At 53.6% G+C, this 115343-nt stretch carries 93 protein-coding genes, 4 tRNA genes and 1 CRISPR repeat array (2 of these 98 cut by a window edge); of the genes, 30 read left to right on the top strand and 67 right to left on the bottom strand.

Annotated elements, in window-relative coordinates; genetic code table 11:
- The 4 genes from Q4551_RS02330 to Q4551_RS02315 form a co-directional block, all read left to right on the top strand.
- Positions 1–65, top strand: partial view of a glycerophosphodiester phosphodiesterase family protein gene (locus tag Q4551_RS02330; RefSeq protein ID WP_303431566.1) — the 3' end only. Its footprint begins 685 nt before the window's first position; 65 of the gene's 750 nt are visible here — the last part of the coding sequence; its start codon lies off the left edge, out of view; its stop codon occupies positions 63–65.
- Between the two features lie 156 nt (positions 66–221).
- Positions 222–1889, top strand: a complete 1668-nt coding sequence (locus Q4551_RS02325; protein ID WP_303431565.1) for a nitrite/sulfite reductase — start codon at positions 222–224, stop codon at positions 1887–1889.
- Complete coding sequence (locus Q4551_RS02320) at positions 1873–2367, top strand: DUF934 domain-containing protein (protein ID WP_303431564.1); 495 nt, start codon at positions 1873–1875, stop codon at positions 2365–2367. The genes Q4551_RS02325 and Q4551_RS02320 overlap by 17 nt, the downstream gene beginning before the upstream one ends.
- A 238-nt stretch (positions 2368–2605) precedes the next feature.
- Positions 2606–3766 carry a cation:proton antiporter gene (locus tag Q4551_RS02315; protein WP_303431563.1) on the top strand — a complete coding sequence of 387 codons (1161 nt, stop codon included), beginning with the start codon at positions 2606–2608 and terminating at the stop codon, positions 3764–3766.
- A 146-nt stretch (positions 3767–3912) separates the two neighbouring features.
- Here Q4551_RS02315 and sohB read toward each other — a convergent pair whose 3' ends face one another.
- Positions 3913–4974 (bottom strand): protease SohB, encoded by a 1062-nt coding sequence (gene sohB / locus Q4551_RS02310; protein ID WP_303431562.1) that lies wholly within the window; start codon positions 4972–4974, stop codon positions 3913–3915.
- 232 nt (positions 4975–5206) lie between these two features.
- Between sohB and Q4551_RS02305 the strand changes: the two genes are divergently transcribed.
- Complete coding sequence (locus Q4551_RS02305) at positions 5207–5521, top strand: SCP2 sterol-binding domain-containing protein (RefSeq protein ID WP_303431561.1); 315 nt, start codon at positions 5207–5209, stop codon at positions 5519–5521.
- 72 nt (positions 5522–5593) lie between these two features.
- Here Q4551_RS02305 and Q4551_RS02300 read toward each other — a convergent pair whose 3' ends face one another.
- A complete protein-coding gene (locus tag Q4551_RS02300; protein WP_303431560.1) occupies positions 5594–6238 on the bottom strand; it encodes a hypothetical protein in 645 nt (214 codons plus the stop codon).
- A gap of 2 nt (positions 6239–6240) precedes the next feature.
- Complete coding sequence (locus Q4551_RS02295; RefSeq protein WP_303431559.1) at positions 6241–7884, bottom strand: hypothetical protein; 1644 nt, start codon at positions 7882–7884, stop codon at positions 6241–6243.
- 261 nt (positions 7885–8145) lie between these two features.
- Between Q4551_RS02295 and nhaB the strand changes: the two genes are divergently transcribed.
- On the top strand, positions 8146–9654 hold the full coding sequence (nhaB, locus tag Q4551_RS02290) for a sodium/proton antiporter NhaB (protein ID WP_303431558.1): 1509 nt from the start codon (positions 8146–8148) through the stop codon (positions 9652–9654).
- A 111-nt stretch (positions 9655–9765) separates the two neighbouring features.
- Here nhaB and dnaQ read toward each other — a convergent pair whose 3' ends face one another.
- The 3 genes from dnaQ to Q4551_RS02275 are packed head-to-tail and all read right to left on the bottom strand — an operon-like array spanning position 9766 to position 11693.
- The gene (gene dnaQ / locus Q4551_RS02285; RefSeq protein WP_303431557.1) at positions 9766–10473 is read right to left on the bottom strand and encodes a DNA polymerase III subunit epsilon; all 708 of its coding nucleotides are present in this window, start codon (positions 10471–10473) and stop codon (positions 9766–9768) included.
- Positions 10470–10904, bottom strand: a complete 435-nt coding sequence (rnhA, locus tag Q4551_RS02280; protein WP_303431556.1) for a ribonuclease HI — start codon at positions 10902–10904, stop codon at positions 10470–10472. The genes dnaQ and rnhA overlap by 4 nt, the downstream gene beginning before the upstream one ends.
- Positions 10905–10919: 15 nt before the next feature.
- The gene (locus Q4551_RS02275; RefSeq protein ID WP_303431554.1) at positions 10920–11693 is read right to left on the bottom strand and encodes a class I SAM-dependent methyltransferase; all 774 of its coding nucleotides are present in this window, start codon (positions 11691–11693) and stop codon (positions 10920–10922) included.
- Positions 11694–11823: 130 nt separating this feature from the next.
- Here Q4551_RS02275 and Q4551_RS02270 point away from each other — a divergent pair, with 130 nt between their 5' ends.
- Together Q4551_RS02270 and Q4551_RS02265 are read left to right on the top strand one after the other, a co-directional pair.
- On the top strand, positions 11824–13392 hold the full coding sequence (locus Q4551_RS02270; protein ID WP_303431553.1) for a LysM peptidoglycan-binding domain-containing protein: 1569 nt from the start codon (positions 11824–11826) through the stop codon (positions 13390–13392).
- A 21-nt stretch (positions 13393–13413) separates the two neighbouring features.
- Complete coding sequence (locus Q4551_RS02265; RefSeq protein WP_303431552.1) at positions 13414–15054, top strand: ABC transporter substrate-binding protein; 1641 nt, start codon at positions 13414–13416, stop codon at positions 15052–15054.
- On the opposite strand, the gene Q4551_RS02260 is transcribed toward Q4551_RS02265, so the two are convergent.
- The 8 genes from Q4551_RS02260 to Q4551_RS02225 form a co-directional block, all read right to left on the bottom strand.
- Positions 15030–15548 (bottom strand): DUF1285 domain-containing protein, encoded by a 519-nt coding sequence (locus Q4551_RS02260; RefSeq protein WP_303431551.1) that lies wholly within the window; start codon positions 15546–15548, stop codon positions 15030–15032. The genes Q4551_RS02265 and Q4551_RS02260 overlap by 25 nt on opposite strands.
- 345 nt (positions 15549–15893) lie before the next feature.
- Positions 15894–15980, bottom strand: a tRNA-Leu gene (locus Q4551_RS02255).
- A 45-nt stretch (positions 15981–16025) separates the two neighbouring features.
- Positions 16026–16099: transfer RNA gene (locus Q4551_RS02250), tRNA-Cys, on the bottom strand.
- A gap of 112 nt (positions 16100–16211) precedes the next feature.
- Positions 16212–16287, bottom strand: a tRNA-Gly gene (locus Q4551_RS02245).
- Positions 16288–16406: 119 nt separating this feature from the next.
- Positions 16407–16952, bottom strand: coding sequence for a CDP-diacylglycerol--glycerol-3-phosphate 3-phosphatidyltransferase (gene pgsA, locus Q4551_RS02240; RefSeq protein ID WP_303431550.1), 546 nt, complete (start codon positions 16950–16952; stop codon positions 16407–16409).
- 69 nt (positions 16953–17021) lie between these two features.
- The gene (gene uvrC / locus Q4551_RS02235) at positions 17022–18854 is read right to left on the bottom strand and encodes an excinuclease ABC subunit UvrC (protein ID WP_303431549.1); all 1833 of its coding nucleotides are present in this window, start codon (positions 18852–18854) and stop codon (positions 17022–17024) included.
- Positions 18854–19501, bottom strand: coding sequence for a UvrY/SirA/GacA family response regulator transcription factor (uvrY, locus tag Q4551_RS02230; RefSeq protein WP_303431548.1), 648 nt, complete (start codon positions 19499–19501; stop codon positions 18854–18856). The genes uvrC and uvrY overlap by 1 nt, the downstream gene beginning before the upstream one ends.
- Positions 19502–19581: 80 nt before the next feature.
- On the bottom strand, positions 19582–22296 hold the full coding sequence (locus Q4551_RS02225) for a bifunctional acetate--CoA ligase family protein/GNAT family N-acetyltransferase (RefSeq protein WP_303431547.1): 2715 nt from the start codon (positions 22294–22296) through the stop codon (positions 19582–19584).
- 76 nt (positions 22297–22372) lie between these two features.
- On the opposite strand from Q4551_RS02225, the gene Q4551_RS02220 reads away from it, so the two are divergent.
- Both Q4551_RS02220 and Q4551_RS02215 read left to right on the top strand, forming a co-directional pair.
- Entirely contained in the window at positions 22373–23320 is a 948-nt protein-coding gene (locus tag Q4551_RS02220; protein WP_303431545.1) for a histone deacetylase family protein, read from the top strand.
- Between the two features lie 84 nt (positions 23321–23404).
- Positions 23405–23495: transfer RNA gene (locus Q4551_RS02215), tRNA-Ser, on the top strand.
- 175 nt (positions 23496–23670) lie between these two features.
- On the opposite strand, the gene Q4551_RS02210 is transcribed toward Q4551_RS02215, so the two are convergent.
- The 4 genes from Q4551_RS02210 to proV form a co-directional block, all read right to left on the bottom strand.
- Complete coding sequence (locus Q4551_RS02210; protein ID WP_303431544.1) at positions 23671–24285, bottom strand: peroxiredoxin; 615 nt, start codon at positions 24283–24285, stop codon at positions 23671–23673.
- A gap of 379 nt (positions 24286–24664) precedes the next feature.
- The gene (gene proX, locus Q4551_RS02205) at positions 24665–25663 is read right to left on the bottom strand and encodes a glycine betaine/L-proline ABC transporter substrate-binding protein ProX (protein WP_303431543.1); all 999 of its coding nucleotides are present in this window, start codon (positions 25661–25663) and stop codon (positions 24665–24667) included.
- 26 nt (positions 25664–25689) lie between these two features.
- Complete coding sequence (proW, locus tag Q4551_RS02200) at positions 25690–26844, bottom strand: glycine betaine/L-proline ABC transporter permease ProW (protein ID WP_303431542.1); 1155 nt, start codon at positions 26842–26844, stop codon at positions 25690–25692.
- A complete protein-coding gene (gene proV / locus Q4551_RS02195; RefSeq protein WP_303431541.1) occupies positions 26841–28082 on the bottom strand; it encodes a glycine betaine/L-proline ABC transporter ATP-binding protein ProV in 1242 nt (413 codons plus the stop codon). Before proV ends, proW begins: the two co-directional genes overlap by 4 nt.
- A gap of 420 nt (positions 28083–28502) precedes the next feature.
- On the opposite strand from proV, the gene tusD reads away from it, so the two are divergent.
- The 5 genes from tusD to Q4551_RS02170 are packed head-to-tail and all read left to right on the top strand — an operon-like array spanning position 28503 to position 30880.
- Complete coding sequence (tusD, locus tag Q4551_RS02190; protein ID WP_303431540.1) at positions 28503–28892, top strand: sulfurtransferase complex subunit TusD; 390 nt, start codon at positions 28503–28505, stop codon at positions 28890–28892.
- Positions 28892–29248 (top strand): DsrE family protein, encoded by a 357-nt coding sequence (locus Q4551_RS02185; RefSeq protein ID WP_303431539.1) that lies wholly within the window; start codon positions 28892–28894, stop codon positions 29246–29248. Before tusD ends, Q4551_RS02185 begins: the two co-directional genes overlap by 1 nt.
- 1 nt (position 29249) lies before the next feature.
- A complete protein-coding gene (locus tag Q4551_RS02180) occupies positions 29250–29543 on the top strand; it encodes a DsrH/TusB family sulfur relay protein (RefSeq protein WP_303431538.1) in 294 nt (97 codons plus the stop codon).
- A 9-nt stretch (positions 29544–29552) separates the two neighbouring features.
- Positions 29553–29870: a TusE/DsrC/DsvC family sulfur relay protein gene (locus Q4551_RS02175; RefSeq protein ID WP_303431537.1), complete on the top strand. Its 318-nt coding sequence runs from the start codon at positions 29553–29555 to the stop codon at positions 29868–29870.
- Positions 29867–30880 carry a glycosyl transferase family protein gene (locus tag Q4551_RS02170; protein WP_303431536.1) on the top strand — a complete coding sequence of 338 codons (1014 nt, stop codon included), beginning with the start codon at positions 29867–29869 and terminating at the stop codon, positions 30878–30880. The genes Q4551_RS02175 and Q4551_RS02170 overlap by 4 nt, the downstream gene beginning before the upstream one ends.
- Positions 30881–30982: 102 nt before the next feature.
- Here the strand turns inward: Q4551_RS02170 and cysG are convergent, their stop codons facing one another.
- From cysG to Q4551_RS02140, 6 genes are all read right to left on the bottom strand, one after another.
- On the bottom strand, positions 30983–32359 hold the full coding sequence (cysG, locus tag Q4551_RS02165; RefSeq protein ID WP_303431535.1) for a siroheme synthase CysG: 1377 nt from the start codon (positions 32357–32359) through the stop codon (positions 30983–30985).
- A complete protein-coding gene (serS, locus tag Q4551_RS02160) occupies positions 32356–33639 on the bottom strand; it encodes a serine--tRNA ligase (RefSeq protein WP_303431534.1) in 1284 nt (427 codons plus the stop codon). The genes cysG and serS overlap by 4 nt, the downstream gene beginning before the upstream one ends.
- Positions 33640–33903: 264 nt before the next feature.
- Positions 33904–34290: a fluoride efflux transporter CrcB gene (gene crcB, locus Q4551_RS02155; RefSeq protein WP_303431533.1), complete on the bottom strand. Its 387-nt coding sequence runs from the start codon at positions 34288–34290 to the stop codon at positions 33904–33906.
- A gap of 21 nt (positions 34291–34311) precedes the next feature.
- Positions 34312–35604, bottom strand: coding sequence for a replication-associated recombination protein A (locus tag Q4551_RS02150; protein WP_368501353.1), 1293 nt, complete (start codon positions 35602–35604; stop codon positions 34312–34314).
- A 62-nt stretch (positions 35605–35666) separates the two neighbouring features.
- Entirely contained in the window at positions 35667–36326 is a 660-nt protein-coding gene (gene lolA, locus Q4551_RS02145; protein ID WP_303431530.1) for an outer membrane lipoprotein chaperone LolA, read from the bottom strand.
- 61 nt (positions 36327–36387) lie between these two features.
- On the bottom strand, positions 36388–39324 hold the full coding sequence (locus Q4551_RS02140) for a DNA translocase FtsK (RefSeq protein ID WP_303431528.1): 2937 nt from the start codon (positions 39322–39324) through the stop codon (positions 36388–36390).
- Between the two features lie 50 nt (positions 39325–39374).
- Between Q4551_RS02140 and aat the strand changes: the two genes are divergently transcribed.
- The 3 genes from aat (at position 39375) to infA (ending at position 41101) form a co-directional block, all read left to right on the top strand.
- A complete protein-coding gene (aat, locus tag Q4551_RS02135; RefSeq protein ID WP_303431527.1) occupies positions 39375–40118 on the top strand; it encodes a leucyl/phenylalanyl-tRNA--protein transferase in 744 nt (247 codons plus the stop codon).
- A complete protein-coding gene (locus tag Q4551_RS02130) occupies positions 40115–40816 on the top strand; it encodes an arginyltransferase (protein WP_303431526.1) in 702 nt (233 codons plus the stop codon). Before aat ends, Q4551_RS02130 begins: the two co-directional genes overlap by 4 nt.
- Positions 40817–40882: 66 nt before the next feature.
- The gene (gene infA / locus Q4551_RS02125) at positions 40883–41101 is read left to right on the top strand and encodes a translation initiation factor IF-1 (protein WP_028292799.1); all 219 of its coding nucleotides are present in this window, start codon (positions 40883–40885) and stop codon (positions 41099–41101) included.
- A 76-nt stretch (positions 41102–41177) separates the two neighbouring features.
- Here infA and clpA read toward each other — a convergent pair whose 3' ends face one another.
- Both clpA and clpS read right to left on the bottom strand, forming a co-directional pair.
- Positions 41178–43442 carry an ATP-dependent Clp protease ATP-binding subunit ClpA gene (gene clpA / locus Q4551_RS02120; protein WP_303431520.1) on the bottom strand — a complete coding sequence of 755 codons (2265 nt, stop codon included), beginning with the start codon at positions 43440–43442 and terminating at the stop codon, positions 41178–41180.
- A 12-nt stretch (positions 43443–43454) separates the two neighbouring features.
- On the bottom strand, positions 43455–43817 hold the full coding sequence (gene clpS, locus Q4551_RS02115) for an ATP-dependent Clp protease adapter ClpS (protein ID WP_303431718.1): 363 nt from the start codon (positions 43815–43817) through the stop codon (positions 43455–43457).
- Positions 43818–43971: 154 nt separating this feature from the next.
- Here clpS and Q4551_RS02110 point away from each other — a divergent pair, with 154 nt between their 5' ends.
- Positions 43972–44283, top strand: a complete 312-nt coding sequence (locus tag Q4551_RS02110; protein WP_303431518.1) for a cold shock domain-containing protein — start codon at positions 43972–43974, stop codon at positions 44281–44283.
- A 162-nt stretch (positions 44284–44445) separates the two neighbouring features.
- Here the strand turns inward: Q4551_RS02110 and Q4551_RS02105 are convergent, their stop codons facing one another.
- Positions 44446–46680 carry an NADP-dependent isocitrate dehydrogenase gene (locus Q4551_RS02105; protein WP_303431517.1) on the bottom strand — a complete coding sequence of 745 codons (2235 nt, stop codon included), beginning with the start codon at positions 46678–46680 and terminating at the stop codon, positions 44446–44448.
- A 254-nt stretch (positions 46681–46934) separates the two neighbouring features.
- Here Q4551_RS02105 and Q4551_RS02100 point away from each other — a divergent pair, with 254 nt between their 5' ends.
- The 5 genes from Q4551_RS02100 (at position 46935) to dusA (ending at position 50927) form a co-directional block, all read left to right on the top strand.
- Positions 46935–47570, top strand: a complete 636-nt coding sequence (locus tag Q4551_RS02100; protein WP_303431516.1) for a pseudouridine synthase — start codon at positions 46935–46937, stop codon at positions 47568–47570.
- 143 nt (positions 47571–47713) lie between these two features.
- Positions 47714–48163: an NUDIX hydrolase gene (locus Q4551_RS02095; protein ID WP_303431515.1), complete on the top strand. Its 450-nt coding sequence runs from the start codon at positions 47714–47716 to the stop codon at positions 48161–48163.
- A gap of 1 nt (position 48164) precedes the next feature.
- The gene (gene mnmA / locus Q4551_RS02090) at positions 48165–49322 is read left to right on the top strand and encodes a tRNA 2-thiouridine(34) synthase MnmA (RefSeq protein ID WP_303431514.1); all 1158 of its coding nucleotides are present in this window, start codon (positions 48165–48167) and stop codon (positions 49320–49322) included.
- Entirely contained in the window at positions 49315–49947 is a 633-nt protein-coding gene (gene hflD, locus Q4551_RS02085; RefSeq protein WP_303431513.1) for a high frequency lysogenization protein HflD, read from the top strand. The genes mnmA and hflD overlap by 8 nt, the downstream gene beginning before the upstream one ends.
- The gene (gene dusA / locus Q4551_RS02080) at positions 49944–50927 is read left to right on the top strand and encodes a tRNA dihydrouridine(20/20a) synthase DusA (protein ID WP_303431512.1); all 984 of its coding nucleotides are present in this window, start codon (positions 49944–49946) and stop codon (positions 50925–50927) included. The genes hflD and dusA overlap by 4 nt, the downstream gene beginning before the upstream one ends.
- A gap of 109 nt (positions 50928–51036) precedes the next feature.
- On the opposite strand, the gene Q4551_RS02075 is transcribed toward dusA, so the two are convergent.
- Positions 51037–51363 (bottom strand): rhodanese-like domain-containing protein, encoded by a 327-nt coding sequence (locus Q4551_RS02075; RefSeq protein ID WP_303431511.1) that lies wholly within the window; start codon positions 51361–51363, stop codon positions 51037–51039.
- 787 nt (positions 51364–52150) lie between these two features.
- The gene (locus Q4551_RS02070; protein WP_303431510.1) at positions 52151–53074 is read right to left on the bottom strand and encodes a methylenetetrahydrofolate reductase; all 924 of its coding nucleotides are present in this window, start codon (positions 53072–53074) and stop codon (positions 52151–52153) included.
- Between the two features lie 257 nt (positions 53075–53331).
- On the opposite strand from Q4551_RS02070, the gene nhaA reads away from it, so the two are divergent.
- Positions 53332–54558, top strand: a complete 1227-nt coding sequence (gene nhaA, locus Q4551_RS02065; protein ID WP_303431508.1) for a Na+/H+ antiporter NhaA — start codon at positions 53332–53334, stop codon at positions 54556–54558.
- Positions 54559–54680: 122 nt separating this feature from the next.
- Here nhaA and Q4551_RS02060 read toward each other — a convergent pair whose 3' ends face one another.
- The gene (locus tag Q4551_RS02060) at positions 54681–55154 is read right to left on the bottom strand and encodes an FKBP-type peptidyl-prolyl cis-trans isomerase (RefSeq protein ID WP_303431507.1); all 474 of its coding nucleotides are present in this window, start codon (positions 55152–55154) and stop codon (positions 54681–54683) included.
- 67 nt (positions 55155–55221) lie between these two features.
- Positions 55222–55977 (bottom strand): DUF599 domain-containing protein, encoded by a 756-nt coding sequence (locus tag Q4551_RS02055; RefSeq protein WP_303431506.1) that lies wholly within the window; start codon positions 55975–55977, stop codon positions 55222–55224.
- Positions 55978–56559: 582 nt separating this feature from the next.
- Here Q4551_RS02055 and Q4551_RS02050 point away from each other — a divergent pair.
- Positions 56560–57765 (top strand): MFS transporter, encoded by a 1206-nt coding sequence (locus Q4551_RS02050; RefSeq protein ID WP_303431504.1) that lies wholly within the window; start codon positions 56560–56562, stop codon positions 57763–57765.
- A 115-nt stretch (positions 57766–57880) separates the two neighbouring features.
- Positions 57881–66999: direct repeats of the CRISPR family, unit length 29 nt; unit sequence CGGTTGATCCCCGGCTACGCGGGGAACGC.
- 93 nt (positions 67000–67092) lie between these two features.
- Here Q4551_RS02050 and cas2e read toward each other — a convergent pair.
- From cas2e to Q4551_RS01915, 27 genes are all read right to left on the bottom strand, one after another.
- Positions 67093–67398: a type I-E CRISPR-associated endoribonuclease Cas2e gene (gene cas2e / locus Q4551_RS02045; RefSeq protein WP_303431502.1), complete on the bottom strand. Its 306-nt coding sequence runs from the start codon at positions 67396–67398 to the stop codon at positions 67093–67095.
- 2 nt (positions 67399–67400) lie between these two features.
- Entirely contained in the window at positions 67401–68321 is a 921-nt protein-coding gene (gene cas1e, locus Q4551_RS02040; RefSeq protein WP_303431501.1) for a type I-E CRISPR-associated endonuclease Cas1e, read from the bottom strand.
- Positions 68322–68483: 162 nt separating this feature from the next.
- Positions 68484–69218: a type I-E CRISPR-associated protein Cas6/Cse3/CasE gene (gene cas6e / locus Q4551_RS02035; protein WP_303431500.1), complete on the bottom strand. Its 735-nt coding sequence runs from the start codon at positions 69216–69218 to the stop codon at positions 68484–68486.
- The gene (gene cas5e, locus Q4551_RS02030; RefSeq protein ID WP_303431499.1) at positions 69218–69997 is read right to left on the bottom strand and encodes a type I-E CRISPR-associated protein Cas5/CasD; all 780 of its coding nucleotides are present in this window, start codon (positions 69995–69997) and stop codon (positions 69218–69220) included. The genes cas6e and cas5e overlap by 1 nt, the downstream gene beginning before the upstream one ends.
- Before the next feature lie 5 nt (positions 69998–70002).
- Positions 70003–71067 carry a type I-E CRISPR-associated protein Cas7/Cse4/CasC gene (cas7e, locus tag Q4551_RS02025; RefSeq protein ID WP_303431497.1) on the bottom strand — a complete coding sequence of 355 codons (1065 nt, stop codon included), beginning with the start codon at positions 71065–71067 and terminating at the stop codon, positions 70003–70005.
- Between the two features lie 23 nt (positions 71068–71090).
- A complete protein-coding gene (casB, locus tag Q4551_RS02020) occupies positions 71091–71852 on the bottom strand; it encodes a type I-E CRISPR-associated protein Cse2/CasB (RefSeq protein WP_303431496.1) in 762 nt (253 codons plus the stop codon).
- The gene (gene casA / locus Q4551_RS02015; RefSeq protein WP_303431495.1) at positions 71849–73492 is read right to left on the bottom strand and encodes a type I-E CRISPR-associated protein Cse1/CasA; all 1644 of its coding nucleotides are present in this window, start codon (positions 73490–73492) and stop codon (positions 71849–71851) included. Before casA ends, casB begins: the two co-directional genes overlap by 4 nt.
- A gap of 70 nt (positions 73493–73562) precedes the next feature.
- Positions 73563–74063 carry a GNAT family N-acetyltransferase gene (locus Q4551_RS02010; RefSeq protein WP_303431717.1) on the bottom strand — a complete coding sequence of 167 codons (501 nt, stop codon included), beginning with the start codon at positions 74061–74063 and terminating at the stop codon, positions 73563–73565.
- A gap of 205 nt (positions 74064–74268) precedes the next feature.
- The gene (locus Q4551_RS02005) at positions 74269–74532 is read right to left on the bottom strand and encodes a DUF1778 domain-containing protein (RefSeq protein WP_303431494.1); all 264 of its coding nucleotides are present in this window, start codon (positions 74530–74532) and stop codon (positions 74269–74271) included.
- Between the two features lie 66 nt (positions 74533–74598).
- Entirely contained in the window at positions 74599–77346 is a 2748-nt protein-coding gene (cas3, locus tag Q4551_RS02000) for a CRISPR-associated helicase Cas3' (RefSeq protein ID WP_303431493.1), read from the bottom strand.
- A gap of 72 nt (positions 77347–77418) precedes the next feature.
- Positions 77419–77802 (bottom strand): VanZ family protein, encoded by a 384-nt coding sequence (locus Q4551_RS01995; RefSeq protein WP_303431492.1) that lies wholly within the window; start codon positions 77800–77802, stop codon positions 77419–77421.
- A 109-nt stretch (positions 77803–77911) separates the two neighbouring features.
- Positions 77912–80809 carry an insulinase family protein gene (locus tag Q4551_RS01990; protein ID WP_303431490.1) on the bottom strand — a complete coding sequence of 966 codons (2898 nt, stop codon included), beginning with the start codon at positions 80807–80809 and terminating at the stop codon, positions 77912–77914.
- Positions 80810–80958: 149 nt separating this feature from the next.
- Complete coding sequence (locus tag Q4551_RS01985; RefSeq protein WP_303431488.1) at positions 80959–81303, bottom strand: PilZ domain-containing protein; 345 nt, start codon at positions 81301–81303, stop codon at positions 80959–80961.
- Complete coding sequence (holB, locus tag Q4551_RS01980) at positions 81303–82322, bottom strand: DNA polymerase III subunit delta' (RefSeq protein WP_303431486.1); 1020 nt, start codon at positions 82320–82322, stop codon at positions 81303–81305. Before holB ends, Q4551_RS01985 begins: the two co-directional genes overlap by 1 nt.
- On the bottom strand, positions 82319–82981 hold the full coding sequence (gene tmk, locus Q4551_RS01975) for a dTMP kinase (RefSeq protein ID WP_303431485.1): 663 nt from the start codon (positions 82979–82981) through the stop codon (positions 82319–82321). Before tmk ends, holB begins: the two co-directional genes overlap by 4 nt.
- Positions 82978–84033, bottom strand: a complete 1056-nt coding sequence (gene mltG / locus Q4551_RS01970; RefSeq protein WP_303431483.1) for an endolytic transglycosylase MltG — start codon at positions 84031–84033, stop codon at positions 82978–82980. The genes tmk and mltG overlap by 4 nt, the downstream gene beginning before the upstream one ends.
- Positions 84030–84863 (bottom strand): aminodeoxychorismate lyase, encoded by an 834-nt coding sequence (gene pabC / locus Q4551_RS01965; protein ID WP_303431482.1) that lies wholly within the window; start codon positions 84861–84863, stop codon positions 84030–84032. The genes mltG and pabC overlap by 4 nt, the downstream gene beginning before the upstream one ends.
- A gap of 5 nt (positions 84864–84868) precedes the next feature.
- Positions 84869–86110 carry a beta-ketoacyl-ACP synthase II gene (fabF, locus tag Q4551_RS01960; protein WP_303431480.1) on the bottom strand — a complete coding sequence of 414 codons (1242 nt, stop codon included), beginning with the start codon at positions 86108–86110 and terminating at the stop codon, positions 84869–84871.
- 74 nt (positions 86111–86184) lie between these two features.
- Positions 86185–86418: an acyl carrier protein gene (acpP, locus tag Q4551_RS01955; RefSeq protein WP_303431478.1), complete on the bottom strand. Its 234-nt coding sequence runs from the start codon at positions 86416–86418 to the stop codon at positions 86185–86187.
- A gap of 42 nt (positions 86419–86460) precedes the next feature.
- On the bottom strand, positions 86461–87201 hold the full coding sequence (fabG, locus tag Q4551_RS01950; protein WP_303431476.1) for a 3-oxoacyl-ACP reductase FabG: 741 nt from the start codon (positions 87199–87201) through the stop codon (positions 86461–86463).
- A 2-nt stretch (positions 87202–87203) separates the two neighbouring features.
- A complete protein-coding gene (fabD, locus tag Q4551_RS01945) occupies positions 87204–88142 on the bottom strand; it encodes an ACP S-malonyltransferase (protein ID WP_303431474.1) in 939 nt (312 codons plus the stop codon).
- A gap of 195 nt (positions 88143–88337) precedes the next feature.
- Positions 88338–89348, bottom strand: coding sequence for a phosphate acyltransferase PlsX (gene plsX / locus Q4551_RS01940; RefSeq protein ID WP_303431473.1), 1011 nt, complete (start codon positions 89346–89348; stop codon positions 88338–88340).
- Position 89349: 1 nt separating this feature from the next.
- Positions 89350–89535 (bottom strand): 50S ribosomal protein L32, encoded by a 186-nt coding sequence (rpmF, locus tag Q4551_RS01935; protein ID WP_303431471.1) that lies wholly within the window; start codon positions 89533–89535, stop codon positions 89350–89352.
- 14 nt (positions 89536–89549) lie between these two features.
- Positions 89550–90122 carry a YceD family protein gene (locus tag Q4551_RS01930; protein WP_303431469.1) on the bottom strand — a complete coding sequence of 191 codons (573 nt, stop codon included), beginning with the start codon at positions 90120–90122 and terminating at the stop codon, positions 89550–89552.
- An 8-nt stretch (positions 90123–90130) separates the two neighbouring features.
- Positions 90131–91090 (bottom strand): S49 family peptidase, encoded by a 960-nt coding sequence (locus Q4551_RS01925; protein WP_303431467.1) that lies wholly within the window; start codon positions 91088–91090, stop codon positions 90131–90133.
- A gap of 41 nt (positions 91091–91131) precedes the next feature.
- A complete protein-coding gene (locus tag Q4551_RS01920; RefSeq protein ID WP_303431466.1) occupies positions 91132–91800 on the bottom strand; it encodes an HAD family hydrolase in 669 nt (222 codons plus the stop codon).
- On the bottom strand, positions 91790–92758 hold the full coding sequence (locus Q4551_RS01915; RefSeq protein ID WP_303431465.1) for an RluA family pseudouridine synthase: 969 nt from the start codon (positions 92756–92758) through the stop codon (positions 91790–91792). The genes Q4551_RS01920 and Q4551_RS01915 overlap by 11 nt, the downstream gene beginning before the upstream one ends.
- A 759-nt stretch (positions 92759–93517) precedes the next feature.
- On the opposite strand from Q4551_RS01915, the gene rne reads away from it, so the two are divergent.
- The 3 genes from rne to Q4551_RS01900 all read left to right on the top strand — a co-directional run bounded on the left by rne (position 93518) and on the right by Q4551_RS01900 (position 101974).
- Entirely contained in the window at positions 93518–97171 is a 3654-nt protein-coding gene (gene rne, locus Q4551_RS01910) for a ribonuclease E (protein WP_303431464.1), read from the top strand.
- Between the two features lie 272 nt (positions 97172–97443).
- Positions 97444–98490, top strand: coding sequence for an HD domain-containing phosphohydrolase (locus Q4551_RS01905; protein ID WP_303431463.1), 1047 nt, complete (start codon positions 97444–97446; stop codon positions 98488–98490).
- Positions 98471–101974, top strand: coding sequence for a transporter substrate-binding domain-containing protein (locus Q4551_RS01900; protein WP_303431462.1), 3504 nt, complete (start codon positions 98471–98473; stop codon positions 101972–101974). The genes Q4551_RS01905 and Q4551_RS01900 overlap by 20 nt, the downstream gene beginning before the upstream one ends.
- A gap of 131 nt (positions 101975–102105) precedes the next feature.
- Here the strand turns inward: Q4551_RS01900 and prpF are convergent, their stop codons facing one another.
- The 8 genes from prpF to ppsA all read right to left on the bottom strand — a co-directional run bounded on the left by prpF (position 102106) and on the right by ppsA (position 114058).
- Positions 102106–103284, bottom strand: coding sequence for a 2-methylaconitate cis-trans isomerase PrpF (gene prpF, locus Q4551_RS01895; protein WP_303431461.1), 1179 nt, complete (start codon positions 103282–103284; stop codon positions 102106–102108).
- A gap of 127 nt (positions 103285–103411) precedes the next feature.
- The gene (acnD, locus tag Q4551_RS01890) at positions 103412–106030 is read right to left on the bottom strand and encodes a Fe/S-dependent 2-methylisocitrate dehydratase AcnD (protein WP_303431460.1); all 2619 of its coding nucleotides are present in this window, start codon (positions 106028–106030) and stop codon (positions 103412–103414) included.
- Between the two features lie 179 nt (positions 106031–106209).
- Positions 106210–107343, bottom strand: coding sequence for a 2-methylcitrate synthase (prpC, locus tag Q4551_RS01885; protein WP_303431458.1), 1134 nt, complete (start codon positions 107341–107343; stop codon positions 106210–106212).
- Positions 107344–107492: 149 nt separating this feature from the next.
- On the bottom strand, positions 107493–108374 hold the full coding sequence (gene prpB / locus Q4551_RS01880; RefSeq protein WP_303431716.1) for a methylisocitrate lyase: 882 nt from the start codon (positions 108372–108374) through the stop codon (positions 107493–107495).
- Entirely contained in the window at positions 108374–109072 is a 699-nt protein-coding gene (locus Q4551_RS01875) for a GntR family transcriptional regulator (RefSeq protein ID WP_368501352.1), read from the bottom strand. The genes prpB and Q4551_RS01875 overlap by 1 nt, the downstream gene beginning before the upstream one ends.
- A gap of 914 nt (positions 109073–109986) precedes the next feature.
- Positions 109987–110490, bottom strand: coding sequence for a ribonuclease E activity regulator RraA (rraA, locus tag Q4551_RS01870; protein ID WP_303431456.1), 504 nt, complete (start codon positions 110488–110490; stop codon positions 109987–109989).
- An 89-nt stretch (positions 110491–110579) separates the two neighbouring features.
- Entirely contained in the window at positions 110580–111608 is a 1029-nt protein-coding gene (locus tag Q4551_RS01865; RefSeq protein WP_303431455.1) for an alpha/beta fold hydrolase, read from the bottom strand.
- Positions 111609–111688: 80 nt separating this feature from the next.
- A complete protein-coding gene (gene ppsA, locus Q4551_RS01860; protein WP_303431453.1) occupies positions 111689–114058 on the bottom strand; it encodes a phosphoenolpyruvate synthase in 2370 nt (789 codons plus the stop codon).
- Positions 114059–114341: 283 nt separating this feature from the next.
- Here ppsA and Q4551_RS01855 point away from each other — a divergent pair, with 283 nt between their 5' ends.
- A complete protein-coding gene (locus tag Q4551_RS01855) occupies positions 114342–115160 on the top strand; it encodes a pyruvate, water dikinase regulatory protein (protein ID WP_303431452.1) in 819 nt (272 codons plus the stop codon).
- A 59-nt stretch (positions 115161–115219) separates the two neighbouring features.
- On the opposite strand, the gene Q4551_RS01850 is transcribed toward Q4551_RS01855, so the two are convergent.
- On the bottom strand, positions 115220–115343 hold the 3' portion of the coding sequence (locus Q4551_RS01850) for an alpha/beta fold hydrolase (RefSeq protein WP_303431451.1). Its footprint extends 728 nt past the window's final position; the window shows 124 of its 852 coding nt (coding positions 729–852); its start codon lies off the right edge, out of view; it ends in the stop codon at positions 115220–115222.

Below are 115343 nucleotides of genomic sequence, written 5' to 3'. Positions count from 1 at the left end.
ATGCGGTATTCAGTGACATAGCCGATTTACCTGTCACAAAGGACAATCCCGCCACAACGCCTTGAAAAACAACCTGTTCGGTTTTATCGAACGATCTAAGGCACAAAAGTAATTACGATATAGATAAATAGTCGTTTTAAGAATAAAGCGGCTTTGGTAATGTTCGCCCAACTAAAAAACCACCATTGGCCATGAGCCGATGAAGAAGCAACCGAGAGATTATGTACCAATACGACGAGTACGATCAGCAGATCCTGAACGAGCGCGTTGCCCAATTCAAAAGCCAGACGGAACGCTATCTGGCCGGGGAAATCGCTGAAGATGAGTTCTTGCCACTGCGCCTGCAGAATGGCATCTACGTGCAACGCTACGCCCCCATGTTACGGGTCGCGATTCCTTATGGTGCCTTTACTGCTGAGCAAATGCGCGCTCTGGCCAAGGTCGCCCGCGACTACGATAAAGGCTATGCCCACTTCAGTACTCGCCAGAACCTGCAGTTCAACTGGCCCAAGCTGGAAGACTGCCCTCAGATTCTGGCTGATTTGGCAAAAGTGCAAATGCACGCAGTACAAACCAGTGGTAACTGTATCCGTAACACCACCACGGACGAATACGCTGGTGTGGTTGCAGAAGAACTGGTAGATCCTCGTCCGTATTGTGAAATCATCCGTCAGTGGTCAACTTTCCACCCGGAATTTGCTTTCCTGCCCCGTAAATTCAAGATTGCGGTCAACTCGGTTCCCGGTGAAGACCGGGCAGCCACCAAGGTTCACGATATTGGCGTTCATATTATCCGTAACGACGCCGGCGAACTGGGCTACCGTATTCTGGTCGGTGGTGGCCTCGGCCGCACACCGATCATTGGTGAAACCATTCGGGAATTTTTACCTGAGCAAGACCTGCTCACTTATCTCGAAGCCGTGATCCGGGTCTATAACCAGTTTGGCCGTCGTGACAACAAGTACAAGGCCCGCATCAAGATTCTGACCAAGGCATTGGGCGTTCAGCGTCTGGGTGAACTGGTCGAGGCGGAATGGAACCGTATCAAGGATTCTGCCGCCAGGCTGACCAGCGCAGAGCTGGAGCGAGTCAAAAAACACTTTGTTGACCCCGCTTACGCCACACTGGATAACAACCCGGCCGAACTGGAAACTGCCAAAGCGGAAAACCCGGCCTTTGTTCGCTGGCTTGGCCGTAACGTCCGGGCACACAAACAGTCTGGTTACGCAGTAGTCACCCTGACCCTGAAGCAGAAAGGCACGCCACCCGGCGATGTTACCGCCGAGCAGATGGAGCAGATTGCCACCCTGGCCGATGAATTCAGCTTTGGTGAATTACGGTCGACCCACCAGCAGAACCTGGTATTGGCCAACGTTGAACAGCGCCAGCTGTTTACCCTGTGGCAACAGGCCAAAGCATTGGGTTTGGCAACACCCACCTTGGGCTTGCTGACCGACATGATTTGCTGCCCGGGAGGCGACTTCTGCGCCCTGGCGAACGCCAAGTCGATCCCGATTGCCGACGATTTGCAAGTCCGCTTCGACGATCTGGATTACCTGCATGATCTGGGTGAAATCGACCTGAATATCTCCGGTTGCATGAACGCCTGCGGTCACCACCATGTCGGTAACATTGGCATCCTGGGGGTTGATAAAAAAGGTCAGGAATTTTATCAGGTGTCACTCGGCGGCAACTCCGGCGAACGTGGTACGGCCTCTCTGGGCAAGATTCTGGGGCCATCGTTCTCCCGCGAACAGCTGACCGGTGTGGTCGCCAAGGTACTCGATCTGTACGTGGCCTCTCGCCATGTGGGCGAATCCTTTCTCGAAACCTACCAACGTATTGGTCATAACACATTCAAGGAGGCGGTATATGGCAAAGCTGATTAAAGACGGGGCCTTTGTTGCCGACGATGCCTGGACCCGTATCGACGACGATGCCATCGCCACGGAATACAGCCTGATTTCGCTGGACCGCTGGACACATCAACAAGCAGAATTACAACCCCTGGCATCACGGGGCAAGCTGGGGCTGTATCTGAACAGCGACCAGCTGGCTGAGATGGTGGCCGAACAGTGTCGCAATTTTGCTGTAATTGCCGTGGACTTCCCCAAGTTCAGCGATGGTCGTGGTTATTCCACCGCACGTCTGCTGCGTGACCAGTACCACTACGCCGGTGATTTACGCGCTGTGGGTGATGTCTTGATTGACCAGCTGTTTTTTATGAAACGGGTTGGCTTCAGCTCCTACGCCCTGCGTGACGACCAGAATGAAGCGCATGCACTGGCAGCCTTTTCATCTTTCAGCCAGCCATACCAGGCGGCGATGGATGACCAGCGGCCATTGTTCGCCCGGGTTTCACGCTAGCATTGCGTAACCATCGTTCTGCGTGCTGACCCTTGTGGCCAGTACCGACGCACCAGCAACAGGCTCCTTCGGGAGCCTGTTGCGTTTCTCCCGGCCAGAATCTCCCGGCCAGAAAATACCGCTCCGCCCTTATGGACCTCAACGCAATAAATCGCTATAGGCAACAATCTGCGCCATAACAGACTGGCAGGCTCGGCGGCGCTATCGTAATCTGAAACCGGCAACAAAGGAGCAAGGCATGCAGCAAGACATTGTTTTTTCGACTTTTTTGATTTTTGCGGGTGCTTCGATACTGGCTACCTTTGCCCTTTATACCCGCCAGCCCGTCTTGATTGCCTATATTGCCCTCGGCACTCTGATCGGCCCTTTTGGGGTTGGCTGGATTGATCACCCGGAGCAACTGGAAAACATGTCGCACATCGGCATTATTTTCCTGCTATTCCTGCTCGGCCTCGATATGCAGCCCAGTTCACTGATCGCCGTAATAAAACAGGCATCGACCATTGGCCTGGCCAGCTCGCTGGTGTTTTTCCTTGCCGGTTTCTCCATTACCTGGCTCTTTGGTTTCAGCCAGATGGACAGCATTATTATTGGCCTGGCGCTGATGTTCTCCAGTACCATTATTGGCCTGAAACTCTTGCCTACCACGGTGTTGCACCATAAACATATGGGCAACCTGATGATCGGTCTGTTACTGCTGCAAGACATGCTGGCCATTTTTACACTGATTTTTCTGGGTGTAATGAAAGGCGACAGCGAGATGCCCGTCTGGCAGCCGTTTATTGCCCTGCCCCTGCTGATTGGTGTTGCCTACCTGGCAGTCAGGTTTGTCTTGCTGCCTCTGATCACCCGCTTTGACCGCTACCGTGAGTACCTGTTTATTCTTGCCATCGGCTGGTGTCTGTCACTGGCTGAAGCAGCACAGCTGGCAGGCCTGACCTATGAAATCGGTGCCTTTATTGCGGGTATTACTCTGGCCACCAGCCCCATTGCCCAGTTTATCGCCATTAGTCTCAAACCCTTGCGAGACTTTTTTCTGGTTATGTTTTTCTTTGCCCTGGGTGCGGGGCTTGACCTGACGATGCTACCGTCGGTCGCGGTCAGTGCGATCACCTTGGCGGTCGTCGTCCTGGCACTCAAACCCATTACCTTCCGGGTATTGCTGCGGGGCTTTAGCGAGCGCACCAGTCTGGCCTGGGATGTCGGCTTTCGGTTGGGGCAAATCAGTGAATTTTCGTTACTGGTCGCTTTTGTTGCCGTTGAAAGCTCCCTGCTGTCGGAGCGTGGTTCATTGCTGATACAGGCAACCGCCATTATCACTTTCGTGATATCCAGTTACATCGTGGTATTTAACTACCCCAACCCAATTGCGGTCAGTGACAAGTTAAGACGAGATTAGGCAAGAAGCTGAAAAAGGAGGCCCGGCAACAAAACCCGGCCGAGAGACAATAACCGAGAGAGGACAGTAACAGGCCGGGCCAGAAAAACTGGCCCGGCCGGTGATATCGGGCTACCGCAAAAACAACCAGGGCAGCCTGATCATTTTCAGCTTTTACTGACAGACTGCTGCTGCACCCGATTCAGCACGGTTGTTACTGCTTTACTGATGCCACCCTGAACGGCAAAACCGATTTTTTCCTGCAAGGTCTTTTTGTACTCATAACGAACACTGAATACGTCAGCATCAGCACAGGCCTTGGTTATATAGTCATCACTGGTGCCCAGCTCATCGATCAGGTCCAGCTCAACCGCTTGCTGCCCATACCAGACATCGCCATTCGCCACGGCAGCGACATCCAGCCTGGGGCGATAACGCTGGATATGCTGCTTGAACAGCACATGCGTCTCCTCAAGATCCGATTGGAACTTATCCCGGGCCTTGTCGGTGTTTTGCCCAAACATGGTGACAGTGCGCTTGTACTCTCCTGCCGTAAACAACTCATAGTCAACATCGTGTTTTGTCAGCAGTTTGTTGAAGTTGGGCAGTTGCGCCATGACCCCAATAGAACCCACCAGCGCAAAAGGGGCGGCAATAATGCGATCAGCCAGGCAGGCCATCATATAACCACCACTCGCGGCTACTTCATCCACGCAGATTGTCAGCTTGACCCCTTGATTACGAATACGCTCCAACTGCGATGCTGCCAGACCATAGGTGTGCACCATGCCCCCCGGACTTTCGAGCCGCAGTACAATTTCGTCTTCGGCCCGTGCAGAGGTCAGGATGGCGGTGATTTCATGACGTAACAAGTCCACCTCACTGGCCCGTACATCACCATTAAAATCAATAACGTACACTCTTTTTTGGGCAGGTTCTTCTTCCACTCCGCTTTTGAGCCGTTTGCGCTCTGCTTTCTCCTCGGCCTTTTCTTCCTTGTCGCGCTGTTTGTGCAGGGCTTTCAGCTCATGCTTGCCCAACACCGCCTCTTCGATCACTTCTTTATATTCATCGATATCATCATTCAGGCGTTTGATCACCAACTCACCTTCAGAACGTGGTTTGTGGCGCATCCCCATGCTGGCTACAGCCCCAAGCAACAAGATAATAGCGCCAGCGATGGTGACTGTTTTCAGTAAAAACAATCCATACTCAGCAACAAATTCCACTCACACTTCCTTAAATGTAAAACCGCTAGTCTACCTGAACCCGGTGGCGCAACAAGTTGCCAGTCAGGAATAATCCACCATATTCATACAGTCGTTTGAATCCAGGTTGACACCTGTTCATGTGCCACATAGAGTGTGGCTATGGTTAAATACCTCCTGCCATTCGTTTTAGATACGCCAATCCAGATCATCTAAAGTCAGTGCATGACACTAACAATAAAGGAACAAGCCCATGACTTCCGTCGCAGAGATTATCAATACACTGAACAAGCGCTTTGATTCAGATGCAGCCAACGACCTGAACGCCACGTTCCAATTCAGTATCGAAGATGGTGATGACTACTATATCGCTATCGCAGATGGCACCTGCACCGTTGGCGAAGGCGAAAATGATGATGCAGACGTCACTCTGGTTATGAACACTGAAACACTGGCCGGTATTGCCAGCGGTGAAACAGACGGCATGCAAGCCTTTATGTCGGGCCAATTACGAGTAGAAGGCGATATGATGTTGGCCACCAAGATTGGCGAACTGTTTCCAGCCTGAACGACAAGCATAAAAAAACGGGCAAGGTGCCCGTTTTTTATGCTTTATCTTCTGCCCGGCTAACGGGCGTAATCACCAGTCGCCACCCAATGCTTTTTCGGCTACATCATTAACCGGTCGAGCGACCACCCCGGCGGGGGTAATATAAACGGCATACACCGCACCATTAACCAATGGCATAAATACCGCACTTCCCATCTCCGCCTGCAGCCAGAAGCCGATATCCTTGACCAGATTCCACGAATCAATCATGCCTGAACTCGATAACTCAAACAGTGTACGTTCTGCTGTACGCTCCTGTTCCAGCGATAAAAAACGCCCCGACAACCGATCCAGGCGATAAACCGGTGCGGCACTCAATGCCTGAAACGGGCCGTCCCAGGTCAGCAGCCGAACATCCAGCTGCCACTGGTCACCATTCAGGATATAGCGTTTTTCAATATCGGTTTCATCCACCAGGCTGATATCAAATACCTGGTCGCCGGTTTCATAGACACTGACCGTCAACTCCGGTACATCCGGCTGCGCTTGTTTGTAGCTCCACAAGTCCAGGGCGATATACACCAGCAGAAACCCGCCAAACAGCATCAGCATCCCGGCCGTGCCCTTTAGCCATTGGATAAACCAGGATTGCCCAAGCCACATCACGGCAACCACAACCAGAATCAGGACAATAATCGAGCCGAGCAATCCCAGCAGCGCATCATGCAGCATCATGGTCAGCTCTGCAGATGCACAAGACTCTCTTGTGCCAGTCGAATCGCTTCATCAGCACCGGCAGTCTGGCCATTAAGGGTATCGAGAAAATACTCAATAGCCGTAATAGCGTCAGCAAATGCTTCCATTTTATGTTCTTCTATCGGTTCACGGGCAGCCAACACCTGATACGTAATAAAGTTATTCAGCGCCAGCAGCACATCATGAGCCGGGCGTTTATCGAGAAACAACAGCGCACCGGCCACGTCGAGCAAGCTTTTACCGACATTTTTGATATGCAGGTGGTCGCCGTCTGATTCCAAATAACTGCCAATTGCCCGTTTGATCATCGCCAGGGCTGTCATGGATTCTGAGACCACAGCAATACGGGCTTCTCTCAGGCTGATTGGATCGACCAGGGTTTTGGTGTCCAGGCCACTGTGCGATATCGCGCGCAAGTCCTGCTCCAAACGTATGATACTGTCCGCCACACTGGCGACATTATCTTTCAGAGCATGGGTTCCACCTGCCCGCAACTGCTCAACCAACGCCAGGGTACGACTTGCCGGTAACGCCTGATTGGTAATCATCAGGGTGTCACCGATACGCGCCAACGACGCCAGCAAGTCCTCGAAGTCTTCAGCACTGATGTCGATACGCTCAATCAGGTCGACCTGGTCCTTGATCATTTGCAGCTCTTCCTGCAACGCGGTCGCCAGTGATTCCATGGCGGCGGTATCCGGGCCTCGTAACTGGTTACGGAATTCCACCAGCTGGGCTTCTTTTACACCACGGCCAATCTGGAACTCTTCCTGCAGAGTACGAATCAGGTCGGAATCCGGCTGTGCCAGCGATATGATATGAACAAATTCCTTCAGCAACCAGTCTGGCTGCTTCTCCGCAAATGCCTTGCCTTCGGTGTCCTGAACATGTCGCACTTGCTTGTCCAGCTGCCCCATCAGAGTCAGCCGCGACGGCGTCATTTCGAAGTTTTCCTGCGCCAGCGCGTCCAGGGCACCCATCACCGTATGCCAGAACAACCAGGAAGCACCACCCCGGCTCGCCTTTTCAAAACGGCTGATGGCACGGGACATCACCATCACAGGCCCCTTCCGGCCTTGCCGACGCATCAGGCCCAGCAAGCCCAGCTGGTACATCTGGCGCGCTCGCCGATACGGGAAGCGCATCATGCCGGACTCAACCTTGGGGATCGTCACACGAGGCCGCAGGTTCACCAGAAAGAAATAGGCTTCCGGCAGGGGCGCATCGTTACGTTCTTTACGGATCTGGTTAATAGAGGGGATCAGCAAGCTGGGGGACAATGGATAACCGGCACCCAGCAAATCGACAAACCGTTTCAGGAATACAATGGCCTGGGTAAACACCGTTAATGTCTGATCCGCCAGCCGCTCACCCCGAGCAGACCGGCCAGTTTCTGCAAACTCCTCACAAATACGCTCGCCAGCACGGAAATCGAGCATCTTGAATGTGCCCCGTACTTGCTGAACCTCGGCCAAAAAGGCGCGAAACTGCTCCGGGCTGCCCGTTTCTGAATACATATCCAACTGTGCAGCGGCTTGATCCAGTGCGTTGGCCACCTCGGCTTTTACCAGGTTCAACGATACTGCAAACGTTGACTCTTCACTTCCGATCATTAGTTCTGCCATGAGTGTTTGTCGTATTTTGTGAACATTTGTTATTGCCATTCTATCGACTTCATCTACCAATCGCGAAAGTTTTGCGACGCGGAAGTCAAATGGCGATGCACTTGCCAAATAAAACCATATACAAGGCTTTTTATCTGCATTAGCACGATCTACCGCAGATAGTACACGGATAACCAACCAAGTATTGGACACAAGTTGCAAATAATTGAAAACCCATTACATTGCCCGTCTCCCAAAAGGGAGGCAACCAAGGAATAACGCATGACCGTCAACTTACTCGCTGCATTCAGGCATAACTTCTTGGGCAACGCACCCCAGTGGTACAAGCAAACCATTGTTGCCTTTCTGGTATTCAATATCATCAGCGTTTATACGCTGGGTACCTATATAACCGGCTGGATCCTGATTGTGGAGTTTATCTTCACACTGGCCATGGCATTGAAGTGTTACCCCCTTCAACCCGGTGGATTATTGGCCATAGAAGCTATCTTGCTCAATATGGCACCGGCTGACACGGTTTACGAAGAAGCGCTCCATAACTTCCCCGTCATTCTGTTACTGATGTTTATGGTCGCAGGGATCTACTTCATGAAGGACCTGCTGCTGTATGCCTTCACCAAGATTCTGCTGGGTGTAAAATCAAAAACAACCCTGTCTTTACTGTTTTGTATTGTAGCGGCCATTCTGTCGGCATTTCTGGATGCCCTGACTGTTACCGCGGTACTGATCAGTGTGGCTGTCGGCTTTTATAGTGTGTATCACCGGGTCGCCAGCGGCAATTTGTCTCAGAACCACGACCACGGTTCGGACGCACAATTAAAAGACCAGCATCGCCAGGACCTTGATACCTTCCGCGCATTTCTGCGTAGTTTATTGATGCATGGCGCCGTCGGCACCGCCCTGGGGGGTGTTTGCACCCTGGTTGGTGAGCCGCAAAACCTGTTGATTGCCAAGGTCGCTGGCTGGGAGTTTTTTGATTTTTTCACCACCATGGCCCCAGTGACCATGCCGGTACTGGCCGCAGGACTGTTAACCTGCTTCCTGCTCGAAAAAACCGCCATATTCGGTTACGGCACCCAGCTGCCTGATGATGTACGCCGTATCCTTCAGGATTACGACAACAAACAATCCTCTCGCATGACATCAAAACAAGCCGCACGACTGGTGATACAAGGCATTGTTGCCATATTACTGGTGTTTGGCCTGGCGTTTCACCTGGCTGAAGTAGGTCTTATTGGCTTGATGGTCATTATTCTGCTGACCACCTTTAACGGTATTATCGAAGAACATCAAATCGGCAAGGCATTTGAAGAAGCACTGCCATTTACCGCGTTGCTGGTGGTATTTTTCAGTATCGTGGCTGTCATTCACAGCCAGCATTTGTTTACCCCGATCATTAGCTGGATTCTCGACACCAACAATGTGTCGCCATCCGCCCAGCCTGGCATTTTCTTTCTCGCCAACGGTGTGCTGTCAATGATCAGCGATAATGTCTTTGTTGCCACTGTCTATATCACCGAGGTCAAGGAGGCACTGGATGCCGGTCATATCGACCGTGATCACTTCAACCTGCTGGCAACAGCGATCAATACCGGAACCAACCTGCCCAGCGTGGCAACGCCTAACGGCCAGGCTGCATTTCTGTTCTTGCTGACATCCAATCTGGCACCGCTGATCCGGTTGTCTTACGGCAAGATGGTCTTGATGGCGCTTCCTTATACCATCGTGATGACCGGCATCGGTTTTATTGCTGTCACCTACTGGCTCTAGCTGACAGGCCGTCTACCTGCCCAGCGACAATTACGACTTGCAATAGCTCCAGTTGGTTATTGGATTGGTCGTTTTTATCGCCTGGACGGGTAACCAGACCTTGAGCAACCATCACTGCCGCCAGAGTGCTCCCTCGCTTTTTTTATCGATCATATCCAGCATGCGTTCGTGCGCGGACACTTCATCGGCTGTCGCCAGGATAACAGGCAACTCCGCTTTGGCTGCCAGAGTCTGTAACATTTCCAGATCCAGTCCATCCCCTTCACCAGCCCGATTGTCATCCTCTACCGATAACATCAGATCTGTCTGACCACCGGTCATCATCAGATAAACGTCGGCCAGAATCTCCGCATCCAGCAAAGCCCCGTGCAGGTCCCGGTGGCTGTTATCGATATCAAATCGCTTGCACAGTGCATCCAGTGACGCCCGGGCTCCTGGAAACATCTCCCGGGCCAGCTTGAGAGTGTCCAGTGTGGTACAGAAATCCAGTGTCGGTGACACGCCCAACAAGCGGAATTCGTAATCCATCATGCCAATATCAAACGCCGAGTTGTGAATCACCAGTTCCGCACCGGCAATAAACTCCCGGAATTCATCCACGATATCAGCAAATACCGGGCAACCCTGTTCAACCAGCCATTCCATACTGATGCCATGGACGGCTTGCGCTTCCGGGTCGATTTCCCGTTGTGGGTTGATGTAGCGATGATAATGACGACCGGTCAATTTCCGTTCGATCACCTCCACGCAGCCAATTTCCAGAATCCGGTGTCCTTCACCGATACCGGTGGTTTCTGTATCCAGTACTACTTGTCTCATAACATCACCTGCTCAACACCGCGATTGGCTAACTGATCGGCTTTTTCATTCCCTTCATGGCCGGCATGACCCTTGACCCACTGCCATTCGACCTGATGCTGCTGGCAGGCCTGATCCAGTGCTTGCCACAAATCCTTGTTTTTAACCGGCTGCCGGGCGGCCGTCTTCCAGCCATTTTTTTTCCAGCCCGCCATCCATTGATTGATGCCTTGTTTTACATATTGTGAATCCGTGGTCAGCACCACATCACATGGCCGGGTTAACGCTTCAAGACCCCGAATCGCGGCCATTAACTCCATACGATTGTTGGTGGTATTTCGCTCGCCACCACACAGTTCTTTTTCTTTGTCACCAAAACGCAGCAACGCTCCCCAACCGCCGGCTCCCGGATTACCCTTGCAAGCGCCGTCCGTGAAGATTTCAACTTTCATATCATGTATTCCAAATTAATCTGTTGGTAGCTGATTATTAACTGTCGGCAGTGTATCACCTGCCACCCTGGCCGCCGGTACAGCCATGCCAAACCCAGGATTCATCAACCAGCGCCGTGGTTGAATCGGCGTAACACCGGCGACGGTCTTGCGCGCCACCATGATATAGGCGTTGGCAGGCACCCAGGAATGACCGGCCAGCACCCGGTCGAAACGACGACTGGCCCCTTCAGACAGCAACCGCAATGGCCACAGATGCGCCACCGGCGTAACCGACTCCACCCGGAAGTCCAGCAACGTTAGCCAGTCACTCAACCGCGGTGCACTGACGCAGTTCACTACCCAGGGCAAACGGGACGACAGGGTAAACCCTCGTCGCAGCAGACCAAACACACTCATTGGCGAAAACCCCACCACCACTACATAACCGCTTGGCACCAGCACTCTGGCTGCCTCGCGCATCATCTGATGTGGCCGGGCCGACAAATCCAGACCATGCTGCAAAACCACCACATCAACCGATTCATCTGCCAATGGCCAGGCATCGTCTTGCATCCGCGCATCGCAGCCCGAATCCCTGGCCCAGCCCGGCGCCATACGAAAACAATGGCGTAATCGTGTTCGCTTCAAAAACCGGGGGGTATTATCGATCCCGGCGTACAATAAATGATGGCCATGAAAATCGGCCAGAGCCTCTCTTAACCAGCCAGCCTCAAGGGACAACAAACGCCTGGCGGAGCCTGACTCTATCCACTGCTGATACACTTCGGACTTGATCCGGATACCCATAACACTCCCGCTGGAATAAACCTGTCTGCAAGACATAAACCATGTCTTTGGCTGTAACCACTGCGATCCGGTTGCCAGCGTATACGGCAATCTCTAGACTGTGCCGCGACTCTATCGACATTGTATTCACATGCGCCCTCTCTCTCTACCTGCTCTACCCGTTCTGCTGGCTTCCTTTTTTCTCAGTGCTTGTGTCAGCCAGCCTGTTATTCCGGAAGATACCCGCTACCAGGCCACCGCCACCGCGGTCCCTGTTGATGACCATTGGCAGCCGCAAGCGGTCGATGACGGCGTCGACAATGTTTGGGATAGGCTGCTGGACAATTTCAGCCTGCAGCTGGACATAGACAATCCACGCCTGAAGCTGCAACGTGACTGGTTTATCAAGCACCCGACCTATATCAACCGGGTGTCCCAGCGTGCCGAGCCGTATATTTATTACATCGCCGAACAAATCGAAGTCCGCAATATGCCCGGCGAAGTAGCCTTGCTGCCAATCGTCGAAAGTGCATTTGACCCTTTCGCCTACAGCCATGGGCGAGCTTCCGGGGTGTGGCAGTTTATTCCGTCAACCGGCACCTATTTTGGTTTAAAACAAGACTGGTGGTACGACGGTCGCCGCGACATCCGCGCAGCCACCAATGCCGCCCTGGACTACCTCAGCAACCTGGCCAATCGTTTTGATGGCGACTGGCACCTGGCACTGGCGGCCTATAACTCTGGTGGTGGCACGGTAAGCCGGGCAATCCGCCGCAACAAGGAAGCCGGCAAACCCACCGATTTCTGGTCACTGGATCTGCCCAAGGAAACCAAGGCCTACGTCCCCAAGCTGCTGGCATTGGCGCAACTGCTCAAGTACCCGGAAAAATACAACATCCCGTTCACCCCCATTGACAACACTCCATTCTTTGCCGTGGTAGAAACCGGAGGTCAGATCGACCTTGCCCAGATCGCCGATATGTCGGACACCGATCTGGAGCAAATCTATCGCCTGAACCCGGGTTTCAACCGCTGGGCCACTCACCCAGACGGCCCCCACCAGATACTGGTACCGGTCGACAAGCGTCAGCAACTGCAACAGGCCCTGGTCGATTTACCGCCCGCCAAACGCCTGCAATGGCATCGCTACACCGTCAAGTCCGGTGATAACCTGCAATCGATCGGCCGCACGTACCGCACCACGATCGAGGTTATCAAACAAGCCAACAACCTGACCGGTAGCACCATACGGGTTGGCCAGACGTTGCTCATTCCTGGCGCCCTGAAAAATCAGGAGGCCTATTCGCAAAGTCTCTCGCAGCGACTGGACCGTACTCGCAACCAGCGCCAACCCGGCAATACCCGCAAAATTGCCTACACCGTGCGTGCCGGTGATTCTTTCTGGAAAATTGGCCGCCAATACAATGTTACCTCTCGCGATATCGCCCACTGGAACGGTATGGCACCAGGCGACCCACTCCGGGTCGGCCAACAACTCACCGTTTGGGTGCCACAAGGCAGCAAGGCCCCTTCCCGCTCCGCCCGGGAAGAGATTCGCAAGGTTACCTATCGGGTTCGCAGTGGTGACTCCCTGGCCAGCATCGCCAGTCGCTTCCGGGTCACGATTGCCGACATTCGCAAGTGGAACCCCAAGGACACCCGCAACAAGTATTTGTATCCGGGGCAAAAACTGCTACTCCATGTTAACGTAGTGCACTAGGTCACCATCGAGGGAGATGCCATGTCAGACCATCTGCACAACGCCCTCAGACAACCAGTCCAGCGCCACCCCGAAGGTTACCGGCGCAACGGACTGACGCACCGCCGGGCACTGTCGGCTCTGGGCTGGCAATACTGGCGCTGCCTGCTTATTCCAGCCGTGATGGCACTGCTGAGCCTTCAGGCCAACGCCATCATTCCCGTTACCTACACTGCCGCACCCGAACAACTGACCTGGCAAGCACCGGATATCACCGCCTGGGGTGACCCAGCAGCAGAGCCAGGTGGTGTTTTTCGCCTGTCGATTGCCGCCAAGCCAACCACATTGCGCCGCTTTGGACCGCAGACGCCCAACCAGCTCAGCCCGTTATTGGCCGACCTGCAACTGCCGCTGTTGGCGCGCCACCCCGACAACGGTTCTCCGGTCCCCATGCTGGCAGCTCGCTGGGCAGTGGCCGATCATCGCATCACTTACCAGCTGCACGATGCCGCTCGCTGGTCGGATGGCATCCCGATCACCAGCCAGGACATTGCGTTCACCTTGCAATTTCTCTCCGATCCGGCCAACCAGACCCCCTGGCAAGCCCAGTCCCTGAGTCATTTTATCCGGGGCATTGAGGTTCATGACACCCAGCGTTTCAGCCTGATCACCACAACACCGGTCACCTCGCAATCCCTGCTACAGATATCCGCCCTGAAAGCCATGGCCCAACATTTCTACCAGCCCAACCTGCAATGGCCACGGCAGTATGACTGGCGACCAGAGCCAACCTCCGGCCCTTACCACCTCACCGAAGTCATTCCCTCAGAGCGACTGCTGGTCAGCCGAATCCGCCCCTGGTGGGGGGATAATCTGCCTGCATTTGGCCATCGCTTTAATGCCCAGCAGATCCGTATCCGCTTCAGCAAAAACCTGCAAGACAGCTACCTGCAACTACAGCGTGGCGATCAAGATATTCTCCCGCTTCACAACCAGCAAAACTGGAACAGTCCGCTGATCACTCAGCTACTGGGCCAACGTCCGGTTGCGCGTTATCGCCATTATTTCCAGGGCAATCCATCCCTCACCGCCCTCCTGATCAACCATCAACAACTGCAACCAGCCAGCCGCAAACCCGGCCTGACCTTGATTCACGCAGGCGTGACCAACAACAGTCCGTTATTGCAACAACAGCAGGAAGCCTTCAAAAACCAGGGGTACCAGATTCAGCGTCAAGCCCTGGATCACGACGCCTTACTGGAACGGCTAAAGACAGGAAATTTTGAACTCGCCTGGATTACTCTGGACGGACTGGAAAGTGCTGATGCCAGCGACTACCTCGCCTGGCTGACCCAGCATTACCCAGCCGCGCACCATATAGAAGTCAAACAGGATCAAACACAACCACAGGCCAGCCAATACCTGGCCTGGCAATGGGTAAAGCTGCCGTCATGGCTGGGCATGCGTTACAGCAACGATTTATTCAATCCGTTTGCCGCCACCACTGGCGGTATGTTCTGGATCGACCAGCGCCTGAAAACCAATGCCCTGGCACGCACAGCAAAATTCAGCACCAATCAGACCTTTATCAACGATACTTATCAAACCGATCCGGATATCGGCCTTGGGGATGATACCGTCAGCGCGATCAGGCCATTTCAGCCAGCCAGATTAAATGAATAATCGCCACTGGTTACCCAATAACCATCATCCCGCTCCTCAGCCCAGTCAACCAGCTGGTAATAGGTATTTCTACAGAAACGCGCCATCAAGCCAGAGCGGACCTCAACACAGGGCAGCCTTTGTCCGTCACGCTCCGATAACTGCACCGGATGCTCCAGCCCCAGCACCAAGGTATCACCAACATTGGTTACGGCGTTGATTACTCCCGCTTCGCGCTCCAGCAAAATCACCTGGAAAGGCAAATCATCCACCTGGATCGTCATCTTTTCGGCGGGTGTCACCAGCACATAATCATCACCATCCTTACGCAGAATGCTGGCAAACAATCGCACCAGCTCAGGACGCTTGATCAATCCACCTTCGTGGTACCAGTCACCCTGCGGATCGATCCGGATATCAATCTCACCACAATGCGCCGGATGCCATAATTCCACCGGCGGCCGACGGTCGCTCGACACCATACCGGCCAGTGCCGACAAATCTTGCAAGGACATACTCTTCACCTGTCTTGATACGTCTTTTATATATCGCGAGACCCATTGGCCTATACAGCAACAGGGCCGGGCCATGGATAGCCATGAGAAACAGCGATAACTGGAGATCGTTGGATAGAATGCTGACCACGACTTGTTTATGGAAATAACCATAGCCAGAGAAGGCAAAAGTCTCAACAAACGACGTTGGCTAAAAGCGGTGGATCAAGCAGAAATAAAGCAACAAGGATACGAACGGCATGTTTGCACATACGGTATATTTTAAAGCCTTGTGGCTGGATTTTTTGAAATATTTTGAAATGGAATTTTGTTGGTAAGCGCTACTGCTGGAAGGCCTGTAGATAGTGGTGCCCGAGGCCGGAATCGAACCGGCACGACCGTAAGGTCGGGAGATTTTAAGTCTCCTGTGTCTACCGATTTCACCACCCGGGCTAACAGGTGACAGATGGACAAGCGATGTCCTGTATCTGTAAATCTTGGAGGCGCGAGCCGGAGTCGAACCGGCCTACGTGGATTTGCAATCCAGTGCATAACCGCTTTGCTATCGCGCCTGACAGTTATCTTCAAGAATAAAGAAACTGAAAAAACCAGACACCAACTCCCTTCTATTCAGGCCAGCTGATTCTGACAATCTTTCTTTTGGCCATATTTCATAAGGAAAAATGGAGCGGGAAACGAGATTCGAACTCGCGACCCCGACCTTGGCAAGGTCGTGCTCTACCAACTGAGCTATTCCCGCAAAAGATGGGACGCATTATATGCAAAGCTAAAATACTGTCAATCTTTTTGTTAGATTTTAACTACTTAGCCAACAGGCAAGAGGTTACAAGCCCCCCGCTGGTGGCATACCGATACTTGTTACGACCCTCGTAACTGAGGCCAGGCGGCTTTCAAATAGATCAGCATCGACCACAAGGTCAAAACCGCGGCACCATAAAGCAAGACAATCCCCATCCATTCCAGCATCGGGTGTTCCCGGGAAGCCAGCAACATGATAATTGAGACCATCTGTAATGCTGTTTTGATCTTGCCCAAACCGGAGACGGCCACATTAGCGCGTTTACCCAGTTCGGCCATCCATTCTCGTAATGCTGAAATCACAATTTCTCGCCCGACAATAATCATGGCCGGTATCGTCATCCAGGAGACAGCGTAATCTTCTACCAGCACCATCAGCGCTGCTGCAACAATCAATTTGTCTGCGACCGGATCCAGAAATGCCCCCAGCGGGGTGGCCTGATTCAATTTGCGGGCAAGATATCCATCAAACCAGTCCGTTATCGCCGCTAGCGCAAACAGCCCTGCCGCCCAACTTTTTCCTCCCCAACCCAGCCAGTAATAACTGACTACCATCAGAGGAATCATCGCAATCCTGCCAACAGTCAACATGTTGGGCACATTCATAAACACTACACCTGTTTCAACTTGGTACGCAGCCTTGCGTCTCCACCGACCTGCTTATCCTTCAGGCCACTACTCGCCGTGTAACTGCACAAAGATCTGATCTGCGAGCTTCTGGCTGACACCGGGTACCCGCGCAATCTCTTCGCGAGGAGCACCACGCATATTTTTCAAACTGCCAAAGTGCAATAACAAGGCACGTCGGCGCTTGGGGCCAACCCCTTGTAGATTGTCCAGCTCCGACTGGCTACGGGACTTGGCCCGTGCTTTACGGTGTCCGGTGATAGCAAACCGGTGCGACTCATCCCGCACCCACTGCAATAACCGGAAACCATCATCATGAGCGTCGGGGATTATAGGTTGAAGCGCGCCGGCTTCCCATAAAAATTCCCAACCGGACTTGCGTGTTTCTCCTTTGGATATCCCCCAGAGGGCCACTGTTGAGATTTCCAGATTACTCAACACCTGTTCAATACGTGCCACCTGGCCCTTGCCACCATCAACCATCAATACATCCGGCAGGTCATTTTGTTCTTTTAATCGTGTCAGGTGGCGTGTAATAGCCTGTTCCAGCGCGGCATAATCATCTCCTGGTGTCACCCCCCGGATACTGAAGCGCCGATACCGCTGCTTGGCCAATCCTTCCCGATCAAATACCACGCACGATGCATAGGTGGCTTCACCCTGGGCATGACTGATATCAAAACATTCTATGCGCTCCGGCGGCTTGGGCAATCCTAGCAAGTCAGCCACACAGGCCAGTTTTTTATGGGCAAGCTGATGCCCGGATATACGGGTTTGTGCACCGGCACGGGCATTATCGTCTGCCATGGCGCGCCACTGCCGCAGCTCACCACGTACGCCCCGGCTGTGTCGAACGGTACGTTCAAAGCGTAATCGTACGGCTTCTTGCACCACCGCCATATCGGCAGGGTCCACATCCACGACCAGCTCGGTGGGCAGGCCTTCCACAGCAAAACCAGACAGATAAAACTGCCCTATATACCCCAGTAGCAGATCCTGCGGTTGCTCTCCTGCAGGGTTGTCTGGGTAGTAGTTTTTACTGCTGACCAGTCGCCCCTGCCGAAAGACCAGGCGGTGCAGACAGACAATATCTTCTGTCTCCCACAACGCCCAGACATCGGCATCTTTATTGCCACTGTCAACCCGTTGTTTTTCCTGCACTCGCCGCAGCAACTCGATGCGATCCCGGATATCCGCGGCCCGTTCAAAATCCAGTTCAGCCGATGCATCAAGCATTTGTTGCTGCAAGTTGCGCATCAGCTGCTGGTTTTCGCCATTCAAGAACAAGACAGCGTGTTGGATATCACGCTGATAACTGGCTTCAGAGACCAGGCCAACACAGGGAGCCGAACAACGCTTGATTTCGTATTGCAAACAGGGGCGACTGCGGTGATTAAAGTAACTGTCCTCGCAAGACCGCAACAAAAACAGTCGCTGCAAGTAATTCAGCGCTTCTCGTACCGCCCCGGAATTGGGGTAAGGGCCAAAATATTGACCGCTGCGTCCGTCTCGACTCACCCGCTTGCCACGGCGGTAAGCCAACAGAGGGAAAGCATGGGCGGACAGGTGCAGATAGGGGTAGGATTTATCATCTTTCAGCAGGATGTTGTACGGTGGCCGATGCTGTTTGATCAGCGTTTGTTCCAACAACAAGGCTTCGGCTTCACTGGCCGTTACAGTCACTTCGATATGATGAATACCTGAGACCAAAGCCACGGTCTTACTGTTCAGCCCTCGCGAGCGAAAATAGCTGGCAACCCGGTTTTTCAGGTTTTTGGCTTTGCCAACATACAGCAGTTGCTGATCGACACTGTACATCCGATAGACACCGGCTCGCTGGGTCAGTGTCTTCAGAAAGGCAGGGATATCAAATTCGGTCATCAGCTACCGCTGTTGGCATCGATCAGTCCATGACGAATAGCCAAACGTGTCAACTCCACATCGCCATCAATCCCCAGCTTTTCGAACACCCGATAACGGTAGCTGTTCACCGTTTTGGGGCTGAGGAATAATTTCTCGCCGATGGCTGCTGGTTTCTGGCAATTAACAATCATCAATGCGATTTGCATCTCTCGCTCAGATAAATCATCAAAAGGATTGTGGGAGTTTTCCTGGAAGGGTTTTAATGCCATTCGCTGGGCAATTTCTGTGCTGATATACATCTGCCCCCGGTGCACTTTCATGATCGCATCGATCATTTCTTCTGCATCAGCCCCCTTGGTAATATAACCAGAAGCGCCTGCTTGCAGCAGGCGCTGGGCAAAGGGGTTGTCATCACAGGCCGACACGGCAATCACCCGGATATCACTATCGCTGCGGGCAATTTTGCGGGTGGCCTCCATCCCTCCTATTCCGGGCATCTGAATATCCATCAGAATAACGTCCGGCTCGTGCTCTCTGGCAAATTTGATGGCTTGTTCGCCACTTTCAGCCTGCCCTACGACCTCAATTCCGTTTGCGTCAGCCAGCAATGCTGAGATCCCTGAGCGCACCAGCTCATGATCATCGACTACCAACACAGAAATCAAAGATTAACCTCACTTTTTATTAACTCACCAGCAATCATCATCGCAGGTGAAACATTATTATTGCCTGACTCTATCAGTGTTCAGGCTGGATACATACGCTTGCGCTGCCAGGCGTACTTGAGCGGGTTCAGATTTTTTGTCACTTCAACAACACCTTCCTCGTGATTATGGTGCAGCGTAAAACCAAGGCGCCGATTCAGGTTCAACATACCAGGATTATGAGGAAGTACAGTCCCAAACATCTGCAAGACGCCACGATTGGTCAGATAATCTATCATAATCTGCATCAACTGCTTACCCAACCCTTCGCCACGGCATTGATCTCCAACAATAACCGAGTATTCTCCAGCGACATCATCCGGATCGATCCAGACACGTACAACACCTTTCAGCTGGCCATCCACACAGGCAACAAAGGCCATCTCTCTGTCATAATCAATCTGGGTGAATCGCGCAAGCTCACTATGATCAAATTGTCGACGAGCGCCAAAAAACCTTAGTCGTAACGACTCGGCGCTCAAATCACCATAGAAACTCTCCAGTAGTGGTTCGTCCTCGGCCCGAATAGGGCGTATCTGATACTGCACGCCGCTATTTCCCTGATACGACGACTCCAGCTCCTTCGGGTACGGCATAATGGCACTTTTTACCGGGTGCCCCACTTCGCCAGCAATACCAATTGCGATGTAATGCCCGACACGTTGACGAATGGCATTCACTTCCAGCGCCGCCAGCCAGGGGTGATTAAGCGCAATATGTGACAAGGCCACCAGCCAGCGCTCAAGCGTAACCAACTCCCGCTCAATGTTATCGGAACGTTCCTGCAGCACATCATAGAAGTGGCTGCGCTTGATCAGTTTTTCCGCCAGGTTGGCATTCAACGGTGGCAGCGCGACCTGCCGGTCAACCAGCGTATCTGCAGTAGTACCGCCACCACCAAAAAACAGGTAAGGGCCAATTTCGACATCCCGACCAATCCCGAACGAAAACTGCAGGTTATCCAGTGCACGATGCATGGTTTGTACCGTATACCCCAACACCGGACTTTTTGGAAAACGTTCAGCAATTTCACCTTCCAGTTTTTCAGCCCCTTCCATCAGTTCGTCCAGCGACTGAATATTCCGTACCACACTGCGCATCCGCTCACGCGGGTTACGGCCATAGGCAAACGGATACAGATAATCACGGTGATGAACCCGTAAAACCCAGGGGTCCGGTATTTCCGGAGCTGCTGCCAGCAACTCTGACAACGAGGTCCGGTAGCGATTATCTGCAAAGGCAAAGCCATAAGCCTTGAGCAACTTCCAGGCATAATTGGGCCACAAATAATCACCAGGGCGATGGTTATCTAGGATTTCCTTGTCGACATCCATGTAGGCATTGGAGATAGGAATCTCCAGACTTTCCGGGGTTTCTCGCAACAGCTCCTGGGTTAACCGGTGGCGTACCATATACATGTACGACGTAATGGCATTATCCGGGGTATTGAAGGTCGGCAACCCTTGTTCATCAAAATAATCCCGTGATGATTCCACCGAAAACTCACCGATCCAGCTGGTAATCACGCTCTTGTTATAGTTTTTGGCTACTTTCACCAACGCCTGTGCATTCGCCAGCGCATCGGTGCCAATACCCGGAATATAAATAACCAGCAAGGCATCCACCTGGCGGTCGGCCAACAAGGTATTGGTCACCGCCGCCAGCTGCTGTGGCTGTAATTCCGGGTTCAGCAACAAGGGGTTATCGGTTTTGACATACTCAGGCAACAAACCGCGCAAATGGGTGCGGGTCTCATCCGACAGGCTGGCCAGTGTGCCACCATCCTGCAGCAGACGATCCAGCGCCAGAATCGCCGGGCCTCGCCCATTAGCAACCACCGCCAAACGTGGCCCGAACGACTCACGCTGCCGCCGCAGTGCATCCACACAGTGGAACATTTCATCCGTATCGTTCACTCGTAACACACCCGCACGGGCGAGGGTTTCGTCAATCAGGGCATCGCGGCTGCTCAACCCTTTGGGGGTGCTGATTCGATTAAGCGGGTTTTCCTGAAAACGATTACTTTTTACCGCCAACACCAGCTTGTGCCGGGATGCCGCTCGTAACGACCGCACCAGTGCCTTGCCTGAGCCAATTTCATCCAGCTGCACCAGAATGGTTTTGACGTGTGGTTCCTGCACCACAAAATCGATCAAATCAGAAAAACTGACATCCTGATTACTACCCAGCGTCATCACATGGGAGAAACCAACATTACGACTAAAGGCCCAGTCCATCACACCAGAGGCCAATGTCCCTGACTGGCCAACATAAGCGATATTGCCAGCCCGGACTGGTACATGCAGCAAGCTGGCATTAAATTTCCGCCACGGCACCACCAGCCCGAGGCAATCCGGCCCAAGCACACGAATACGGGTTTGCTGAATAACCTGCTCAAGCCGGTCGGATGCCGGGCGATACTGCCAGGAGCGGGTTCTGGCGATCCCCCCGGTCAGCAGCAACGCAGCGCCTACTCCTTTGCCATGCAGCTGTTTCAACACTTTGGGCACGGTTTCCGCTGGAGTACAAATAATAGCCAGATCGGGAGTTTCTTTCAGTTGACTGATCCGGCTCAAGGCAGGCACTCCGTATACCTGACTGTAACCACGAGTATTGATCGGAATAATTGTGCCAGGAAATTCACCATTCAGCAGGTTGCGAACAATCGCACCCCCGACACTGCCCGGACGCTCGGAAGCACCGATAACAGCAATCACTTTGGGCCGAAAGAACAACTCGAGGGAGCGAGTACCCATGTATTGTGATCCTTTAGTTGAGTTGGCCTGAGTGTAACGGCTAGATACACTGATAAAAACAGCAGAAGTATGTCTTATGAGCACAGGATACTACGCGTTCCACCAGCACTTTGGCCATGACACAGGTGAAGACCACCCCGAACATGCCTGTCGAATACTGGCACTTGAACAAATTCTCAAAAAATCCGGGGTCTGGGATCACCTGACCATCCACGAAGGTCAGGCTGCCCACCTGCCCGATATTCTGCGGGCGCACAGCAAGGCCTACGTCGATGAGCTGCACCTGATCCAGCCAGAACAGGGGCATATTATGGTCGACGAAGACACCACCATGTCCTCAGGCAGCCTGGAAGCCGCCTTGTACTCTGTTGGCACCACCACCCAGGCACTGGACGATCTTCTGAAGAACGTGCACCACAACGCCTTTGCTGCCACCAGACCACCGGGCCACCATGCCGAGCGCAGCAAGTCGATGGGATTTTGTTTTTTCAACAACACGGCCGTTGCCGCACTCCGGGCGGCTGATGTCCATCATCTGCAACGTATCGCCATTCTGGATTTTGATGCCCACCAGGGCAACGGCACCATCGATATCTTGCAGAATGACCAGCGGTTTTTGCTGCTTTCCAGCTTCCAGCACCCGTTTTATCCCTACACCCATTTTGAACAAAACAAGTATACCAACCTGGTCAATGTTCATTTGTCCCAGGGAGCTACCGGGACAGAGTTCCGCCAGGGGATAGAAGAGCACTGGGCACCGGCCCTTAAACGCTTTGCACCGGAATTGATTCTGGTATCTGCCGGTTTTGATGCCCATAAAGATGACCCGATGGCTGAACTCAACCTTGAAGAGCAGGATTTTGCCTGGATCGGCCAATGGATTGCCCGCTATTGCCAAAGTCGCAATATTCCCTGGCTCGCAATACTGGAAGGCGGTTATGACCTCAACGCCCTGGCAAGGTCAGCCACGCTGTTTATTGCCGCCATGCTCGAGAAACAGGCTATCCAGCAGACATCAGCATAAAAAAGCAAAATAGCAGGCTAAGCCGTTGATTTCATACAAAAGTGTTGACGTATAAAAAACAGAAGGTATTATACGCGCCAGTTCGGAGGGATGGCTGAGTGGTTGAAAGCACCGGTCTTGAAAACCGGCGTAGGTTAATAGCCTACCTAGGGTTCAAATCCCTATCCCTCCGCCATTATTTACCTAATAAAATCAATGAGTAGATGATTTTATTAGCCTGAAAAAGCCCTTTGGGAGCGTTTTTGGGAACAAGTCTGGGAATACCAGCAAAAAAAGGCAGCCAATTGGCTGCCTTTTTTGTTACTACTTTATCAGTCCAGCCAGCCATCTCTCGATGGCTGTGTATCTGATCAGCTCAGAATTTCTTCAATCGTAATGTAGTCACCCACTCGACCGGTCATCTGCTCTGCATCGGTATTAACAGGCAGAGTTTTCTTGCCTGGTCTCCAGCCTGCCGGACACACTTCACCAGTTGCTGATGCATGCTGCCAAGCTTGTACCTGACGCAGGAATTCATTGACATTACGACCAACCGAGTCTGCCTGGACTTCCTGCGCTACGCAGATGCCATCCGGGTTAAACAGAAAGCGTCCACGTAATGCCACACCCTCTTCTTCGATCAGCACACCAAAGTCCCGGCTCACTTGCTGGGTAGTATCTGCCCCCATGGTCAGCTGCAGGCCTGCCAGTACCGGTTCGGTTTCGGCAAACCGCTTATGCGAGAACTTGGAGTCCACAGACACGGGCAAGATTTCCACGCCCAGCGCCTGAAATTCATCATATTTGGCGTTCATGGCCGCGATTTCAGTCGGGCAAACAAAGGTAAAGTCGGCAGGGTAGAAACACACCACAACCCATTTGCCTTTGAAATCCTCACTCGACACCGTTGTGTAATGCCCGGTTTTGGCATTATAGGCATCCATTGTAAACTCTGGCATCTCACGACGAACCATGGTTGAACTCATAGCCTTTTTCTCCTCGGTGATAGATATTGTTTCAGCTTCCTGACCAGCCCTTGTTGGCTTGCGCGGTTTAAGCGGTGTATCACAACTCATAGTGCTCTCCTGCCTCCCCACACTCCATGGGTTATGGGATGTGGTATTTATTTATCTGTTATTCATAATATAACTATATTGGAATATTTACATAAACAAATACAAATAGCCTCCATACACATAATCTATCGCCCAGAAACATTGCAGCCTCACCGGCGGCAAGAAAGCAATCGACAAATAACAGGCAGAGGAAAGAGAAAACGAAGAACAGCAGAAAACAGCGAGAGAGAAACAAAAACGGATGGCACCAAGCCATCCGCGTATGATTAACCGGATCGATCAGACAGTGTTACTTAGCAGCTTCCAGCGCTGTTTTCACCCAGCCATCAAAGGTTTTTTGATTGGCCTCGATCCACAAGTCAGCATGACGCTCAATCGCCGCGACAGAATCATCGCCATTGGCAATCATCATGTTTTCTGCACTGACGGCATTGATGGGTAATGTCATGATAGCGAACAATTTTGCAGCAGCCGGGTTTTTCTCTGCCCAGGCTTTATTGGCAACGATACGCTCGGCGTTAATATCAAAACCATAGTCCTTGCCGTTGGCCAGCTTGGTATCAGTGCCGTTCGGGTTGGCTGAGTACGGTACTTCCAGCCAGACTACGTCCTTGCCCGGAACCAGCTTGCCGGACACCCAATATGGGGTCCAGGTGTAGTACAGGACCGGCTTGCCTTCGTTGTAACGGGCGATGGTATCGGAAATGATCGCCGCGTATTGCCCTTGATTATGGCTGATGCGATCGCGCAGCTTGAACTCATCCATTTGGTACTCAATCACACCTTCGCATCCCCAACCAGCGTTACAGCCAGCCAGATCGGCTTTGCCGTCACCATTGGTATCAAACAATTTGGCGATTTTGGGGTCTTTCAAATCAGTGATTTTACTGATGCCATATTTGTCTGCTGTCTTTTTATCGATCAGATAACCCTGGGCAGCACCATTAATGTAAGTACCCTGGCGGTAGAATTTGTCGTCGCCACCAGCATTTTTATACATGGTGTTGTGCAGCGGGTACCAGTTCACTGTGGTGTAGGTCAAATCACCGTTGGCAATGGCGGTATAGCCTGCACTGTAATCCACTTCCTTGATCGGTTTGATGTCATAACCCAATTTGGCCAGGGCTTTATTGACAATCACGGTCTGGAATTTTTCTTCCGAGATAGGACTATGGAATGACTGCACGCTAATGCCTTTACCCGGCAGGTCGGCAGCGCCAACAACACTGCTCAGTGTCAAAGTAACAACACCGGCAGCAATACCGGCCATCAAAGATCTGGTTTTCATAAAAGTCTCCTGATTCAGTGGTTAACTTATGGGTTCTTACTGGTCAATCGGAGCAACAGCCCGACGGGGCCTGTCTGATACCAGTGACGCACACCGCGGGCGCGGGCATCCTGCCCCAAGGCCTGGGTCAGGCGATCAAGAATAATGGCGAGAATCACAATGCCGATACCACCGACAGCAGCCAGACCGATATCCAGTCGGCCAATGCCTCGCAGCACCATCAATCCCAACCCACCAACCGAAATCATGGAGGCAATAACCACCATCGACAGGCTCAGCATCAGGGTCTGGTTTACTCCAGCCATAATGGTAGGCATTGCCAATGGCAACTGTACCTTGAACAACATCTGACTCGGGCTGGCCCCAAAGGACTCAGACGCTTCAATCAGGTCGCCAGGAACCTGGCGAATCCCCAGATTGGTCAGCCGAATCACCGGCGGCATCGCAAAGACAATCGTCACCACGACACCAGGGACATTACCGATACCAAACAGCATCACGATCGGCACCAGATAAACAAACGCCGGCGTTGTTTGCATGGCATCCAGCGTCGGCCGTAAAATTCGATTCAGCCTGTCGTTGCGGGCCATCAGAACACCCAGCGGCAGCCCCAACAAAATGCAGAAAAAGACGGAAGTAAGCACCAGCGACAAAGTGGTCATGGCTTCACTCCAGGCACCAATGGCACCCAGCACAAACATGCCCAATGCCGTACCAATCGCCAAACGGCCACCGGCCAATTGCCAGGCCAGCAGGGCAAACAGCGCGATCATCAGCAAAGGCGGCGTACTGTTAAGCAATACATCGATGGAATTCAGCGTGGCGTCAACCGGCACCTTGACAGCCGTAAAGAAGGGGCGAAAGTTCACCACCATCCAGTCCAGCCCGTATTCTACCCAGTCTTGTAATGGCACCCAGGCTTCAGGGAAAGGGTTGGACAAGGTTGCTTCAACAGTTTCCTGAACCCTGTCGTCCTGCAACCAGCCTTCGGCCTGAAAGTTATCCTCAGACTGTTCGGCATTACCCCAGGGGTTGGTTTCTGCCATATTCTCGGTTGCAAAGGGGTTATCCCCTCCCGTTTCAGCAGCTGCCGGCTCGGCAGTGGCAAACGGGTTATCCTGCAATTCGTCGTTTTGAGATGTTTCCGGCTCCGTCGCGAAGGGGTTGGTATCGTTACTCATGATGGTTTATTCCCTGCGTCGTCTTCATCGTCTTCTGCTTCCCGGTCGAGGGTTTCCAGCAGGCACGTTTTGGTAATATTGCCGATATATTCGCCATCCTTGACTACCGGAACCGGGTAGTCAGACTGGGCTACCGTTGAGATCAACTCACGCACGGGAGTTTCAGCTTCAAGCGGGGTTGCCTCATCATCGGTGGAGAACACACATTGCTCCAGCATGGTGCCGGGCTTTTCTTTATCCAGCTCACTGAGGGATGTCACACCAACCAGCTGTTGTTCACTATCCACGACATAACCATATTCCATGCCACTGTCCGTTAACTGCTGCATGGCATCCGCGACACTACCTGCGCTATCAATAGTGGATTCCGGCACGACTTCTGCCAGGTTATGTGCAGCGTAGACATTGGAAATATCCACACCCTTGAAGAATGACTTCACATATTCATTGGCCGGATTCTGCAAGATATCGTTGGGCGTACCCACCTGCACCACTTCGCCGTTTTGCATAATGGCAATACGATCACCAATACGCATGGCTTCATCGAGGTCATGGGAAATAAAGACAATGGTACGGCTATGATCAGCCTGCAGCTTGACCAGCTCGTCCTGCATCTCGGTACGAATCAGAGGGTCCAGCGCTGAAAATGCTTCGTCCATCAGCATGATGTCCGGGTCATTGGCCAGCGCCCGGGCCAAGCCGACACGCTGCTGCATACCACCCGACAATTCATCCGGATAAGAACGGCCGTGTGCTGACAAGCCGACCTGTTCCAGAGCGGCTTGCGCCTTCAGACGGCGTTCGTCAACATCAACGCCCAACAGCTCCAGTCCGAACGCTGCGTTATCCAGCACATTGATATGGGGCATCAAGGCAAAAGACTGAAAAACCATACTGATTTTTTTACGCCGGACATCCCGTAACTGTTTCTGGTTGATTACGGCAATGTCTTCACCGTCGACCAGTACCTGTCCGCGAGTCGGTTCAATCAGCCGATTGAGCAAGCGCACCAGTGTCGATTTGCCAGAACCGGACAATCCCATAATGACGAATATCTCGCCTTCACGGATGCTCAGACTGACGTCCTTAACGCCAATCGTCTGTCCTGTGCGAGTGAATATTTCATCCTTATCAATACCCTCATCAACCAGCGCCAACGCTTGTTGAGGGCGATCGCCAAAGACTTTATAAAGGTTTTTTACTTCGAGTTTGATGGATGCCGTATCAGGTATCGCCATGATTATTTATTTATAGCTGTAAGTATTTTTACAATACAGACTTTTCCCTGCATATTCAAAACCGTCTGCCATTGTCGATATTGTTGTCATGATATAGAACAAGAAAAGTATTCCAGGCACCAATATGGCCTCAATATTAAGGATGTCGTCTATACTTCATCCCTGCTGAAGGAAAATGTCCGCCCCAAATACCTGCCAGCACAGCATTTTTCATGTTTTATTTTATATATTGCTTTTAACTCTAAGCAGTCCATGCACGCCTTCTATATGTGGCCAGAACCCGAGCCGCTAACCCTGCCGACACGACTCTTCACTTTCGTTTTTCACCCAACCCTCAGCTGAAAATCCTCCCTCCTATTGCGTCCACTCCGGGAAAGCCGCACCATTAACGGCTACTTCATCAGCCAGAATGTCTGCTTTATGGCCAGTTTTTCTTTACTGCTTACCGCAAGCCCTTTCCTCGGTGCCAGCCACCAACAAGCCCAGGATTTTGTCCGTGCCGCCCTGGCCCAGGGCCATCAAATTCATCGGGTATTTTTCTATCAGGATGCTGTGCTCTGTGGCAGCAATCGCATTCAGTCTCCGCAAGGGCAACAGGATATCGGCGAGCAGTGGCAACAACTCGCCAACACCGGACAATTCCCATTACAACTGTGCATCGCCAACAGTATTCGCCGCGGTCTGGTCGATCAGCAGGAAAGTGAACGGTACGATTTGCCCGGCGCAACGCTCCAACCCGGCTTTGAACTGACCGGCCTGGGTGAAATGGCCGACGCCTGCGCACAATCCGACCGCATCCTGGAGTTCTGATGTCATCGACCTCATACAATCTGATTATTATCAACTCAGCACCCGTGAGCGATGCGGAACCCATCGACATGGCTTTGGCGCTGGCGGCATTTGATCAGCCCACCACCCTGCTGTTTTCAGGCCCGGGGATATACTGGCTGATCAATCATCAGGCGGCGCGCAAGGCCGGGGGCAAATCCCCTTCGCGGCTGATTGCTGCCTTGCCCATGTACGAATGCGATGCCATCTATTACTCCAGCAGTGATCGGGATGCCTTGTGTCTGGCAGCGAAGCAACTATCCAGCCTGGCAAGTGCCGCATCAGACGACACCATCAAAACCCTGATCGCCTCCAGCCACCACTGCCTGAGTTTCTGATATGACCACGCTACACACCCTGAACCAGGCCAGCCCTGCAATACTGCAACGCCTGCTACGCTTTGCCAGCCCGCAGGATGGCCTGCTGTTAATCGGAGACGGCGTGTACTTGCTTGCACAAGACCTCGTCGCCTCAACAGCCATCCACCTTTATTATCGACACCAGGATTACGACCAGCGTGGCCTGAGCGATAACGACAGTCCGGTCAATAATCCGGTCAATGCCACCGCCGTGGACGACAATGCCTGGGTGCAACTCACCCTGACACACTCACGCACCGTGCACTGGAAATAGGAACGCGTCATGAGCAACGCTCTGTTACTGGACAAAGACGGCTTTCTGGTAAATCTGGACGATTGGAATCCGGCGGTTGCCAACCAGCTGGCGCAGACTGAAAACATCCAGCTCACCGCTGCACATTGGGAGATTCTGCAGCTATTGCGGCAATTCCATAACGAGTTTGACCTGTCCCCCGCCATGCGGCCGCTGACCAAATACATCAAAACCCATCTTGGTGCCGAACAAGCCAGCAGCATTTATTTACTCAAGCTGTTTCCTGGCAGTCCCGCCAAAATAGCCGCCAAAATAGCAGGGCTACCACGCCCGGAGAATTGCCTGTGACACAGACCCCAACAACCATCAGCCACACAAACAAACACCCTCTGGCTGACCTTGTCCGTATTCTGGCCCGCGGCAAAAATGCCAGCCGCAGCATGACCTTCGATGAAGCCCGCTTTACCATGGGTGAATTGATTGCCGGGCGCTTTGAGCCAGAACAGCTCGGTGCCATTCTAATGCTGCTACGGGTCAAGGAAGAAACAGCGGAAGAACTGGCAGGGTTCGCGGCAGCCATCAACGACCAGTGGCCAGCATCCACTGCAGATTCCCCTGCCTACGATCTGGTCTGGCCCAGTTACGCAGGCAAACGCCGCCAGCCATTCTGGTGTCTGCTATCAGCACTGCTGCTGGAGCAGATGGGCTACCGTATCCTGTTCCACGGCAGTACCGCCCATACCGAAGGCCGGGTATATCTGCACGAAGTATTTGAACAGCTGGACCTGGCAACATTGGCGCATACTGACCAGATCAATCATGGCCCCAGCCTGGCGTACCTGCCTTGCGAAGCGATCAACCCATTATTCCAGCGCTGGCTGTCACTCAAGGCCATTCTTGGGGTTCGCTCCCCCATCAATACCCTGCTAAAAACCATTGCCCCCCATGGCACCGCCAGCGTGCAAGGCATATTCCACCCCAGTTACGCCGTCACTCACGCCGGTGCCGCAGCAATTAATGGCAACGACATGCTGGTGATCAAGGGCGAAGGTGGGGAGTTTGAAGTCAACCCGGAACGTAGCTGCCGGGCGTATTACCATTTGAATGGCCAATCCGGTGAACTGGTAATACCCAACCAGCACAGTCATTTTGCCGACAAACCCGCAGGTATCGACAGCAACCTGCTCGTGCAGATGTGGCAAGGTGGCCTGAACAGTGAATACGCCCACCAGGCCGTGATTCATACTGCAGCACTGGCGCTGGTGGCGATCCGCAAACAGCCGGAGCAGCTGGAGGCGATTACCGCAGAATGCCAGGCGGCCTGGCAGGCACGGGACACTGGCCGTCTCAGCAAGTAAGGCAGGTATCATCCTTATAACTGGATAGCTGGGGCAGAATCAGCCAGGCCAGAGCCTCACTGTCACATGCAGCCACACCAGCAAGCGGTCTGATGCAGCGATTTATTCGCTGCGCCAGGCCAGTTTGCCGTGCAAACCAACAACACTACCAATGATCGTCAATGTTGGCGCATGCACTTCATTTGCTGCAATAAAATCCGGCATATCCGCCAATGTACTCACATGCACCTTTTGATCGGGCAAAGTACCTTTTTCAACCAGTGCAATCGGGGTTGACGCTGCCATGCCATGTTTAACCAGCTGACGACAGATCTCGGCAATACCACTCAGTCCCATATAAACCACCAATGTCTGATGCGGATGAATCAGCTCAGACCAAGGCAGATTGCAGCTACCATCACGCAAATGCCCGGTCACAAAGCGAACACTCTGGGCATGATCCCGGTGCGTCAGCGGAATACCGGCATACGCTGCGCAACCACTGGCAGCGGTAATACCCGGCACCACCTGAAATGGCACGCCGTATTGCGCCAGCAGCTCGATTTCCTCGCCACCACGACCAAAAATAAACGGATCGCCTCCTTTCAGACGCAAAACCCGCCGCCCCTTACGCGCTTCATCTGCCAAACGCTGGCTGATTTCTTCCTGTGGTACGGCATGATTGCTTTTGGCCTTGCCAACGTACACCCGTTCGGCGTCACTGGCGATCAATGCCATGACACCTGGCCCAACCAGTCGATCATAAAAAACCACATCCGCCGACTGAATCAGCCGTAAAGCCCGAAATGTCAGCAAGTCAGGGTCTCCTGGCCCAGCACCCACCAGATACACTTCCCCCATCGTCACAGTCTGGCCAGCGAGCAGCTGGTTCGCCAGCAACTGCGCCCGCTCCGGTTGTCGGGCCAACACCAGCTCAGGCACATTACTACGCATCACCTGACGCCAGAAAGCGGCTCGCAACGGCGCAGCCAGACGTTCCTTGACCTGATCACGCATCCGTTCGAGCATCTCACCCAACTGACGGTATTCTTGCGGCAAAAAAGCGTCCAGACGCTGGCGCATATGACGCGTCAAGGCAGGAGAGGCACCACGACTGGAAATCGCCACCAGCAGCGGTGACCGATCAATCACCGCCGGGAAGATAAAGTCGTTATCGTCCTGGCAATCCACCCGACAAACAAAACAACCCTGCTGACGTGCCGTTACCGCCAGCGTTGCATTCAGTGAATGGTTATCCGTTGCCAGCACGACAAAAGCACCGGCAACAAACACCTCTTGCTCCGTGGCTTCACGCGCTTCCAGCTGAATCGAACCTTGCTGTGCCAGGCGGGCGATATCCACCCCTGCCGATGGCGTAATAACCGTCACTGCCGCCCCAGCCTGAACCAGAGTGTGAACCTTGCGACCAGCGACCGCTCCGCCACCAACCACATAAAATGGCCGTATATCTCCCTTCAGTACCAGCGGCAGTGTCATCATGGCTTCAATACCTCAAGACCACCCATATAAGAACGCAACACCTCTGGCACTACCACGCTGCCATCGGCTTGTTGGTAGTTTTCCAGAACCGCCACCAATGCCCGCCCCACAGCCAGACCGGAACCATTCAGGGTATGCAGCAGTTCCGGCTTGCCGGTTTCCGGGTTACGCCAGCGCGCTTGCATACGACGCGCCTGATAATCCATAAAATTACTGCAAGAAGATATTTCCCGGTACTTGTCCTGCCCTGGCAGCCAGACTTCCAGGTCGTAGGTTTTGGCTGCGGAAAAGCCGAGATCACCACCACACAAAATAACTTTACGGTACGGCAATGCCAGTTTCTGCAGAATCGCTTCGGCGTGACCAGTAAGCTCTTCCAGGGCAGCCTCAGATTGTCCGGCCTGAACAAACTGCACCAATTCCACCTTGTCGAACTGATGCTGACGGATCATACCGCGGGTATCCCGGCCATAGCTGCCGGCCTCACTGCGGAAACACGGCGTATGCGCCACTTTCTTGAGGGGTAATTCACCGTCAAAAACAGTGTCGCGCAACAGGTTGGTCACGGGTACTTCGGCGGTCGGAATCAGATAGAAGTCCTTATCCCCCTGAGCATCCGGGATACGGAACAGATCCTCGGCAAACTTCGGCAGCTGGCCAGTCCCCTCAAGGGCACTCTTGTTCACCAGATACGGTACATAGGTTTCTTCATATCCATGCTCATCGGCGTGGGTATCAATCATAAACTGCGCCAACGCCCGGTGCAGGCGAGCGATCTTGCCACTCATGGCCACAAAACGGGAGCCGGCAAGAGCGGTACCGGCTTCAAAGTTCATGCCCAGCGGTTCACCCAGATCCACATGATCGCGGGCAGCAAAATCCAGTTTGACCGGCTGGCCCCAAGTCATGACCTCGACGTTGTCTTCTTCATCCTTGCCTGCTGGTACATCGGCATGCGGCACGTTGGGAATCGCCATCAGCCACTGATGCAATGCCTGTTCGGCTTCCTTGGCTTCGGTTTCAGCCAGCGAAATATCCGAATCGATGCCGCCCATTACCTGCTTTTTGGCTTCGTCCGGGGATACACCCTGCTTGATCAAGATACCAATTTCCCGGGATGCTTTTTTCTTCTCAGCCTGCAAGGATTGGGCGCGAGTCAGTGCGGATTTTCGACGCTCGTCCATGGATGAAAAGCTGGCCGCGTCAAATTGAACGCCTTTAATAGCCAGTGCTGCCGTTACAGATTCCAGGTTGTCGCGAATAAACTTGATGTCGAGCATGAGAATAAAGTCCGGATAATAAGAAGCGTATAAAGTGAATTCGGGGTACAGCTTTGATGTTGTCAATGTTTACGGCAAACAACGTTCACCATGCCTGATCAGCATGCGTGAGGTCATCCTTGCCATTTTGCCATTGTCAACTCATGCCACGCCGGTTCGAGAACAGGCCCGCCTGATGCACCCTTGGTAGTGAATTGTGATATTGACTACTGGTATGGCCCATACATTGCCATCATAAAGGCGCTTGCAAGCAGCCCTCAGGTCTCAGCCCTGGTTTTTCAACAAGGTACTGGCTAATGCCATGCCACTACCGGTTGCCAGCAAACAGCCAATAACAGAGATGCCTATGTAAGCCGCCGCAGCGCTATAGCGCTGCTGCTGCAACAACGACACACTTTCAAGCGAAAACGTTGAAAATGTGGTGAAGGCACCCAAAAACCCGACCATGGCCAGTTGCTTGTGGTGCTCTGCGCCCCACTGCTGCTGAACCAGAAAGACAAAGGCCATACCAATGACAAAGGAGCCTATCAGGTTCACTGACAGCGTGCCATACGGGAACGCCTTACCCATCCAACGGAATACGGAACTGGCCACCCAGTAGCGGAATAGTGCCCCAAAAGCACCACCCAGTCCGATCCACAACAGCGCCATAATCATTTTCCTTCGGGTTGCTTAGTCAGTCTGATCCGACTCATGATAAGGATACCGCGGAGTCGGCGACTGACGATTCAGTGCTTGCAAGTGTTCCAGCTTCTGACTGATCTTGCTCTCCAGCCCCCGCGCTACCGGATGATAGAAACGAGCATCCTTTAATTCTACCGGAAAATAGTTTTCACCGGCCGCAAATGCCCCCGGCTCATCATGGGCGTAACGATATTCGGCGCCATAATCGAGCTCTTTCATTAATTGGGTAGGTGCATTCCGCAAGTGTATCGGCACTTCATATCCCGGCTGGGAAGCAACCAGTGCCCGAACTTCGTTATACGCTTTGTACACTGCATTGCTTTTGGGAGCACAGGCCAGGTACACCACCGCTTGGGCCAGCGCCAGCTCTCCCTCCGGGCTGCCCAGTCGCTCCTGTGTATCCCAGGCATTCAGACACAACCCCAGCGCCCGCGGATCTGCATTACCCACATCTTCGCTGGCCATACGCACAATACGCCGGGCCAGATACAGAGGATCACAACCGCCGTCCAGCATACGCACCAACCAGTACAGCGCGGCATCCGGGTCGGAGCCACGCATCGATTTGTGCATCGCAGAAATCTGGTCATAAAAGGCTTCGCCACCTTTGTCAAAACGACGACCAGGCTGCGTCAACAATGCCTCGACCACCTCGGTAGTCAGCAGCTGACCGGCCGCCAGCTGCAGAGCAAATTCATAATTATTCAGTGCCCGACGAGCATCACCGTCCGCCACCAGAGCGATACGCGCCAGCGCTTCAGGTTCGGCCTCACCAGGCAACTCTCCGGCAGCCAGCAAGCGTTGCTCTGCCTGTTGTAAAACCGTCAGGATATCGTCCTGACCCAGGCTCCGCAGCACGTAGACCTGGGCTCGGGACAGCAAGGCGTTATTCAACTCAAACGATGGATTTTCAGTGGTCGCGCCGATAAACAACAAGGTGCCGTCTTCAACATGGGGCAAAAACGCATCTTGCTGCGATTTGTTAAACCGATGCACCTCATCGATAAACAAAACGGTCTTCAGACCCCGGGCGCGATACATACTGGCCTGTTCCACTGCCGCACGAATATCCTTGACCCCCGACATCACCGCACTTAAAGAAATAAAGCGGGCATCGACATACTGGGCCACCAGCCGCGCCAGGGTGGTTTTGCCCACCCCCGGCGGCCCCCAGAAAATCAGTGAGTGCAACTGCCCGGCATCCAGAGAGCGGCGCAAGGGAGCACCTGGCCCCACGACATGGGTCTGGCCAATATATTCTTGCAGACTGGTAGGGCGCATGCGGGATGCCAGCGGTTCATAACCCTCGGGCTGGCCGAACAGATCGTCTGAATCCTGCCCCATCAGAAATGGGTTCGGGCATCAATTACATCAACCCCGTCCGGCACATCAAACACAAAAGCCATCGGATCCAGGGTTTGATTACGGGCAATATCACTGAGCTGGATATCGGTCACTTGCCCGGTGGCATCTGCAATCGTCATCGACATCAGTTGATCCCCCTGATAAGCAAAATCCAGAAATTCAAACAGCTGGCTTTTATCGTGGGGAATCAGATGAAAAACACGCTGGCCATTTTTCTGAAACTGGCTCACCTCAAAATTACTGGCCACATCCTCCTGTCGTCCACCCAATAACAAGGCGGGCATGTCCTGCACTCGCAGTTCCAGATTACGAATGGTGACCTGATCCAGGTCCTGATCAAAAATCCAGACCAGTTCACCATCAGACACGACCAGCTGCTCATATGGTGGCCGGGTTTGCCAACGCAACTTGCCGGGGTTGGCAATCGCCAGGCGCCCTTCTGTCTGTTGCAGCGCCTGCCCTTGCTGGTCGCGGATAGTCTGGACAAAATCAGCTTCCAGGGTGGTGGTACCACCCAGGCGCTCAACAAAAGACGCCAGCGCAGCGTCATCTGCCATGGCCAGCAGAGGATGGAACAGGGTCGCAGCCAGTACGACAGACACCCCGACCAGCGGGCGAAAAAAATATTCAAGATACAAAAAAGACATCCTCATAATATGTTACGAATAAGCCATACGTGCCGCTCGGAGAGCATTGTATTTAAAACGGTCGCTCCGGTGCTGCCGCAGCCAACACTTCCCGACTGCCATTATGGGCTGGTGGACTCACTACCCCGGCGGCTTCCATGGCTTCGACCAGACGGGCAGCGCGGTTGTAGCCAATCCGCAATTTGCGCTGCACCCCTGAGGTGGAACATTTGCCTGACTCTGTTACAAAGGCAACGGCCTGATCAAACAGTTCATCCTGTTCGTCACCGCTTTCCCCTGTCGTCGCGGCCGTCAAGGATTCTTCCGACATCTGCGTAATCTCTTCCAGATAGTCCGGCTCACCACGCAGTTTCCATTCCGCCACAACCCGATGCACTTCATCATCATCCACAAAGGCCCCATGCACCCGATCCGGCAACGCCTGACCCGGTGGCATGTACAGCATATCACCGTGCCCGAGCAGCTGCTCTGCCCCGCCCTGATCAAGAATCGTACGAGAGTCGATGCGGGACGACACCTGAAATGCCATTCGGGTTGGCACGTTGGCCTTGATCAAGCCGGTAATCACATCGACCGATGGCCGCTGTGTGGCCAGAATCATATGAATCCCTGCCGCCCGGGCTTTCTGGGCGATACGGGCAATCAGCTCTTCGACTTTTTTGCCTACCATCATCATCATGTCGGCAAATTCGTCGATCACAATCACAATATATGGCAAAGGTTCCATGATTCTGGGAGTGGTATCGTACGACTGGGATATATCCCAGAGCGGATCCAGCAACGGCTCGCCAGCCTCGATCGCCTCCCGTGCTTTCTTGTTGTAGCTCGCCAGGTTACGAACCCCCATCGAGGCCATCAACTGATAACGACGTTCCATTTCTGCCACCGACCAACGCAAACCATTAGCGGCTTCTTTCATATCGGTAATTACGGGGGTCAACAGGTGCGGAATCCCTTCATAAACCGACAATTCGAGCATTTTCGGATCGACCATGATCAGCCGCAGCTCTTCGGGCGTCGACTTGAACAACAAGCTGAGGATCATGGCATTAATACCAACGGATTTACCTGAGCCTGTGGTACCCGCTACCAGCAAATGCGGCATTTTGGCCAGATCTGTCACCATCGCGTTACCGCCAATATCATGACCCAGGGCCAGTGTCAGCGGCGATGATGCATCATCAAAATCTTTCGATGACAGCACATCAGACAAGGCAACAATCGCCCGATTCTCATTCGGCACCTCAATACCCATAACGGACTTGCCTGGAATGACTTCCACCACCCGTACACTGATCATCGCCATGGAGCGGGCCAGATCCTTGGCCAGGTTGGTAATCTTGCTGGCTTTGACGCCAGGTGCCGGCTGGATTTCAAAACGGGTAATCACCGGGCCGGGAGCTACTCCGGTTACTGTGATCTTGACACCAAAATCAGCCAGCTTTTGTACCAGCAATCGGGACATATCCTGCAAGCGTTCATCCGAGAAGCCAAATGCCTGGTCCTTGCGGGGTGGGTCCAGCACCGCAATCGAAGGTAACGGTGACAGCTCTGGTTGAGGTTCGTTACCCGCCTGCAAATCACGCAAAGCGCGCTCGCTTACACCAGTGTCTTTCTTTTCCAATGGCTGAATCGGAATGGCTTTTTCTGCTGCAACAGCGGCAGGGCGACCAGGGTTTTGTCTGGCTGGGCGAGCAGATGGCCGTTTTGCTGCCGAAGAACCTGACGATGTATCTGGAACAGCCCCAGACACATAAGGCACACCACCATCAGGCATACCACTACCAGCCAACCTTTCAGGCTCCTGTCTTTCAGGTTTTTGTACAGGAGAGATCAACGGCTTGGCAGATCGAGGGTCAGATGGCTCGGATAATACCGGAGGTGATAAGGCATCGGCGGCAGAGTCGAGCACGGGCGCATCTTCTTCTGTGGCCAGGCGATCATCATCAGTCAGCCAGGGAATATCAGCGTCATCAGCAGACAAGTCTGTTTTGTTTTGTGTCTCTTGTACTACGGTCAAAGTCGGCGCTTCCGGGTTGACGGAAAACCCTGGCTCATCCAATTCATCTTCGTGGGGCGCTGGGAACACCCCCAGCAATGATTCATCTCCCAACACAGGTTCTGATCGCTGCCGAATACTGGCTCCTGCAGTAAATTCAGCCACATCCACAATATCGGCCTGATCATCGCCGTCTGTTATTCCGCTCTCGATACGAGAGTTGGATTGGCTGCCAGCCGTTGCCAGCAAGGACAAAGGTGACTCTGACTGGTTATTTTCCAGGCTTGCTTCAGAAGCCCTGAAGTTATCAAAGGCAATATCAGATGTTTCATTACCGGGTTGTTCGGCACTATTACTGACAGCCCTTCCAGCACTGGTCTGGCCGGGCAACCACGACAAAATGATTTCACCAATACGGTCAAACAATGCCAACCATGAAAACTCCAGGAACAACATCAACCCCAGCGCCAGCATCCCGATCAGGATCACCACCGATCCAGCAAACCCAAACAGCGGCGACAGATAGTTGAATACGCCCACGCCCAGCATGCCACCAGAGCCGACAGGCAAGGACTGGCCCGGCCAGATACTCAAATGTGCCAGAGCACACAAGGCCGACAGGGTCAGCAACATGCCCACACCTCGTAACAACCAGGTCAGCCCACTGGCCCGGTGAGGCTGACGGAACAACAAGCCGAGCTTCACCAGCAGGAAAGCAGGCAGGCCATAGGCCAGATAACCAAAACCGTGCAGCAGGATATCCGCCACTACAGCCCCTACTCTGCCCACCGCGTTATGTGCAGGCCCGGAACCACTGGCAGACCAGCCCTGATCGGCAGGAGAATAGCTCGACAAGGCCATCAACAGCAGCAAGCAGATCAGTGTCAACGACAAAAACAGGGCGTCCTGGCGTCGACTCCAGCCCGCGGTAACCTGCGCTCCGGAATTGACATCAACGGCATCGGCCATTTCCGGTGTATCCTTAGACAATTCAATATCCTGTGACATCAACAAAGACCTGAGTTTACCACGGCTAAAACATGATTGATTGGTTGGATGAATGCGCTGATCCGCAATTTCCGGATACAACAAACGCGCTCAAATACCCGGATGGACTACTGGCAGCAGGTGGAAATATAACCCCACCCTGGCTGTACTACGCCTACACCCGAGGCATCTTTCCCTGGCACGGAGAGGATGAACCTCGTCTCTGGTGGACACCCTCTCCCCGAGCAGTGATTTTGCCAGACACTTTCCGCATATCACGCACTATCCGCAAAGAGCTGAAACGCAGCCCACTGAGTTTTACCAGCAACCTGGCATTCAAACAGGTTATGACTGCCTGCGCGGAAGTCCATGCTGAGCAATCCGGCACCTGGATTCAACCAGAGATGATCGATGAGTACCATCGCCTGGCCAGTGCCGGGTTTGCTCTCAGTGTTGAATGCTGGAACGACCAGGGTGGGCTGGTGGGTGGTTTCTATGGCATTCGCATTGGCCAGGCTTTTTTTGGTGAGTCGATGTTTTCCCGTCAGTCCAACACCGCCAAGCTGGCGTTTGCCTGTGCCGCACCCCAGCTATTTGATAACGGTATAAAAATAATCGATTGCCAAATGCATACCGAGCACCTGGCCCGATTCGGTATCGTCAACCTGGATCGTCGATCATTCGAAAACCATCTGTTTCAAGCAACCAGCCACCAACCTACCCGGCCATTATTGCCAACCTGGCTTGACCATTCAGCCGCCACCAGCTCCGCCATGCCATCGGAGGTGCCACGATGACCCGCGTCATGCTACTCAAGCCACAGACCACTCACTCTTGTGGCTATTTGCCTCAACAGGAATCCGTCAGTCTGTATGTTGACCCCAACACACCGATGGACGACTTCCTGCTCAGCCAGCTGAACCTCAACGGTTTTCGGCGCAGCGGCCGCAGCCTTTATCGGCCCGATTGCCCAACCTGTAATGCCTGCACCTCGTTGCGTATTCCTGTTGACCGTTTCACCCCCAAGCGCCGCTTTCGCAAGGTATTAAAACGCCTCCAACACTGGCAACTCCATGTCGAAAAGCCATCCATGCGCTGGTATGCGGATTACGCCCACTACATCTATCAACGCCACGCTGATGGCAGCATGTATCCACCGTCGGAAGAGCAGTTTCAGGATTTCCTGATCCAGGGTTTTGACAATCATCGTTTTTTGGTAGCGACTGAGCAGGGACAATTCAGGGCATGCCTGGTATTTGATGTGCTGATGGATGGCTTATCGTCGGTTTATTGTTTTTACGATCCGGCACTCACACGGGAGTCACCAGGAACCTTTATGATTTTGCAGCTCACGCGCCTGACAGCGGCCTTGCAGCAACCTCACCATTATCTTGGTTATTGGGTGCCCGGCTGCTCCAAAATGGAATACAAAACGGACTTTCAACCATTGGAACAGTTTGTTAATGGCAATTGGTGCAGTTATTCGCCCGGATAACTTTGATTATTGGCAGGAATTAGGGCAGAATGCGCCCGCTCTGTATATTCTCTAAACAGGTGATGAATGGCGAAAGACGATCATATAGAAATGGAAGGTGAGGTGATAGACACTCTGCCTAATACCATGTTCCGCGTAAAACTTGAAAATGGTCACGTGGTTACGGCTCATATCTCTGGAAAGATGCGCAAGAACTATATCCGCATTCTGACTGGTGACAAGGTCAAGGTTGAGCTGACTCCCTACGACCTCAGTAAAGGCCGAATTACCTATCGCGCCCGCTAACCGGCTGTGATATCTGTGACCCCTACCTGACAGGTGGGGCCACAGACTACCAAATCACAGTCTGGTTACTGCCTTTTCAGGCAGAAACCTCTTCAGGTACCACAACGACCAGTTCGCCGTCCTCGACCTGAACCATCACATCCCCTCCACGTGCCAACTCCCCAAACAGAATTTTCTCTGCCAGTGGTTTTTTGACCTTCTCCTGCACCAGACGAGCCATCGGACGAGCACCCATTTTTTCGTCATAGCCATGCTCAGCCAACCATTGACGGGCATCGTCATCGATATGCAGCATCACACGTTTGTCGTCCAGTTGTCCCTGCAACTCAACCAGGAACTTGTCGACGACATTCAGAATGGTATCTCGACCCAGGGCTGCAAACTGTACCGTAGCATCCAGGCGGTTGCGGAATTCCGGAGTAAAGAATTTTTTCAATTCCTCAGCACCGTCAACCGTATGATCCTGATGTGTAAAGCCGATACTGGCTCGACTCATCCGCTCGGCACCGGCATTGGTAGTCATGATCAGAATCACGTTGCGGAAATCGGTCTTGCGACCGTTGTTATCCGTCAGCGTACCGTGATCCATAACCTGCAACAGAATGTTGAAGACTTCCGGATGTGCCTTTTCGATCTCATCCAGCAACAACACGCAATGCGGCGTTTTATTAACGGTTTCGGTCAACAAGCCACCCTGGTCGTAACCCACATAGCCAGGAGGCGCACCAATCAAGCGGGACACGGTATGACGCTCCATGTACTCCGACATATCAAAACGAATCAGTTCCATCCCCATGACGTTGGCCAACTGGCGCGACACTTCCGTTTTACCAACCCCCGTAGGGCCAGCAAACAGGAATGAACCAATGGGTTTTTGTGGTGCACTAAGCCCGGCACGAGACATCTTGATGGCCGTCGACAGTGTCTGAATGGCTTCATTTTGCCCAAACACCACCATTTCCAGCTTGTCTTCCAGCTTGAACAGCAGCTCTTTGTCATCGGCAGAGACGGTTTTTGGCGGAATACGGGCAATCGCGGCAATCACCTGCTCAATTTCGGCCACATTGATCTGTTTCTTGCGCCGACTGACGGGCATCAATTGCTGTAACGCTCCCACCTCGTCGATAACATCGATGGCCTTGTCCGGCATATTACGATCGGTAATATAGCGGTCTGACAGCTCTGCCGCAGCACGCAGTGCCTTGTCGGTGTATTTGACGTTGTGATGATCTTCAAACTTGGACTTCAGCCCCTTAAGAATCTTGTAGGTATCATCAACAGACGGTGCCGCCACGTCGATTTTCTGGAAACGACGGGTTAATGCACTGTCTTTTTCAAAGATTCCACGGAATTCAGTAAAGGTGGTTGAGCCAACACAGCGAATTTCACCAGAACTCAACATCGGTTTCAGCAGGTTACTGGCATCCATTACACCACCAGAAGCCGCTCCTGCGCCGATGATCGTGTGAATTTCATCGATAAACAAAATGCCATGAGGCTGGCGCTTCAGCTCGGCCAACAAGGCCTTGAGACGTTTCTCGAAGTCACCCCGATACTTGGTACCGGCCAACAATGCGCCCATATCCAGACTGTATACAACGGCATTGGCGATCACATCCGGCACTTCACCATCAACAATCCGCTTCGCCAGACCTTCTACAATCGCCGTTTTACCGACACCGGAATCCCCTACCAGCAATGGGTTGTTCTTGCGTCGACGCGACAGGATCTGGATCAGGCGACTGACTTCCTGATCACGGCCGATCAGTGGATCAATCTTGCCATCCCGGGCGACCTTGTTGAGATTGGTGGCGTAGCCTTCCAATGCATTACTGGCTGTTGGTTCGCCATCTTCATCGGTAACACCCGACGTACCGGTAGTACCGGATTCATCTTCCTGGCCCGACACTTTGGAAATGCCATGGGAGATGTAATTCACCACGTCAATACGGGCAATATTCTGTTGTTTGAGAAAATAAACGGCCTGGCTTTCCTGCTCGCTGAAGATGGCAACCAGTACGTTGGCACCGGTCACTTCCGCCTTGCCAGACGATTGCACATGAAATACAGCACGCTGCAGTACTCGTTGGAAGCCCAGGGTTGGCTGGGTCTCACGCTCGTCATCCGTGTCTGGAATCAGTGGTGTTGTCGCGTCCACAAAATCCGTCAACTCCTTGCGAATCCGTGGCACATCAGCACCACAGGCTCCCAATACGGCTGACGCAGCATCATTGTCGAGCAATGCCAACAACAAATGCTCTACGGTCATAAACTCATGCCGTTTTGAGCGAGCATCTTTAAAAGCCTCATTCAGAGTAAGCTCTAACTCTTTGTTCAGCATTGAATAGTCCCCCTAATCGTCAGCTGGTGCTACCTCGCACAGCAATGGATGCTGGCAATCTCTAGCGTATTGATTCACCAACTCAGCTTTAGTTTCAGCAACATCCCGAGTGTAGATGGCACATACTGCACTGCCTTTGGTATGAACTGTCAACATGATTTGTGTGGCCTGCTCCGGACTTCTGTTAAAAAACCGTTGCAGCACTTCGACCACAAATTCCATGGGCGTGTAATCGTCGTTCATCATAATCACACTGTACATAGAAGGTTTCTTGAGGGCAGGTTTGGTATTTTCAACCGCTACACCGCCTTCACGCTCATCCCCTGGCTGGTTGCTCATGTTTGATTCTAGTTGAGTTTTGGAAGTAAGGTACATAGCACTGATGATCTTGGAATTTGATTTCATGATACCTGTGCAAGCAAGGATGCTCTAGCGGCTTGACGCCCGACACGACCACCAGTACTGTATTGGCCCGCGTCGTAATAATTGTCACAGCAACATACTGACAACAAAACAAGGAGGTATTGCGATGAAGACCGGAACTGTCAAATGGTTCAACAACGCCAAGGGCTATGGATTTATCCTCACCGATGAAGACAACGAGGAGTTGTTCGCCCACTACTCCACCATCGTGATGGATGGTTATCGCACGCTCAAGGCCGGTCAGGCCGTACAATTCGACACCAAACCAAGCGATAAAGGCACTCACGCCATCAATATTCGCACTCTGGATGCAACAGCATCTCAAGCTGCCACCACAACGCCAGACACCACTCCAGGCACAATCTCTGAATCGGTTGCCACAGCGGTCTGCAGCAACGAGATGCCGGTGTCAGCCTGAGACGGCCTGGCATCAAAACAGAGACATACAGGCAAAGAGGACCATCTTCAATTTGTAATATTTAGCAAACTGAGTGTTCCATTTCAGGACAGAATAATTTCAAAACGCAGCAACCAGACATAAAAAAACCGCCTTTCGGCGGTTTTTTTATGCTCCGATCAATTACTTGGCCAGACCATCCACTATTTCGTTCAGTGTTGCACTAGGACGCATAATGGTTTTAACCAGCTCTTTGTCGACCTTGTAGTAACCACCAAGATCTACCGGTTTGCCCTGAACTGCCGCCAACTCAGCAACAATTTTGTCTTCGTTTTCAGCCATGGCGGCGTAAACCGGGGCAAAGATTTCTTTCAGCTCAGCGTCTTCATCCTGAGTGGATAACGCCTCAGCCCAGTACATGGCCAGGTAGAAATGACTACCACGGTTATCCAGACCGCCAACCTTACGAGCAGGCGACTTGTTTTCAACCAGGAATTTACCGGTTGCAGAATCCAGCGCTTTGGCCAATACATTGGCTTTAGGCAGATCAGCAAATTCAGACAGATGCTCCAGAGAGGCTGCCAGTGCCATAAACTCGCCCAGCGAATCCCAGCGCAGGTAGTTCTCGTTGATCAGCTGCTCAACGTGTTTTGGTGCGGAACCACCAGCACCGGTTTCAAACAGGCCACCACCGCTCATCAGCGGCACAATGGACAACATTTTGGCAGACGTACCCAGTTCCAGAATCGGGAACAGGTCAGTCAGGTAATCACGCAGAACATTACCGGTAACAGAAATGGTGTTTTCACCTTTCTTCATGCGTTCCAGCGAGAAGTGAGTCGCTTCCACTGGAGTCATGATACGAATATCCAAACCCTCGGTGTCGTGCTGCGGCAGGTAGGCATTTACCTTCTTGATCAGCTCAGCATCGTGGGCACGCTCAGGATCCAGCCAGAAGATGGTTGGCCAGCCAGTAGCGCGAGCACGGCTAACCGCCAGCTTCACCCAATCCTGAATCGGTGCATCCTTGGCCTGACACATACGCCAGATATCACCAGACTCAACCGCATGTTCCATCAACACAGTACCCGCGGCATCAGTGACGCGTACGGTACCAGCAGCAGGGATTTCAAAGGTTTTATCGTGTGAACCGTATTCTTCTGCTTTCTGGGCCATCAGCCCCACATTCGGTACGGTACCCATGGTGCGCGGATCAAAAGCACCGTTTTCACGACAGAAATCAATCGCTTCCTGATAGACACCGGCATAACAACGGTCTGGAATCATGGCCAGGGAATCATGCAGTTTGCCATCAGCGCCCCACATTTTACCGGAAGAACGGATCATCGCCGGCATGGATGCATCCACGATCACATCGTTTGGTACGTGCAGGTTGGTGATGCCCTTGTCCGAGTTCACCATAGCCAGGTCAGCACGGGCCTCATAAACAGCAGCGATATCCGCTTCAATCGCTTCACGCTCTGCATCTGGCAGGGATTTGATCTTGGCATACACATCGCCCAGACCATTTTTCACATCCACACCCAGTTTTTCGAAGGTGTCAGCGTATTTGGCAAATACGTCTTTGTAATACACCTCTACCGCGTGGCCAAACATGATCGGGTCAGATACCTTCATCATGGTGGCTTTCAGGTGCAAGGACAGCAGTACATCCTCTGCTTTCGCCTTTTCGGCTGCTTGCTCGTAGAATTCACGCAGCTTGGCAACGCTCATACTGGACCCGTCGATGACTTCATCAGCCAACAACGACAGCTTTTCTTTCAAGACAACGGTTTCGCCCGCTTCATTCACCAGCTCAATACGAACGTCGGTAGCAGCCGGCAAGGTAACGGATTTTTCACTGCCGTAAAAATCACCGTCTTCCATGAAAGCAACATTGGATTTGGATTCTTTGCTCCACTCACCCATGGAGTGTGGGTTGGCACGAGCATAAGCCTTGACAGATTCTGGAGCACGACGGTCAGAGTTACCTTCACGCAGCACCGGGTTAACTGCACTGCCTTTGACGCGGTCGTAACGGCTACGGATGTCTTTTTCTTCATCAGTCACCGGGTTAGCCGGATAGTCAGGCAGCTTGTAACCTTTGGATTGCAGTTCCTTAACGGTAGCTTCCAATTGAGGGATCGAAGCACTGATGTTCGGCAACTTGATGATGTTGGCTTCTGGTTGTTTCGCCAACTTACCCAAAAAGGCCAATTCATCCGCCTGGCGTTGCTCTTCGGTCAGGTATTCTGGAAACTGACAAATAATACGAGCTGCGAGAGAAATATCCCGAGTCTCTACATTGATACCAGTCTGCCCTGCAAAGGCTTTAACGATTGGGAGTAAGGAATAGGTCGCGAGAGCCGGAGCCTCGTCAGTGTCGGTGTAGATGATCGTAGGATTATTAATAGACATTCTTACTCCTGTTGTGTGAGCTGAAATTGCTATAGCGCTCGGATTTCCTGATAACCACTTGTGGTAGTTATGCTGAGGTAGAAACCCGCAGACAAATGATAAAACAAGTCAAGGGATTGCCTAGACTCGCTGAAACACCACCTACTCCGGTAGCATTTCGATCGTGAAAACGGCGCATAATTTGTAGTTTTTCTACAAAAAATGCAAGCTAGACTATTTAGTTAAGTAGTTTTCCTACAGAACAATGAGCTCATATGGCCCTGCTTATCCTTGTCAACAAACCTTTTAACGTCCTCTCCCAGTTTACCGATACTGAAGGACGAAAAACCCTAGCTACTTTAGTCGACATCCCAAAAGTCTACCCCGCGGGCCGTTTGGATTATGACTCCGAAGGCCTGCTTTTGCTTACTGACAACGGTCAACTCCAGGCCAGAATTGCTCATCCGGCACAAAAAATGGAGAAGACTTATTGGGTCCAGGTTGAAGGTATTCCTGATCAAAAAGCACTCGAACAACTACGCCAGGGCGTCACATTGAAAGACGGCCCGACACGCCCTGCCCAAGTGGCCAGGATTGCCGAACCCCGGCTCTGGCCAAGGCATCCGCCCATTCGCCAGCGCGCCAACGACGTCACCAGCTGGCTCGAAATACGCATCAAGGAAGGCCGTAACCGCCAGGTGCGACGCATGACAGCCCACATTGGCCACCCAACCTTGCGACTGGTCCGAACCGCCATCGGTAACTGGACTCTGAACAACCTGGCGCCCGGAGAGTTCCGGGTTGAAACCGTACATATGCCACAACCCCCTGAACGGCCCAAAAATAATCGCCGTACCGCTTCTGGCCGGACTTCCAGGGCGGGAAAATCCGCAGGAACACGCCGCCGATAACGATTAATCAGGAATAACTGTTTTTCCCGGACAATATTGGAAAAACAGCTACTTCCCTCCCCTCATTGGTCAGCTCAACGTCATTTTTGGGTTTTGCTGTCACTATCGTTTATTATTCTCTCTCGTTGTTATCTGGAGCCATCATGCCTAATCGCTGGACACCCCACGCTACCGTTGCCACCATTGTTGAGCAAGATCAACGTTTTCTGATGGTTGAAGAAATCAGCGCCGGAAAAACCGTGATCAACCAGCCCGCCGGGCATATTGAACAGCATGAAACCATTATCGATGCCGCCATCAGGGAAACCCTTGAAGAAAGCGGCTGGCAAGTCACCCCGACCGCACTGATTGGCCTTTACACCTACACCGCTCCGGCCAATGGCGTGACCTACCATCGCTACTGCTTCAGTGCCAAAGCCGACCGCTTTTTGCCAGACAGCCCGCTTGACGATGGCATCATTGGCCCCCGCTGGATGACCATTGAAGAATTACGCCACTGCCCCAATCTCCGTAGTGCCATGGTTCTGAGCTGCGTCGAAGACTACCTCAGTGGCAAACAATTCCCGTTAAACGCAATCGTTGAGCACCCGTAAGATGCCAAACCAGAACACCAAAGTCATCGTTGGCATGTCCGGCGGTGTTGACTCGTCCGTTTCCGCCTGGCTGTTACAGCAACAGGGGTATCAGGTCGAAGGCCTGTTTATGAAAAACTGGGACGAAGACGACGGCACCGAATACTGCACTGCCAAAGACGATCTCGCTGATGCCCAACAAGTCTGCGATGCGCTGGACATTCCCTTGCACCAGGCCAACTTTGCCGCCGAATACTGGGACAATGTCTTCGAATACTTCCTCGCGGAATACAAGGCTGGCCGCACCCCGAATCCAGACATCCTCTGCAACCGCGAAATCAAGTTCAAAGCCTTTCTGGAATACGCCAAAGTGCTGGGGGCTGACCTGATCGCCACCGGGCATTATGTTCGTCGACGCGACACTTCATCCGGCCAGACCGAGCTGCTCAAGGGGCTCGATCCCAACAAAGACCAGAGCTATTTTCTGCACGCGGTCGGCGGTGAAGAAATCGCCCAGACATTATTTCCCGTTGGCGAGCTGGAGAAACCTGAAGTCCGCAAGATTGCCGAAGCCAACGGACTGGTCACCGCCAACAAAAAAGACTCGACCGGCATCTGCTTTATCGGTGAACGGCGTTTTCGTGATTTTCTCAAACAATACCTGCCAGCCCAACCCGGCCGCATCAAAACCCCGGAAGGCGAAGACATTGGTGAGCACCAGGGGTTGATGTACCACACCCTGGGTCAACGCCAGGGACTGGGTATTGGCGGGCTGGCCAACCATCCGGACCAACCCTGGTTTGTCGCCGGCAAAGACCTGGAACATAACGTTCTGATTGCCGTACAGGGTAAAAACCACCCGCTGCTGTTTACCGACACACTCACCACCGGTGCTATTTTCTGGGTAAATCAGGAACCGGCCAAGTTACCCTTACACTGCACCGCCAAAGTCCGTTATCGCCAGAGTGACCAGCACTGCGTGATTGAACGACAAGACACCGTCGATGGTCAGACGGGCTACCGGGTGATTTTCGAACAGCCACAACGCGCCATCACACCGGGGCAATCGGTGGTTTTTTATCTGGATGACGTTTGCCTCGGCGGCGGCGTTATTGAAACCACCAGCAATCAACCATCCACTAATGACTCATCCGTCACAGCAGGGAACCAACATGACTGACCGCCGTCAGCAAGCCATTGCCATTGCCGCCGTCGTTCAGGCCGCCACTCTGGTAGAGCAGCTGGCTCGTACCGGAGATACCTCCATCAGCGATGCTACACCACTCCTGGCCAGTCTGTTTGAACAGAATCCGGAGTCATTTGATGACATCTACGGCGACCCCAGCCACAGCCTGCACCTCGGTATCAACACCCTGCAAACGCTGGCATCCGGCAAGGGAGACAGCCTCAGCCCCGACATCACCCGCTACACCGTCGCCATATTGCACCTGGAAAGCAAACTGCGCCGCAACCACGATATGATCGCAGCGCTCGGCAACGGCATCCAGCAAGCATCTCGCCAGGTGGATCACTTTTCCATCAGCCACGAAAACACCATTTCCGCTCTGGCCGAGCTCTACAAGCAAACCCTCAGCAACCTCAGCTTCCGCATTCATGTCACCGGTGACCCAATGCACCTGCAAAACGAACACACCGCCAACAAGGTACGGGCGCTGCTGTTATCTGGCATCCGGGCAGCCATCCTTTGGCGCCAGGTAGGAGGACGCCGCTGGCATCTGCTACTGCGCCGTAAACAATACCTCAACGCCCTGGCGCAATTATCACGACCGGGCAACAGCGAATGAGGACACTGAATCGCCGCTTCAGCACCGCCCCGATGATGGACTGGTCCGATCGTCATTGCCGTTATTTCTGGCGCCACCTGTCCAGACAAGCACTGTTGTACACCGAGATGGTTACTACCGGCGCCCTGATTCATGGCAACCGTGAGCGTTTTTTACAGTACAACGACATCGAGCACCCGATTGCCTTGCAATTGGGCGGCAGTAATCCGGACGAGCTGGCCCAATGCGCTCGTTTTGCTGAAGACTGGGGTTACGATGAAGTGAACCTGAATGTCGGCTGCCCCAGCGACCGGGTACAGAACAACATGATTGGCGCTTGCCTGATGGGTCATCCGCAACTGGTCGCCGACTGCGTCAAGGCCATGCAAGACCACTGCTCCATTCCGGTCACAGTCAAACACCGAATCGGTATCGACGATCAGGACAGCTATGACCATATGCGCGACTTTGTCGCCACCGTCGCCGAAGCAGGCTGTGAGGTGTTTATTGTGCACGCCCGCAAAGCGGTTTTGCAGGGGCTTTCCCCCAAGGAAAACCGCGAAGTGCCGCCACTGAAATACGACTATGTTTATCGCCTGAAGCAGGAATTTCCGCATCTGGATATTCTGTTAAACGGCGGTTTGAAAACCCACGACGAGTCGTTACAGAGCCTGCAACATATCGATGGTGTCATGATTGGCCGGGAGGCTTACCAGAACCCTGGCATTTTGCTGGACGTTGACCGCTTGTATTTCGACACAACACCCGACAGCACCGGCCCGATGTCAAAAGCGGACATTATTCGCAGCCTCTACCCGTATATTGAAGAGCAACTCAGCCTCGGCGCCACATTAAGCCATATCAGCCGCCACACACTGGGGCTGTTCAATGCCCAGAAAGGTGCTCGTTTATATCGCCGACATCTTAGTGAAAATGCCTACAAAAAAGGCTCTGGACCGGAAGTCATGGAGCAAGCTCTCGCCTTTGTCGAGCAGACATAAACAGGCAACCACAAAAGCCACCAACAGCTGCAGTGCAGCATTCGTCGGTGGCTTGGCAGTCGAAGGTGAATTTATTGTAAAAGACTACATGCAGCTGACAGCCATCGACTCAAGGCTTGTCGAGCAATTCGCTCCGGTATGCCCGGGCACTGCTCAATGTCTTGATATTCTTGATATTAGTAAATCCCATACCATCCAGGGTATCGGCAGCAATACTGGCGCGACGCCCGGAACGACAGTACAGCACAACCTGATCATCTTTCTGCAGCTGCAACTGGCCTATTTTTTCGGCTATTTGCTGAAAAGGAATATGGGCAGCACCGGTGAGATGATCCTGCTGATATTCTTCATCAGTACGCACATCCACAAAAATAGTGTCCGCCATCGTCAATGTTGATCCCAATACCAACAGCACCGCCAACCAGAGTTTTTCCATGATAATTTCTGTCCCGAACAGGTCATATTTGGCTTTCGACCATAACGACAAAGCCAGAAAAAATAAAGATTGACAGGCATTTAATACCCTCTAATACCTTCAACCCAGTCACAAATAGCGTTTATGCAACACCATCAGGCAACATCGCACACGGTGATTCCTGACAGGCATCCGGCAGAGACCACGCTGAAATCCATGCAGTCAATGGCGATTGATTCACCGGCAGAAAGCCGTTATCAGGCAAGCTGTCGCGGCAAACCCTAATTATAGAGTGCTCAACTATGATAGACTGGGGCGCTGACAGGATGCCCAACGGCCCACGGATGAGGCAAAGCAGACCGGAAAAACAACCACATCAGTAACAGCAGACATCGCAATGTTCGCATTGGTTATCCGGTGTTTAACAACCGAACCAAGGTTCATTGACAGAGCCTGGCCCCATCCAGACTGAACAGGAATCGACATGACCAAACCCAATTCTCGACTTCAGGCGCATCGTGCTCTTCGAACCCCTAGCCTGCCTGCCCCTCGTTTTGGCCCTCGCCAGCCGACCAACAAAGCAAGCTCCGTGATTCCAGCTACAACGCAGGATCAACCCAATTCCAGACCTCCTGTCACCCCTATCGATCCCCAACGCTAAGCTCTTACACAAGGCCACTCCGGATTCATCGGCAAACCGGTCAGCTTCGGCGTCATCGACAGAGCTGGTTCAGCGGACAGAACCAGCTTTCAGGGTACGAATGAGTCAACTCAAATGGCATCAGGGCAGAACCAGGGCAGAGCCGGCTCAGGATACGGACGGAGCCGGTCGCGACACCCGGTTCAGTAACTCAATAGCCGCTTCTACTTCGACCTTGCGTACAGCAACACTTTCGATATTGCATCCCACCGGCACCCCCAGAGTATCCGCAAAAGCCTTGAGCTCGCGCCAGTTAGCTTCAGAATAATTGACTGATTGCTCAAGAATATCGTGAGCGTGCAGCAGCTCATTCTCCAGCCAGCGTGGAATACTGATCCCCAGCCATTTCATGAAATTCAGCGTCTGCACAGACCCACAGGGCGTCAAGGTAAAGATTACCGGCACCAGATCGACTCCCTGGGCTTTACCAGCGTAATAATAGTCAGACAAAAAATCCTTCGATGCCTGCAAGTCGTAAACCCCCTGGGAGATAAAAAACGAACAGCCCTGGCGAATCTTTTCAAAAACACGCAGATGCTCATCACCCTTGGCCCGATGGCGCTCAGGAATCATCACACCTCCCAGCAGGACATCCGGCCGAACCCGCTGCTTTAACTGGTAAGCTTCAGACATGGTCATGGTGACCGACTGGTCTTTTGAGGCAGCACCAACAAAGACAGTCAGATTATCTGTCGCAGAGACCTGCTGGAGAAACGCACTCAATTGCTCGCCTGGATACTTGCCAGCGGCGCGATAAATGATTTTGGGTACGGTCAGCGCTGCCAGCTGTTGGCGGCTGTAGTCAAAACAATCCAGGGTTTCGATAAACGGAAAAGGCCGCTTCTCGGCGGTTCGTGATTCTTCGTCCTGAATGTCGTACAGCACCAGACCATCGATAGGCAATGACTGCATGCGCTGGATTTGCAGCTCAGCGATCTCTGCAATCCGGGCTGGCTCCGTACCTTTTTTCGGTGGCACGATGCCGTACAACACGATGCCACTTTCCCTGTTGCGGATTTTTTCGGTAAGCATAATGACAATTCCAAAATCTGTAATATTCCAACCCGCCAACACCTTCGGTGGATCGTACAAAGATGACATATTAACCCAGCTTGACTTAATCCGCTAAACCCCTGAATTAACAGTTGATTATTCAAATTTACAAGAAATCAAATCCAACGTAAAAACTCCTTCCAGATCGAATATTTATATCCGATCATGCTGGCCCGACAGACAAGCAAAATGATAATGTAGACACCTCTGAACGACAGGAAGCCTATTCATTACCTATGAACATATCCTCACTCTTGCCGAAATCACTGAACAGCTTGAACAGTTTTTTCAAGATGGAATCCGCCAGCGGTCTGTTGCTGATGTTTGCCGCACTGATGGCGATCATCTTTGCCAATACTCCACTGGAACCGTTTTACAATCTGCTACTGGACACTCCAGTAGAAGTCCATATTGGCGCGCTGCATATTGCCAAACCCCTGCTGCTTTGGATTAACGATGGCCTGATGGCTATCTTCTTCTTTATGGTAGGTCTGGAGCTGAAATACGAATGGCTCGAAGGTGAATTACGCGACAAACGCAACGTTGTCTTGCCAGGCATCGGTGCCTTGGGCGGCATGCTCGTACCTGCGGTGATTTACATCGCGTTCAATCACAAAAATGAGTTGGATATTCAGGGTTGGGCTATCCCGGCAGCCACGGATATTGCTTTTGCTCTCGGTATTTTGATGTTATTGGGCTCTCGCGTCCCGACCAGCATCAAGATATTCCTGACATCTCTGGCCATCTTTGACGATATTGGCGCCATTATCATTATCGCCGTGTTTTATACCGACAACATTTCCCTAACGGCACTCAGCGTCATCGCCTTGTGCTTGCCGATACTATTCATGGTGAACCGGCTTCAAGTAGCCTCCAAAAGTGTCTACATGCTCTTGGGAGCCATTATGTGGGTTTCGATGCTGAAATCCGGTGTACACGCCACCCTGTCGGGCATCATGTTGGCGATGTTCGTACCAATGAAACTTGATCGCCAGCCTGGTTACTCACCGGCCCACCAACTGGAAAAAGACTTGCACCCGGTCGTTGCGTTCTTCATCTTACCCGTTTTTGCCTTTGCCAACGCGGGCCTCAACCTCACCGGCATCGGCATGGATCAACTGTTACACCCAATCCCGGTCGGGATTGCCGCAGGCCTGTTCATCGGTAAACAACTAGGGATCTTTGCGTTCTGCTGGCTGGCCATCAAGATCGGTTGGACCAAACTGCCTAGCAACGTCTCCTGGACAACACTCTACGGCACCGCCGCATTGTGTGGCGTCGGCTTTACCATGAGTTTGTTTATCGGCTCGTTGGCCTTTGAGGACGGTGGCGGTATCGAAAACACTTTCGATGAGCGCTTGGGGATTCTGATTGGCTCGATTGCTTCCGGCATTCTTGGTTATATGGTTCTGAACAAAAGCCTGGGCAAACCGGCTGAGTCAGAAGCACCAAACAAAGTCTGATAGTCTGATAGTCTGATAGTCTGATAGATAGTCAAAACCGGCTCGCCCATACAGGCGAGCCGGTTTTGCTTTAGACGGAGCAGCTGACAAGAACAGGACAAAAACACCGACAGAACCAATCCCTACTCTATACCGAGCAATTCCACTTCGAATATCAGCAGGCTGCCCGGTTCGATCCGGCCAGCACGGCGTTTGCCATAGCCCAGCTCTGACGGGATATAAAAGATATTCTTCTGGCCAACGGTCATCAACTGCACACCTTCCGTCCAACCAGGAATCACCTGATTCAAACGAAAACTGATGGTTTCTCCACGCTCAACCGAGCTATCAAAGACAGTACCGTTCAGTAAGGTACCATGATAATGCACTGTTACCTTGCTACTGGCGGCTGGGTGCTCACCACCATTACCCGGTTTTAACACCTTGTATTGCAAACCCGAGGCGGTCGAGACAACGCCGTCTTCCGCTCCGTTCTTTGCCAGAAAGGCATCTCCCAGCGCGATATTTTCATCCGCCCCTTTACTGCCAACCCCAGCACGACGCAAGGCATAACCCAGCAAACCGGCAATCACTGCAACCAGAAGTATATCCAGCATTATTCCATCCGTTTATCAATAGTGGACCCGAATCATAAGCGACTCATCAGCTACTCGGCCACAGGAATCAATAGTTCGACAATTCCTTGTCATCCCGAGTCAGTTTTTCACCAACATTTTCAACCATCTTTAATGCTTTTAATGAACTGGATAAAAACTCCCGTTCATACAGAATAAATACCACCGTCGCGGCACTGGCCATAAACAACCAGACATTGACAAACCACAACAACAACGCCAGCGAAAAATAAAAAGCTCGCAAGCCGTTGTTATAACTGTGGCCAGCCTGATCGATCACCTTGGCAGCATAAATAGCAAAACTGCGCCGTTCGGCCGCCGTTACGGTTTTGTCATTAGGGAACGGTGCCGCCCCAATCAAGACCGAAGCAAAACCAAACTGCCGCATCGACCAGGTAAAAGTAAAGAAAGCATAAATAAATACGCCAATCATGACCCCGACCTTCAATTCCATGGCCAACAGACTGTCAGGGGTAACAAAAGAAATTTCCAGCAAGACATCCTGAATTTCGTTCACCGCCGACATAGCCGTCAACAAACCCGCCAACACCAACACACAGGAAGACGCAAAAAAGTTAACGTTCCGTTCGACGTTGGCCAGCAAGGCCGCATCCCCGACCCTTACCTCTCGCATCAGCAGCCGTCGCATCCAATTGATCCGGTGTACATGCATCACCGATGACAGAGAGGCGGTACGCTTTGCCATGTACTTGGCAAAGCGCCCATAAACAATCCAGCAGAACAAAAACCAGGCCAGCGCGGCCCAATTCAACCAACTGATGGCATCTTCAGGGATGTTATGCACAATATTTCTCGTTATTACCTGTGAGTGATACAAACAGAATATAGCGGCTGCCACCACTTTGATGTCCGACAACCACAACATTCACGCTGGCCGCGCATTCAAACAAAGTCCAGCCAAGCCATCCAGTCGGATCGGTCACGACACCGTTGCATCAGAACAAGATAACGCCTATTGGTCCTCCCTCATTACCTCACTGTACGCCAACCATCCGACTGCAAAAGTGGACACCCTGCCTCAATAACAGCAACAGAATCCATGCCAGGGCTGACAATCTGGCCACAACCTCGTATCATTCCTGCCCGATTTACACAACAAAAAATTTGTAGGATTGCCCTACATAAAGGAAATTCCTTGATGCATATCATTATGGCAATTCCAGGCAGAATCAGAATCAAACAACTACGTGAAAACCGAACGGCGACAACCCCACCAATAACTAAAAAGAGCTAGTTCGTCTTTCCCACAAACGTACCCGGTAATGGAATACCCAGGTCGTGCCAAGCGCGACCAGGTCTTGGTAACCCAGGCCAATGCAACGCCAACATAACATGGCCGATTTCACCTTCCAGACTGGATACCCGTATGTCGCTTAAAACCCTGGACGCCTCCACTCAACGCAACCTAGGCAAACTGTTTTCAGCCCAGGCACTGGGCGGCTCTTCAGCACCGATCATCATCTCCATTGGTGGCCTAGTTGGCCAACGGCTGACCCCGGATCCCGCACTGGCCACACTCCCGGTCAGCCTGTATGGCATCGGCGTCGCCCTCGCCATGATTCCCGTCGCCATGTTAATGAAAAATGCCGGACGCAAAGCCACCTACCTGATCGGGACCTTAGTGTGTGTAGTGGCCGCCGCACTAGCCGCCAGCGCCATTGCCAACACCTCATTCTGGCTTTTTTGTGCAGCACTTGGACTGACCGGGTTTTATGGTGCCTGCGTCCAAAACTACCGCTTTGCCGCCGCCGACCTGGTACCTGACAGCCATAAAGCCAACGCGATCTCACTGATTATGCTGGGCGGGTTAGCGGCTGCCATTATTGGCCCACAAACCGTTTATTGGACCCAAAACCTTTGGGAGTCCGCCCCTTTCGCTGCCAGCTTTATTGCCCAGGGCGTATTGGCACTCTTCGCCATTCCCATTTTGCTATCACTCCGATTACCGCCACCCCGCCGCCGCCACATCAGTGAGCACACCCGGTCCTTATGGCAAATAGCCAAAACCCCGGGATTTATCGTTGCTGCCCTGGCAGGTACAGTATCCTACTCTCTGATGTCCTTTATCATGACTGCCGCCCCGATCGCCATGGTGCACGAAGGTCATAGTAGCGGCACAGCCACCCTCGGCATTCAATGGCACATCCTCGCCATGTTTGCTCCCAGCTTTTTTACCGGCCGATTGATCAGCCGCTTCGGTGCCCGCTGGATCACCGCGCTGGGACTGATGCTGCTGTTCACCTCCGCCGCTACCGCCATGTCCGGGATGGAAGTGATGCATTTCTGGGGATCGTTAATCCTGCTTGGCTTAGGCTGGAACTTCGGCTTTATTGGCGCAACCAACCTGTTGACCAAGACCTACCGACCAGAAGAAAAATCCAAGGTGCAAGCCCTCAACGACCTGCTGGTATTTGGCACCGTCGCCCTCGCGTCCCTTGGTGCTGGCAGACAATTCAACCTCTACGGCTGGTACGAACTCAACCTGATCACCTTCCCCGTGATCGCCATTACCCTGCTGCTGCTTGTCACCCTGCCATGGCTGCAAACCAATGAACCAAAATCTTTATCATAAAGCCATCGGTAGCCACGGCATGGATGCCTTTGTCATCTGACGAGCAAACTGGGAGCAGAACGCAACTGCCAATACAAATTATTTGGGGTGAAGACAGAGAGATCCCGCGGAATCGCAGTCGATCCCCGGCTACGCGGGGAACGCAATAAACTCGGTAATTATTTGGCCAAAATAGCCGGTTGATCCCCGGCTACGCGGGGAACGCTATCGGTATTGTACTCAGCCTGATGAAACGCTCGGTTGATCCCCGGCTACGCGGGGAACGCGTGGAATTCGATCAACATCAACATCCACCTGGTCGGTTGATCCCCGGCTACGCGGGGAACGCGGCCTCGACTTTCAGGCCCAGCGGCACCAGCTCGGTTGATCCCCGGCTACGCGGGGAACGCTGGAATTCGATCAACATCAACATCCACCTGGTCGGTTGATCCCCGGCTACGCGGGGAACGCGTCTGATTCAACTGGCGTCTGATCGACTCCTGCGGTTGATCCCCGGCTACGCGGGGAACGCCATCATGCCGCCACCAACCACCAGCCAGCAGGCGGTTGATCCCCGGCTACGCGGGGAACGCGGTTTTTTTACATTCGCTCGCCTGACTTTTATCGGTTGATCCCCGGCTACGCGGGGAACGCGCCATCCAACAGCAGGCGGGCACGTTCACGGGCGGTTGATCCCCGGCTACGCGGGGAACGCACATACAAAAGGGTGCGGACACTATTCAAAAACGGTTGATCCCCGGCTACGCGGGGAACGCGTAAACTCGACACCAGCAATTTCACAGCAGCGCGGTTGATCCCCGGCTACGCGGGGAACGCTAGAATTCATCAACAGTAGATTGCTTAATACGCGGTTGATCCCCGGCTACGCGGGGAACGCAGTTTCACCACATCAGCGGCCCATTCGCGGGCCGGTTGATCCCCGGCTACGCGGGGAACGCAAAAGGTGAAAAAAATGCGACAAACACGCGGACGGTTGATCCCCGGCTACGCGGGGAACGCGGTGAAGCGGTTTGGGGTCGCACCTAGCCAGTCGGTTGATCCCCGGCTACGCGGGGAACGCGACGGTTTCGGCCAGCATGTGGATGGCGGCGGCGGTTGATCCCCGGCTACGCGGGGAACGCGGGATAAATTCAAAGAGTATGCAACAGATAAGCGGTTGATCCCCGGCTACGCGGGGAACGCCCCGGCGGCTGGTTCACCGTTGATGGGCACCGCGGTTGATCCCCGGCTACGCGGGGAACGCGATTGATTTGAACGTCAGCAGCGCATCCTGTGCGGTTGATCCCCGGCTACGCGGGGAACGCTTCTACGGCTCGCCCGGATTTTTGTTGCCAGACGGTTGATCCCCGGCTACGCGGGGAACGCCACTGCAATACCCCGCCGATCGGGCGGGGTTGCGGTTGATCCCCGGCTACGCGGGGAACGCATCGACGAAACCGAACGCACCGCCACCTTCAGCGGTTGATCCCCGGCTACGCGGGGAACGCAACAAACCGGTACCCGGCGCCGTGGCCTGCGGCGGTTGATCCCCGGCTACGCGGGGAACGCGCAGCCAGCGTTTGTAGACTTTGCTGGCGAGGCGGTTGATCCCCGGCTACGCGGGGAACGCACTACGACGACAGCTCATTTGCAGCCAATTTGCGGTTGATCCCCGGCTACGCGGGGAACGCATGCAGTTGTGTACGCCCCAGTTTTTATAAATCGGTTGATCCCCGGCTACGCGGGGAACGCTAGACAGGGTGCCAAACTCGATGTCGCCAGAGCGGTTGATCCCCGGCTACGCGGGGAACGCTAGAAGCACCCGATCAGCGAGTCAGAAACACGCGGTTGATCCCCGGCTACGCGGGGAACGCGCTTTTGTCAGGCCTGTAGACTGCATGCTCTCCGGTTGATCCCCGGCTACGCGGGGAACGCAAACTGGATGCGAAATTGCCGCCCGTCGGTTTCGGTTGATCCCCGGCTACGCGGGGAACGCACCGGTTTGGCTAACAGTCAGCTCAAGCGTATCGGTTGATCCCCGGCTACGCGGGGAACGCAAGAACAGCTGTGGTGGTGTCTGCGTAAACGTCGGTTGATCCCCGGCTACGCGGGGAACGCTTTACCGACGCCAGATAGGTTGCCAATTTCCCCGGTTGATCCCCGGCTACGCGGGGAACGCAGGCGCTTCATTAGCGATTGCACGTCAGGGTCCGGTTGATCCCCGGCTACGCGGGGAACGCTCCTTCTATCCACTCAATTGGATTTTCCAACCCGGTTGATCCCCGGCTACGCGGGGAACGCTGTAATTTGTAATTCAGAATTGTTGGTGCCACCGGTTGATCCCCGGCTACGCGGGGAACGCCTGGAATGGCGGCGTGCTGATATGCCTGAGAACGGTTGATCCCCGGCTACGCGGGGAACGCTGACTTGGCCATTAATGCGGCGGCGTTTTCGCCGGTTGATCCCCGGCTACGCGGGGAACGCGGTCAGGGTTTTTCCATGCAGCCACAACACGTCGGTTGATCCCCGGCTACGCGGGGAACGCTACCAGATTGTGAGTGCGGTTTGCGTTGATGGCGGTTGATCCCCGGCTACGCGGGGAACGCTACTGACCAGCAACCAGAATTTCAGTATCGAACGGTTGATCCCCGGCTACGCGGGGAACGCCATAAAGCCCGGCAGGCATTACCTGTTCCGGGCGGTTGATCCCCGGCTACGCGGGGAACGCTAAAAGCGTTTTTTTCATTTCAGATGCCGGAGCGGTTGATCCCCGGCTACGCGGGGAACGCTGAATTGGCAATCTCTTTGCCCCATATCGACGCGGTTGATCCCCGGCTACGCGGGGAACGCCTCTGCAGACATTGCAGTCGGGGATTCCGAAACGGTTGATCCCCGGCTACGCGGGGAACGCAGGGAACAGTCGAAGAAGCATTTGAAATTGCGCGGTTGATCCCCGGCTACGCGGGGAACGCTCACTTAACAGAAATTTCGATAAAGTGGACGACGGTTGATCCCCGGCTACGCGGGGAACGCCTATTGATTCGAGTAGGGCGGCCGCGAGTATACGGTTGATCCCCGGCTACGCGGGGAACGCGTCAGTTGCAGGCTAAATGCGCCCGGTCGCTCCGGTTGATCCCCGGCTACGCGGGGAACGCGCTGTTCAGGATTCGCCCGGCTGCCGTGCTGTCGGTTGATCCCCGGCTACGCGGGGAACGCCGACGGCGTTAAGCGATTGGCGGACTAACCGGCGGTTGATCCCCGGCTACGCGGGGAACGCACGAATAATGAGGAATAAATATGGCTCAATTACGGTTGATCCCCGGCTACGCGGGGAACGCAGAGCGTCAGCCCGCTGGTGCTGGCTTAACGACGGTTGATCCCCGGCTACGCGGGGAACGCTTGTTCTTCATCCATACCGACCACTCATCGGTCGGTTGATCCCCGGCTACGCGGGGAACGCCCGAGGCCTATGACCGGCGTATTTTAACGATACGGTTGATCCCCGGCTACGCGGGGAACGCGGCGTGCCATTCAAGATCAACCGGTACCGGGCCGGTTGATCCCCGGCTACGCGGGGAACGCATTAATTATCAGAGGGATTTGATGTGGTTATTCGGTTGATCCCCGGCTACGCGGGGAACGCTGGATACTGTCATGAACGCGACGATACTCGTTCGGTTGATCCCCGGCTACGCGGGGAACGCTTTGAAGGTAAATGTGCGGCGCAGGGTGTTGCCGGTTGATCCCCGGCTACGCGGGGAACGCAGGATCAGTTCGTAACGATTCATGCTCAAGTCCGGTTGATCCCCGGCTACGCGGGGAACGCTCATACTTTTTGACCCACTCAACAAATTGTGCCGGTTGATCCCCGGCTACGCGGGGAACGCTGCAATAAAATCAGCATCCTGTGAGACCCAATCGGTTGATCCCCGGCTACGCGGGGAACGCTTGTGGGCGTATATTATCAGGTTATCCAACCCCGGTTGATCCCCGGCTACGCGGGGAACGCGCGCCCGCTTCGTTTTTAAGATCATAAAAACGCGGTTGATCCCCGGCTACGCGGGGAACGCAATCCATGCGCCGGGCATGTGATCTGGCTGGCCGGTTGATCCCCGGCTACGCGGGGAACGCTCCATGAATTTAAACACTCCGCCCGGCCAACCCGGTTGATCCCCGGCTACGCGGGGAACGCCACATCATCATTAAAAAACTGGAGCCTACCGTCGGTTGATCCCCGGCTACGCGGGGAACGCTGCGTGCAGTGCGTAGATGGCGCAGTCGAGCCCGGTTGATCCCCGGCTACGCGGGGAACGCCACAGAAACACCGGCCAGTCTGATTCCCGACGCGGTTGATCCCCGGCTACGCGGGGAACGCACAGAATCGAAAATGCAGACATCACTAACTGGCGGTTGATCCCCGGCTACGCGGGGAACGCCGCTGCATCGTAAAACTGGATGCCCAAATTATCGGTTGATCCCCGGCTACGCGGGGAACGCGGTGTGTATATGGGTCACTCAGCGGCAGTAGACGGTTGATCCCCGGCTACGCGGGGAACGCTGCACGGCTGGCAGCAATGCGATAAATGCCCACGGTTGATCCCCGGCTACGCGGGGAACGCTGGGCTTTCAGCTCAACCTCGTTGAGTTCGAGCGGTTGATCCCCGGCTACGCGGGGAACGCTGGCAATGGCCGATGATAGCTACCGCCAACTGCGGTTGATCCCCGGCTACGCGGGGAACGCATTTTTGATAATCAGTTTGATTCCGAGAAAAACGGTTGATCCCCGGCTACGCGGGGAACGCTGCAGTCGGCTCGCTGATAATTTAATATTTCCCGGTTGATCCCCGGCTACGCGGGGAACGCACAGGAAAATTTCTCACCTGCAATTCGCTGGGCGGTTGATCCCCGGCTACGCGGGGAACGCCACCACCACGGTGGCTTTTTTTGTGCGTCCTACGGTTGATCCCCGGCTACGCGGGGAACGCCAGAACCGGGACAACCTCGGTCGGGTTGCGTCCGGTTGATCCCCGGCTACGCGGGGAACGCGAGTTCTCGCCGGTCGCTGGTGCTGATGTGCTCGGTTGATCCCCGGCTACGCGGGGAACGCAACAATAGGCTGTTTTTCAAAATCTGGCAATACGGTTGATCCCCGGCTACGCGGGGAACGCCTGACCAGCATGAGCAGTGGGGACACGATCGTCGGTTGATCCCCGGCTACGCGGGGAACGCGGTGCGTTCCCAGAGCAGGGCGATTGAGTTGCCGGTTGATCCCCGGCTACGCGGGGAACGCTTCGTTTTCGCTGATGATGGGCATATCCCGCACGGTTGATCCCCGGCTACGCGGGGAACGCTATTAGTTGTTTATACCTGACAACAAAAACGGCGGTTGATCCCCGGCTACGCGAGGAACGCGGAGAGGATGTTTTCGATAATGCCGTCGAACACGGTTGATCCCCGGCTACGCGGGGAACGCGCAGGTAGTAAAAAATTGCGTCATTCACTGACCGGTTGATCCCCGGCTACGCGGGGAACGCGTGAATTCTCTGTTGCTCGGCCAGCGGTGTTGCGGTTGATCCCCGGCTACGCGGGGAACGCCATTTTTAATCAAAGCCGGTATTTCACAACTACGGTTGATCCCCGGCTACGCGGGGAACGCGGTCGCGGTAAATGATTTGATAGTGCGCGAGCTGGTTGATCCCCGGCTACGCGGGGAACGCACCGCCTCAAAAGGTCGATATTATCTGATGACCGGTTGATCCCCGGCTACGCGGGGAACGCTCCCATGCCTGGTGCACAAACTGGAATGAATTCGGTTGATCCCCGGCTACGCGGGGAACGCCGGTGCTGACAGCCACGAGCCCTCGCTGCATCCGGTTGATCCCCGGCTACGCGGGGAACGCCAACCAGCCAAGGAGTTCTGATGGAATTGATGCGGTTGATCCCCGGCTACGCGGGGAACGCACATACAAAAGGGAGCGGATACTATTCAAAAACGGTTGATCCCCGGCTACGCGGGGAACGCATTCACCATCCGCAAATATTGCGCGATAATGGCGGTTGATCCCCGGCTACGCGGGGAACGCGCGCATTTTCAGAGTGTCCCGCGTGGCTAATCCGGTTGATCCCCGGCTACGCGGGGAACGCTCCTGTTTTCCCTTGTGAGATGTATATCCCGTCGGTTGATCCCCGGCTACGCGGGGAACGCGACCGTAAGGTCGGGAGATTTTAAGTCTCGTGCGGTTGATCCCCGGCTACGCGGGGAACGCCAACTGAAAAAACAACGACTGATAGCGGAAAACGGTTGATCCCCGGCTACGCGGGGAACGCTTATTAAAGATGTGTTTGATGATGAGCGACTCCGGTTGATCCCCGGCTACGCGGGGAACGCCGGTAACCAATCCTGATTTCAGAGGCGTGTCACGGTTGATCCCCGGCTACGCGGGGAACGCTTATTAGCAGATATTGACCTAAAGATTGCCGCCGGTTGATCCCCGGCTACGCGGGGAACGCAACAGCGGATTGGATTCAGACCTGGCCGATTACGGTTGATCCCCGGCTACGCGGGGAACGCTTAATATCTAGCGCTATAAGTCTAGGCGTGCCCGGTTGATCCCCGGCTACGCGGGGAACGCCTTTCCGCCTGTCTCTCAACCGCCGAAATCACCGGTTGATCCCCGGCTACGCGGGGAACGCAAGCCATTAACTGACCACATGATATATTCGGGCGGTTGATCCCCGGCTACGCGGGGAACGCAGTACACCGATGTCATACATAGTACTACCCAGCGGTTGATCCCCGGCTACGCGGGGAACGCAAAAAAAACACCTATTAGACGCCGCACAAAAGCGGTTGATCCCCGGCTACGCGGGGAACGCCTGGCGCTGGGTGGTGGGAGGCGTCCCTAGTTCGGTTGATCCCCGGCTACGCGGGGAACGCGAGCGCCAGATCCTCGAATCCATCTACCCATCAGGTTGATCCCCGGCTACGCGGGGAACGCACCTTTATTTGTGCGCATTGCCTGTGGGATGTCGGTTGATCCCCGGCTACGCGGGGAACGCTTGTTGAGTGGGTCAAAAAGTATGAACCTGCACGGTTGATCCCCGGCTACGCGGGGAACGCTGTACAACGTTCCTTCCACCGGTTGCATATTCCGGTTGATCCCCGGCTACGCGGGGAACGCTGTAAATAACTCGTATACAGTGTTATGTACATCGGTTGATCCCCGGCTACGCGGGGAACGCCACAATGTGTTCATACCGGCCGCCAGTCTCGGCGGTTGATCCCCGGCTACGCGGGGAACGCTCATGTCTGTCATGTGATCATCCTGTTGGCGGCGGTTGATCCCCGGCTACGCGGGGAACGCGCTTATGCCGCCGGTTTTGCCGATGACGGTGGCGGTTGATCCCCGGCTACGCGGGGAACGCACGCCGGAGCCAAAAGTTGATTCAGCCACGACCGGTTGATCCCCGGCTACGCGGGGAACGCTTTTTCGTCGTTGTATTCGCGACAGGCGTCTTCGGTTGATCCCCGGCTACGCGGGGAACGCCATCGGCGATTGCATGACCATGGCCATTATCGCGGTTGATCCCCGGCTACGCGGGGAACGCATGGTAAGAGACCCAGTGGCTGAGATGGTATACGGTTGATCCCCGGCTACGCGGGGAACGCACGGTCTCCTGATTGATAATCTCGCAGGGGAGCGGTTGATCCCCGGCTACGCGGGGAACGCCGGCCAGTGACCGACGGCTGACCGAACAAGCACGGTTGATCCCCGGCTACGCGGGGAACGCCGGCCAGTGACCGACAGCTGATCGAACAAGAACGGTTGATCCCCGGCTACGCGGGGAACGCGGCGGCGGCATAGCTGAGTTTCTGGCCGTTGGCGGTTGATCCCCGGCTACGCGGGGAACGCAAAACGTCTGAATATTCACCCCACGCAAGCAGCGGTTGATCCCCGGCTACGCGGGGAACGCGGCTCTTGTTTGGAGAGGCGTTTGAACACTGGCGGTTGATCCCCGGCTACGCGGGGAACGCCGGCTAACTTTATCCCGGCTTCTTGGGATTTCCGGTTGATCCCCGGCTACGCGGGGAACGCCTGATTGAGCCGCTAATCCCCCATGTTCCTGCCGGTTGATCCCCGGCTACGCGGGGAACGCCAATGTATTGCGTTTCGAACATTCCCATGGGACGGTTGATCCCCGGCTACGCGGGGAACGCATGGATTTCATCATGCTAAACAGCTGGTAGCGCGGTTGATCCCCGGCTACGCGGGGAACGCGTCGTGGGTTGGTACGCCCTGATAAAAGCTGACGGTTGATCCCCGGCTACGCGGGGAACGCTCCGGTTCCTCTCAGATCGAGAAGGCCGCCAACGGTTGATCCCCGGCTACGCGGGGAACGCTTCCCCTTGTTGCCTGTTTGGTTGATCAATTTCGGTTGATCCCCGGCTACGCGGGGAACGCTGCTCAGGCTGTTGATAGCTTGAGCTGTATTACGGTTGATCCCCGGCTACGCGGGGAACGCATTTTAGCGAGTATGTTAAACGGTTTTATGACCGGTTGATCCCCGGCTACGCGGGGAACGCCGCAATTTATAAATGGTATACGGACTACGACACGGTTGATCCCCGGCTACGCGGGGAACGCTTGGCAATATACAGTGGTTTTCAGTTTTAAAACGGTTGATCCCCGGCTACGCGGGGAACGCCCCATTGTTTTCTGATATCGGATCACCCCAAACGGTTGATCCCCGGCTACGCGGGGAACGCATATGGGACTGTTTGTTAATGCTGGTGAATACCGGTTGATCCCCGGCTACGCGGGGAACGCGGGGAGGAATCCCCGATGCCATCGGGCATCAGCGGTTGATCCCCGGCTACGCGGGGAACGCGAACTCATCCGAATGGTGTCGGCATATTGTCACGGTTGATCCCCGGCTACGCGGGGAACGCTTTAACCGGTTGAATTACGCGGTTTGGAATATCGGTTGATCCCCGGCTACGCGGGGAACGCATATTGAGCATTTTCAGATGTGACTCGCAAAACGGTTGATCCCCGGCTACGCGGGGAACGCAAGGGATGCCTTTCTTGCTCGTGGTTTTGATGCGGTTGATCCCCGGCTACGCGGGGAACGCATCGTTGATAACTCATTGGTCTGAAACAGGTACGGTTGATCCCCGGCTACGCGGGGAACGCTTCGTTTTCGCTGATGATGGGCATATCGCGCACGGTTGATCCCCGGCTACGCGGGGAACGCTCTAAATGTACATGGTTGATTTTAAAAAGGAAATTTATACCTTCAAAATCCACCAAAAAATTTATGTTATTAAAGAACGTTTCGGAACTTCATTCATGCATCTTTTGAATCGGGTTCATCGGGTAGAAAGCGCACCAGTCGAAGCCCATCAAAATCAATGGGCATACGACGATTATGGCCGTAAGTAATAAAGTCAAAGCCTGACTCTGTATTGGTTGCCCAGGCCATCACGACGTTGCCGTCTTCGGCGAGTACATCGACTTGTTGCCAGATCATTTCACGTATTCGCCGTGATACATCACCAACGTAAACGCCTGCCCGGATTTCCAACAGCCATACAGCCAGTCGTCCGCGCAGTCGTGGCGGTACGGCTTCTGTAACAACCATTACCATGCTCATGGCTATTTACTCCTGTGCCCTTCATCCCCCACTCCGGGTGGTTCCGGTATCGCGGGTGGCTGGGCGTCTTCTGGTGGTTTGGGCGGTTCTATTTCTCCTGCAGCCAGTACGTCTTCGATCAATGGAATCAGTCGACTTAGTAAACGGCTGGAGCGAAATATTTCACGACAGGCAATACGCACTTCCCGGTCTGGCTGACGTGGCTTTTTAGCGGCTATTTTGAAAGCTATGGGTACGACAGTTTCAAATTTGACCAGATCGGCAATGTCGTACACAAACGACAACGGTTTACCTGAGTGTAAAAATCCGATGGCCGGTGCATATCCCGCAGCCAATACGGCCGCTTCGGTGACGCCATACAGACAAGCAGTGGCTGAACTCAGACATTGATTAATGGCATCTCCTTTGTCCCAGTCTTTTACGTCGTAGTCCCGGCCGCGCCAGTCCACGCCATATTGTTTGGCGAGTTGCTGATAGATTTTACGAACCCGACTGCCCTCAATGCCACGTAACTGGTCGATACTACGCCGCTGTGGCGCTTCTTCACCAAAGCGGATTTCGAACATTTTACGAACAACTTTCAACCGCAGATCGGCATCGAGTGCCAGTTGTGCCTGGTACAGCAATTTGTCAGATCGTGCTCCACCAGGTTGTCCTGCAGAATAGAGCCGGACACCCGCTTCACCAACCCAGATCAGCAAAGTGCCTGTGGTAGCGGCCAGCTTAACCGCCGCGTGGCTAATACGGGTGCCAGGTTCCAGCATCAAACAGGCGATAGACCCCACCGGAATGTGCATGCGTTCGCCGTGCACTTCATCGATAACAACAAAAGCGCCATCACGGACGTCAATGCGCCCCATACCAATAAAGATCATGGAGTTGCGGTCTTTGATGGGGATGGGCTTAAGGGGAATAAAACTCATAAGTGCATCCTTGCAAGTGGGTAATAAGTTAAGCCGATGTCGTCGAACAGTCCGCCAAATCAGATTCTGAGCAAGTTTGGGTCATGGGGTAAACCTCTTGCGGCCAGTATCCGCTCAACAGAGCCTGGCCGATACAGGCCAGGCTTATCTGGATGTTCATGACTAACACCGACGAATTAACCACAATCCACAGCCAAAGCCTTTGGCCTTGCCAACGCCTTTGGCCAGGGTCTGCAAAAAACGCTCGGGATCAACAACCGTCAACAATCCTTGATAATCCACCGTGGAGTAGCGAATCGTGTGTTTTCCTTTTGGCTGATAATGTTGGTGTTGATAATAACTGTCGTGATCAAGCTCGGGTTCACTTTCCAACTGTATGCCCCACTCCGCCAGACGTTTGTTGTCGGAAATCCAGCCAAGGGCAGCTTGATGGGCTGCCAGTGCTTTTTTTTGCTGTGCTGCGTGGGAGTTCAGGCCAGAGACGTCGGCGTTTTTCTTGGCATTCATAAGGACATCGTGACGTCGTGATTTACCTTGCGCGTCACGAATACTGACCACAGGGTTCACCCGCAGCTTGAAGGCCAGCCGATCACCCACGCTCAATTGTGGCTGATACGGTTTGGTCTGACAGGTAAGGACAGAATGTGTCACTACTGGCTGTTGTTCAGACAGCACATAAAAAAGCGGCAGACCATTGCTATCGATTTCTTCGCGAAACAGAAACGGGCGTTGGGTCTGTTCTTTTGCTTTACCTTTAAGGTTGCTCCAGCTGTCTTCATAGCCGGGAAACAGCTGCCATAGCAATGCATGACTGGCGTATGCGCCATTTTTTTGCAGCTCCACAAGCTCTTGGGATGCAGTCAAGGCGTTGCTGATTGTGACTCGGGAAAAATACATCAGCGATCCTCCATCAGGGTAAGCTGGTGTTGACGGCGTTGGCCAAACTGCCAGCGGCTACGACTGATGGGGTTATCCCAGGGATGATACGTCAAGGTGTCATCGTGACGTTCTCCATCGAGATCCACCAGCTCACCTTGCCAGTAGTAAGTCGCCTGTTTACCCATACCCAACCAATAGCGGTCCGTCGCAACACTGGTATGTACATCGCTGCCCACACCATCCCTTCCCACGATGGCAGGGAATTCAGTGTCCAAAGCGTGTTTCAGTTGATCGGTCGATACCAGCATGGGGGTCAAAGGCAATGCCAGAGGGCAAGATTTACGTCCCAGATACAGTGGAAAAACCGGGCGTTGCAGCTTTGCTTGCAAGTATTCCAAAGTCAGTTCTGCTGAGTGTTGGGAAAGAGAAATGGCCACCACCCAAACACCATCCAGACGATAATGACGACTCGACAATACGGTATTCAGTTTTTCCTTGGGGCCCGCCAGTTCACTTTTACGGCTGTAATGAGTGAATTTTTTATCCGTCGAAGGTGCTTGTACGGTGTGATAATCACGCAGCAAAGTGCCCGCACCCAGCTGTTTTACTGCCACGACAATCGTGTCGAACAGCCGCTGCTGACCGGCTTCATCATCACGTTTCACCCCCAAAGCGGCACCCAGCAAACCAATGATAGCGGCTCTTCCAGGGGCCATTGCGGTTGGCCGGTCACCGCCAACGGCGGCTTGTCCCCAACTGGCCATTGGTCCATAGAGTCGAAAAACCAGATATTCCATATTGGCTATTCCCCGCTGCCGATCTCATCATTCAAACCAACAAATGCTAACAATTCCTTGAAGCTTCCCTGGCCGGTGACGGCATCGAGTGCGTAGCGAGTATCTGCACAAGGTTCATAGACCTGGTCGAAAATCTCGACTTGTTTGTTTAGCGCGTCGATGGTGTCCAGCGCCATACCCTGCTCTCGCCCGTCTACGGGCTTGAGGAAGGCAACAGACAAGGAGCGAGGCTGCTGCTCGCCTTGCTCTGCCAATACGTAACTGGCATAAGCGCGGCTGCCGAAGCTGTTTTGATAGCCAGTTGGCGAGACTTTGACAGCGGCTTCCGTCAGTGCCTTGAGTGTTTTGTCAGCAAGATCTTTATTGCCGTTAAGGTTCTCCACCAGCTGGTCAACGTTGATACAAAGGTAGCTGTAGAACAAGGCAGCAGCAAAACCCCGCTCGCCAATATGCGCGGCACCAAGATCATCTTGTCCGTCGTTCAGATCATCCACTGCGGTGAAATAGTCGTCTTCAATGGTGACGGAATGGACGCTGATAGCATGAGCAACCTGACAGGCAGCATCGACATTTTCAGCAGGTTTGGATGCCAGCATACGACCGAACAAGGCGATATCGGCATCCATTCGGTCCTTACGCAACAGTTCCAATTCTTCTTTTACCGGGGCCCTTTGTTCTTCAGCTAACTGTTTGGCCAACGCCATGGCGCCCTCCCACTCCGCCTGGCTGACATGCACCAGTTGTTCAATCTCCAGCTGTTCTTTTTTTGCCTTGCCAAACACATTGGCAATGTCTGCTGCCCATTCTTTGGCTTTTTTCTCAGCCACGCCATTAGCCACCAGTTCAGCATAAACGTTGGGGCCGATGTTTTTGGTACGCGTGCCGATATGGCCGGACAAAGCATCCTCAAACAAGTCGGATGTGCGCCAGTGTCGTTTCAGACTCTGGGAGCTGATGCGCAGGCGCTCACTGCCGCCCATACGGGCAGTTTTGGGTCGGCCCATATCATCACGATTGAGATTGGATGGCGGATAAGATGTGAGGATATGAAGCTGTAAAAACTGGCTCATGATGAATTCCTTTTACGGTGAGTTTATTTAGAGTGGCTGCTGGCAGCGCGGTAATATTCAGTCGCCCATTTCAGAGCAATGCGTTTTTCGACGTCCCGGGGCACACGGTCGTGATATTCCGCAATCCAGCAGAGGATGTCGTCGGCCAGTCGGGCCAGTGGTGCCTTACGATCCAGTTGTTTCACCAGACGGCGCAATAGCAGTAACAACTCTTCTTCACTCTCTGCGGTCTGAAGCCGCTGAAATCTCAGCTCACTCAACTGGGAGCGATCACTGTTTTTTGCAGGTGATCCGGCCATAGCGGCCAGCGAGCGATAATCGATGTTTTCTTCGCTTCTGGATTTTCCCTTGGCAGGGGCTTTGGTTTTTGCCCTTGGGGTAACATCGGTCCGTACATCCGCCAATACACCCGCCACACAGGCCCAGGCCAGCATGGCGAAGTGGTTATTCAGGTAGTTGCGTTTGGTTGGTGACGGAGTGTGTTGTACCCGCTCGCTCGGTACCGACTTGACCGCTGACTTGCCGTCGTCTGGCAAGCAGGAAGCGTCGTCATTATCATTTTGTTCTGGAGGGTTGATCGCAAACCAGAGCCGACGAAACCCATCGGTCATCAGGAGCGCAGGCAGATTTTCAGATCGGCATAACCTGGCTCGCTGGCCAGAAGGTGCTGGCATAATATTCTGCTCTTGTAGTTCACTCGGAGCCGCATTCATCGATTGGTGCCAGCGTCGAAGCTGCTTGGCTTGCTCTTCCGTTAAATACTGGCAATAGGGTGCGATTGTCACTGGTTCACCTCCTGTGGTTTGGTTACGTCAACCTGATAATCCGTTTTGAACTGTTGAATCGGTTTTTTACTGTAATTCAGCCAGGCTTTCAGTTCGTTTCTGGCCTGTATCTTGTCTTTCATTTTGCGTGGTTCTGGCTCACTGGAGAGTACCGTTTCGTCAAAGATATCCAGCGCGCTGCGCTGCATGGACCATAACCAACGCCGGGCACTCTCTGGCGACAATTGCAGATAATCCGGGTGCGCCTTGGCGATTTTGCCAAGCTCACTGATGGCAGTAAAAAAGTGCACTTCCGTTCGCTGCCAAAAGGTGAGATCAATAAAGCCGAAGTCGCCTTTGGCATCTTCAGAGCGTTCAAACCAGGCCTTTTTGATCTGGGAGCGTACTTGTTTGAGTATGTCCGTCGCCAAGCCTTGCAGCCGTTTAACCTCGCTAAAAAAGGCTTTTTCCAACGCCGGTGGCAAAGCAACAAACGGCATTTCATTGCTATAGAAACCACGGGGTTTCATATTGTCCATATCGTAGGCAAACGCCCATAAACGCAGTTGGTCTTGCAGCTCATCTGCCAGCTGGTAGGCCATTTCATGCATATGCTCGACCACTAATGCAGGGGTCTGGTTAGCACCAGAACTGCTATCTGCGGCCAGCCGCAAGACATCCCAGTGCTTATAGCTGATGCCACCAGGTTGACCCTTGATCGACAAACGTTCATTTTCAGGTTTTTTAGGATCACCGCGATACGGTGTGAATGGGTGGACATACCAGTCACCTTCATAGTTAGCGCCGTAATTTTGTGACCGGTATTGGCTGACCAGCGGTTTCGATACCATTCCAGAAAGATCGCACTGCCCCTCCCTTTCTTCGGGGATCAAGCGAATACGACGAGGCATAGCCCAATAGCGCTGCAGCGGATGTACATCTATTGGTAGTACGGCACTACCCTTCTTCTCGCTGGTACGGGTGGCGGCCAACCAGGGAAATACTGAACCATCGGTAAAATCCGGTTCCGGCCATTCATTTTTGATCGCTTGTTGGAGCCAACTCAAACACATAACATTCAGCCACAGCGATGACCACAACGTGGCATCAGTCTGATTCGACAACACCAGTGTCGATAGCGGTCCACCACCACGCAAACCGGTACGATGCCCCTGACCTCCAGAAGGCGCGTTGATTTGTAGCGTAAACAAGGCCAAGGCCGCCATCGGTAACGACATCTGCTGCACAATCTGCCGTTTAACAAAAAAGTCGGTGTTAAGCTTGATGCCGTTTTCGCCCGGAGCTTCGATCAACAGCGACGCAACAGATGATGATTTGGCGCTCTCTAATGAGTCAAAATCCTGCATAAACAAAGGGCCATCGCCAGCCAAGTTAAAGGCATGGGCTATTTGTTCGAACGCCTGCTGCAGATTGTCTTCTGACGGTGGGGTTTGCAAACGCTCAAGCCAATCATCTTCATTTTCCGGCGCAAACGCGGTTTGTAATACGCCGATTATCAGCTGATAGGCAGCACCTTGAAAATCGGTGCGAGGAAATGCAAGATTTTGGATATCCGGCCTGACAATCTCTGCCATGCGGATATTTGTTTGCTGGCCGTTGATCAGAATAACCGGTAGCCACGGGTCATTGAGCAGATTCATCACACCTCCTGTGTTATCTATCGAAACCTTCGTTTTATGCTTGCTCAGAGTAAAAAATCTATCGGGGTAGTCACGAGACAATATGTTCCCGTATGGTTTTAACAGAAATCAGTAACGACATGTCATCCGCAGGCGACGGCTGGAATCCATACTGCTGATAAAAAACTTTTGCAGCATCTGAGATTGCTTGTACCAATACTCCCCGAATACCTACCTGATCGGACACCTGTAAAACTCTTGTCAGTGCGTCTTTTAATAAAGCAGCGCCCAATCGCTTCCCCTGCCAACGCGTGTCAATCGCCAACCGTCCCAATACAATCACCGGAATAGGTTCTGGCATATTACGAGCAAAATTACTATTCGTCAGCGCACGTTCGACACTGCCTGTTGCCAGCGCATAGTAACCAACCACCCTCTGCTCAGAGCAGATCACAAAAGTACGACTGGCCCCACCGGCCTGATTTTTGAGCGCACGTTTTATCAACCATTCATTCAAGGTCTCGTTGCCGCAATCGAACCCCAGTAACTCATGAGTATGATTCAATGCCATAGGCTGTAGCAGCGCTCCCATCAATACAAACTCCTATCTTTGCCTGGCATCCAGAATATCAACAATTTCCAAAAAAAAACAACAGCTATCGTCTTCCTTTTTAAAAATACGACTATCAGTTAGACTCAAACTGTTCTCCAACAATTTGGAGATATACCAACGATGGCTGTAGTTTACTGCTGTAGTTCGCTGTTGTTCCCCGCTTTGCGGGGTTTTACAGATTCCCTCAATCCCAGGGAAATTCTTCCGACAAAAGATTTTTCAGCTTTGTATTCATAGGTACTGGCCGATCAAGCGCTTCTTCAAATGCCTGGAATGCGCTATCGTCCAGCTGAAAGAGTCGCCGGTCGAGCAGTATATTCTCAGCCTCTCGACAGGCAACCTCCAAGATAAAAGATGTTCTATCCTTGTGTACCAAAGCTGCTGCCTTGGTCAATAGTGCCTGTTGACTTGGCTCAACTCTCATATTGATTGGCGCTGTTCTAGCCATAACAATACCTGTCTTTTTGTGTATTCATTTGATACACACTATACCAATCAAAATAACTGAAAGACATTAGCTTTTATTTATTACGCCAGCAATAACACCTGATTCCATACAATACCGCATCACCTCATCTTCTTCCGCCAACCAGAGGTACTGGTATCTGGCATTACGATAACGCTGCAGAAAATCCAGCACGTCTGGGGAGCCACTTTTGCCATCCGAAGGGCCCAGCAAGGCTGTCAGCTGTTTACGTTTATTCGATGCGAGCTTGACGGTGCTGAGCTCTATCGCGAATTGTGCATCAGTCACCCAGGGGATTAACTGGTCATCAACCCGACGTACCAAAACCAGCGAATCCTGATCAACTTCCTGGTAACGGGTGCTGAGATCAGATTGATCCTCTGGCCAGTCGCCATCAACCCCCCAGCTATAACCCTGTTCAATGGATATACGACGAATCTGGCCAGCACTGGCCTTGCGACGCTGCGCCGTTCGATATTCCAATTCAATCGTTTCAAAAGCTTCTGGCAACGCTGGAGCCAACTCACCATAAACCGATTCGATCAACCGTCTGGCATCGTCCGGCATACGGTATCCGCCCTCCTCTCGCAGCACTTTCATTGCCATCCAGAGCGAAGCCGGACTTTGATACACTGCTTGTGTCGCTCGAAAATCCTGTTGCAGCCAATCAAGGCCTGGCTGCTCTTGCCATTCTGGCGAATAAACCAGTAGTTTGGGAGGTTCGCCCAACCGATACTGCCGAAAATGACGATGCAGTCTCCCTGCCCGCTGAATCAGATCATCGATTGGGCACAAGTCGGTTATCAACAAATCCGCATCAGCATCCAGGCTTTCCTGGAATACCTGGGTACAGACAATGATTTTGCCAGCGCGGTGGACCGGTTGGCTCGCTTTTCCAATCCAATGTAATACCTGCCGTTCGATACGTTGACGATCATGCAGCGTAAAGCGACTGTGAAACAACAGGGTTTCACAAGAGCAGACAGAGTCTGATGGAGAATCAGCCAATCGCTGGTTAATGGTGTCATAGGCTTGCTGGGCATCCCCAACGGAGTTACGAACCCACACAACACAACGCCCCGCTTTAGCCGCAGCCAACAATTGCTGGATCACAAGCTCAACATCATGCAAAAAATCAACGTCGACTCGCCGGGAAACTGCAGCTCTACCGCCCACAGATGCCTCATCCGGAATACTCCCTTTTGCAACACGAGTCGCCAAAGGAAAGGCATCCAGTCTTCTCGACTGTGTCAACCAAGGGCCCCTTAAAGGCTTACCCCATGACGACACCGGTACCTCATTCCAGATTCGGCACAACCGCTCACGAGCATCAAAGCTCAAGGTAGCGGTGAGCAATATAGCACTCCCCCCTTGATGGAGGTGGAGCTTCAAGAGGGTTTCCAGCAATTGCAGCTGATAGGCATCAGCGCTGTGAACTTCATCGAACACCAATACTTTGTGATGCAGCCCCAGCACCCGCAAACTCTGATGCTTCCGTGGCAACACCCCGAGTAAAGCCTGATCGATCGTGCCAACCCCTACCGGGGCCAACAGGGCTTTTTTGCGAGAGTCTGCCAGCCAGTGATTACAATACAAGCTGGCGGTTTCATCATCATGATCATAAGCACTGTCATCGGCTCCCTGAACCCCGACAGCCTCCCGGAAGCGCTCATCCATTGCGCGGGCAGAGTGTGCCAATACCAACGAGGGCTTACGGTCAGAACTCGTGTCAAACATTTTCAAATAATGATCTGCCAGACGATGAAACATGGCATTAGCCGTCGCCATGGTCGGCAAGCCAAAATAAAAACCCTTGGCGTGTTTTGCCGCCATCAATCGATGCACCAGCGTCAATGCAGCTTCAGTTTTACCCGACCCGGTAATGTCCTCCAGAATAAACAGTTGCGGCTGCTCGGATAACTCGACGTGTTCCGCCCAACGCTGTAACGGCGTTGGCTCAAAACCAAACAGGGCTTGAAACCCTGGAAAATCACTGGCCCGAATACCGGCAATCAGATCCGTTGCATTCAACGCTCTACGAGCATTTTGTTGCGCTATTGGCCAATACTCATCAACCAGCATCACATCAGTACAGTAATGGAAATATTGCTGATCCGAACCAACCCAGTCTGAGATAACTGCCCAACCGGCCAGAACCCAGCTGGCCAGAGTGAATCGATCTTGCCACTCTTTATTTACCAGTTGTTCAATGGGTATATCAACATCGAGCAAATTGAACACATCTGCCACAAAAGCTGACGCATCGGCAATATTTTCCTCGCAATAAAAAGCTTGCATCCCATCGGTACGAGCATTGATCGGCTTGCCATGGTGGCCAAGCATGACATCCATTAATTTACTGAACTGCACGGCACTTTTACGAGCATGAACCGATCGATAATTCCAACTTGGAATATCAACCTGGCCGTGGCGAAACAATTGTTCCACCAGGTAGCTACCCAAACGATCATGACGGTGTGTACTGGCATCATAGACTCTGGCTGGGGATTTAAGCCCGGAAGGGAAAGCCGAAAACACAGGCAATTGCTGAAAAGCCGCCGAAAACTTGCCAAGATCATGTAATGCCAACAGAAAGGTAAGCAGACGTTTTAATGACTCTGGAGGAAGCGTCAGTAAATCCGCCAAATCGTCCAGTAATCCATCCTTCTGAGACAACAACGTATACCCCGTTGCCGCCACGTCAAGCGAGTGATAAGCCAATAAATGGTAGCGGGGCGTACTGCCTTCCCCAGCACTGGCCTTGCCCAGATAGCGATAATAGTTATGCTCGACCATACGAATTCCTCCCTGAATACACCATATCGTTGCCAGATAATGTCCTGCCGCAGCAGATACGCAAGAACGACGTTATTCACCACGAATAACAGCAGCTCCTCCCCGCCCCAGCAGCCGGTCAATCCATTTCCTCAAAGGCCAATACACGACAATCGCTGCCAGCACGCCCAGGCTGTTGGCCAGCATGTCGTCCCAGCCCATGACTCGACTGGGAAGCTGTCCCTGAATCAGTTCCATCGCGCCTCCCAGTGCCAGGCAGAACAGCATAAACAATCCCTGATTGCGCAATAACTGAAAGCTGGCCAGCCCCAGTCCAGCCAATGCCATATACGCAAGGAAGTGAGCAGTTTTGTCGGATCCTGCGATGGCACTGCCGGTTTGTTTGAGCGAAGCCCAAACCACCACAACCAGTACGGCGACAAGCAAAATACGGGCGAGATAAAGCAAGATGGTCATCAGGTTGCTCTAAAAGTGGGTAAAAAAAAGCAACCAGCAGGCGGCAAACACCTACTGGTTGTGTAGTTCAAGCGTTGGTAGTGAAAAGTCTGACTTAAAAACCGATGGTCTAAAAGTCTTGTGCGGTCAGACCCAGTGCCGCGGCAATATCCTGTGTGCCTCGTGGCGCAATCACTGCCTTGCTGCCCTCCTGCCCTTGCAGGTAGGTAGCGGCGACCCGCTGAACATCGCTCCAGCGAATAGACAGAAGACGCTCGCGGTATTGTTGACGCAGAGCCCGGGTGCGACCACCCCGATCCATATGGAATGCCTGTTTGGCTTCTCCGGCCGGAGAGCCGGGGCGATCCATACCGCCAATCAGTCCCAGCACTGCTTGCTCAACCAGGTCATCGCCGTTGGTACGTTCCAGCACCCAGTCGATAGAAGCCGCGAAATCATCAAACGTTCCTTCTACCCGAGGATCGCGATAGGAGTAGAACTTGAAGCAGCTGCTGCTGTTGTCTTGTGTGGCACCGGCACCATAGGCACCGCCTTTTTCACGAATGGCAGTGTGCAGGTAGGCGTTGCGCATGACACCTGCCAATACCGACAGGGCGGCGGCGTCCTCGTTCACCATAGAGACGGTGGGCAACGCCCAGGCGCAGAAATTGACCTGGGAATCGACCATCCAGTAATTAGCGCTCGCAACGGGTGTCCAGGGCAAGTCGATGGGTGTACTGGCCGATGCCTGGGGCCACTGTTGCTGCAGTGCATCGAGGTGGATTTCCCGATATGGTGCGTCGTGAATCAGCAAGGCTTCATCCGGGCTGCTGGCAATACAGGCGTACAGGCTGTTCAGCGCTGCCGACAGCGAGGCGCCACCGTCTTGTTGCGCCTGTTTCAGTCGTTGTTTCAATTCAACCAGCTGGGGCATACCGGTCATGATATTGGTGATATTGGCGACCGGGTTCAAGGTCGACGCCGCGACTGACATCGCCAGGCTGTGGCCACTGCCGGTCACACCTTGCTCGCGACGGGCTTTCATTTGCGTCATCAGATCCAGCAACCGGGCATTGTCGTCGAAAGTCGGAGTCTGCCAGGTCTCTTTCATCAGCGCGCTGAAGTCCTCTGCTTTACTGCCCAAGGCCTTACCGCTCATCACCAGGTGACCGTGCAGGTGCTGATTGCTGTCGACATCACCACGGATAGAGGCGTAGCTCGACAGGCTCCCCACCAGTGCGGTCTGCTTGATTTGTTGGGTGAGGTAATCGTTACCGCCAGCGCCCACTTCACTCCAGGCATTGGTAAACATAGGTAGCCAGCTGAGCTGTTCTGCATTGAATGCTGGCAGGCCGACAATCAGTTGCTGGTAAAGAATACCGTTGGTGCCGGTAACATATTCAGTGGTTGTCAGTGTGTCGGTGTAATGATTATCGGGGGCAACGTAGTGGATATCCGGTTTGACGTCCTCGAGAGTCACCTGGGGCAGCAAGCCGGGATCGTCTTCTGCCGCCTGGCGTTGTTGCAGCGCCTCCGCCTGGTCGCGAATGGCTTGCAGCTGTTGTTCCGTCAGGTTGGCGCGAATGGTATCCAGTCGCTGTTGTTCCAGTCGTTTGGCTTCCGCATTCAGCCCGGCGTCCGGCAACAGGCTGTAACGTACCCGATGGCGATTGTTGAGCAGCAACCGGGTCACGGTTGCCTGCACCCAGCCTGGCTGGCTGGCGTTGGCGCGCAAGCGGGCCAGCGCCGGATCCAGATTGAGCATTGCCACCGGGTCACCATGGTGGATCGCAGCGGGCAAGGCGTTAAACACCAGTTGCAGACCGTATGGGTAATGATCGCCGCCGATTTCCCGCTGATGCAATTCCAGCTGGTGCAAGGCGGATTCAACAATGTCAGCGTCCACGCCATCGGTGGCGATCTGTTGCAGGGTGTCGAGAATCAGGGTTTCAATGGCTTGGCCGTGTTCCGGCTCACTGCCTTCGACGCCACACATAAAGCTCATTTCGTGGTTGGATTCTTCCAGCCCACACAGCGGCGATGGTGAGCCACCCAGTTCGGTTTGTTCCAGCGCCCGGCGTAATGGCGAAGCGCTGTTATCGAGCAGAATCTGGCTGAGCAGGTTGGCTTCCAGCTGGGCGTCGAGATCAACCGAAGAGCCCAGCAGCCAACCGGTGACATGGTGGGTTTTACCGCTGAGGTCGTCGCTGTCGACGCCGTAGTATTCCTGTACGGCAACTGGCGCGGCATAACGTTGTTCTGCGGGTACGCTCCAGCGCTGGGTCTGCCGCTCAAAGCGGGACAAGACTTCGCTTTCAAGCCGTGCTTGCAGTGCGTCAACGTCGAGATTGCCAAACGTCATAAACACCGCGTTGCTGGGGTGGTAATGGCTTTTGTAAAAGCTCATCAACTGCTCGTAGCTGAGCTGGGTAATTTCAGCCGGATCACCGCCGCTGTTGAAGTGGTAGGTGGTGGTTGGAAACAGGTAGGCACTGATACCTTGCCACAGTTGTGACACCGGTGAAGACATGGCCCCTTTCATTTCATTGAACACCACGCCCTTGAAGACCAGCCTGGAGTTCGGGTCTTGCGGGTCTTCCAGTTCCAGACGATGGCCTTCCTGGGCAAAATCGAGCGGATGCAGTCGCGAGAAAAACACCGCGTCAAGATACACATCAAGCAGATTATTGAAGTCTTTGTCGTTCTGGGAAGCAAACGGATAGGCGGTCCAGTCGCTACTGGTCATGGCGTTCATAAAGGTGTTGAGCGAGCGCCGGGTCATCATAAAGAAAGGATCACGCACCGGGAATTTTTCTGAGCCGCACAGCACCGTATGCTCAAGAATATGGGCGACCCCGGTGGAGTCTTTCGGCATGGTACGGACTGCGACCATAAAGGCCTTTTCGTCGTGATCAGACTCAAGGTGGTAGTGGACCGCCCCGGTGCCGGTGTGTTCATAGTGGTGAACCACCAGGTTGAGCGACTCAACCGGTGTGGCACTCAGGTGACGAAAAGCAGAATCAGACATATACAAACCTTGTAGTGTTCAGACGACGTTCGTACTCCGTATACATCACTTTCCGGTCGCGTGCGATCGGAAGAGTGCTTGACGTGACAGAACGGGTGTCGCGCCACAGACAGGGCCGGTCAGGCCGGGCGTGTCCAGGCACATGGGTATCACATGGTGTGGGTAAGGCGTTCAGATTTCATCGCCCCGACGAGATGGGTTTCGATCCGGTCCCGTGCCATGGTGTTATCGCCAGAGAACTGGACGCCAATACCGGCCGTTTTATTTCCCTGTGCTCCCTGCGGTGTAATCCAGACAACCTTGCCTGCCACCGGCAGTTTTTCCGGGTCATCCATCAGCTTTAATAACAAAAAGACTTCATCACCCAACTTGTAGCTGCGGTTAGTTGGAATAAACAAGCCGCCTTCTTTGAGAAACGGCATATACGCACCGTACAGAACAGCCTTATCTTTGATGGTCAGCGTCAGAATACCGCTACGCCCCATATTGGCCATCAGTCTCTCCCTGGGTTGGTTACGAGTGTTTGCCACTCGATCATCAATGATTCCAGCAACAGCTGGCGATTAAAATAGCTGGCACCGGACTGTATTTGCCCTAATGTGCTGTTGATCCGGTCATGCAAGGCTATCAGTTTTGCGGGCTGCAGAGTAGATGCGTCAAAGCAGCCCAAGATGGCAGGCTCCAGCAACTGGCTGTGGTCGGCCCCCATATGTGCCCGCATCAAATCAGCACTCAGCTGCCCCAACCAGGACAGAATCCCGGTCAGCTCGTCTTTTTTCCAGATGGCAACCATGGCATCGAGTGGCAAGCTGCCGTTGGACCATTGCTGCAGTTGTTGCAACCAGTGGTTATGTTGTTCATGGCGTTGTTGTTGTACCCATGCCAGAGCCGCGATCGGTGCCATCTGGTTCATGCGTAGCGCCTGTTCAGCCACCAAGGGGTCACAGCCGTTGGCCTGCATCCAGTCAAGGGACTGCTGCGGCGATGGTGTCGCCAGTGTCAAACGCTGGCAGCGGCTGCGAATGGTCGGCATGACCGAGCCAAGACGCTCGGTTTCGAGTAACAGGAAGCTTTCGCCCGGTGGTTCTTCCAGGGTTTTAAGCAAGGCGTTGGCGGCGTTGCCATTCAAGACTTCCACCGGATGCAGGCTGACCACCTGACACGGGCTGATTTGCGGTGTTTGCATCAGAAATTCGTTGAGTTTGCGCACGCCGTCGATACGAATTTGTCGACTGTCGTCTTCTGGCTGGCATTCCATAAAATCCGGATGATTGCCTGCTTGCCACAAACGACAGCTGTGACATTCGCCACAAGCAACATTGGCATGCTGTTCAATCCGACGGGTACAGAGTAGCCAGCGCGCCGTTTCCAGCGCCAGGGCGTGTTTGCCAATTCCTTCAACACCGGTAAGCATCAGTGCATGGGGCAACCCCTGCTGCTGATGCCGTTTGATCAGGCTATCCCAAAGGTCGGACTGCCAAGGATAAACATGCGACCAGTGAGAATCGCTCATAGCCCACTCAACAGGCTGAGCCGAATCGCCAACTCGGATTGAATATCATCCAGTGACTGAGTGGCATCCAGAGTAACAAAACGGGTCTGGGTCGCCGCCAGGGCTTGAAAGCCGTCTCTTACCCGTTCAAAAAAAGCCATTTGTTCTGTTTCAAAGCGATCGATGTCTTCACCGCTGATGGCTGTACGACCACGTGCCCGTGCCATTCCAACGTCAACAGGGGCATCAAGCAGCAAGGTACAGTCTGGTTCCAGTGTGCCCTGAGCCAGGTTTTTGAGCGTTTCGATACTACCCAGGTCCAGACCTCGACCAAACCCCTGATAGGCAATGGTGGAATCCGTAAAACGGTCACACAATACCCAGGTGCCCTGTGACAGCGCCGGTAAAATAACCGCTTCGAGATGTTGTACCCGGGCGGCAAACACCAGCAGCAGTTCGGCCATTGGCACCATGGACTCGGCATGATGGGCTTTAAGCAACTTGTTGCGAATCAGCTCGGCAATCGGTGTCCCCCCAGGCTCTCTGGTCACCATTACCTCCAGCCCGCGCTCCATCAGCCAGTCGGCACACCACTGGACGTTGGTCGTCTTACCAACACCCTCCCCTCCTTCAAAGGTAATGAATTTGCCGCGTGGCGGCGGGGTGTTGGCTGAAGTCATGGTTGTGTTCCTGCGTCAGGCGATGCGGGTGAAGAAGGTGCCGCCGGTTCCGGCGTTGAACGGTAGTCCGCCTTGCGGTTACGTATCTGGTATTGGTACACAGCCTTGTTGTGCTGCGCAAACGTCGCGGAGAACACGTGTGAGCCGTCCCCGCGCGCCACAAAGAACAAGGCATCACCCTCATCCGGGTGCAGTGCGGCATCCAGTGCCTGCCGACCGGCCAGTGCGATCGGGCTGGGCGGCAAGCCATGGTTGCGATAGGTATTGTAGACGTTGCTGCGATCCAGCAGATGGCGTTTGCGCAGATTGCCGGAGAAGTCCGTTCCAAGGCCGTAGATCACCGTGGGGTCGGTTTCCAGTCGCATGCCTTTACGCAAGCGCCGCACAAAGACACCGGCTATTTGAGGACGCTCGGAGGCCACGGCGGTTTCTTTTTCAACAATCGAGGCCATCACCAGTGCCTGATAGGGCGTACTGTACGGCAGATCCTTGTCTCGCTGGCTCCATGCCTCCTGTAACTGGTTTTGCATACGCTGGTAGGCCTGGGTAATGACCGAAGAGGCTAATGCGCCACTGGAATAAACATAGGTGTCCGGATACAACCAGCCTTCGGGGTTGCCATCAATACCAAGATATTGCCCAACCTGTTCTGGCGTCAGTGGCTGGATATCCTGCTTGAGCTTGTTGGCGCTGGCGATATTGGCCAATGCATCCACCAGACGGGTGCCTTCAATCAGCCGTACCCGATAGGTGACCGCTTCGGCGGTTTCAAGCCAGGTGAGCAACTCCGGGCCAGTCAGCTGTGGCGGAACATCGTACTCCCCGGCGCGCAAGTGTTGTTTATTTAATACTCGGGCCTGGATACGTAACAGCAAGGCCGAAGGCAGCCACCCATCGGCTTCCCATTGTCGGGCTTTGCCAGTCAGGGTATCCCCCGCCTTGATCTCGATACGGACAAGGTCATCATTGCTGGCAGGTAACGTCCAGACCGCCAGGCTCAAAGCCAGCAGCAGTACTGGCAAGGTAGCGATCAACGCCAATATTTTTTTCAAAAAAGACTCTCCAGTCTGGTCTGCAACACCCGCATGACATCCAATGCTTCAGAGGTTGGGGCATAACTTGTCGTGTCCATTCGGGCCACCGGCACAATCCCCATCAGGCTGTTGCTCATAAACAGCGCATCGGCCTGTTTGATGTCATCCAGCGACAAGCCAGTGACGGTGACATCCAGCTGTTGCAGCAACCACTGCCGCACCACGCCATTGACACCGGATGTCGCCAGTGACGGCGTCAACCATTGCCCACCACGACGGATTATCAGATTGGAATAACATCCTTCTATCACCTGTTCCTGATCGTCCAGCATCAGGCTTTCATCCCAGCCTGGCTGGAATTCTGCCCGGGCCAACACCTGCTCAAGCCGATTCAGGTGTTTTAATCCGGCCAGCCGGGGCTGCCGCCCAAGCCGTACCGGGTTCACTCCAATGGTCAACCCAGGGCACTCAGCCGATAACCCGCTCCAGCGCCACTGGGGGGCATCAAACAGGTGCAGCTGCAGATTGATCGCTGTCGGTTCGGGGATGGCATAACCTCGCGGCCCAGTGCCACGACTCAGCAGCAGTTTGACCGCCGAGTAACGATCCAGCCGTTGAGGCTCGGGCAGCGTCGCCAGTGCTTGCAAGACGTCGTCCATGGTGGCTGACGGGAAGCGCAGCGCCGTTATCCCGGCCTGTAGCCGGGCCTGATGCAATGGCCATAAAGGAATACGGCCAGCGGACAGGCGCATGGTTTCGAACAAACCGTCGCCATAGTGCAGGCCTCGGTCAGTGGCAGGCCAATCGTCCTGCCACTGACCCGCCAATCGACAAAGTACCCTGGTCACTGGTCTTAGCCGTTAAAACGCGAGAATAGCAAGCTGCCGTTAGTGCCGCCAAAACCAAAGGAGTTGGACAGTGCAATCGACACATCAGCCTTGCGGGCGGTATGCGGCACATAATCCAGATCGCAACCGTCATCCGGATTGTCAAGATTGATTGTCGGCGGGATGATGCCATCCTGAATCGTCAAAATGGTGAACATGGCTTCAATCGCCCCTGCCGCACCCAACAAGTGGCCAGTCATGGATTTGGTCGATGACACCGCCAGTTTGTAGGCATGATCCCCAAACAGCGTCTTGATGGCGTTGGTTTCGGCAATATCACCCACTTGCGTCGATGTGCCGTGCGCGTTGATATAGTCCACCTGATCCGGTGTCACACCGCCATCTCGCAGCGCATTGGTCATCGCGGTGCATGCACCTGAACCGTCTACCGGTGGACTGGTCACATGGTAGGCGTCATCGCTCATGCCCAATCCGATCAGTTCGGCATAAATATGAGCACCACGTGCCTGGGCATGTTCCAGTGATTCCAGCACCAGAATCGCTGCGCCATCACTCAGTACAAAACCGTCACGGTCTTTATCCCATGGGCGACTGGCTTTTTCCGGCTCGTCGTTATGGGTGCTCATGGCTCTTGCGGCCGCAAAACCAGCCATACCCAGCGGAGAAGATGCACCTTCTGTGCCTCCTGCCAGCATCAGGTCGGCATCGCCGTACGCAATCGTCCGGGCGGCGTAACCGATATTGTGGGTACCTGTGGTACAGGCGGTCGTAATAGCAAAATTAGGGCCCTGCAGGCCATGACGAATGGCAATATTGCCCGACGCCATATTAATCACCGCAGCGGGCACCAGAAAAGGTGACACCCGGCGAGGACCGCTTTTGGTCAGTTGCTGGTAATTCTGCTCAATGGTGTTCAGTCCACCAATTCCTGAACCAACGGCAACACCGAAGCGTGTGCGATCGAGATCTTCAGGAAATCCGGCATCCTGCATCGCTTGTTCGGCTGCCACCATTGCGTATTGCAAGAACGGGTCGAGTTTGCGTGCTTCCTTGGCCGACATAACACTGGTTACATCGAAGTCTTTTACTGACCCGACAATTCGGGTTGAATAGCTGCTGGCATCAAAATGCGTTACCGGTCCGATGCCGGATTTGCCCTGACACACTGCTTGCCAGGTTGTCGCCACGTCCAGACCCATTGGGTTAACAGTTCCCAGGCCCGTTACCACTACGCGTCGTTTCGTCATCACTGTTTTCGTTTCCCCGTCTCAGACACAAAAAAAGCCGCGTCCGAAGAGGCGGCTTTCAGACGTCGCGATTATTACAGATTCGCAACGATGTAGTCGATTGCTTCCTGAACGGTAGTCAGCTTCTCGGCATCTTCGTCTGGAATCTCAGTCTCAAATTCTTCTTCCAGAGCCATTACCAGCTCTACAGTGTCCAGAGAATCTGCACCCAGGTCATTAACGAAAGAAGAAGCTGCTTTCACTTCGTCTTCTTTAACGCCCAGCTGTTCGCAGACGATTTTTTTTACGCGTTCTTCGATATTGCTCATGTTTTTTCCTACCGTTTCAGTGTTTCGAAGGTCAGTGCGACCCTAACCCATATTCATACCGCCATTCACATGAATGGTCTGGCCTGTAATGTATTTCGCTTCGTCACTGGCCAAAAAGGCAACAGCACTGGCAATCTCGTCTGGCCGCCCCAAGCGCTTGCTTGGAATGGACGACAGGATGGCTTCTTTTTGGGCTTCAGGCAAGACGTCCGTCATGTCTGTTTTGATAAAACCCGGTGCAACACAATTAACCGTGATGTTGCGACTGGCCACTTCCTGTGCCAGAGAACGGGAAAAGCCTTCCAGACCGGCCTTGGCCGCTGCATAGTTAGCCTGACCCGCATTACCGGTAGTGCCGATAATGGAGCTGATATTAATAATGGCACCGGCTTTCGCCTTGATCATCGGTTTGACCAGTGCCTTACAGACACGGAACACGCCGGTCAGGTTGGTATTGATCACCGCATGCCACTCATCGTCGCTCATACGCAGGAACAGGTTGTCACGAGTAATGCCGGCGTTATTCACCAGTACTGCGGGCGTACCATGCTCAGCAACCAGCGCCTTGAGGGCCTCACTGGTCTGTTCTGCATCTGAAATATTCAGCACCACGGCGTCGTTGTCGGCATCGATTACTTGTAATGCCTCACGAATAGCCGCTGCACCCGATTCACTGGTCGCCGTGCCGATGACCTTATATCCTTTGCCTGCCAGGCGCTCGGCCACCGCTCGCCCAATACCCCGGGATGCGCCAGTAACCAGTGCCAGTGCCTTGTCTGTCATGCTTATTGTCCTTGAATCATGGCCATGACTGCCTGGGCGCTGGCAAGATCACCAGTACCACAGGTTGTCAGGGTTTTATCGATACGCTTGTTGAGCCCTGCCAATACCTTGCCAGGACCAAATTCAATCGCCACATCCGCTTTGCTGCGTACTGCAGCAATCGCACCCGTCCAGTCAACCGGGCTGTACAACTGATCCAGCAATTTTTCTTGCATTTCCGCCAAGGGTGCCGGCTCGTTATCAACGTTGTGGTACACCGGAAATTCCGTCGCCCGCCAGTTGACGTCTGCCAGAGCACCTTTGAAATTCTGTGCCGCTGCCCGCATCAGGCTGGAGTGAAACGGGCCACTCACCGCCAATGGCAAAGCCCGTTTGGCACCGGCTGACTTGGCCAGCTCGATGGCTTTTTCAATACCAGCCATATCACCGGCAATAACAATCTGGCCAGGTGCATTAAAATTGGCCGGTTCGACCACTCCAGCTGGTTTGGCATCGTCACAAACCTGACGCAGAGTGGCTTCATCCAGCCCCAGAATCGCGGCCATGCCGCCCTGACCAGCAGGAACGGCTTGCTCCATCAGCTGGCCTCGCTGCCGTACCAGACGGACAGCATCAACAAAATCAATCGCATCAGCGGCGACCAGCGCCGAATATTCACCCAACGAATGACCGGCCGCGGCAACAATTTGCAACGCAGGACAATGAGCCTGAATCAAGCGCAACAGGGCAACACTGGACGTCAGCAAGGCTGGCTGGGCATTATAGGTCTGGTTGAGTGTTTCCGCCGGGCCATCCTGGGTCAACGCCCAAAGATCAAACCCAAGCGCTTCCGAGGCTTCTGCGAAGGTATCACCGATCAGGCTGTATTCTGCGGCCAAATCCGCCAGCATACCCACTTGCTGAGCACCCTGACCGGGGAAAATTGCGATTACTTCTGTCATATTATCAATCACCAAATCGGTTAGCTGCCGTTGTTGTAGCGGGCATGTATTGATACCAGTTGGAAACCGGTTCCAGAGGCCAAAGCACACTGATTCAAAACAAATACGGTGTCCAATAACCCGGAAGCGGCGCCATAGTAGGATTCTCGCTCGCTCCAGTAAACACCCAATTGGCACAATTTTAATGAATTTGTTTCAGGCAATCGCCTCTTGCATGGGCAAAATCTGCCTGATTAGTGCCTCACGGTCATGATTTATGGCCTGCTCGACCAAATACCCCATGGCAAATTCATAAGTAGATATATCAGATTTACCGTGGGTTTTCACCACCACACCATCAATTCCCAACAACATGGCACCGCCATGTCGAGTGGGTGCAATACGTTTGTGAATACGCTTGAACGCCTGCCGCAACAAGGGCGACACCAGCCGCAACACCCAATGCTGCTTGAGTTCGTCTTTTACCATCTGGGTGAGCCAGTCGGTCAACCCTTCACTGGTTTTCAGCGCGATATTACCGGTAAAACCATCACAGACCATGACATCCAGATCACCACGATACAGATCATCGCCTTCATAAAAACCGGCGTAATTCTCAGGCAACAAACAGCTGAGTATCGAATCGGCAGTACGGATATCCGCCGTGCCCTTGCCAGACTCATGACCAACATTCAGCAAGCCCACATCCGGCCGCTCTATTTTCATGGAACGGCACCAGGCTACCCCCAGCACAGCAAACTGCACCAGCTGCGACGAGGTAGCTCCCAGAGAAGCCCCCAGATCCAACAGCAACAAAGGTTTGCCACGGGTCGGGATTTGCGTTGCCAGAGCAGGACGATCGATACCAGGAAGTACACCCAACAAGCGGCGAGAAAGAATCATCAGTGCACCCGTGCTGCCAACTGACAACACACCTTGCACTTCACCATCGCGATACGCACACAGAGCCATCACCATGGATGAAGACTGGCGCTTTTTAAGTACTACAGAAGGGTTTTCATCAGCCGCGATACTGGTACCGCAACCTACAATCCTGATACGGTCAGAAAACTCTGCCGCGCTCCGGGTGGCTTCACCAACCCAGCCTTGCTCAACAAACAGCATCACCCTGACTTGCCGATGCTTGCCAAGCAGGTTTTTGCAGCCATAAAACGCAGCGCGGGGACCTAAGTCCCCGCCCATGGCATCTACCGCGATGGTTAACATCTTAGTTGGTGCCAGTCTCCACAACTTTTTTACCACGATAGAAACCATCATCGCTCACATGGTGACGACGGTGGATTTCACCCGTGGTTGGATCTGTGGTCAGGGCTACTGAAGCAGTATCCAGTGCATCGTGTGAACGACGCATGCCACGCTTGGATCGAGTTACTTTGTTTTTCTGAACAGCCATGATTGGCTCCTACACTATTTCTGTTTGAGCTGTGCCAAAACGTCAAACGGGTTGGGCCGCTTTTCGTTACTGATTATGTCTTCAGGCTCGGGCTGCTGAATCTGACATTCGGACTCGGGATGGGTTGGAAAAGCAGGCAGTGCCAACAGCACTTCGTCTTCCAACACCGACCACAGGTCGATCACGCCATTTTCGTCCATTTCCACAGGTTCAAGACGTTTAGGCAAATTTCTCGCCTGCTCGTCATTAAAAACCAAACCCAGTGAAAACTGACTACCAACCGCTATCTCCACTCTCCCCAGACAACGCTGGCAAGTCATGGCGACACGAGTAGAACAACTACCCACAATCATACGAAAACGTTCAGCATCTTTTTCGAAAGAAATAACGCAGTCGATCGGTGCCAGACACTGATCGACGGCTTCGTTCAGACGAGGAAGATCGGAACTGTTGATTGCTGCCTTAAACTGTTGATTATGTTCAACAAGTTTAGGTGCATCAACCCGGTGGGGTATTTGTGCCTCTGCCATAGTGCGCGAGATAATAGGTATCTCGCCTCCTGTTGTCAAAATTATTTGATTAACCAACGCCAGTATCAGCGCAGCGTAATACCCTGATCGACAAAAACACTGGAAAGCCCACGACCCATACTGGCTCCCAAGCGTCCAACCAGCTCTTCAAAACGGTTGGGCCGCAAGGTGAAGTTGACCAGGGTTTCGGTATCCAACTGTTCTCGTGCCAGCTGGCTGGTAGATGACAGGCCGTCAATCAGCCCCATCTCCAGTGCTTGTTCGCCAGACCAGATCAAACCACTGAACATATCCGGGGTTTCTTTCAGACGATCGCCACGGCCGTTGCGTACCTGCTCAACAAACTGTTTATGGGTAACTGCCAGAACGCCTTCCCAGAATTCACGCTCATCAGCACGCTCCGGCAAGAATGGATCCAAAAACCCCTTGTGCTCCCCGGCGGTGTAGCTTCTGCGCTCAACCCCCAGCTTGTCCATTACATCCACAAAACCAAAGCCGGAACCCACCACACCAATAGAGCCAACCAGGCTGGCCTTGTCGGCATAAATTTCATCGGCGGCAGCGGCAATGTAATAAGCCCCGGAAGCACCCAGGTCTACGATCACGGCATACACTGGAAAATCCGGGCGGGTTTCTTTCAGGCGCTTGATCTCGTCATACACATAACCGGCCTGTACCGGGCTTCCCCCGGGTGAGTTGATGCGCAGAATCAATCCAAGGGCATCCTGATCTTCAAATGCTTTGCGAATCCCACTGATCAGCGCATCGGCACTGGCTTCTTTGTCTGCCGCAATGGCACCTGTGACTTCAACTACCGCCGCAAATGGCTCGCCGCCAGCACTGCCCCCTGCTGCTGCATCTTCCAGTGGTGTACGGAACATCCACAGCACAACAAACAGATAGCTGAACATCAGCACCCGAAAAAATATTCCCCAACGGCGTGACCGTCGCTGTTCCTTTTGCAAGTCCATCACCAACTTGCTGATCAACTTCCACTCTTTACTGCTGTCTTCAGGACGATTCATGCATGACTTCCAATTTATTCAGTGACAACATACAGACAACTTTATTTACCAGCCGTTGATAAATGCCGGGCAAGCCAGGCATCAAGCCCGGCGATGTTATGACACATCACCAAGGGCCGACAAGCGGACAAGGCCACTTCATCGTGAGCACCGTGACTCATGGCCACACATGCCATTCCGGCAGCATTGGCCATATCAAGATCATAGGTGGTATCTCCTACCATTAACGCCCTCGATGCTGGAATTCTCAATTGCGCCAGAATTTCCTGCAGCATCAGCGGATCAGGTTTGGAGCAGGTTTCATCGGCACAACGGGTGGCAGCAAACCGGTGCCGCAACGTCAGATCATCCAGAATACGATCCAGCCCCCGCCGACTTTTACCTGTCGCAACGGCCAACAATATGCCTTGCTCCTGCAAGCGCGCCAACATCGTTTCTGCCCCGGCAAACAACCCCATCGCCACCGGGCTGTCTGAGACAAAATGACGGGCGTAACATTCTTTCATCGCCGCCATGTTCTGCTCATCAATAGCTGGCCATAGTGTTGTAATGGCTTCAGGCAATCCCAGGCCAATAATATTCTGCACCTGGGCATCCGTGACCGGAGGCAAGCCGATAATCCGTCCTGCCCGCTGCATACTGTCCACAATCCGCCCCGTGGAATCAGCCAGCGTACCATCCCAATCAAAAACAATGAGGTCATAGCTCATAACCACAGCCTTCCTTTATAAGTAGTCGCTCAAAATCTGCATTCGGAGGTGCGGTCAGCGACAACGCCTCTCCGGTTAATGGATGGCGAAACTCCAGTCGCAAGGCATGTAAAAACAACCGCCTGACTCCATGCTGCTGATCGATCGCCACTTGTGCACGATCCCGATATTTTTCATCCCCGGCAATGGCAAACCCCTGAAACTGGCAATGAACCCGAATCTGATGGGTTCGACCGGTGACAGGTTCCGCTTCCAGCAAGGAATAATGCGGGCCGCTCGACAACAACCGGTAGCGGGTATGCGAGGCCTTGCCTTCGGCATCCACCAACATAATGCGCTCACCGGACTGGCGCTCGGATTTTTTTAGCGGTGCCTTCACCTCAGTAACAGACAAAGGCCAGTGACCGTGCACCAGAGCCAGATAACGCTTCCGGATACCGACTTTGTTCACCAGCATTTTCTGCAACGCTACCAGCGCCGATCGTTTGCGCGCAATCATGATAATGCCGGACGTATCCCGATCGAGCCGGTGCACCAGCTCCAGAAAGCTGTGATCCGGATACAACTGCCGCATGGCTTCAATCAGGCCCAGATTGACGCCACTGCCGCCATGCACCGCCAAACCATGCGGCTTGTTAATGGCAATCAGGGCATCGTCTTCATAAACAATGGCTTTTTTCAGCCCCGCCAGCAGATCTGCCGAAGCATGACCAACCGCCTGTTCCTGGGGCAAACGCACCGGAGGAATACGTACAACATCACCCGCGGCCACACGAGAATCGGCCTTTACTCTTCCCTTGTTAACCCGGACCTCGCCCTTGCGGATAATGCGATACACCAGCGCTCGCGGTACCTTTCCCAGCACCGCCATCAAAAAATTATCGACACGCTGGCCATCGTTATCCGTCGTCACTTCCAGCAACGACACCTTGGTGGTATCTATTTCAAACTTTGCCATATATTCAGGGTAACCACCGGCGTGATTGCTGCAACAAGCGCCGGATTTAAAGAGAATTGAGCGTCACATTACCGCGACAGAGAATCTAATACTTTGCTGACTTCATACTTTGTTGCTATATTCCAGCGGCATTCGGGTCTTACACAAACATTTTGACCGATGCAAGTATCGCCAACATCGAAAGCGGCGAGTATAGAAGAAGAAGAGTCAGCAACAAAACTCTTCGCAAGATTTAACACGGCAGGCTTGCCAGTATAACAGGTCGTATAAACGAGCGTCGGACTTGACGGGTCAGTGAGATAGCTGCGGGCAACTTGCCCCAGCCCCGGCCAGCAGAGTCCCCGGACACACAAAACGTCCGCCAAACCTCGCCCTGTACGATCAACCATATTGGCGCCGCCCGGTGAGATAAACCACGCAGCGACCTGCGGGCGATCTCGCATTATCAAATTATGGACGGTGTTGCCGATACCAGACCACAAACCGGTCCGGGCAACACTCTGATGCAAGCCACCTCCCGCAGCGCTAATACCCCTGCCGCAGCGTGGCCAACTGCCCAGAGTGACAACAGACAGCAACCTGACGTGTCGGAGCCTCAACGAAGGCCCCTATGCTTACACACTGAGACAGACCGGGCAGTCATTGCGCGGTGCTGGCAGGATAAAGCAAAGCACCCATAAAAATTTTGGTATTGGCCAGTCATATCAACGACTGGAATTGCCATCAGAGTACGTTGCCCTACTGAGCAATTTGTACTGCATGAAAAGAATGCTGATTAACGCGACTCAACCTGAAGAGTTGCGCGTAGCCCTGGTAGACGGCCAAAAACTCTACGATCTGGACATTGAATCCGGTGCTCGCGAACAGAAAAAATCCAACATCTACAAAGGCCGGATCACTCGAATAGAGCCCAGCCTTGAAGCAGCATTTGTGGATTTTGGTGCCGAGCGCCACGGCTTTTTGCCGTTAAAGGAAATCTCCAAAGAATACTTTGCCCGCGATCCCGGCCCTGGCCGTATCAACATCAAGGACGTCCTGCGTGAAGGCCAGGAAATCATCGTCCAGGTCGATAAAGAAGAACGCGGCAACAAAGGTGCAGCCTTGACGACCCAGGTCAGCCTGGCAGGTCGTTATCTGGTATTGATGCCCAACAATCCTCGTGCCGGTGGTATTTCCCGCCGTATCGAAGGGGATGAGCGTACCGAACTGCGCGAAGCCATGAAAGACGTCACGGTTCCCGACAAAATGGGCGTGATCGTCCGTACTGCCGGTATTGGCCGCAGCGGTCAGGAACTGCAATGGGATCTCGACTACCTGGTGCAACTGTGGGATGCCATTCAACGCGCCTACAACGAAGTCAAAGCCCCTGCCCTGCTGCTGCAAGAAAGCAACGTGATCATTCGTGCGATTCGCGACTACCTGCGTCAAGACGTAGGCGAAGTGCTGATCGACACCGATGCCGCCTATGCCGAAGCCCTTGGTTTTGTGCAGCAAGTCATGCCGCACTATCAGAACAAGTTCAAGCGCTACGACGACAGCGTGCCGCTGTTTAACCGTTACCAGATCGAAACCCAGATCGAAAGCGCCTTCCAGCGTGAAGTCAAGCTGCCTGCCGGTGGCTCGATTGTTATCGACCCGACCGAAGCACTGGTATCGATCGATATCAACTCCTCACGCGCCACCAAAGGCAGCGATATTGAAGACACAGCCTTCAATACCAACCTCGAAGCTGCCGATGAAATTGCGCGCCAGCTGCGTCTGCGTGACATGGGTGGCCTGGTTGTTATCGACTTTATCGACATGCTCTCCAACAAGCATCAGCGTGAAGTCGAAACACGCCTGAAAAAAGCCCTCGAAATGGATCGCGCCCGCGTTCAGGTTGGCCGTATTTCCCGCTTTGGCTTGATGGAAATGTCACGTCAGCGCCTGCGCCCGTCACTGGAAGAAACCAGCGGCCACGTTTGCCCACGCTGTAACGGCACCGGTGTTATCCGTGACATCCAGTCCACTGGCCTGTCCATTCTGCGCCTGATTGAAGAAGAAGCCGCCAAGGAAAACACTGGCCAGGTACGTGCCATTGTGCCGGTATCGGTCGCCAGCTTCTTGCTGAACGAAAAACGCAAACTGATTGACGCCATCGAAAGCCGTCACGGTAACCGTGTTGTCGTTTTGCCAAATCCGAACATGGACACGCCGCATTTTGAAGTCCTGCGCCTGCGTCCAGATGACACCCTGGTAGGAGAGGTTTCCTACGAGCACCGCTTTGATGAAGTCGAACCGGAATACGGCATCGACACCAATCTCAAAGAAACAGCCAAAACCCAACAGGCAGCCGTTAAAGGTGTGGTTCACGCCAAGCCAGTAACCACCACCGCTGTACCAGAACCAGCTGCAGCAGCTCCAGCCGCCACCCCGGTTGCTGCCGCACCTGCCGCCAACAACAACCCGGGCATGATAGAGAAAGTGGCGTCTTTCCTGTCTGGCCTGTTTGGTGGCGATTCCGGCAACAGTAGCACTACCAGCAGCCCGGCGGCCAAAACAGCAGCACCGGCAGCCACGCCATCCACACCGGTAGCGACCAACTCCAATCGCAGCAGTAGCAGCACCAATCGCCGCCGTTCAGAGTCCTCCCGTAGCGAAGAACGCTCCGGTAATGGTGGCCGTCGTCGTCGCAACAACGCCGGTAATACCGACAGCAACGACAGCCAAACGGATAACGACAAGCCGCGTAACAACCGCAACGAAGAGCGAGCCAGTCGCCCACGTCGCGAAGAACGCCAGTCCGGCAACCCGGACAACGATTCATCCAACCGGGAAAACAACCGCAGCCGTAGCCGTAACCGTCGTCGCGAACGTCCGGAAGACAGCAGCAACACCGCGGTTACCGACAAAAACATTGAAAAAACATCCGAGCAGGTAACGGACAAGGCCACCAGAGAGGCCACCAGCACCCCGCAGGAAACGACCGACAACAACACAACCAACAGCTCGGCAACAACAGAGACCTCGTCGAACAATCGTCGTCGTCCACGTCGTGACCGCAGTCGTGGCAGCAGTGAATTCCGTCGTGAAGCGCCAAAACCAGGTGCAGAAGAAGGAGAAAAGCAGTCCATCGCACCTGCGAGCCGTAATGCCAGCTCCTCAACCACGGCAACCGACAGCAGCAATGAGTCCGGCAGTGAAGAAAAATCACCACGCCGTTCACGTCGTCGTCGTCGCAGCCGTAATGAAGATCGCCAAACTGAAGCAGCAGAAACGACAGCAACAGAAACCACAACAGCAGTAGAAACGGCAAGCGCTGACACGGTAGCGACCGAAACCGCCGCTACCGCAACCACGGCACCAGAAGCTGAAGCTGAAGCTGAAACCAAGGTTACAGAAAGCACAGCGACCGAGAGTAACGTTGCAGCCACTGCGGCTACCGACGACAAGACCGCTACTGCTGCTGCCACCGCTGTCGATACCAGCGCTGATGCAACAGACACTGCGGTTGCCACGCCGTCTGAGACCACGGACACCCCGGCCACTGACGCAGCAGCTGAACCCGCTCCGCAAGCGGAAGCAGCCCCGACGCCAGAAAAAGCAGAGACGACCGAAGAAACCCGTCCCCGCCGTCGCCGTCGTAGCCGTAATCGCTCAAACCGCGACAACACATCCGAATCTGCAGCAACAGAGCAGCCGGATAACAACGCGAAAGCCGAAACAGCAACCCCGGAACCGGCTCCGGCAACAGCCAGCGCCCCGGCACCGATTGACACTGCTGAGCAACCAGAGCCAGTCAAAACAGAAGCCAAAGAAACCGTCACCGAGACCGTGACCGCCGAAGTGACGGAAGCCAAAACTGCTCCAGCAACCGAGACAACCGCCACGGCAGAGGCGACGGTCGCAGTGGAAACACCGCCAGCGGCAGACACCACGAAGGAACAGACAGCACCTCGCCGCCGTCGTAACCGTCGCCAAAACTACCGTGCGCCGAATGATCCTCGCAACCAGGGTGACGTTAAAACCGAGTCAGAAACAGCAGCCAAACCGCTGGACACGACAGAGACTTCAGCCACCACGCCTGCAGAGGAACCAGTACTTGCTGCTGAACCAGTCGCTGCCGCTGAGGTTGTTGAGGCTAAAGAAGCTGAAGTAAAAACAGAAGCTGAAGTGAAAACAGAGGCCGAAGTAAAAACAGAAGCTGAAGTGAAAACAGAAGCCGAAGTAAAAACAGAAGCTGAAGTAAAAACAGAAGCCGAAGTAAAAACAGAAGCTGAAGTGACAGTCGATGATCCTGCACCAGCCAAACCTGTCGCAGAAACCACGACCGAAACCAACGACACAGCAGCTGACAGCAAGGTTGCAGTCACACCGGCGGAAACAACCGCCACTGACGACACCGCAACCAGCAAAGATCCGAAATCCTCCTGATTTCTGGACAATAGACGAAAACAGGCGGACTCCCCAAAGTCCGCTGGCTTTCTACTCAAAAGGCCTGCCATCGTGCAGGCCTTTTGAATTTCACCATCAATCGATACTCCCTCTCCAGCCAAGCCAGTGCAACCACACGAATTCGGACACAACTGCGCCAATCTTGCCGATATGTCCAATAGCAACCAAGATTTCGACCAATAACATTCTCTCCTGCCCCGCTACGTGCTAGTTTTAAACGATGTTCAGATAAGGACGAGGTAGAGGAACCTGTGGATCAGCCTTCACGTATCCTGGTTGTCGATGACGTCGCCAACAACATTCAGGTCGCCATGAATATCCTGCGTGAAGACAACTACGAACTGTCTTACGCCATGTCGGGTAACGATGCCCTCGCTTTATTGCGAACCCAGTCTTTTGACCTGATTTTACTCGATGTCATGATGCCCGATCTGGATGGCTTTGATGTCTGCACACGCATCCGCAAAGACCTCAAGCATCGGGACATCCCCATTATCTTTCTCACCGCACGGGCGGATGTCGATTCAGTGGTCAAGGGCTTCGAGCTTGGAGGGGTCGACTACATCATAAAACCCTTTCATGCCGCCGAATTGCTCGCCCGGGTGCGCACTCATCTGGAGCTGCATACTGCCAAAGCGCTGCTGCAAAAGCACAATATCAGCCTGCGTCAAAAAGTAGAGCTGACCGAAAAACGCCTACTCTCCGAGCTGGAGCAAACCCAGCTGGAAATGATCCATATCCTCACCGAGCTGATGGAGTTCACTTCCGATGAAACCGGCCGCCATATCAAACGTGTGGCCGAATACTCGCAACTGCTGGCACAGCTGCACAACAGCCTGACCGAAGAAGATGCCGTCATCATCTTCCACGCTTCCCCGATGCACGATATTGGCAAGGTCTTTGTGCCTGAAGCGATTCTTCACAAGCCCGGAAAACTGACGGCAGAGGAATACGACACCATGAAAACCCACACCACCTGTGCCCATAATTTCCTCAAGAACTCGCCCCGTCGTATTCTCAAGGCTGCGGATACCATCGCCTGGCAACATCATGAACGCTGGGATGGCAGCGGCTACCCGCTGGGCCTCAAAGGCCATGATATTCATATCTATGGCCGCATTGTGGCTCTGGCCGACGTCTTCGACGCCCTGTCCCACCAGCGCATCTACAAACCGGCCTGGACCATGGCAGACACCACCGCCTACATTATCAATAACAGCGGCACCCATTTTGACCCTTATCTGGTCGAGCTGTTTCGGGACAACCTGGATCAATTCATTGCGCTTGCAGAAGTGTAGCCACTGGCAACAAGCCAGCTGGCTCAGGAACAGCAGAACCCTGCTCCTGCTGTTGACGCTATTACTGTCCTCAACGGTCGTGGCCGGATTCGAACTCACTCCGGAAGAACAAGCCTGGATCGATGCCCACCCCACCGTCACGGTGGCGGTCGAGCGTAACTGGGCCCCTTTTGACTTTGTAGACTACAACGGCAATCCAGATGGCATTTCCCAACGCCTGATCAGCAATATTCTGGCCTCAGTCGGCATCCAGCCCGATTATCGTATCGATGACTGGTCCAGCTTGCTGCGTGATGCCCGTTCCGGCGAGATTCTGATCTTGCCTTCCCTGGTCCACACCCCTGCACGGCAAGAATATTTGCACTTCACCAAGCCTTACCTGCGTTTAAGTGAGTATTTTTTTGGTCACAGCGATCTGGTGGGCGCCAGCAAAGAGATGCTGATGAAACAGCGTCTGGTCATGCCTGCCGACTTCGCTCTGGATGAAAGCATCCGGGCTCTTTACCCCGACCTCACCATTCTCACCGTATCCAATCTGGATGAAGCCATCCGCATGATACTGGAAGGCCAGGCCGACTTGCTGATCGATATCTACGCGGTAATGCATTACAAACTCAGCCGTCAGGGCATCATCAATATCAAGCCACTGGTGCCTTATGATGCCGTGAACCTGCATATGGCCGTGCCTCGTTCACAGCCAATCCTGCAAGGTATTATCGACAAGGCGTTGCTGGAAATATCCGCTGCAGATATCAGTGCCCTGTCACAAACCTGGTTGCCTGACCACCCAAGCAGCAATCATCAGCTATTATTGTCGCGCCATGAAATCGAATGGCTACAGCAGCACCCGCAAGTCACTGTTGATGCCCACTTCCTGCCTCCTCTGGTGATCACCGAAGGAGAACAAATCGGTGGCATCGCGGGTGAATATTTCAGCCGGGTCGGCAAGGCTCTGGATATTCGCTTTGCGCCCAATCCCTCCGACCATCATGCCGATATCATTATCTGCGATCTCAACGATTCTGCACTCAATGACGACTATCGAGCGGTCGCAACGCTACTGGAAACTCCGGTCGTTATTCTGATGACCGAGGATGCGGCGTTTATCGATGACGAACAGCAGCTCAGCCGCTTGCGAGTAGGAATACTGGCATCTGCCAGTTTTGACCAACTGTTGGGCAAGCGGATTCCCGGTTTATTGCTGACCCATATCGACTCCCCTACCCAGCTGCTGGACATGCTCGAAGCCGGGCAACTCGACGCCGTGACCATGCCTCTGATACAAGCCAATCACCTGCTGCGGCTGGAGAACTTCCGTCATCTCAAAGTGGTGGGTAAAACCAGCGTGACAATTCAACCCGCCATTATGGTAAATCGCCAGTCACCAGAGTTGATGTCGGCTATCTTGGCCACCGGAATCAAACTCAGTGATGCCGACCGGCTGTCCGTTCTCAACCAATGGTCAAATATCCAGTTTGCCGAACGCATCAACTATCAGCTGGTTGCCAGTGTTGTTGCCGTTTTCATCCTCTACATCATTATCAGCATTTACTGGAACCGCCGCCTGAGCAAGGAAGTCGAGCAGCGCAAACAGACCGAGCAGGCCTTGCAAACCGAACGTGACAACTTCAAAACCCTGTTCAAGGAAGCCACCGAAGGCAATCTGATCTTTCAGTTTGGCCAGTGTATCGCCCATAACCACGCCACCGAACGGCTGCTGGGTTATCGCAACGGCCACAATATCGACGGCATGACACTCGCCAATGCCACGCCATTAACCCAGCCCGATGGCCGCGAGTCTGAAGAGGTGATCACCCAGGCCTTTGCGACCTGTCTCAACAATGGCACCTTTCACCTGGAACTGATGATTCGCCGTCAGGATGGTACCCAACGCTGGCTTGATATTTCCCTGACGCGCATTCACTACGAAGGCCAGCCAGCCATTTATGCCGTACTGAAAGATATTTCAGAGCAGAAACGGCTCACCGCTGAACTGGCCCGCGCCCGCGACAAGGCCGAAGTCGCCAACCGCGCCAAGTCGGAATTTCTCGCCAATATGAGCCATGAAATCCGCACCCCCATGAACGCAATTATCGGCTTTACCGAGCTGTTGAGTGAGCAGCTCGACCAGCCTCGCCTGCGCTCTTATGTCGACACCGTACACAAAGCCAGCAGCTCATTGCTGCAACTGATCAATGACATTCTGGATCTGTCGAAAATCGAATCCGGCAAGATGGCGATAACCAAGGCGCCCACCAATGTGAATGTTCTGATTGATGAAATCGCCCAGTTTTTCTCTCTCGCAGTCACCACCAAGGGACTGAATCTGGTCGTCAACACCGATACCCGATTACCGCTTTTTTTATTACTCGACGATGTCCGCCTGCGACAAATCCTGATCAATCTGGTGGGTAATGCCGTCAAGTTCACCCATCAGGGTGCCATCACACTCACCTCACGCACCTTGCACATCGACGATCACCTCAGCAAGGTCGACCTTGAAATCACCATCAGTGATACCGGCATAGGCATTGAGCCGGACCAGATTCAGGCCATTTTCACCGAGTTTGAACAACTCGACAGCCGCCACGCCGGTGGCACCGGGCTGGGGCTGGCCATATCCCAACGCCTGATTGAACGTATGGGAGGGAGCATCTCCGTCACCAGCAGCCCCGGCCAGGGATCAACATTTACCCTCAAACTGGTTGGTATCGACATCGCATCAGTTGAAACCGCTGACCGGACAGAGCCGGGACAAAACCTTGGTCGCCTCCGGATCGATGATTTTGAACCCTGCAGCATTCTGGTGGTTGATGACATAGACAATAACCGCGAACTGATTGCCCGTATTTTTGAGCACTCACAGATCCAGATTCTCACCGCAGCCAACGGCCAGGAAGCCCTCGATGCCGTCGCCTTGTCACCGCCGGATCTGGTGTTGATGGATATCCGCATGCCGGTAATGGACGGCTATGAAGCCACCCGAATCCTGCACAAGCGTTACCCGGGCCTGCCGGTGGTTGCACTGACAGCGTCGGTATTACAAGGGGGAGAATCTGCACCGGATTTGCAACGCTTTGACGCCCATTTGCAAAAACCGGTCTTGCAGCGTGAACTGATCAAGACGCTGAAGCAGTTCCTCGCCACCAGAGACGAAAACAACCGCCCGGACACACCGGCAACAGCCAATACCACCACCGATACCACACCCTTACCCTTGTCGAACCCTCCCGACAGCAGCGTACTGGTGAGCCTCAAGGACCAATTGATGCCGCTTTACGAGCAGGCCCGTCATACCCACAACCTGAAAGACATCGGCCAGTTTGCCCAGGCATTGCAGCAGTTATCGACCGCAGAAGGCATCACCTCACTGACTGAAATTGCCAGCAATCTGCTCGCCGCCATCGATACCTTCGACATTGTGTTGATCGAAAACCTGATGAGCAAATATCAAAGCCTGCTGGCCAGTACCGACCAGCCATAAAAATGCCCCCGGCCTGGCTAAGACCGGGGGCAAAAAACTGCGTTCCGCGAGGAGCATCGTGAACGCAGGTCACAGGGACTCCTGCTGTCTTCAGCTACAAACCCGGCAGGCTTTAATGGCCTGCCCGGCAGCTAAAACGTATCCCCGGGGATACGGACAAAACCTTCCATCAATACGCGAGCGGAACGACTCATCACGGCCTTTTGGGCACGCCATTCACCATCCACCAGCTCTGCCGCAGCACCGACTCGCAAGGTACCGGACGGGTGCCCAAAAATAACCGCGTCACGCTCGACACCACCGGCTGCCAGATTCACCAGCGTGCCGGGCACTGCCGCCGCAGTAGCAATGGCCACCGATGCCGTTCCCATCATGGCATGGTGCAATTTACCCATCGACAAGGCACGGACACAGACATCAATGGCGTCGGCCTCAATCTGCTTGCCACTGGACGAGACATACGCTGTCGCAGGGGCCACAAATGCAATTTTGGGAGTGTGCTGGCGAGCGGCTGCTTCTGAGATATCGTTAATCAATCCCATTTTGACCGCACCCCAGGCCCGCATGGTTTCAAAACGTGCCAGTGCTTCAGCATCGCTGTTGATGTCTTTTTGCAACTCGGTACCGGTGTAACCAATATCCGCAGCATTGACAAAAATGGTCGGAATACCGGCATTGATCATGGTTGCCTTGAAGGTTCCGATACCCGGTACTTCCAGGTCGTCGACCAGGTTGCCGGTTGGGAACATCGAGCCTTCGCCATCGGCCGGATCCATGAACTCCACTTCGACTTCTGCCGCCGGGAAGGTCACTCCATCCAGCTCAAAGTCACCGGTTTCCTGTACTTCTCCCGCCGTGATGGGCACATGGGCAATAATGGTTTTACTGATGTTTTTCTGCCAGATACGTACCGTACAGACGCCGTTTTCCGGAATCCGCCCGGCATCCACAAAACCGGACATAATGGCAAAGGCACCCACCGCTGCCGTCAGGTTGCCACAGTTACCCGACCAGTCGACAAATGCTTTATTGATGGCTACCTGACCAAACAAATAATCCACATCATGGTCTGGCTGGGTGCTTTTATCCACGATAACGGTTTTCGAGGTGCTGGAGGTAGCGCCCCCCATACCATCGATCTGCTGACCGTAAGGATCCGGGCTGCCAATCACACGCTGCAGAATCTTGTCACGGGCTTCACCCGGCTCCTGAGCGGCAGGCGGTAAATCCTGGCGGCGAAAAAACACACCTTTTGATGTCCCACCACGAATATAGGTCGCCGGAATTTTAATTTGAGGAACGTGGGCCATATGGTCTCCTTGATGAGCCGGTACCGGGAAACAGGCACCGGCCATGTCTATAAATCGGTTCTGGACAAAACGAACCGCTGGCGGCCTCTTGTTTTCAGGGGCAACCAGCGGCTACGGAGTTTGCCGCTTATTCCTGTCCGAGGAAGTCCTTGGCAAACATTTGCAATACGCCACCGGCGTTATAAACACGTACTTCCGTTGCGGTATCCAGACGACAGGTCACCGGTACCTCAACCACCTCACCACTACGGCGAGTCACTTCAAGGATCAGCTCACTGCGTGGAGAAATATCGCCTTTAATGGTGTAGGTTTCGGTGCCATCCAGACCCAGGGTCAGACGAGTGGTACCCGGCTTGAATTCCACCGGTAATACTCCCATACCCACCAGGTTGGTCCGGTGAATACGCTCGAAACCTTCCGCGACGATCACTTCCACGCCTGCCAGACGAACGCCTTTGGCGGCCCAGTCACGGGAAGAACCCTGACCATAATCAGCACCCGCCACAATAATCAGCGGCTGTTTGCGGTTCATGTAGGTTTCAATCGCTTCCCACATACGCATTTGTTCGCCTTCCGGCTCAACCCGCGCCAGAGACCCCTGAATCACGTCACCCTGCTCGTCACGACACATTTCGTTCAGCAATTTCGGGTTGGCGAATGTCGCACGCTGCGCCGTCAGGTGATCGCCTCGGTGCGTTGCATAGCTGTTGAAGTCTTCTTCCGGCAAGCCCATTTTGGCGCAGTATTCACCGGCCGCACTGTGTGCCTGAATCGCATTGGATGGCGACAGGTGGTCGGTAGTGATGTTGTCACCCAGCACCGCCAGAGGACGCATGTCTTTCATGCTGCGTTCACCCGCCAGGGCACCTTCCCAATAAGGAGGACGACGGATATAGGTCGACATTGGACGCCAGTCGTACAGTGGGCTCTCGGCTTGTTCGATTTCACCCAGATCAAACATCGGGATATAGACTTGCTTGAACTGCTCCGGCTTAACTGCGGAGGCAACGATGGCATCAATTTCTTCATCTGATGGCCACAGGTCTTTCAGGGTAATTTCCTTGCCATCAACCACGGCCAGGGCATCGTGCTCGATATCAAAACGCACCGTACCGGCAATCGCATAGGCCACAACCAGTGGTGGTGACGCCAGGAAAGCCTGCTTGGCATACGGATGGATACGACCATCAAAGTTACGGTTACCCGACAGTACTGCGGTGGCGTACAGGTCACGGTCGATAATTTCTTGCTGAATCGCTGGGTCCAGTGCACCCGACATGCCGTTACAGGTCGTGCAGGCATAAGCCACGATACCGAAGCCGAGTTTTTCCAGCTCAGTCAGCAGGCCAGCTTCTTCCAGATACAGTTTGGCAACCTTGGAACCTGGTGCAAACGAGCTTTTCACCCAGGGTTTGCGAGTCAGGCCCAATTCATTGGCTTTTTTCGCCAACAATGCCGCTGCAACCACGTTGCGAGGGTTCGATGTATTGGTACACGAAGTAATCGCCGCAATAATCACCGCGCCATCCGGCATCAGGCCATCGGCTTCTTCCTGCTTGCCAGCAGCCAGTTTGCCTTCATCGGCGATACCGCGTTCGGTCAGATCCGAGGTTGGCAAACGACGATGCGGGTTGGACGGGCCAGCCATGTTACGAACCACAGAGGACAAATCAAACTGCAGCACGCGCTCGTATTCAGCGTCGACCAGCGCATCCGCCCACAAGCCGGTCTCTTTGGCGTATTGCTCAACCAGTGCGACTTGCTCAGGCTCACGCCCGGTCAGTTTCAGGTAATCAATGGTTTGGGAATCGATGTAGAACATCGCAGCGGTGGCACCAAACTCAGGACACATGTTAGAGATCGTGGCACGGTCACCAATGGACAGGCTGGCGGCACCAGCACCGAAGAACTCAACATAGGCACCGACTACCCGTTCCTTGCGCAGGAATTCGGTTAACGCCAGAACAATATCGGTAGCGGTAATCCCGGGCTGACGTTTGCCAATCAGCTCAACCCCGGTAATGTCTGGCAGGCGCATCATGGATGGCAAGCCCAGCATCACGGTTTCGGCTTCCAGACCACCAACACCAATCGCGATAACGCCCAGCGCATCCACGTGTGGTGTGTGGGAATCGGTCCCGACACAGGTATCCGGGAAAGCCACCAGCTTGCCGTTGTCATCTTCGCGGGCCTGGATCACTGGCGACATCTTTTCCAGATTGATCTGGTGCATGATGCCGTTACCGGCCGGGATCACATCGACGTTTTTGAAAGCGGTTTTGGTCCACTCAATAAAGTGGAAGCGGTCAGCGTTACGACGATCTTCAATCGCCCGGTTTTTCTCGAAGGCATCCGGGTCAAAACCTGCGGCTTCAACTGCCAGCGAGTGGTCAACAATCAACTGGGTTGGCACAACCGGATTCACTTTGGCCGGGTCGCCTCCCTGGTCAGCAATGGCATCACGCAAACCCGCCAGGTCGACCAGCGCCGTCTGACCGAGAATATCGTGACACACGACCCGTGCCGGGTACCATGGAAAATCCAGGTCACGCTTGCGTTCGATCAGCTGTGTCAGGGAAGCGGTCAGGTCGGCAGGGTCGCAGCGACGAACCAGTTGTTCCGCCAACACGCGGGAAGTGTACGGCAGCTTGGCATAGGCCCCAGGCTGGATCGCATCAACAGCTGCACGAGTATCGAAATAATCGAGGTCGGTACCAGGCAGGTTTTTACGGAATTCAGTATTCATGGTGTTCTCTCTTCCGGCTGTCGGACAACAACCGGTTGTTGTAATTTGGTTGTGACTTCAGGCAGCAGCATTGCTTGGCCCAACACGTCAGGTGCCTTCAACACACTGGTTTCAGGCACCCGGCTTGTGGCGAATGGACAGCTCTATGGCCAGCATCCATCACCTGCTCATCACAACAATCAACTGCGTTCAGATATATCAACCCATTCGGCGCTTTCCGGGCCGGAGTAGTCTGCAGATGGACGGATAATCCGGTTGTTGGCACGCTGTTCCATAACATGAGCACACCAGCCAGAAGCCCGTGAACACACAAAGATAGGTGTAAACAACTTGGTTGGGATACCCATAAAGCTGTAAGCCGAGGCGTGGAAGAAATCCGCGTTGCAGAACAGTTTTTTCTCGCGCCACATCACCGCTTCAACACGCTCGGAAACAGCGTACAGATGCTTGTCATTGACCAGTTCAGCCAGTTTTTGTGACCATTCCTTGATGATGGCATTACGCGGGTCACACTCTCTGTAAATCGCGTGACCAAAGCCCATGATCTTGTCTTTGCGCGCCAGCATACCCATGATGGCTTCTTCTGCTTCATCGGCTGAACGCCATTGCTCGATCATGTCCATGGCCGCTTCGTTGGCACCACCATGCAGTGGCCCACGCAGGGAACCAATGGCAGCGGTCACACAGCTGTGAATATCGCTCAGGGTGGAAGCACACACGCGGGCAGTAAACGTCGAAGCATTAAATTCGTGTTCTGCATACACGATCAGTGACGCGTGCATCACATCCACATGCATTGGATCAGGTTTTTTGTTGTGCAGGGTCCACAGGAACTGTTCACCAATGCTGTCGGCCTCGGTCTCTACCTCGATACGCAAACCATCGTTATGGGTAAAGTTGTACCAGTAGTTGATCATGCCAGGGAAAACCGCCAGCATGCGATCAATGCTGTCGTGGGCCTGGGAAAAATCGGTTTCGGTTTCCAGATTACCCAGCATCGAACAACCGGTCCGCATCACATCCATTGGGTGAGCGTCAGCTGGAATCTGTTCCAGTACGGTTTTCAAGGCGTCGGGCAAGCCACGCAGGCTTTTCAATTTGGCTTTGTAACCGTCCAGCTCTGCCTGATTAGGCAATTTGCCGTACAGCAACAAATAAGCGACTTCTTCAAACTGGGCCTTGTCGGCCAATTCCTTGATATCGTAACCACGGTAGGTCAGACCGGCACCGCTTTTACCTACGGTACACAGTGCCGTTTCACCGGCAGATTGTCCGCGCAAGCCTGCGCCACTCAGTTTTTTTGCTTCAGCCATCATTATGCTCCATCGAAACTGGTCAGTTGCCACACCTGTAGCGGTGGTATGCCGTATCGCGCCAACAGCCAATATCCGTTGTGTTGTGGCCGCAGTAACGCGATACGTACAGGTGTAGATCTGGTGTTATTATTGGGTCAGCCGGAGGCTTACTTGTTTTTACCTTCAGAGAACAGCTGGTCCAGCTTCTGTTCAAAATCGTGGTAGTTCAAGTAAGAGTAAAGATCCATACGGGTCTGCATCATGTCGACAACTGCGCGCTGATCACCGTTTTCAAGGATGCTGGTATATACCGTTTCTGCTGCCTTGTTCATGGCACGGAACGCACTCAGTGGGTACAGCACCATGGCAGCGCCCCATTCACCCAGCTGCTCACGGTTCCACAATTCGGTTTGACCGAACTCGGTAATGTTCGCCAGTACTGGCACATCACCCAGCGCTTCAGAGAAGGCACGGTAATGTTCTTCGGTTTTGATTGCTTCCGCAAAAATGCCATCCGCACCCGCAGCCACATAGGCTTTGGCACGTTCCAGCGCCGCTTCCAGACCTTCCTGGGCAAAGGCATCGGTACGGGCCATGATGAAGAAATCAGGATCGGTACGGGCATCAACCGCCGCACGGATACGGTCGGTCATTTCTTCAACCGAAACAATTTCCTTGTTCGGACGATGACCACAACGTTTCTGGGCTACCTGGTCTTCCAGGTGAACCGCAGCGGCACCGGCTTTTTCCATCTGCTGGATAGTGCGGGCAATGTTAAACGCGCCACCCCAACCGGTATCAATATCCACCAGCAATGGCAAAGAAGAGGCTGCCGTAATACGGCTAACATCGGCGATCACGTCGTTCAGCGACGTCATACCCAGATCTGGCAGACCATAAGAGGCATTCGCCACACCACCACCGGACAGGTAAATTGCCTTGTGTCCGATACGTTCAGCCATCATGGCGCTATAAGCATTGATGGTGCCCACAATCTGTAATGGTTTGTTTTCCGCCAGTGCCTGACGAAATTTTTGTCCTGGAGTCATCATTGACCCTCCTCTTCTGCCATAAGTCGTTCAAGATTAAGAAGCGACGTCTGGATATGACGTCGCATCAACAGTTCAGCCAACTCGGCATCACGTGCTGCGATGGCTTCAACGATACGTTGGTGTTCCTGCAGAGCCTGTAATGGGCGCTCGGTACTGGTACTGGTTTGATAGCGGTACATACGCACCAGGTGATACAACTCGCCGTATAACATTTGCTGCAAGCGTTCATTCTTGCTGCCACGAATCAGCCGGTAATGCAGGTCGAGATCACCGGCTTTCTGGTAATAACTCTGCCCTTGCTCAGCCTCAATCGATGCCGCATGTTCATTCAGCAAGGTTTGTAACTCAGCAATTTCGTCGTCCGTCATCCGCTCGGCGGCGAGACGGCAAGCCATGCTTTCCAGTTCAACCCGGACTTCATAGATATCGCGCAGCTCCGCCAACGATAACGACACCACCCGGGCTCCGGCATGGGGAATACGCACAACCAGGTGCCGGGCTTCCAGTTTCTGAATGGCTTCACGCATCGGCGCACGGCTACCGCCGTACTTCTGCACCAGCATTTGCTCCGACACTCGTACACCCGGCTTCAGCTCTCCCCGCACAATGGCGGTGGTGAGTTCTGAAAAAACCTTATCTGCGAGTGTTTGAGGGTCTGCCATCAGATTGTCTACAATCGATTGGGATGTGCTCACAATAAGGCCCTTGAAGGAGATTAACAATAGACTTTAGGCTAATATTGTATACGAAGATGCAGAATCTGGCTAAAAAAAGGCCAGAATATTTGTTCAGAAAACGATTTTGTATGCAATCGGTGACGATGACCCGTTTGGTGTCACCTTGTCGCCAGGCTCCACTTGCTTATCGCGCCACATCGACTGCAACGTGTGCTGACGGCATGATGGGGCAGCAGCGGCGGATAGAAATCAAGAGGCAGAACTGGAACCTCACGCTGTTGCAGTTGAGCATCCATTTTGAGTGGCAGCATCGACGCGTATCTGGATGGGTAGCGCGACCAGTGACTGACCCAGAACACTGAACAGCCTTACACTGGGGTTTGAATACGCTCTTTATTCGGGGTCAACAGATATACGCTTTATTTCAGCAATCGACAAAATCTCATCAGTCTTGCTGCCTTTAAGGTAAAGGGGACATCTATTTAATCCGGTGCTCACTCTGGGCTACCGGATTAAATAGATGCCCCCTATAGCTCACGAAACATATTATCTCCATTGATGATATTTTATGAATACCAAATAAAACCAACATTAATCCTGTACCCGGTTCTGATATTGTGATTTTTGCAGAACGCCAGAAAACCGGCATGCATCAGCACCAGATATTGATTGTTTTTATTGCATGATTATTTATTTGCAGTCGCCAGGATTTGCCAGCAATGATTTATTGATACGCTGAATTCAGGCTGTACTTTTTATTAGTTTATTAATTTATTAGTGTTTATTCGTACGCTCGACAGCTCCACACTTCCAGCCTCTCTCTCCCTCTACCCACTCTTCTTTCTCCCAACCTCATGCCCCAACCTGCATGCCCCGGCCAAGCCGGGCCACGCAGCGGAGGCGACTGATTTCCCAGTCATCAGGGTACTTATTCAGCTGGCATCTTCAGCTGGCATCGACAATGCTTTGGGAGAAACAATAATGCCGTTGTTATCGGCATAGACAAAGCAGCCGGGTTTGAATACAACGCCGCCAAATTTGACCTCAACGTTCACATCACCCAGGCCACGCTTGTCGGTTTTGAGTGGATGGGTCGCCAATGCCTGAACACCCAATGCGGTTTCCATAATGGCATCAACATCACGAATACAGCCATTAATAATAATGCCTTCCCAGCCGTTGTTAGCGGCTTTTTCTGCCAGCATATCACCCAGCATGGCGTGGCGTAGTGAACCACCACCGTCGACAACCAGTACCTTGCCCTTGCCGTCAGTGGCTACCAGCTCACGGACCTTGGAGTTATCCTCAAAGGCTTTGATGGTCACAATCTCGCCACCAAAGCTGTCATGGCCGCCATAATTGTTGAACATAGGTTCAACCACTTCGATCAGTTCAGGATATTCATCGCACAGATCGGGGGTCAGATAATCAGTCATACAAGTGGTCTCCTGTTAAGTGTGTTGGCTATCAAACACCATACAGGGCACTGTCGTCCAGACCACTTTGGGCTGATAGCAAGCAAGAATCATTCAAGTAATAACGAGTGATTAACGACTGGATTCCCCGGCAAGGCATGCAGATTACCCAGCCAGTCGCCCACCAATGGCCAGACTTCATGACAGGCTGTCGGGCTGTTGACCATGCCGGAGTGATCATAATCTTCACTAAAACCGCTATCGGTACCCAGCACCGTCATGGATTTGGGCACTTCCACGCCTGCGTCGGAACCGTAGTGTTCGTAAAAACGACGGCAGCAGGTGAGCGGATCAACACGATCAGCGACACCGGCAAACATGCGCAACGGCACCCTGGCCTGTCGCCAGGCGGGCAACAATGGTTGTTTGGCTGCTGTCAGTTGCCATTTGCCAAAAATAGCCTGTCGTGCCAGGTATTCATTCACGATACCGGCCGGTTCATTTTCGGGGCCAATGCCGACCTTGAGACCGTCCAGCTCACCCTTGATGGACATCAGCGTCCGTAAACTTAATGCCCCTAATGGCATCCACAAATACCAGGGGCGTTTCAGCACCTGGGCACCAAACGACACCACACCGGCGCAGTTGTCCGGGTGTAACTTGGCCGCTGCAATCGCAGTTGCCAGCACCACTCCACCCAAGGAGTGTCCGATCCAGGCCGGGTATTCTCCGGTTTTTTCACAGACAAAATCATTGACGGCGGGCACATCGTAACAGGCGTACTGTTGCGCCGTATTGTCCGTGTATTCGATATTGCGTGGCGACAATCCATGGCCCCGCTGCTCCATCAACCAGACATCAAACCCCTGCCGCACCAGCCAGGCAGCCAGGCCGTCACCATCGGCGGTCAGCCAGAAACTGCGATTGGTAAACGAGCCATGCAGCAGCACAACCGGTGGACGACGGCCATCACGGTCTGGAGATGTTTCATAACTGCCGGGGGACAGGTGTGTTACCGCCACTTCGACACTGCGATCCTGATCAAGGTTGTGCTTGACCAGATAAACATCATCGGTAAAACCGGCCAGGTTATCAGCCCTGGCCAGGGTTACCGGAAACAGCGCACTGCTGCTTTTCATGCGGGAATATCTCCAAAGCTCCGATCACCAGCGACCGGGTACTCATTGCGGTAAGATAAGAATGGCAGCCTGTTTGGACATTAATGTGACTTGTCCGCGAGGAAGAACCAGGTATCCATAACAGAGTCCGGGTTCAACGACACGCTGTCGATGCCATGTTCCATCAACCAGCGGGCAAAATCCGGATGATCTGATGGCCCCTGGCCACAAATACCCACGTATTTACCTTGTCGTTTACATGCCTGAATGGCCTTTTCCAGCAGCACCTTGATCGCCGGATTACGCTCATCAAACAGATGGGCAATAATACCGGAATCCCGATCCAGTCCGAGTGTCAGCTGGGTCAAATCATTGGAACCGATCGAGAAACCATCAAAGTGCTGTAAAAACTCGTCGGCGAGAATGGCATTGGCCGGCAGCTCACACATCATAATCAGCTTGAGGCCGTTCTTGCCGCGCTCCAGGCCGTTGTCTTTCAACAAGTTAACGACTTGCTCCGCTTCACCAGGGGTGCGCACAAAGGGCACCATGATCTCGACATTGGTAAAGCCCATCTCATCCCGCACCTTGTGCATGGCCCGGCATTCCAGCTCAAAACAATCGCGGAAATTTTTCGAGATATAACGGGAAGCACCACGAAAGCCCAGCATCGGGTTTTCTTCTTCCGGCTCGTACAAACGGCCACCAATCAGGTTGGCGTACTCGTTTGATTTGAAGTCTGACAAGCGCACGATTACCCGCTTGGGCCAGAACGCGGCGGCCAGTGTTGAAATCCCTTCCACCAGCTTTTCGACGTAAAAGTCGACCGGCCCCGGATAGCCGGCAAAACGGCGTTGTACCGTAGGCTTGAGGTCTTCGGGCAGGTTGTCGAAATTCAGCAAGGCCTTGGGGTGCACACCGATCATGCGATTGATAATAAATTCCAGCCGCGCCAGACCAACCCCGGCGTTTGGCAGCTCCTGGAAATCAAAGGCCCGGTCGGGATTGCCTACGTTCATCATGATTTTGAACGGCAGCTCCGGCATTGAGTCCACGCTGTTGGTGCGGATATCAAAATCCAGTGCGCCATCGTAAACATAACCTGTATCGCCCTCGGCACAGGATACCGTGACCGGCTGGCCATCTTTCAGTCGCTCGGTAGCGTCTTCACAACCGACCACCGCCGGAATGCCCAGTTCACGCGCAATAATCGCGGCATGGCAAGTCCGCCCACCCCGGTTGGTAACAATGGCTGACGAGCGTTTCATGATCGGTTCCCAATCCGGGTCGGTCATATCGGCAACCAGTACATCCCCTTCCCGGATCTGATCCATATCGTCGATATCGTTCAGGACCCGAACCGGCCCGGAGCCAATCCGGTGGCCAATACTGCGTCCTTCGGCCAGCACCGTGCCGGTTTCTTTCAGCAGGTAGCGCTCCATCACGGTTTTGCTGGTGCGGCTCTTGACCGTTTCCGGTCGCGCCTGCACCACGTACAACTTGCCGTCATCCCCATCCTTGGCCCATTCGATATCCATCGGCCGGCCATAGTGCTCTTCGATGGTCAGCGCCATGCGTGCCAGTGCTTCGGCTTCGGTATCGGTAATGGAAAACTGCTGCCGCAACTCACGATCCACCCGCAAGGTTTCAACTGACTGGCCAACACTGGCCGAAGCGTTGTATACCATCTTGATGGCTTTGGCACCGAGATTGCGACGTAATATAGAGGGACGGCCTTCACGCAGATTGTGCTTGTGGATGTAGAACTCATCCGGGTTTACTGCCCCTTGCACCACGGTTTCACCGAGGCCGTATGATGCAGTAATAAACACCACCTGATCAAAACCGGACTCGGTATCAATCGAGAACATCACACCACTGCTGGCGGTCTCGCTGCGCACCATGCGCTGCACACCGGCCGACAGGGCAATCGCGCTGTGATCAAAGCCCTGATGTACCCGGTAGGCAATCGCCCGGTCATTAAACAATGAGGCAAAGACATCCCGAACCGCATGCAGAACGTTATCAATCCCCACGATATTCAGATGGGTTTCCTGCTGACCAGCAAAGGAGGCGTCTGGCAGGTCTTCTGCTGTGGCCGACGAGCGCACTGCAGCCGCTATCTGGTCATTATCGCCTTGCAGCGTGTCGTACGCTGTCCGGATAGCAGACTCCAGCGCCGGTGGTAACGGCGCCGCCAGAATCCAGCTACGAATGGCAGCACCGGTTTCTGCCAGTGCCCGTACATCATCCACATCCAGATCGGACAATGCGGCATTGATACGATCATCCAGTCCCTGATAGGAAAGAAATTCCCGATAGGCGTCGGCACTGGTGGCAAAACCACCCGGCACGGTAACGCCAGAACTGGCCAGGTGGCTGATCATTTCTCCGAGCGAGGCATTTTTGCCACCAACCCGGTCCACATCTGCCATACCTACCTGATCAAACCAAAGTACATAGTCAGTCAATGTTGTTCTCCTGTACCATCGCGTGCTTTATGAGCCTGCTGAACTCATCGACGCCACCAGTGGTGACCTCGACGGTAAGAACACCGTTTTTGGGTTTCGGTGATTACGGGTTCAGATAACCCTTTTTATGCTGCTTCCGGACCATCCAGCGTACCGATATGGTTCATTATCATAACAGTCTACTGATGCAGATCATCGTCTGCGGTTATTCGTATACTCAGTGACTCAAATCGGGCCGTAGCAAGCGCGCGTAATACTAAGTGCAGGTAGAACAAATTTCCATATGAAGCGATACGCCTACTTTATTTCTGATGGCACCGGCATCACCGCCGAGATGCTGGGCAATAGCCTGCTGGCACAATTTGAGAAGATTGAATTCGAGTGTGTCACCCTGCCCTACATCGACAGCATCGTCAAAGCCGAACAAGCGGTTGCCCTGATTAATGCTGATGCAATCAAGAGCGGCCAGCCAGCGATTATTTTTGATACCGTCATCGACAAGTCCATCCAGCATGTCATCGATACCGCCAATGGCCTGAAGATCGATATCTTTGATGCTTTCCTGAAACCATTGGAACAGGCGCTAGGGGAAGATTCTTCCTACAGCGTGGGGATGTCCCACTCTGCCAAGAACACCAGTTACCTGTCTCGCATCGACGCCGTCAACTTCGCACTGGATAACGACGACGGCGCCCGTACCCGCCAATACAAAACCGCCGATGTGATTCTGGTGGGGGTTTCCCGTTGCGGCAAAACCCCTACTTGTCTTTATCTGGCGATGCAATATGGCATCAAGGCGGCCAACTACCCACTGACCGAAGAAGACATGGCCGATTTACGACTCCCCAAAAGCCTTGAGCCGTATCGCAAAAAGCTGTTTGGATTGACCATTGATCCTGATCGTCTGTCGGTGATTCGTAATGAGCGCCGCGCCAACAGCCGTTATTCTTCCCTGAAGCAGTGTTATCACGAAGTGGACGAGGTCGAAACCCTGTACCAGCGCGAACAAATCCCCTTTATCAGCACCACGGACAAGTCGATCGAGGAAATTTCCACCCGGATTCTGGCCAAGACGGGCATGCAACGGAAGCTACGTTCCTGAAGAACAAGACATTCAGAGTGCGCGACGGATCAAACCGGTATGACGTCTGACCCGCTACGCTATGACAACAACGCCAGCGCCAGACGATCATTCATCAGCCGCGCCACCTGCTTGGGATGAGTAAACACCAGACTGTGGTCCGCCCCGGCGACCCCCTGGGCGATCCAGTCGCTGCTTTGCTGC

The sequence above is a fragment of the Oceanobacter sp. 5_MG-2023 genome (assembly GCF_030548165.1).
In the GTDB taxonomy this organism is placed as follows: domain Bacteria; phylum Pseudomonadota; class Gammaproteobacteria; order Pseudomonadales; family Oceanobacteraceae; genus Oceanobacter.
The sequence above is the reverse complement of the archived record's forward strand: the minus strand, read 5'-3'. Positions and strand labels throughout refer to the sequence as shown.

Bases quoted from the DNA above. Each gene is read 5' to 3' on its own strand.
- Q4551_RS02325 (WP_303431565.1), top strand. From the start codon at position 222: ATGTACCAATACGACGAGTACGATCAGCAGATCCTGAACGAGCGCGTT.
- Q4551_RS02320 (WP_303431564.1), top strand. From the start codon at position 1,873: ATGGCAAAGCTGATTAAAGACGGGGCCTTTGTTGCCGACGATGCCTGG.
- Q4551_RS02315 (WP_303431563.1), top strand. From the start codon at position 2,606: ATGCAGCAAGACATTGTTTTTTCGACTTTTTTGATTTTTGCGGGTGCT.
- Q4551_RS02305 (WP_303431561.1), top strand. From the start codon at position 5,207: ATGACTTCCGTCGCAGAGATTATCAATACACTGAACAAGCGCTTTGAT.
- Q4551_RS02300 (WP_303431560.1), bottom strand. From the start codon at position 6,238: ATGATGCTGCATGATGCGCTGCTGGGATTGCTCGGCTCGATTATTGTC.
- Q4551_RS02295 (WP_303431559.1), bottom strand. From the start codon at position 7,884: ATGGCAGAACTAATGATCGGAAGTGAAGAGTCAACGTTTGCAGTATCG.
- nhaB (WP_303431558.1), top strand. From the start codon at position 8,146: ATGACCGTCAACTTACTCGCTGCATTCAGGCATAACTTCTTGGGCAAC.
- dnaQ (WP_303431557.1), bottom strand. From the start codon at position 10,473: ATGAGACAAGTAGTACTGGATACAGAAACCACCGGTATCGGTGAAGGA.
- rnhA (WP_303431556.1), bottom strand. From the start codon at position 10,904: ATGAAAGTTGAAATCTTCACGGACGGCGCTTGCAAGGGTAATCCGGGA.
- Q4551_RS02275 (WP_303431554.1), bottom strand. From the start codon at position 11,693: ATGGGTATCCGGATCAAGTCCGAAGTGTATCAGCAGTGGATAGAGTCA.
- Q4551_RS02270 (WP_303431553.1), top strand. From the start codon at position 11,824: ATGCGCCCTCTCTCTCTACCTGCTCTACCCGTTCTGCTGGCTTCCTTT.
- Q4551_RS02265 (WP_303431552.1), top strand. From the start codon at position 13,414: ATGTCAGACCATCTGCACAACGCCCTCAGACAACCAGTCCAGCGCCAC.
- Q4551_RS02260 (WP_303431551.1), bottom strand. From the start codon at position 15,548: ATGTCCTTGCAAGATTTGTCGGCACTGGCCGGTATGGTGTCGAGCGAC.
- pgsA (WP_303431550.1), bottom strand. From the start codon at position 16,952: ATGAATGTGCCCAACATGTTGACTGTTGGCAGGATTGCGATGATTCCT.
- uvrC (WP_303431549.1), bottom strand. From the start codon at position 18,854: ATGACCGAATTTGATATCCCTGCCTTTCTGAAGACACTGACCCAGCGA.
- Q4551_RS02225 (WP_303431547.1), bottom strand. From the start codon at position 22,296: ATGGGTACTCGCTCCCTCGAGTTGTTCTTTCGGCCCAAAGTGATTGCT.
- Q4551_RS02220 (WP_303431545.1), top strand. From the start codon at position 22,373: ATGAGCACAGGATACTACGCGTTCCACCAGCACTTTGGCCATGACACA.
- Q4551_RS02210 (WP_303431544.1), bottom strand. From the start codon at position 24,285: ATGAGTTCAACCATGGTTCGTCGTGAGATGCCAGAGTTTACAATGGAT.
- proX (WP_303431543.1), bottom strand. From the start codon at position 25,663: ATGAAAACCAGATCTTTGATGGCCGGTATTGCTGCCGGTGTTGTTACT.
- proW (WP_303431542.1), bottom strand. From the start codon at position 26,844: ATGAGTAACGATACCAACCCCTTCGCGACGGAGCCGGAAACATCTCAA.
- proV (WP_303431541.1), bottom strand. From the start codon at position 28,082: ATGGCGATACCTGATACGGCATCCATCAAACTCGAAGTAAAAAACCTT.
- tusD (WP_303431540.1), top strand. From the start codon at position 28,503: ATGGCCAGTTTTTCTTTACTGCTTACCGCAAGCCCTTTCCTCGGTGCC.
- Q4551_RS02185 (WP_303431539.1), top strand. From the start codon at position 28,892: ATGTCATCGACCTCATACAATCTGATTATTATCAACTCAGCACCCGTG.
- Q4551_RS02180 (WP_303431538.1), top strand. From the start codon at position 29,250: ATGACCACGCTACACACCCTGAACCAGGCCAGCCCTGCAATACTGCAA.
- Q4551_RS02175 (WP_303431537.1), top strand. From the start codon at position 29,553: ATGAGCAACGCTCTGTTACTGGACAAAGACGGCTTTCTGGTAAATCTG.
- cysG (WP_303431535.1), bottom strand. From the start codon at position 32,359: ATGATGACACTGCCGCTGGTACTGAAGGGAGATATACGGCCATTTTAT.
- serS (WP_303431534.1), bottom strand. From the start codon at position 33,639: ATGCTCGACATCAAGTTTATTCGCGACAACCTGGAATCTGTAACGGCA.
- crcB (WP_303431533.1), bottom strand. From the start codon at position 34,290: ATGGCGCTGTTGTGGATCGGACTGGGTGGTGCTTTTGGGGCACTATTC.
- Q4551_RS02150 (WP_368501353.1), bottom strand. From the start codon at position 35,604: ATGCGCCCTACCAGTCTGCAAGAATATATTGGCCAGACCCATGTCGTG.
- aat (WP_303431527.1), top strand. From the start codon at position 39,375: ATGATTGATTGGTTGGATGAATGCGCTGATCCGCAATTTCCGGATACA.
- Q4551_RS02130 (WP_303431526.1), top strand. From the start codon at position 40,115: ATGACCCGCGTCATGCTACTCAAGCCACAGACCACTCACTCTTGTGGC.
- infA (WP_028292799.1), top strand. From the start codon at position 40,883: ATGGCGAAAGACGATCATATAGAAATGGAAGGTGAGGTGATAGACACT.
- clpA (WP_303431520.1), bottom strand. From the start codon at position 43,442: ATGCTGAACAAAGAGTTAGAGCTTACTCTGAATGAGGCTTTTAAAGAT.
- clpS (WP_303431718.1), bottom strand. From the start codon at position 43,817: ATGTACCTTACTTCCAAAACTCAACTAGAATCAAACATGAGCAACCAG.
- Q4551_RS02110 (WP_303431518.1), top strand. From the start codon at position 43,972: ATGAAGACCGGAACTGTCAAATGGTTCAACAACGCCAAGGGCTATGGA.
- Q4551_RS02105 (WP_303431517.1), bottom strand. From the start codon at position 46,680: ATGTCTATTAATAATCCTACGATCATCTACACCGACACTGACGAGGCT.
- Q4551_RS02100 (WP_303431516.1), top strand. From the start codon at position 46,935: ATGGCCCTGCTTATCCTTGTCAACAAACCTTTTAACGTCCTCTCCCAG.
- Q4551_RS02095 (WP_303431515.1), top strand. From the start codon at position 47,714: ATGCCTAATCGCTGGACACCCCACGCTACCGTTGCCACCATTGTTGAG.
- mnmA (WP_303431514.1), top strand. From the start codon at position 48,165: ATGCCAAACCAGAACACCAAAGTCATCGTTGGCATGTCCGGCGGTGTT.
- hflD (WP_303431513.1), top strand. From the start codon at position 49,315: ATGACTGACCGCCGTCAGCAAGCCATTGCCATTGCCGCCGTCGTTCAG.
- dusA (WP_303431512.1), top strand. From the start codon at position 49,944: ATGAGGACACTGAATCGCCGCTTCAGCACCGCCCCGATGATGGACTGG.
- Q4551_RS02075 (WP_303431511.1), bottom strand. From the start codon at position 51,363: ATGGAAAAACTCTGGTTGGCGGTGCTGTTGGTATTGGGATCAACATTG.
- Q4551_RS02070 (WP_303431510.1), bottom strand. From the start codon at position 53,074: ATGCTTACCGAAAAAATCCGCAACAGGGAAAGTGGCATCGTGTTGTAC.
- nhaA (WP_303431508.1), top strand. From the start codon at position 53,332: ATGAACATATCCTCACTCTTGCCGAAATCACTGAACAGCTTGAACAGT.
- Q4551_RS02060 (WP_303431507.1), bottom strand. From the start codon at position 55,154: ATGCTGGATATACTTCTGGTTGCAGTGATTGCCGGTTTGCTGGGTTAT.
- Q4551_RS02050 (WP_303431504.1), top strand. From the start codon at position 56,560: ATGTCGCTTAAAACCCTGGACGCCTCCACTCAACGCAACCTAGGCAAA.
- cas2e (WP_303431502.1), bottom strand. From the start codon at position 67,398: ATGAGCATGGTAATGGTTGTTACAGAAGCCGTACCGCCACGACTGCGC.
- cas1e (WP_303431501.1), bottom strand. From the start codon at position 68,321: ATGAGTTTTATTCCCCTTAAGCCCATCCCCATCAAAGACCGCAACTCC.
- cas6e (WP_303431500.1), bottom strand. From the start codon at position 69,218: ATGTATTTTTCCCGAGTCACAATCAGCAACGCCTTGACTGCATCCCAA.
- cas5e (WP_303431499.1), bottom strand. From the start codon at position 69,997: ATGGAATATCTGGTTTTTCGACTCTATGGACCAATGGCCAGTTGGGGA.
- cas7e (WP_303431497.1), bottom strand. From the start codon at position 71,067: ATGAGCCAGTTTTTACAGCTTCATATCCTCACATCTTATCCGCCATCC.
- casA (WP_303431495.1), bottom strand. From the start codon at position 73,492: ATGAATCTGCTCAATGACCCGTGGCTACCGGTTATTCTGATCAACGGC.
- Q4551_RS02010 (WP_303431717.1), bottom strand. From the start codon at position 74,063: ATGGGAGCGCTGCTACAGCCTATGGCATTGAATCATACTCATGAGTTA.
- Q4551_RS02005 (WP_303431494.1), bottom strand. From the start codon at position 74,532: ATGGCTAGAACAGCGCCAATCAATATGAGAGTTGAGCCAAGTCAACAG.
- cas3 (WP_303431493.1), bottom strand. From the start codon at position 77,346: ATGGTCGAGCATAACTATTATCGCTATCTGGGCAAGGCCAGTGCTGGG.
- Q4551_RS01995 (WP_303431492.1), bottom strand. From the start codon at position 77,802: ATGACCATCTTGCTTTATCTCGCCCGTATTTTGCTTGTCGCCGTACTG.
- Q4551_RS01990 (WP_303431490.1), bottom strand. From the start codon at position 80,809: ATGTCTGATTCTGCTTTTCGTCACCTGAGTGCCACACCGGTTGAGTCG.
- Q4551_RS01985 (WP_303431488.1), bottom strand. From the start codon at position 81,303: ATGGCCAATATGGGGCGTAGCGGTATTCTGACGCTGACCATCAAAGAT.
- holB (WP_303431486.1), bottom strand. From the start codon at position 82,322: ATGAGCGATTCTCACTGGTCGCATGTTTATCCTTGGCAGTCCGACCTT.
- tmk (WP_303431485.1), bottom strand. From the start codon at position 82,981: ATGACTTCAGCCAACACCCCGCCGCCACGCGGCAAATTCATTACCTTT.
- fabF (WP_303431480.1), bottom strand. From the start codon at position 86,110: ATGACGAAACGACGCGTAGTGGTAACGGGCCTGGGAACTGTTAACCCA.
- acpP (WP_303431478.1), bottom strand. From the start codon at position 86,418: ATGAGCAATATCGAAGAACGCGTAAAAAAAATCGTCTGCGAACAGCTG.
- fabG (WP_303431476.1), bottom strand. From the start codon at position 87,201: ATGACAGACAAGGCACTGGCACTGGTTACTGGCGCATCCCGGGGTATT.
- fabD (WP_303431474.1), bottom strand. From the start codon at position 88,142: ATGACAGAAGTAATCGCAATTTTCCCCGGTCAGGGTGCTCAGCAAGTG.
- plsX (WP_303431473.1), bottom strand. From the start codon at position 89,348: ATGTTAACCATCGCGGTAGATGCCATGGGCGGGGACTTAGGTCCCCGC.
- rpmF (WP_303431471.1), bottom strand. From the start codon at position 89,535: ATGGCTGTTCAGAAAAACAAAGTAACTCGATCCAAGCGTGGCATGCGT.
- Q4551_RS01925 (WP_303431467.1), bottom strand. From the start codon at position 91,090: ATGAATCGTCCTGAAGACAGCAGTAAAGAGTGGAAGTTGATCAGCAAG.
- Q4551_RS01920 (WP_303431466.1), bottom strand. From the start codon at position 91,800: ATGAGCTATGACCTCATTGTTTTTGATTGGGATGGTACGCTGGCTGAT.
- Q4551_RS01915 (WP_303431465.1), bottom strand. From the start codon at position 92,758: ATGGCAAAGTTTGAAATAGATACCACCAAGGTGTCGTTGCTGGAAGTG.
- rne (WP_303431464.1), top strand. From the start codon at position 93,518: ATGAAAAGAATGCTGATTAACGCGACTCAACCTGAAGAGTTGCGCGTA.
- prpF (WP_303431461.1), bottom strand. From the start codon at position 103,284: ATGGCCCACGTTCCTCAAATTAAAATTCCGGCGACCTATATTCGTGGT.
- acnD (WP_303431460.1), bottom strand. From the start codon at position 106,030: ATGAATACTGAATTCCGTAAAAACCTGCCTGGTACCGACCTCGATTAT.
- prpC (WP_303431458.1), bottom strand. From the start codon at position 107,343: ATGGCTGAAGCAAAAAAACTGAGTGGCGCAGGCTTGCGCGGACAATCT.
- prpB (WP_303431716.1), bottom strand. From the start codon at position 108,374: ATGACTCCAGGACAAAAATTTCGTCAGGCACTGGCGGAAAACAAACCA.
- rraA (WP_303431456.1), bottom strand. From the start codon at position 110,490: ATGACTGATTATCTGACCCCCGATCTGTGCGATGAATATCCTGAACTG.
- Q4551_RS01865 (WP_303431455.1), bottom strand. From the start codon at position 111,608: ATGAAAAGCAGCAGTGCGCTGTTTCCGGTAACCCTGGCCAGGGCTGAT.
- Q4551_RS01855 (WP_303431452.1), top strand. From the start codon at position 114,342: ATGAAGCGATACGCCTACTTTATTTCTGATGGCACCGGCATCACCGCC.